Origin of the sequence: Caballeronia sp. EK (assembly GCF_014384845.1) — a bacterium.
Lineage (GTDB): Bacteria > Pseudomonadota > Gammaproteobacteria > Burkholderiales > Burkholderiaceae > Caballeronia > Caballeronia jiangsuensis.
Window position 1 is genome coordinate 56,578 of sequence record NZ_JACSUE010000002.1, and the last position, 112,783, is coordinate 169,360.

Genomic DNA, 112,783 nt, shown 5'->3' on the forward strand with positions numbered 1-112,783 from the left:
TCGTCGCGATGACGTACGGCTTGCCGCGCGTGAATTTCCAGCACGCGGATGCCGCGAAGCAGCGCGCGTATGTCTCGACATGGGAGATCGCGGATGCGCCGGGCGTCGTGCCGGTCACGGACCTGCATGCGGCGATGCGCGACGCACTGGCAATGGATCGCGCAACGCTTCGTGACAAGGCCTCGGCGCTGGCGAACGCGTATCGCGCGGGATTCGAACCGATCGCGCAGTGTGCGCTTCGGTCATGAAGCCGCGAAATCCAGATACGCCCTGACCGCCGCCGCCCGCTCGAAGCGCCGGTACACCATCGCCACTTCCGACGGCACCGCTTTCCCCGCGATCTCCCGATACTCCACGCCCGGCACCGTCACGCACTGCGCGAGCGAGCGCGGCACGACGGCGACGTCGCCGCCCAGCGACACATGCGCGAGCACGTCCGCGAGCGTGCCCGGCTGCGCGACGACCCGCGCCGTGAAGCGCCCGCGCCGCGCCACTTCGAGCGTGCCGGATTCCTGCTCGGGCACGACGAACGACTGATCGCACAGTTGCGCCGGCGTGATGACGCTCGACGCCGCCAGCGGCGAATCGGCCGGCAACGCGACGATGAACGCATCGCGATGCACAGTGCGCGCCTCGACGCCTTCCGGGTACGGCACCGGTGGCCGCACATAGGCGATATCGATGCGCCCTTCCATCAACAGCGCGCCGGCCTCGCGCATCACGATTTCCTCGATGCCGATCTCGACGAGCGGATAACGCGCCCGAAAACCGCGCACGGTAGCCTGCAGCACACCCGAATAAACCGCCGACCCGACATAGCCGATGACGATCCTCCCCAGTTCGCCGCGCTCCGCCAGCGCCGCACGTTCGGCGCCGCGCGCGAGATGATCGAGTGCGCTGACGGCCTCGCCGAGATAGGCCTCGCCGGCCGCCGTCAGCGCGACCGATCGCTTCGTCCGATGGAAAAGCCGCACGCCGAGCAGCCGTTCGGCTTCCTGAATCTGCTTGGTGAGCGCGGGCGGCGCGATGCCGAGCTCCTCCGCCGCGCGCGCGAAATGCAGATGCCGGGCGACGCTGAGAAAACAGCGCACATGACGCAACTCGACAGGCATGTCCGTATTCACGAATTCGATAATTATTCGACGATTCTATGCCAATGACAGGAAAGACGGACGCCACTAGCATCGGAAGACTCTTTCGCTTTCATCGCGCATGCCATGTCGAACACATCCGGGAACCGCTTTGTCCTGCTCACCGCGTCCGCGACGTGTGCGCTGATCACGCTCGACACGAACGTCGTCGCGGTGGCGCTGCCGTCCATCGCACGCGATTTTCACGCCGGTTTCGCCGATGTCGAATGGGTCGTGAGCGCGTACATGGTCGCGTTCGCCGCGTGCCTGCTGCCCGCGGGCGCGCTCGCCGACCGCATCGGCCGCAAGAAAATGCTGATCGCGGGCCTCGCCGTGTTCTCTCTGGCGTCGCTCGGTTGCGGGCTCGCGCCGTCCGCGCTGGCGCTGAACCTCGCGCGCGCGGCGAAAGGCCTCGGCGCGGCGATGCTGCTGACGTCCGCGCTCGCGATCATCGCTAACACGTTTCACGAAGGCGCGGCGCGTGCTCGCGCGTGGGCGGTGTGGGGCACGTGCATGGGCGTATCGACGACCATCGCGCCGCTCGTCGGCGGTGTCATCACGCAATGGGCGGGCTGGCGCTGGATCTTCCTGATGAATCTGCCGATCTGCGCGCTGCTCGCGGCATGCGCCTGGCGCGGCATGCGCGAATCGCGCAATCCACACGCGGGATCGCTCGATCTCGCCGGCAGCGCGCTCTTTGCCGCCGCGCTCGCGCTCGGCATCTGGGCGCTGATCGACGCGCAGGCCGACGGCTGGACGGACTGGCGCACCGTCGCGCGCCTCGCCGCGTGCGTGGTGCTTTTCATCGTTTTCGTGCGGGTGCAGCGCTCGCGTGCGCACGCGATGATCGACCTCGCGCTGTTCCGCCAGCCGCGCTTCGTCGCCGCCGTGCTCGCGATGTTCGGCTACGCGGCGTGCGCGCAAGTGATGATGACCTTCCTGCCGCTCTACTTGCAGAACGCGTTCGGCCTGCCGGCGGTGCGCGCGGGTCTCGGCATGCTGCCGTTCGCGATCGCGATGGTCGTCGGTCCGCATATCGGCGCGTCCCTGAGCAGGCGTGTCCCGCCGATGATGCTTTTGACGCTCGGCCTCGCGACCATCGGCGCGGGCAATCTGATGACGGCGCTCTTCGCGGGCATGTCGAGCTACGGGATGATCGCGGTCGGCATGATCGTCACGGGACTCGGCGCGGGCGTGCTCAACGGCGATACGCAGAAGGCGATCATGGCCTGCGTGCCGCCGAACCGAACGGGCATGGCCTCGGGCATCAGCACGACGACGCGCTTCACCGCGATCGTAACTTCGGTGGGCGTGCTGGGCGCCGTGCTCGCGACGCGCACGCACGCCGCGCTCGATACCCACGCGTCGAGCCTCGCCGATCCGCAACGCGTGCTCGATGCCACCTTCCTCTCGCGCCTGCTCGCCGGCGATCTCGCGCATGCGGGCGGAAGCCTCGCCGGGCCGCAGGGCGTGGCGATCATGCGGATCGCGCGGGAGAGTTTCGCGAGCGGCTTCGCGGCATCGCTCGGCGTGGCGGGCGTATGCGCGCTGATGATCGCGGCGGCGGTCTGGCTGCTCGCGGGCCGTGCGACTGTCGAAGGCGGCGCGACGGGATCGGCGCTGGCCGAATGACGGGAGCTGAACGGCTCGCCGCACGCCACGTTCCGTCCTATCCTTCTTCTGGCGCCATTGAACGGAGTGATCACGCAATGAACAGCCTGGAAGGAAGAATCGTCGCCATCACGGGCGGCTTCGGCAGTCTGGGACTCGCGACGGCGCGCGTGCTCGCCGGGCGCGGTGCGCGCGTCGCGTTGATCGGCCACGGAGGACCATCGGACGCGTTGCCCGCGCCGCTCGCCGATGCGTGCGTCGTCACCGGCATCGATCTGACGGATGCGAAGTCGGCGCAGAAGGCCATCGACACCATCGTTCAGCAGACGGGCGGCCTGCACGCGCTCGTGAACGTTGCGGGCGCGTTCAACTGGGAAACGATCGCGGACGGCAGCGTCGACACCTGGCAATCGATGTTCGACGTCAACGTGAAGACTGCGCTCAATGCATCGAAGGCGGCGCTCGCGCAATTGAGCGCGAAAGAGGGCGGGCGCATCGTCAATATCGGTGCGCTCGCGGCGATGAAAGCGGGCATGGGCATGGGCGCGTATGCGGCATCGAAGGCGGCGCTGCTGCGCCTGACCGAAGCGCTCGCGGAAGAACTGAAGGACAAGGGCGTCACGGTGAACGCGGTGTTGCCGTCGATCATCGATACCGCGCCGAATCGCCGCGACATGCCCGACGCCGATTTCTCCCGCTGGGTGAAGCCGGAGGAACTCGGCGCGGTGATCGCGTTCCTGCTTTCGCCCGATGCGCAATGCATCACGGGCGCGGCGATTCCGGTGACGGGGCGCGTCTGACGCTCAGCGGGTCTGCGCCTTGAACGTTTCACCCCGCATGCCCGCGCGATCCACGGCCGCGATGCGATTGCGGCCGTTGTCCTTCGCCTGATACAACTGCGCGTCGGTGAGATTGATGAATGCCGTGACGTCCATGCGTTCGCCGGGCACGACGGTGCCCACGCCGAAGCTCGCCGTCACTTGCTGATCATGCGGCGAGCGCACGTGCGGGATCGCTTTTTCGGCGATCAGCGCGCGGCAACGCTCCGCGATGCGCATCGCGGCTTCGGCGTCGGTATCGGCGAGGATCAGCGCGAATTCCTCGCCGCCGAAGCGACCGAGGAAGTGTTGCGGACCGGCCGCTTCGCCGAGCACGCCGGCGATGCGCTTCAGGCATTCGTCGCCCTGAACGTGGCCGTAATAGTCGTTGTACGACTTGAAGAAGTCGATATCGATCATGACGAGCGACAGCGGCCTGCCCGATTCCTTCGCGGCATCCCATTCGCGCGCCATCACGTCGTCGAAGCGGCGGCGATTGCCGACGCCCGTCAGGCTGTCGCTGAACGACAGGCGCTCCAGTTCCTGCTGCAATTGCGCGAGCTTTTCTTCGGTGCGCTTGCGTTCGCTAATGTCGAACATGAAGCCGATCAGCGCCTCGACCTCGCCTTTCTCGTTGCGCTCGACGTGCACGACGTCGCGCAGCCACACGTAGCCGCCGTCGCGGGTGAGCGCGCGGTAATCGGCCTCGTGATCGGTGCCGGCTTTGGATTGCGAGACGCAGAAGGTGACGACGGCTTCGCGATCGTCCGGATGCATGCGCTCGGCCCAGTCGTGGACCGTTTTCCACGATGACGGGGCCCAGCCGAGCAGCGACTCGATCTGCGGTCCGATGTAAGCAAATTCCATCGTCGCCCAGTCGATCTTCCATGGAATCGCTTTGGTCGATTCGAGCAGCGTGCGGTAGACGGCGTGATCGTCCTCGCCGAGTGCGCGGTCGGGTGGCGCGAGGGTGTCTTCGTGGCGCAGGAATGCGGCCTTGAGCGGGGGGGCGGAGGGGGCGCGAGTCATTGTGGGGGGCGGCGATGCCGGGGTGACGGTTGGGTGTGTTATCGGCAGGGGCGGAGGATTCTGAAGGGTGACGATACGGGCGCGGGGTTTTGGACTTTTCGAATGTCGAGAGGAGGAGGATGCGGCGTGGTTACCGAGCGGGAACGATGGATTCTTAGCACGCGCCTCGCGAGTTGCCTCGTTTCCGAACGGATACGAAACTCAATTTTCTTGCGTAGAATCATATTCCCGTTCCCGAGCGGATACCAAACGGGCTTCTATGGCTTGCGTCGTGGCATAATATTCCCGAGCGGGAACGGAGAGTGAGATGACCGACCATCGAGACCAGATAACCGACGTTGTTGCATTGGGTGCGCTCGTGCGCGCCGTGCGCATCGCACAAGGCTTCAAGCGGGATGAGCTGGCAACAGCGACTGGCCTGTCGCCCAAATTCATCACTCACGTGGAGTCAGGAAAATCAACGGCTCAGGTCGGGAAGGTGTTGCAGTTGCTCAACGAACTCGGCATGCGTTTCTATGTGGAGACGCCCGGCACGACTTTTACGAAAGAAAGCCTCAACGCCGCAATGAAGCGGCGCCGGTCGCGCCGAACCACTCCACCTGAGGCAACCTAGTCATGGCGTCCCGAACTTTGATTGCATACTCCAACGGGCGACGCGTCGGTACGCTGATTGATGAGAACGGTATTTGGAGCTTCGGCTACGATCCCGACTGGGTCGCAGCAAAGGATGCCTTTCCCTTGTCGCCGGCTTTTCCGCTGAACAGTGTCCGCGTCGTCGATGGCTCGTCAGAGCGTCCCGTGCAGTGGTTCTTCGACAACCTGCTTCCAGAAGAAGCTATGCGTGACGCGCTTGCGAAGGAAGCGTCCATGGACGCCAGCGACGCATGGGGATTGCTCGCCTATTACGGACGTGAAACCGCGGGCGCGCTTTCGCTGATGGCTGAGGGCGAAATCGAGCCCAAAGGTGACCGGGTTCCGCTGCCGCTCAACGAACTCGAAAAGCGCATTCAGGCAATGCCGACACTGGCGCTGAGTGCGACTTCGCCGAAGCGCATGTCGGCCGCGGGCGCTCAACAGAAGCTGCTCGTCATCCTGACGGGGAAGCACCCCAAACACGAGTTGTTCGAGCCCGTGGGCGCCCAGCCGTCCATGCATTTGCTCAAGCCGGATATGCGTACGACCGGCTATCCTCATTCGGCAATCAACGAGTTCTTCTGCGCGCGGCTGGCGCGCCAGTTGGGCTTGAACGTGCCCCATACGCATTTCCTGCGCGCGCCTTCGGCCTGTTACGTCATCGACCGATTTGACCGTGACACCGCGAGCACGCCAGCGTCACGAGTTCACATGCTCGATGCGACGCAGCTGCTCAACAAGGACAAGGCATTCAAGTACAACAACGCCAACGCCAAGGCCCTTGCCGAGTGCGTGGCCCTGCTCGGCACGAAGGCGCTTGCCCGACTCGCACTTTTCCGGTGGACTGTGTTCAACATCCTCATCGGTAATGCGGATGCCCATCTGAAGAACGTTTCTTTCTTCTCCCGTGCGAGCGGCTTCGCTCTTGCGCCTTTCTATGACCTTGTGAGCACGGTGGTCTACAACACGCCTTCTTACAATGAACACAGCGAGCCTTGGCCCCACGTGGAGCTTTCCATGCCCATTGGCAACGCGAGGCGGTTCGATGAGGTGTCGCGTGCGAACGTGCTTGCGTTCGCTGAAGAACTCGGAATCCGTGCGTCGGGCGCAAAAAAGGACCTCGAGAAGACGCTGGCCGAACTACCCGGCGCCATTGAGAGAGCGCGCGAAGAGGTCAATATCATTGCTGAACCCAGTGCTGGCGAGATTCGGCTCCTGGACGGCATCACACATATGCCGCTGAACGAAATGAGTCGAGCCCTCAGTTGATCTCCCGCCCCACCACGAAGTGCACAACCCCCGTCCGCCCTTCCTCGAACGCCGCTTCACAATAAGCCAGATACAGCCCCCAGGTCCGCAAAAACCTCTCATCGAGCCCTAGTGCACGAACCGCATCGACACGCGCTTCAAAAGCACCACGCCAACATCGCAACGTCCGCGCATAGTCCTCGCCAAACGACAGCGCCACACACGCCCCCATCCCCGCCCGCCGAGCCGCACGCACGAACCGCTCCGGACTCGGCAGCATTCCCCCCGGAAAAATCGTCTCCCGAATGAAATCACTCGACGCGCGATAAGCCGAAAACCGCGCATCCTCGATAGTGATCGACTGCACGAGCGCCTTCGCTCCCGGCGCCAGACACCGGCGCAGCGTGCGGAAATACGTCGGCCAGAACCGCTCCCCAACCGCCTCGAACATTTCGATCGACACCACCGCATCGTACTGACCGTGCAGATCGCGATAATCGCGCAACTCGATATCGACGAGCCCGTCCAGCCCTTCACGCGCGATGCGCTCGACAGCGAACGCATGCTGTTCCGACGAGATCGTCACGCCGTGCACGCGAATCCCGAGACGCGCCGCATGCCGCGCGAAGCCACCCCAGCCGCAGCCGATCTCCAGCACGCGCATGCCCGCGGTCAGCCCGAGCGTATCGACGATGCGCTGATACTTCCGATGCTGCGCGGCTTCGAGCGAAAGATCGGCGTCGCCGTCGAACCAGGCGCTCGAATACGTCCACGTCGGATCGAGCCAGAGCGCATAGAACGCATTGCCGATGTCGTAGTGCGCGTGAATGTTGCGTCGGCTGCCCGCGCGCGTGTTCATCCGCAACCGATGCCGCACGTTGTGCCAGCACTGCGCGAAAAACCCGCCCGCGACGGTGCGCCCGATCGCCGGCTCGTTGCGGATCGCGAGCCGCAGCAGGGCGCAAGGATCGGGCGTATCGATCCATCCATCGCGATACGCCTCCGCAAAACCGATGTCCCCCGCACGCAGAATCGCGCGGCAGGCGCGCCAGTCGTGTATGGAAAGGTGCGCGGCGGGCTGCATGAGCGGATCGCCGAACACGCCGCGGCCGCCGTCCGGCGTCACGAGCACCAGATGTCCGATGCGGATGCGACGCAGAAGGCCGAGAAAGATCCGTGCCGACAGCGGCATGGACGATGATGCGTAGAAGGACCGCAACAGGTTCATGGTCGGGATTTGGCGGTGTTCGGTGGATGCTTGCCGTGAAAGGGCACGCGCTTCATCCATAACCGCAGCGCCTGCCAGTGAATGCGAACGATGACGCTCGCGGCGAAAAGCGGCGCGCGCAGCATCGCGCGCCACACGAGCGCGCCGGTGAGCGGCCGCGCGGCGAGACCGATCGCGGTGCGAATCAGCAGGCCGTCACCATCGCGATAATCGATCGAGACGGACAGACGATCGCCGTGCCGCCGCACGCGAAATGCGTAATCGCCCGCGATCTCGCAAAAGGGCGAAACGTGCAGCGTCTTGCGACAGACGAGCACGGTGTCATCGGCGATCGGTGCGTGATCCTTAGCGCTCAGCAAGTAGCCGCGATGCTCGCCGAACGTGTTGCGCACATCGGCGTAAAGCGCGCGCAATGCGCCCGCGCGATCGTGACAGAACCAGAAGCTCACCGGATTGAACGCGTAGCCGAACACGCGCGGAATCGTCAGCAGATGGATTTCGCCATCGGCGGGAATGCGTGCTTGCGCCAGGCACGAGCGCATCCAGAGATCGAGATCGCAATCGTCGCGCGGACCGTAATCGCGCCTGAAAAGAGCGAGCGGCCGAATGCGGTCGATGCCGAACCACGCGCGTCGAAGCGCATCGAGTTGCGCGACGTCGCAATAGACGTAGCTCATCGGATATTCGAAGCGATGCCGCGTCGGGCGCAGCCGTTCGTGCATCACGCGGCCCGTCAGCCATTGCGCCGTTTTCATGGTTTCGCCCATGCCGGCTGCACGCCGAAATCGCGCGCGACGCGCAATGCCGACTTGAGTCCGTCCTCGTGAAAGCCGTAGCCGGTCCATGCGCCCGCGTACCACGTGCGGCGCGCGCCCTGAATGCGCGGCAGACGCGTCTGAGCGTCGATGGCGGCAAGATCGAAGAGCGGATGTTCGTATTCGTAGCGGCCGATCTCCGTGCCGGGCGCGGGTTCATCGACGGGATTGAGCGTCAGGACCACGGGCGTCCTGAAAGGCAAGGGCTGGAGCTGGTTGAGCAGATAGCTCACGCAGACCGGCTCGGCCGCTTCTCGCACAAGCCCCGCGCGTGCGCCGATATAGTTCCAAGCCGACCACACCCGGCGACTGCGCGGCAGCAACGCGCGATCCGTATGCAGCACCGCGCGATTGCCCTGATAGCGCACGGCGCCGAGCAATGCGCGTTCTTCGGCGGATGCGTCGTCGAGCAGGCGAAGGCTCGTCGGAGCGTGCGTGGCGAAGACGACGGCATCGAAGCGCTCGGGACCGGCATCGTCGGTCATCACGGTGACGCCTTCGTCGTCGCGGCGAACGCCTCGCGCGGGCGTATGCGTGCGCACGTCGTCGAGCGTCGCCGCGATGCGCCGCACATACTCGCGCGCCCCGCCCGCGACTGTCTTCCACGGCGGCCGATGGTTCACCTGCAAGAGCGCGTGATTCAGGCAGAAGCGCAGAAACGTCGCAGCGGGAAAGCGCAGGATATCGTGCGCCGCGCTCGACCAGATCGCCGCGGCCATCGGCAAAAGATAGTGACGTTGAAACGGCGCGCCGTAACCGCCTTCGACGAGCAGTTCGCCGACCGAGCAGCGATTCACGCTCACGCGCTCCAGATGCGCGTGCGCCGATGCATTGAAACGCAGGATATCGCGCAGCATGCCGAGAAACGAAGGCGAGAACAGATTGCGCCGCTGCGCGAACACCGTGTTGAGATTCGTGCCCGCCCATTCGAAGCGCCCGCCGTCGAGCGAAACGGAAAACGTCATCTCGCTCCGATGCGCGAGCACGCCGAGCTCGTCGAAGAGCGCGATGAGGTTCGGATACGTGCGGTCATTGAACACGAGAAAGCCCGTATCGACGGGATGCTGCATGCCATCGAGCGCGACATCGACGGTATGCGTGTGTCCGCCGAGATAATCGGCTGCTTCGAACAGCGTCACGCGATGCGCGCGCGAGAGCAGATACGCGCTCGCGAGACCGGCGATCCCCGCGCCGATCACCGCGATACGCTGCTGTCTTCCTTTTGTCGATGCATTCATGCCGGGCGGTCTCCTCGCGCCAAAAGGTCTCCTCGCGCCACATGGACGTGGCTGTTTTCAAGAGATACGAGAAGGACGCGCGCGCGGATGCATGCGCGTGTCGTGACATCGTGACGTCGCGTCACTCGCGCTGACCGGGGCTCTGAAATCCGGGCTGTCCGATCTGTTCGGGCGATTGCGGCACGCGACGGAAACGTGCGATGTCGTAGCCCATCGCGTCGAGGCGCGCCAGTAGCGAGCGATAGACGTCGTCGCTCATCGACGGCTCGCGCGAGAAGATCCAGCCGAGTTTCTTGTTCGGATAGCCGAGGATCGTGTAGCGATAATCCGGATCGACGTAGAGCGTGAGTTGCGTCACGTGAACCGGCCAGAACGGTTGCACGCTCCATTCGCCGCCATCGCTGCCGGGCTTCACAGTGTCGACGAAATGATGCGTCGTTTCCGCTTGGTCGAAACCGTTCTTGCGGCCGTGAAAGACGTCGTCGATTTTGCCGTCGGGGCGCAGCGACCATTCGACGTGCGTGCCGACGAAGTCGCGTTCTGCGAAGTACGGGATGTTCGCGATGACATACCAGCGCCCCATGTAACGCGGCACATCGACGGGCACGGTATGAAGCGGCTCGCCCGCGCGCGGATTCGGATTCGGCGGGCTCGAACAACTCGCCAGCGCCGCGACGACGCCCGCCGCCACGAGCGCAACGACCAGCACGCGATGTACATTTTTCATGTCGTCACCTTCATCGGACGCTTCTCGAACAGAAAATGCGCGACGCCCCATTCGCCGCCGCGCGCGTAGCCGAATAGTTCGGCGACCGCCATGTAGAACATGCGCCAGCGCTGGAACCAGATCGCGGCCGCATCGCCGTAGACGTCGTGGAGCATCGGCATGACGGTATCGCGTGCGGCATCGAGTGCTGCGAGCCATTGATTCGCGGTACGCGCATAGTGCGTGCCGTTCATCCACCACTGACGCGTCGCGCGCAGATCGTCCTGGAAATGCAGCAGCAAAGAGGCGGAAGGCATCGTGCCGCCGGTGAAGAAGTAGCGCGACATCCAGTCGCCGCCATCGCGCGACGTGAAGTGATACGCAAGCTTCTTGTGCGCGAAGTGGTGGACAAAAAGTCGTCCGTCATCGGCGAGCCAGCGCGCGATCTTCGCGAGCAGCAAGCCGTAGTGCTTCATGTGCTCGAACATCTCGATCGAGACGATTCGATCGAACGGCGCTTCCGCACGCGCGAATTCGAAATCGACGATATCGCCCGTCACGACGCGCACATTGCCGAGCCCGCGCTGTCGCGCCCGCGCTTCGATGAACGCGCGCTGCCCGTGCGAATTCGACAGCGCGACGATCTGCGCGCGCGGATAACGCTGCGCCGCCCACAGCGCAAACGAACCCCAGCCGCAGCCGAGATCCAGAATGCGCTGGCCATCGGCGAGTTGCGCGCGCTCCGCATAGCGTTCGAGCATCGCGAGTTCGGCCTGCGCCAATGACTCGTCGCCGAGCGGATAAAAGCCGCACGAATACTTCAGACGCGGTCCGAGATGCGCCTCGAAGAATGCGTCGGGCAATTCATAGTGTTGGGCGTTGGCGGCTTGCGTGTCGATCGCGATCGGGCTCGCGCGCAGTTCGGCGAGCAGGCGTTCGAACGCCTCCATGCGCAGCGCGTTGTCGTTCGCGTGTTCGTCGGTGAGACGCTGGCGGATCAGCATGCGCATGCCGGCACGCACGAGCGCATCGGGCACGAAGCCGCGCTCGCACGCGCGAATGATCCGGCTCTCGTCGTGCGCGGGCATGTCGGCCGGCGTTGCGGGCGTCTCGTGGGCGGTGATGTTTATCGGCATATCGTTCCTCTGTTCACACGCGTTTGCGTGGCCACGGAATCAGCGCGCTCGTCGTGCGCATGTAGTCCCGATAACCGTCGCGCGTTTCGGCCAGACGCGCTTCCAGAATCGGAATGCCCGATACCTTCAGCAGCAGCCAGGCCATCAGCACGGGCGGCGCGAGCGTGGCCCAGCCCCACGGCAGCTCGATCGACAGCACGGCGTAGGCGAGCCAGTGCACGCACTCGAAGAAGTAGTTCGGATGACGCGAATAGCGCCACCATCCTTCGCGGCAAACTTTCCCGCGATGCGCGGGATCGGCGACGAAGCGCTTCAGTTGACGGTCGGCGGCGGCTTCGCCCGCGACGGCGATGATCCAGACCGCGACGAATCCCGCGACGCCCAGCGGACTCGCCGCATCGTCCGCGTAGGCGGGCACGAAGAACGCGATGGCGAGCAGCATCGAAATGAATGCCTGCAACTGGAAGAACCCGAACATGTTGAGCGCGGCCTGCGCGCCCCAGCGCTCACGAAACGCGCGATAGCGAGGGTCTTCAGGCTTGCCGTGATTGCGCCGCCACAGATGCTGCGCGAGTCTCGCGCCCCAGACGGCGCCGCCTGCCGCGACGCACACGCGATTGACCATCGCCCCGGTTCCGCAAGCGGCGATGAAAAGCGCGGCCGCGCCAAGCGATGCGGCCCAGACCGGATCGACCATGCCGGCGTTTTCCGTGCGCAACTGCCAGAGCCACACGACGGAAAACACCAGCACGAAACCGATGACGACGACAAGAATGGTGACGATGACGGGCATGACGGCTCCGCAAACATGCGTTCACAGAGCAATACGGATGCCGCACGCGAGCGGATGCAGCGTGATGGAGTCGAACGAAAAGTGGACATGCGCCGACAGCAGTCGGCGCACGAAGACAGCAAGCGTCAGGTCGAATGCATCTGGCCGGTCGCGAGCACCGTGCCGGTCGGCGCGCCGGTCGGCGATCCGCCCGGCGGCTCATCCGATACCGCGAGTACGGCCTGCGCGTTCATCTGCGCGACGATCTCCGGCGGCAGTGTCATCGTCGCGGGCTGATCGGCAGGAAAGACGCCGAGCGCGATCGGCTTCGCGTTCGGCGGGATGAGCCAGAGTTCCGTCGTGCGATTCGCGGGCACCGCCGCACGCGACGCGGGCACGAGGACCATGCGCGCGCGCCGCAAGTCGACGGTCGCGGTCCAGTGCACGAGGCCGTCCTTGCGCGCGATCGTCGCGACGAGATATTCGTTAGGAACGGCCGCGGTCGTCGGCGGCGCTTGCGGCGGCTGGCGCAGCAAGTTGAAGGTCACGCCGAGCAGCACCAGCGCGGCGACGCTCGCGCCGATCGTGAGCCAGCGCCAGACGTTCAGGCTGTCCCACCAGCGCTTATGCTCCGGCGCGCTTTGCGGGGTCATGAACCCCAGATCGCGGCGGATGCGCGTCCATACGCGCTCCGGCGGCGCGATCGCGCGGATGTCTTCGGCGAGCGGCGCGAACCGTTGGTGCCAGTCGTCGAGCGCGCGCTGCAATGCAGGATCGCGGGACACATCCGCTTCGAGCGCGGCGCGTTCCTGCGCATCGAGCACGCCGAGCGCGTATTCGGCGCAGCGCTGATCGTCGTCATCGCGGGCGGGCGTGTTCATTGTTCGAGGCAGGTCTTGAGTTGCATCAGGCTGCGGCGAATCCAGCTTTTCATCGTGCCGAGCGGCACGGCGAGCCGTTGCGCCAGTTCGCTATACGTCGCGCCGGTGAAGAAGGCCTCGCGGATCGCGCTCTTCTGCTGCGGTTCGAGCCTGTCGAGACAATGTTCGAGCCGCAGCCGCTCCTGGCTGGATTCGGCGGCGACGGCGGGTGTTGGAGATTCGTCGGCGATCTCGGCCGTGTCGTTCTCGCCGAGCAGTTCCTCGCGATGCTGACGCATGCGGTCGATCGTACGATTGCGCCCGAGCGTGACGAGCCATGTGACCGCACTGCCGCGCGCCGGATCGAAGGTATCCGCGCGGCGCCATGCGGTGGCGAAAACTTCCTGGAGAATGTCTTCCGCTTCGCCGCGATCGTGGATCATGCGCACGATCACGCCGAAGACGCGCGGCGATGTCGCGCGATACAACTCGGCGAACGCGCGCTCGTCGCCCTTCGCCACGTTCGCGAGCATCTCGTTGGCGCGCTCGCGACGCAGCCGGCCGGCGTCGTCGGAGGAATCCGGGGCGAAGTTCTCGGTGCCGCCTGAGGTGTTGTCCGTCATGGGCAGAATGAGCCGGGCTGCGCTTCGGGCTGGGTATGTCGCGCAATATAGCACTGCGCCTTGCGATTCACTTGCCGTATTCATGACTATGCCGATGGTCTCGCGACCCATGTCGCCTCGATCGACGATACGGACCGCGAGCCCGCGGAGATGCAGCGCGAGCGCTACTTGCGCGACGACAGCATCGTTCCGCGGCAGCTCGACGCGAGACATCGGCAGGCATAGAGCCGCTTCAACGCGGCGGTGCGGCGGCCATCGACGGTCAGGCAATAGTCGATGAACAACTCCTGCCCCTTCACGATCGGCCGGATGGCGCGGATGAACACGCGCTCGCCGTCCTGCTCCGCTTCGCAGTTCGGCGCGCAACTGTGATTCAGCCAGCGCGCGGAATTGCCGCCGCGCGCGCCGTCGATGACACTGCCGTCATCGAGGCCGAAGAGGAAGGTGTGGCCGTCTTCCGCAGTCGATTTCGCGTGCATGCGCTGCGCTTCCTTCCACGACAGACGCTGGCCTTTGTATTCGAGCAGCAGCGCGCCGATGGGCAGATCGGCGAGAGCGAAAACGCCCCGGCCATGAACGGGCGAAGTCCGGACAGTGATTCGACGCATGGTGTGGCGGTTCACAATAATGAGGTTGAATATTTGAGTGCGGGCGTGAGCATCGTTATGATGTGGCCGTCATAAATCGCTGTCACGTCCAATGCCCGCAGTTTCTCCCCGCAACAGCAGGAAGCGCAAGCCGTTACGCGGCTCGCTTGCGCGATATCACAACAGGATCGTTGAAGTGCTCGGGGAGGCGCGCGGCCAGCGCGTGATGATACGGTCCATCCATGACGATGGCGTCGAGCGGCGCACGGCAGTCAAGTGGATCAACCTGCTGCCGCTGGACACCGAGTTGTTCTAGTTCCAGCCGACACCTAACTCCGAGCCAGTCCGCGCGCCTGTTCGAGCAACGCGGCCGCGGCGAGAAATTCCTTCCGGCCGGCCATCGTGAGCGCGGCGATCGCGGTGTCCCTGAAGAGTTCGTCGTCGGATGTGAGCGGCGCACGCGATTCGCCGGCGCGTGCCTGACGCAACCGGAAAAACGCCAGCATCTCGAACGCCTGAGCGCGTTGATCTCCGCTCACGCCCGCCGCGACCAGTTCTGCCGCGCCCGTCAGTTGAGCCAGCGCGCTTTCGTAGTCTGCACGTTCCATCGTCGCGTTTCTCCCGGATGATTGCCGGTAATTCTCGCGCGTTTTGGTTCAAACTGTCGCATCTGACATCGACGCGAAACAACGAACGGAGACGACGCATGGTGGCAAGCGAAGCAGTAATGGCATTGCGTGAAGCGCTCGGCGCGCAGGTCGTGGCGTTGCCCGACGAATTCGGAGACAGGCGCGTCGCGGACTGGAGCGGCTTGCCCGGCGCGACGCCGCTCGCGATCATCCGGCCGCGCTCCACCGATGAAGTCGCGCAGGCGCTCGCAATCTGCGCGAAGTACAAGCAGCCGGTCGTTACGCAAGGTGGTCTCACGGGGCTCGTCGGCGGCGCGAATCTGCTCGGCGGCGAAGTGGCGCTGAGTCTCGATCGCATGAACCGCATCATCGAGATCGACGACATCTCCGCGACGATGACCGTCGAGGCCGGCACGCCGCTGCAAGTGGTTCAGGAAGCGGCGAGCGCGGCGGGCTTCTACTTTCCGCTCGATCTCGGCGCGCGCGGCAGTTGCTCCATCGGCGGCAATCTCGCGACGAACGCGGGCGGCAACCGCGTCATCAAGTACGGCATGATGCGCGATCAGGTGCTCGGCGTCGAAGCCGTGCTGGCGAGCGGCGAGATCGTCGGCGGCTTGAACAAGATGATCAAGAACAACAGCGGCTACGACTTGCGGCACCTGTTGATCGGCAGCGAAGGCACGCTCGCGGTGATCACGCGCGTCGTATTGCGTCTGCGCCCGAAGCCCACGGCGACCGCCACCGCATGGTGCGGGCTGCCGGATTTCGCCGCCGTCACCACGCTGCTCACGCGCGCGCAGGCGAGTCTCGCGCCGGGCGTGTCCGCGTTCGAGGTGATGTGGGCCGGCTATCACGATACGGTTATCGCCAATCTCAGGAATCTGCGCGCGCCGCTCGCCGATGCGCATCCGTTCTACGTGCTGCTGGAAAGCGTCGGCACCGATCCCGTCCGGCACGGCGAAGCCTTCGAGGAATTTCTCGGCGCCATGCTCGAAGCGGGCACCGTCACCGATGCGGCGATCGCGTCGAACGAAGCGCACGCGCGCGATTTCTGGGCGATCCGCGACGCACCCGGCGAATACGATCGCTTCATCCCGAACTACGCGGCGTACGACGTGAGTTTCTCGATCGCGCAGGTCGGCGAGGCGGCCGCGCAATGCGAAGCGCGTCTGCGCGCGCGCTGGCCCGATGCGATCGTGATGACGTACGGCCATCTGGGCGACGGCAATATCCATATCGTCGTCGACCTTCCCGGCAGGGGAAAGCAGGACCACGACGACATCGATGCCGTCATCTACGACGTCACGCGCGAATTCGAAGGCTCGATATCGGCGGAGCACGGCATCGGCATAAAGAAGCGCGACTATCTGCACCTCGCGCGCCGCGCAACCGATATCGCGTCGATGCGCGCGATCAAGGCATCGCTCGATCCGCACGGGCTGCTCAATCCGGGCAAGGTGTTCTAGCCGTGCTTGTGCGCGTGCCGGTGATGAATGTCGGGGAAATGCGCGTGTGAATGCGTGATCGGCAGATGCACGTGCGGATGCGTGTGCGGCTCGTCGCCGGAATACGGAAAGTCGTGCACATGCCGATGATGCTCGTCATGCACATGCCGATGCGTATGTTCGAGCGGCTCGTGCGTATGCACGTGTTCGTGGCGCTCGCGTACGTGCAGCCATACGCCGAGCGTCATCAGCGCGGCGGCGATCCAGAAGGACGCGCCCGGCGTCTGCGGCCACATCGCGAGCGAGAGCGCGACGCCGAAGACCGGCGCGACCGAAAAGTACGCGCCCGTGCGCGCCGTTCCGAGACCGCGCAGCGCGATCACGAACAACACGAGACTTACGCCGTAGCCGCCGAAGCCAGTCGTCATCGCGCCGGCGACGATGTGCAGCGCGGGCAGATGCGCGCCCATCGCGAGCGCGATGCCGAGATTCACCGCGCCCGCGACGAGGCCCTTCGCGCAAGCGATCAGCATCGCGTCGGCGGTCGAGATTCTGCGCGTCAGGTTGTTGTCGATGGCCCAGCACAGGCACGCCAGCGCGATCAGCAGCGCGCCTGTCGTAGCGTGCGCCGCGCCCGGCTGCCAGGCGAGCACGACGCCGCCCGCGACGATCGCGGCCATGCCGAGAAACACGGAAAAATCCACGTTCTCCCGAAACACGATCCACGCGATCGCCGCCGTCAGCACGCCTTCCAGATTGAGCAGAAGCGAACTCGTTGCGGCCGGCGTACTCGTGAGTCCGAGCATCAATAACGCCGGCCCGGCGACGCCGCCGAACGCAATCGCGCCGAAGAGCCACGCGATTTCCCGCGCGCGCAGGCCTTCGTTTGTCGCGCCCAAGAACGCGCGGCCGAGCAGGATCGCGCCGAGGCCGACGCCGCTGCCGAGATAGAACAGGCCGGCGACCATGAACGGCGGCATCGGGCCGAGCAGCGCCTTGGCGATCGGCGTGGTCGCGCCGAAGAGCGCGGCGGCTGATAGGGCGGTGAGGATCGCGGTGAATCGGCTATGCATGGGGAGGGATCGTCAGTGAGCGCCGATTCTTCAGTGTAGACGACACCGAACCCTCGGATGATTCGTGTCATTCGCGCGCTCATTTTTCGCTCATTTTCGTTGGGCAGAATGCTTCCATCGACAAACAACTGCAATCCAGGAGACGGGAAATGAGAGCGATCAAATACGCGATGGTGGCCGCCCAACTGACTTTCGGCCTTGTGACGGTGGCGCAGGCGCATCCGTTCTTCGGCGTGGGGATCGTGGGCGGGCCGGTGTTCCCGGTCGCATCGAGCGCGCAGAGCGCGCCGCCGCTGCCGGTCTATCAGCGCGCGACGGATTCGGGCCCCGCGCCGCTGCCGCTCGACGCGCGGCCGGTGCGTTACGCGGAGCCGGCCATCGGCAATATTGCGGCGATCATGGGGCGGGGAGATGCTGCGGGGCTTCAGGGCGGTGTTTGAATGGACAATCCCGCTCACATCGAGGCTAAAAAGATTCGTTTGTAACGCCTGACCCACCGCGTTAGCCTGAACGAATGACTGAAACCATCGACTACGCAGCCATCGCCGATGCCGCCCGCGACGGCTACATGAACCGCGTCATCTCGAGCGTCAACGATCACGATGTCCACATCAGCGTGATGGACGCGCCTTATCGATGGCACTTTCATCCGAATTCGGACGAGACTTTCGTCGCCGTCGAAGGGACACTCGTCATCGAATTCGAGGAGGGCGCCGTCGAACTGCGCGCGGGGCAATTGCTCACCGTGCCCGCGGGCAAGCCGCATTGCACGCGCCCGGGCGGCGCGCGATCCGTCAATCTGACATTCGAGAAGAAGGACGCGCAAACCGTGTTCTGCGACGCGCCGCGTTAGCGCGCGGCCCGCGTTTCCAGATGTTCGACGAGGCGTCGCGCCGCCGGCTGCAACGCTTCGAAATCCCTGAAGCACACGACGAAGCGCCGTTTCGCGAACGCATCGGAAAGCGGAACGGCTTCGACGCCGAGCGCCTGCCGATACGTTCCCGCGACTTCCATCGGCACGACGCTGATGCCCAGTCCCGCCGCGACGACGCGAAACGCCGCGTCGAAGCTCGACACGATCACGCGATACGACATCGTCTTGCCCGCCTGCGCGGCCGCGCGTTGCAGCATCGTATGAACGGCCGTCGCGGGCGGCAGACCGACATGCTCGAAGTCCAGCGATTCCTCGAAGCTCACCGAAGGCCGACGCGCGAACGGATGATCGGCGGGCACCGCGAGCGCGAGCCGGTCATGCCGATACGCCCGATGCTGCAAGCCGCGCAGATCGACGCTGTCCCAGCACACGCCGACCGACGCCACGCCTTCGCGCAGTTGCCGCACGAGATCGTGCGACAGGCGCTCTTCCACATCGACCTTGATGTTCTGATTTGCGGGCTCGCGCATGAACGACGCGATATCGTCGAGCAGCGCTTCCGCAATCGCCGATGCCGACGCGCAAATGCTCACGCGCCCCATCAGACCGCCGCCGAACGCGGCGACATCGTTCGCGATGCGCTCCATCGTGAAGAGCACGCTGCGCGCATGCTCCAGCAGCGCGATGCCCGCGGGCGTCGGCTCGACGCCGCGCCGCGAGCGCGATAGCAGCGGCACGCCGAGCGACGTCTCCAGTTGCGCGATGCGCTTGCTGATCGCCGAAGGCTCGATATGCGATTCCTGCGCCGCGCGCGCGATGTTCTGGTGCTCGCAGACCGTCACGAACAGGCGCAGCGTTTTCAGGTCGATGTCGCGCATGGGCGGGCCACTCCTCTGACGTTCCGAACGGGAAGCATGAGCCTTCCAAATTACCGCTTTAATGGCGTTTGCGGAATCTCTAAAGTCGAGACCATACACACAAAAGACTCGGAGACAAAGCCATGCCCGCGTTCCCACAGCGCGCCGTGATCCGTGAGGTCGGCCTGCGCGACGGCCTGCAAAGCATTCGAACGATCGTGCCGACCGAACGCAAGTTCGAATGGATCGGCGATGCGTACGCCGCCGGTCAGCGCGAAATCGAAGTCGGTTCGTTCGTGCCCGCGCGCCTCCTGCCGCAACTCGCCGATACCGCCGAACTCGTCGCGTACGCCAGGACGTTGCCGGGGCTTTTCGTCTCCGTGCTCGTGCCGAATCTCAAGGGCGCCGAGCGCGCCATCGAAACACAAGCCGATCTGATGCTCGTGCCGCTCTCCGCGAGCCGCGCGCACAGCCTCGCGAACCTTCGCAAGACGCCCGAGGAAGTCGTCGCGGAAGTGGCGCGCATGCGGGCGGCGCGCGATGCGTCGGGTTCGAAGACGATGATCGAAGGCGGCATCGGCACGGCGTTCGGCTGCACGATTCAGGGCCACGTCGATCCCGCCGATGTGCTGCGCTACGTGCAGGCGCTGCTCGATGCCGGCGCGGACCGCGTCTCCATCGCCGATACGGTCGGTTATGCCGGGCCGTCCGCGGTCCGCGATCTCTTCGAGAAGGCGCGTGTCATCGCGGGCGAGCGCTTCTGGTGCGGTCATTTCCACGACACGCGCGGCCTCGCGCTCGCCAACGTCTACGCCGCGCTCGAAACCGGCGTCGCGCGTTTCGATGCGACGCTCGCGGGCATCGGCGGATGTCCGCATGCGCCGGGCGCGAGCGGCAATGCATCGAGCGAAGACCTCGCGTTCATGCTCGCCGATATGGGCATCGATACCGGCATCGACATTCCCGCCTTGCTGAAGCTGCGCGCGAAGGTCGCGCGCTGGCTCGACGGCGAAACCCTGCGCGGCGCGCTCGCGCTCGCGGGCTTGCCGGTCACGTACGAATCAACCGCTGCAATCGAAGCCTGAGGACGATATGAGTCATTCAACCCTGCCGCTCGAAGGCGTGCGCGTGATCGAATTCACGCATATGGTGATGGGCCCGACCTGCGGCATGATCCTCGCGGATCTCGGCGCGGAAGTCATCAAGATCGAACCGCCCGGCGGCGACAAGACGCGCAATCTGCCCGGCCTCGGCATCGGCTTTTTTCGCTCGTTCAATCGCAACAAGAAAAGCGTCGTCATCGACATCAACACGGAAGAGGGGCGCGACGCCGCAATCGATCTGATCGGCCAATGCGACGTGCTGCTCGAAAACTTCCGCCCCGGAATGATGGCGAAGTTCGGGCTCGACTACGACACGCTCTCGAAGGCGCATCCGAAGCTCATCTACGTGTCGCACAAGGGCTTCCTGCCGGGCCCGTATGAAAAGCGCCTCGCGCTCGATGAAGTCGTGCAGATGATGGGCGGCCTCGCGTACATGACCGGTCCGGCGGGCCGCCCGCTGCGCGCGGGGACATCGGTGAACGACATCATGGGCGGCATGTTTGGCGCGATCGGCGTGCTTGCCGCGATGCGCGAACGCGATCTCACGGGACGCGGCCAGGAAGTGCAGAGCGCGCTCTTCGAGAACTGCGTGTTTCTTTCCGCGCAACACATGCAGCAGTACGCGATGACGCGCGAAGCGCCGCCGCCGATGCCATCGCGTGTATCGGCGTGGAGCGTGTACGACGTGTTCACGCTGGCCGAAGGCGAGCAGCTCTTCATCGGCGCGGTGAGCGACAAGCAGTTCGTGACGCTCTGCGACGTGCTCGAACGCCCCGACCTCGCGCAGGAACCCGGCTTCGCGACCAATGCGATGCGCGTCGCGGTGCGGCCGCATCTGCTCGCGCGGCTCGGCGAGATTCTCGCGAATCATCGCGCGGACGAACTCGCGCCGAAGCTCGAAGCGGCCGGCATTCCGTACGCGCCGATCATGCGCCCCGAACAGTTGCTCGACGATCCGCACCTGAAGGCGAGCGGCGGCCTCGTGCCGATGCAGACCGACGACGGCGGCACCACCGACGTCGTATTGCTGCCGCTCACGATGGGCGGACGCCGCCCCGGCGTGCGTCAACCGCTCGCGCGCGTCGGCGAGCATACGGACGAAGTGCTGGGGCAGCTCAGGAAGAACGTCACGGCGTGAAGCATCGCGACGAGCGCACATAAAAACCGGCGCCGTCGCCCACTCAGGAGACAAAGCAATGCAACCAACCTTCAGCGCGATCGCCGAGCCGCTCGCATCGCCCGATGTTCGCGTCGCCTCGACGCCCGGTGCGCAGATCTCCGCGCGCATGGATCGGCTGCCGATCACGCGGCATCTGTGGATGCTCGTGTTTCTCATCTCGCTCGGCGGCTTCTTCGAAATCTACGATCTGATCTTTACAGGCTATATCGCGCCGGGCATGGCGAAGAGCGGCCTCTTGCAGACCACCACGCACGCTTTCTTCGGCTTCACGGGCATCGCGGGTTTCATCGCGGCGACGTTCGCGGGGCTTTTCATCGGCACGTTCTTCTTCGGCTGGCTGCCGGACCGCTACGGGCGACGCAGCGTGTTCACGTTCTCGCTGCTGTGGTACTCGGTCGGCTCCGCGATCATGGCGTTCCAGACGACGCCCGAAGGCGTGATCTTCTGGCGCTTCGTGATGGGCATCGGTGTGGGCATCGAGATCATCACCATCGACAGTTACGTGACCGAACTCGTGCCGCAGCACATGCGCGGCCGCGCGATGGCCTTCAATCAGATGGTGATGTTCGCAGCCGCGCCCGTCGCCGCGCTCCTGTCCTACTGGCTGGTGCCGGAAACCGTGTTCGGCCTCGATGGCTGGCGCATCGTCGTGCTCGCGGGATCGGTCGGCGCGGTGGTCGTGTGGTTCATCCGGCGCGCGGTGCCGGAAAGCCCGCGCTGGCTCGCGATGCATGGCCGCGACGAGGAAGGCGAACGCGTCGTGAGCGAGATCGAGCGCGTGGTCGAGCGCGAATCGGGCGCCGCGTTGCCGCCGCCCGCGCCGGTCGTCGAGCAGCCGGCGCATCGGCGCGCGTCGCTTCGAGAATTGTTCGATGCGCCGTATCGCTCGCGTCTCATCATGCTCGTCGTCTTCAATTTCTGTCAGGCGATCGGGTATTACGGCTTCGCCAACTGGGTGCCGACGCTGCTCATCGGCCAGGGCGTCACCGTGACGAAGAGTCTGCTGTATTCGTTCGTCATCGCGTTCGCGCTGCCTGTCGGACCGCTACTCGCGATGCTGTACGCCGACCGCATTCAGCGGAAGTATCTGATCGTCGGCGGCGCGCTCGTCGTGATCGCGAGCGGTCTCGCGTTCGGGCAGATGAAATCGCCCGCCGCGCTCATCGCGCTCGGTGTGCTGATTTCGCTCGCGGGGCAAACCATCTCGGTCTGCTATCACGCGTATCAGACGGAACTGTTTCCGACGGCCGTGCGCTGCCGTGCGAGCGGCATCGTGTACTCGGCGAGCCGCGCGGGCGCGATGATGTCGGGCTTCATCATCGCGTCGCTGCTGAAGGACTTCGGCGTGCCGGGCGTGTTCGTCGGCATCACGGTGTGCATGTTGCTGGTCGCGCTGGCGATCGGGCTGTTCGGACCGAAAACCAACGGATTGCGTCTGGAGGAATTGAATCACTGAGTGGGCAGCGCCAAGGCCATCGGGCCTTCACGAACCCATGCGCGAGCGTATGTCGAAGGGCAGTGCAATCGGACATACGCTTGCGCGTGCGGCATCCTATGCTTGTGCGGGAACAACTCCTGCAATGCATCGCTCCAAGCGAGCGACGCAGGCGAACCAGGCCGCGATCAATCTTCACATCCACTTCGACGACACCGCTCTCAATCGCATGAGACGCCGTATTTTCAGCCTCCGGCGATGAGCGCAGGCTTGAGCAATATGGACACGCAACTGAGTGAACAATGTAAGTCTCGCCTGTACCGCTTGAAATTCGAGGCGCCGCTCGAAAGCGTCGCGTTCGTTCTGGCGGACAGCCGCGAGGCGGCATGGCGTATCGGCAAGACGGTGATGGCGGTGCTGCACGGCGTCGGCATTCAGACGGTCGCGCTGCACGATATCCTTTCGCTCCGCGAACTCGTGCGCATGGGCGTGAGCGACGACGAGGACATGCGCATCTTCGAACTCGTCGTTGCGGGCGGCAAGGTCGAGCAGTGGGCGCACACGCCGTACTTCCTGACCGACGACGCCACCCTGCTGGGCAAATGGGCCGAACTGCGCGCCGATCTCGCCGCCGATGTTGCCCGCACGGCGATGCGCCGCGCCAGATAAACGCCACACGTCAGGTCCGTGCACAGGAACGTCTCGTGCTGAGTGCACGATCAGACGCCGTGCATCGTTGCGGTGCGCGGCTTTGCGTCGTCTCAGCGTGACGGGGTGCTCCGATGATCCGGTCGTACAACCACAAAGGCTTCGTGCTCGAAGTCGCGATCGAAACCAGTCACAGGCTCGTGCCTTCTCCCGGCGCGGCGCACTATCTGGCGATCGTAACCATCAGTCGTTCGGGAAGACCGGTCACCGCGTTTTCGCCGCTGTGCATCGAGAGCACGCGTTATTCGAGTTTCACGTCGGCTGAAGACGCGCTGATGAGCGCGCATACGGCGGCACGCACATTCGTCGATGAATGGGTGCGAGCGGCCTCGTGATGCCGTCGTGCGATGTGGAGCGAAGTCAGGCGGCGACGCGCCGGCTTTGCTGACCGTCCTGAGCGTCGGCGGCCGTATCGAGTGCCTTGTCGAGTAACGCGAGCTTGCGTTGAAGCGAAGCCACACGATGACTCTGCGACGGGACGAGATCGTAATCCTCATCCAGTTGCGAAATTCTCATGTTCCAGTATCTGGCGGGCAGACGGTCCGAGGACGTGCTGCCTTCGACGAAACTCGCCAGGATCCTTTCCAGATGTTTTAGTTCGCCCTCCGCGAGTTGCGCTGGGCGTCGCTGTCGAAAGGCTGGGACGGTTGTTGCATCGGCGCTTCTTTTCATGTTGCTGATTCCGGCTGGATTTGCAGAGACCTCTATTTAAGCAATCAATGTTCCGGAGAGGCGATTCAAGGCTATTCAATTTGTTTCGAAATGAAACTTCAGATGTCCGATGACCGCCGCATGTCACGGCAAACGTTTGGCGACCAGTTACATTTCTTAAGAAGTTTCCCTCTAATTGCCGAACGAGGAGGCGACGGCTGTAATTTCGTCGCCTCGAATCGGCGGAAAGCTGCGCAAAATTTTCAAGACATCGAGATATTCGCAAAAACATATCGGCGATATCGATGCGAATGAAAGTCGTTTCGGCACACAAATGAAAGAAAATCCGCTCAATCCACCGAATGGTTCGGGTACCTGATTATTTGCGACGAAACGGGATTATGAGCGAGGCTAAAACGCTCGCATTGAAGTGTGATATACGCGCGATTGAGTAACGGAAGTCGAATCCGAAAAAGGCGAATTAAAACGGAGCGATTTCCTCTCGCGAAACCGCCCCGTGTCCTCAGAATATCTGCTTCGGCGACCTGTAGACACGAACGAGTCTAGCAAATATCGCTGCTCGTTATAAACGACATTCGGCGAAATGGAGTTATCCAGAATCCGCACCAATAACGTCGTCGATGTGCAACAGAAGAATCATCGTGGGAGGCCGGCTGGCGGGGCTAAGCGCTTGACCTTAAACGAATATGAACGATTTTGCGCACCCGGTTGCAGAATCGGCAAATGATTATTGCGCGCGATACGCGGCCACTTCAGTTGTCAGTCGAATAAAGTGTGTCCCAGTTTCACGAGGGCAAACGGCCATCGATATGGTTCGTCAACCCCGGAAGCTTTCGCTTTAAACAGGACACTAGAGAACCATGAAAAAAACCCTTCTCATCGCGGGCATTCTCGGCACGTTCGCAGTAGCAGCCCACGCGCAGAGTAGCGTTACTTTGTACGGCACGCTTGACGCAGGCCTCGTCTATACGAACAACTCCGGCGGCCATAGCAACTGGCAACAAGGCAGCGGCGCAGTTTCCGATACTTACTTCGGCCTGAAAGGCAGCGAAGATCTGGGCGGCGGGTTGCACGCGCTCTTCAAGTTGGAGAGCGGCTTCAACCTCAATAACGGCCGCTTCAACGAAAGCAACACGATGTTCAATCGCCAGGCATACGTTGGCCTGCAACACGATCAATTCGGCACGGTCACGCTCGGCCGTCAATATGATTCGATGGTCGATTATCTGTCGCCGTTCGCGGAATCCGGCGCGGGCTACGGCAACAACCTGGCCGCGCACCCGTTCGATAACGACAACCTCGATCACTCGTTCTCGATCAAGAACTCGGTCAAGTATCAGAGCGCGAGTTACGCGGGCTTCAAGTTCGGCGGTCTGTACGGCTTCTCGAACGACGCCGGCCAGTTCGCGAACAACCGTGCGTGGAGCGCGGGCGCTTCGTATGGCAACGGCCCGCTGAACTTCGCGGCCGCCTATTTGCAGACGAACAACTCGCGCGGCAACGCGAATGCGGGCGGCGCGGTTTCGGCGGGTCAGGGTAACAACGCCAATCTGACGGCCGAATTGCAGCGCACGTTCGGCGCGGGCGTGAACTACACGTACGGCCCGGCGACGGTCGCCTTCGTGTGGACCAACACCCACTACGACAACCTGCTCGCCGCGTCGCAAGGCGGCACGACGGTCGCGCTGCCGGGCAACACGAATCTGCATCTGAACAACTTCGAGCTGGACGGCCGCTACGCGCTGACGCCGGCGCTGAGCCTGAACGCCTCGTACACGTTCACGGACGGCAAGGTAACGGGCGCGAACGGTTCGGGCGATCCGAAGTGGCATACCGCATCGCTGCAAGCCGATTACGCGCTCTCGAAGCGCACCGATGTGTACGTCGAAGGCGTGTATCAGCACGCGTCGGGCGATCTGGGCAATGCAGGCGCGAACGTCGCGATGATCAACACGCTGTCGCCGTCGTCGACGCAGAATCAGGTTGCGGCGACCGTGGGTCTGCGTCACCGCTTCTAAGCGCGATAGAGCGTCATCAAAGCGCAACGGCCGCGATCGATCAGATCGCGGCCGTTTTTGCATTGCGCGTTACTTCTTCTCCTGCTCCGAACGCCTGACGAGCTGGCCGATGTCATGCCCCGCGCCGCCCGTGCCCGCCGCGAGCCGCGCCAGCGCGGACGCGGCCGTGTCGCGCCGCACGCCGCTCTCGGGGCGAAACTGCTTCGGCAGCGCCAGATGAAAAGTCGCGCCCTGACCGGGCGTGCCGTCGGCCCAGGCCTTGCCGCCATGCCGCTCGATGATGCGCCGCACGTTCGCCAGGCCGATGCCGGTGCCGTCGAACTTTTCGTTCACGTGCAGGCGCTGGAACACGCCGAAGAGTTTGTCGACATAGCGCATGTCGAAGCCCACGCCGTTGTCGCGCACGAAATACACGACGTGGCCGGCCAGTTCGCCCGCGCCATCGTGTGCGCCGATCTCGATCGTCGGCTGGTCGCGCTGCGCGCTGAACTTCACCGCGTTGGACATGATGTTCGCGAACGCTACGTGCAGAAACACGAGATCCGCTTCGATGGACGGCAGCGCATCCACCTTCCAGTGCACGCGCGCCGACGCGTGTTCTTCGATATCGTTCTGGATCACCGTATGGATGAGCGCGTGGACATCGACCTTGTGCGGACGCAGCGCCGCGCGGCCGAGTTGCGCGAACGAAAGCAGATCGTCGACGAGACGGCCGCCGAAACGCGCCGACGTCACGATGCGCTCCAGGTAGCCGCGCCCGCGCTCCGAAAGCTTCTCGCCGTCGATCTGCCCGAGCAGGTCCGCGAAGCTCACGATATGCCTGAGCGGCGCGCGCAGATCGTGCGACACCGTGTAGGAAAATCCTTCGAGCTCGTGATTCGCGCGACCCAGTTCGGTCGCGAGTTGCGCGATTTCCTCCGCGCGCCGCAGCACGATGCCGAGCACCGCCGCGCGGAATTCCAGCGCGATCTCGCGCTCGGCCGGACGCCACGGCAAGGAGCGATGACGCACGACATCGGTCCACGTATCGAAGCTCACGCGCGGCGACAGCGAATCGGCGAGGCCCGTGAGCTTCGCGCGCGGGTCGCCGGCCCATTCGATCGTCTGCACGACTTCGCGGCGGAACCAGATTACGTAGTTGCGGTAAATCTTCGAGATCGATACCGCGAGAAAGCCGGCCACGTCGGACGAATCCGCGAGCGCGGGGCATTCCTGCGAGGCGCGATCCGACATCACGACATCCTCGCTCTGATCGTCGAGCCAGTCGACGAGCGCTGTCACGCCGTGCTCGCCCGGCGTCACGCCGATGAGCGACGTGCGTCCTTCGAAGATCACCGCCGCGCCCGACGAGCGCGTGAAGCCGAGCAGATCGGAGGCGTCGTTCACGAGCGCGTCGACGAAGCTGTCGGTATTGGCCATCGACGAAAGCAGCTTCGACAGCATGCGGCGCAGTTCGAGCCGGTAATGCGCCTCGCCCTGCGACTCGCGCGCCTCGATCTGCAACGAGACGATCTGCGCGACATGCTCGCACGCGGTGCGCACTTCGAACGGCGGCAGGCGCGGCGTCGCGTGATGGCAGGAAATCAGGCCCCATAGCTTGTCGTCGACGAGAATCGACATCGACATGGAGGCGAGCGTGCCCATGTTGCGCATGTATTGCAGATGCACGGGCGACACGCTGCGCAAGGACGCGTAGGTGAGATCGGTCGGGCGGCCCGTCGCCGGATGCAGCGCGGGCACGAGCGGCGCGGCTTCGTAGTCGGCGTTCGAGATGAGGCGAATGCGATTCCTGCGATACAGCTCGCGCGCCTGCGCCGGAATGTCCGACGCCGGAAAGTGCTGGTTCAGATACGACGGATAGCCCGGCTCGACGGCTTCGGCGAGCACGTTGCCGTTGCCTTCTTCATCGAACCGATACACGAGCGTGCGCCCGAATCCGGTAATGCGCGCGATTTCATCGGCGGCGAACTGGCAGAGCTGCTCGATGGTGCGCATCGATTGCACTTCGGTGACGAAGGAGCGCACGAGCGGGTAGATGGTCGAGAACACATCGGCGGTGTCCTGCGCCGGCTCGACTTCGACGAACAGCAGCCCGTCATGCCGATGCACGACGATCGCGACCGGCCCGCGCAGCGTCCAGCCGTCGAGCACCACGTTGCCGGCGTGGATCGTCGCGCCATCGCGCGTGAGTTGCCTGAGGCCCGCGCTCGCGCGTTCGGCTGCGGGCTCGCCTAGCACAGCCGATAGCGCGAGCCCGAGGCACGCGTCGGGCGCGATGTGCGCTAACTGCGCGACGTTGGCGCTCACTTGAAGGATGTGGCAGTGCGCATCGACGCTGAAGAGCACGCCGTGAGGCTGGATGCCGCCGGGAATGTGGATCGGCTCGCGCGCGCATTGCGCGTCGATATCTGCGGTGGAGGTTTTGTCCATCCCTGTCCTGGTCATGCGGCTTCGGCTGTCTATTAGGCCGATCGTCTTCGAATCATAGATGGGTTGTGCGTTCGACACATGCGCCGCGCGTGACGCGGTGATTTCTACATGTCGAATGATTCGCCCGGCGTCATTTCTACGTGAACCGCGATGGATACGCTTATTGCACGAAACGTTCCGCGACATCGCTGATACCATGCGAAGCCGACCCACGCGACGAACGCCGGAGGATACATGCTTCATGATCGCCGCGCGCGACTAATCGATTGACACGCGCACGCGTCGCCGTGACGGTCGTGTCGGCAGCGATCGTCTGCATCGTTCCTGCACGCGATGCCGCCGCGCAGTCGTATCGCGATGTCGCGCCGATCGCGCCGCCCGCCGAGGAACGGCCGCGCGCGTCGCCATCGCGGCCCGAGCCTCGCGATGACTCGCAGGACGTCGCTATCCGCGATCTGCGCGGCATCGCGTTCGTGCGTGCGGATGCCGCGGAGCCGACGACGCAATCGGCCGCGGACAACGCGATCACGGCGACGGGCGCGCCATTGCTCACGCGCGAATTTCTCGACGGCTTCTCGGCCGATCTCCACAAGCCTCTGACTTTTGCGCGCCTCGCCGGGATACGGCGCGCGGTCGTGCAGCGATATCGCGCCGCGGGCCAGCCGCTCGTCGATGTGTACGTGCCCGAGCAGGACGTGAGCGATGGCGTCGTGAAGATCGTCATCGCCGAGTTTCGCGCGGGGCGCGTGATACCCCAAGGCAATCGCTACTTCTCCGATGCGCTGCTCATGCGCGAGATGCCGCTCGCGAGCGGCGAGCCGATCCGCGAAAGCGATATCGCTTCGGGGCTCGCGCTGCTCAACGCGAATCCGTACCGGCGCGTGGACGTGATCTATGCGCCGGGCGCCGCGCACGATACGACCGATGTCGTGCTGCAAACCGAGGATCGCTTTCCGTTTCGCATCTATGGCGGCTATAACAACGACGGCGTGCGCGATCTCGGCCGCGATCGCATTCTCGCCGGATTCGATTACGGCAATCTCTTCGGCATCGATGCGCGCATCGGCTATCAGATGACCGCGAGTAACGATCTTCTGAGCGGCAATCCGGATATCGAAGGGCGGCCCGATCGTCCGCGCTACATCGCGCACGCGTTCAATGTGGTGGCGCCCTTGCCGTGGCTCGATCGCGTCGAGTTGTTCGGCGTGTTCGCGGAAAGTACGCCGCGTTTGCCGGACAGTTACGGGCAAACCGGTCTCAGCTCCCAAATCAGCTTTCGATACGACTGGCGCTTGCCGCCGCTCGATCACGCGGGCGCGTGGCAGCAGCAAGTGCAGCTCGGCTACGACTTCAAGCGCTCGAACAACGACCTCGAATTCGGCGGCTTTCAGGTGTTCAATGCGAACACGCATATTCATCAGTTCGTCGTCGCCTACGATCTTTCTAAGAGCGACGCTTCCGGCGATACGCATCTGAATGCATCGCTCTTCGCGAGTCCGGGTTATTTCGACAGCAACAGCAACGACGAAGCCTACGATGCCGCGCGCCTCGGCGCGAAGCCGCGCTATCAGTACATGCAGTTGTCGGCGCAGCGCGACATGCCGCTCGGCACGTCGGGCTTTTCGGTGTCGGCGCGCGGGCTTTTCCAGTGGACGGGCAGCACGCTGTTGCCGAGCGAGGAGCTCGGTCTGGGCGGCGATGCCACGGTGCGCGGCTATGAGCCGTATGCTGCGCAGGGCGATCGCGGATGGAACCTGCAGACGGAACTGCGCGCGCCGGCGATATCGGCGGGCATCGCGGCGATGCAGCCGTTCGTGTTCTTCGATGCGGGCCACGTGTGGAATCGCATCGCCGAATTCGGCGAAGTCAACGATGCGTCGCTGGCGAGCGTCGGGGCGGGGATTCGCGTGCAGGTCGGGCGCTTCGTGAGCTTTCGCGGCACGTATGGATTTCCGCTGAAGGCCGTGGTGCCGAATGGATCGAAGGCGCCGGTCGGAGAGATCTTTCTCGTGATCGGGAGTTAGCCCGACGGGTCTTCATCGACGAGGCCGATCCCGGCAATCGGGTTCCTTTAATGACGTCAGGCCGACGACAGACGCCGCATCAACGCCGACGTGCTGCATGGCCAGCCCACGCGCCCGAACCACGCACCGCCGGAAATCGTGCCGGCGATGACGAGACCGTACACCACGAGCGCCGCGCCCTGAGCCAGGAATACATGTACCAGGTCGCCGCCATAGCGCAGGGAAAGCCATCCCCCGAATCCGGCCACGGCCAGGCGCAAGAGATTGCCGATCACGGGCCACTTCAGGCGTCCCGTGCCTTGCGAAGCAAAATGCAGCACCTGTCCGAGACCGAAGAACCCGTACAGCGGACCGACCGCGCGCAGATATTGCACGCCGGCCTCCAGCATCGCCGGCTCGTTTCCGAACAACAGTAGCCAGGGGCGCGGAAAGATCGCCGCCGCGAGGCCGATGGTCTCCGTGATGGCGAAGGTCATCACAGCGCCGACCCACGCGGCCCTGAGCGCGCGCTCCCTGTCGTTGGCGCCGATGCATGTGCCGACCATCGCCAGCAGCGGTGCGCCAAAGCCGAACGCCAGCGGCACCAGCAGGTACTCGAGGCGCGCGGCGGTGCCGTAACCCGCGATCGCGTCCGGACCGAAATGCCCCGTCAGCGCAGTCGCGATGCCAATCGACAAGTTGGTGGACACGGTTGCAATCGCGCCGACGAGGCCAACGCGCAAGATGTCGCGAAACAGTGGCCAGCGAAGCCGAACGCCCGCCAGCTTCGGCTTGAGAAGGCTCTTGGACGAGCGCAGATACATCCAGAGCGCGAGCGTTCCGCCGAGGTAGTAAAGGAGCAGCGCCATCGCGCCGCCCGCGATGCCCATGCCGGGAATGGGCCCCCAGCCGAAGATAAGCAAAGGCGATAGCGGGATGAGCACCACCGCGCCCGCGACGGTCACGTTAGCCGGCACAGTCATGTTGCCGGTGCCGCGAATCACCGCGCTCAACGCGTTGAAAAGCCAGACCAGCACGGCACCAGCGAATATCCAGTCCGAGTAGATGAGCGCAGCGTCGAGCGACGCCCCGGTGCCGCCCATTTGCGCGTATAGCCATCGGCCGCCCGACAGCAGCGCCGTCGTGAACGCGAGGCCGAAGCCGAGCGCTATCAGCATCGCGTGAATCACCAGTGCATCTGCATCGTCCCGGCGTCGCGCGCCGAGCGCTCGCGCAATCGACGATGCAATGGCGCCGCCGATCGCGCCTGCGGAACTCATCTGCATCAGCATGAGAATCGGAAAGACGAGCGCCATCGCGGCAAGCGCGTCGTTGCCGAGCTTGCCGACGAAATAGGTTTCGATAAGGCCGACTGAGGCCTGCACGACCATCACTAAAACGTTGGGGGCCGCCAGTCGCAGGACGGTCGGCACGATGGGCGCTTCCAGAAGAAGACGCGTGCGGGGATCGATCTGCGTCATGGGTTTGTCTCCGTTATTTAATGTCGTGCGTCTGAGCACGTCATTTAACGGGGGCCGTTGCCATGAAGCAAGTGAAATCGCCTAATGCATGTCATGCATGAGATTCATGCTGCCGACGAAGGGCAATCGATGACGGGAGCGAATCCCGCCATCCGCGCGTCGTCTCGTCGAGCTCGTCAGGGCTGCGCCTGCTGCCACTGCAAGACGGGATGCGTCGCCCCCGCCGGCATCGCCCAGACGCCGCCCGCCGGAATGTTCCAGTCGAGATAATTCGACGCGTTGCTCATCTGCGCGGTGGTGAGACCGTTCGAATCGGGCGGAACGGTTCCCGAATTCGATCCGGCCGCGCTGGTGCGAATCGTCGTGTCCTTGTTCCAGTAGACGTTGTTGTGAATCGCGCCCTGGTTGTATGCCGCGATGCCGCCTTCCGGATCGCCCGGAGGCCCGCCGCCGCCGACTTGCCCCACCGCGAACGATTCGTTGATCACGCCGTTGGTGCCGTTGACAAACACAAGTCCGCCGCCGCCGAAGCCGCCCACGCTGCCCGTCGCGTACGACTGCGTGACCAGTCCGTTGTTGAAGGCGACGAGCCCGCCCGTTTCGCCGTGCGTCCCGGCCTGAGTCGCGCCGGTCGCGAACGATTGCGCGATGGTCCCGTTGTTCACGCCCACGAGCCCGCCCGCGGGAATCTGATAACCGACATCCGCCGTGCTCGACGAACGTTCGATGATCCCGTTGTTCACGCCGACGAGCCCGCCCGCGCCCGCTCCGCCGAAGCCGTTCTGCCCGACGCCGCCCGTCGTGTTGACGTAGGTGACGAGGCCGTTGTTCTGGCCCGCGAGCAAGCCGAACGCGCCCGACGAATAGTCGCCCGTGCTGGCGTTGGTGAGATTCAGATTGCGCACGACGCCGCTCGCGCCGATCACACCGAACATGCCGTAGCGGTCGTCGTTGACGTTCGCCACCGTCGCGAGCTTGTCGATCGTGTGGCCGAAGCCGTCGAACTGGCCGGTGAACGGCGTCTGCGTTGCGCCGATCGCCGTGAAGAAATTCGGATAGGCGGTCGCGCTCGCATCGATGTCCTTGCCGAGCGCATAGACGCCCGCGAGGTCTTTCGACACGCCGGACAGATTGGCGAGCGTGTTCACGAGCTTGTACGCCGTGATTTGCGTGACGACGCCGCTATACGGCGCGGCGGTCCATCCGCTGTTGGTCAGCAGCGTGCCCGGCGCGTAGCTGCCGTTCATGTCGTAGAGCGCGCTGACGATCCCGCCGCTCTTCGACCAGTCGATTGTGCCGCGGTTCGTCACGCTGCCGCCGTTGTCGATGCCGCCCGCATCCGCGCGCAGCGTGAGATTGCCGTTGCCCGTGTTGCCGATGGCCGCGCCCGGTCCGACCGACACGCCGTGCGCCGCGCCGAGCGTGAGCGATGCATTGCCGTTCCACTGGACGTTCCCGCCCACGGTCAGATCGCCGCCGCTGGCTTCGACATCGACCGATGTGCCGTTGCTCAAGCTGCGCGCGAGCGAGTCCGCGTTCGCCTGATCGACCGTGAATGTCGGCGCGCCGAGCTTCCATGTGCGCGCCTGCACGTTCGCGCCCGCGACGTCGAGCGTGTTCGCGCGCGTTTCGACCGTGCCGCCGCCGCCGTCGGCGTTCGTCGCGGCGATCGCGCCGTTCGCGTGCACGGCGCCCTGGTCCGCGACCAGCCAGACGTGGCCGTCGCGCGTCGCGGTGCCGGTCGCGCGGATCGCGGTGTTGTTGCCCGCGAGCGCGTACACGTTGCCGTCGGCGGCCTGGAGGCTGGCCTGCGCCGCCTGGATCATGCCGCCGTTCATCGCCGTGCCGCCGCTGCCCGCCTGCACGAAAACCTGCTGTCCGCCCGACGCGTCCTGCAACAGCACCTGATTGCCCGCCGCGATTTCGGCCGTGCCCTGCGGCGCGCTGATGCTGCCGCCGTTCACCGCCGCCGTGCGCGACACGAGGAACACGTCGCCGCCGCTCGATCCGATCTTGCCGAGATTGATGACCATGCCGTCGCCGCCGCCCGAGAGCGTGAGCGGGCCGCCCTGCATGAACGCGTCGTTGCCGATATCCAGTGCGGACGCGACGAAGCGCCCGCCCGTCGCGACGACTCCGCCCGGACCGACGAGCACGCCCTGCGGATTGACGAGATACACGCTGCCCGTCGCGTTGAGCTGCCCGAGAATCACCGATGCATCGCCGCCCGTCACGCGATTGAGCGTCGCGCCGGTGCCGTTGTTGAACGTGACCTGCCGTCCGCCGCCGATCGAGAAGCTGTTCCAGGTGATGACGCCGCGCGTCGATGTCTGGTTGATCGTGAGCGACTGGTCGTTGCCACCGATCGCGCCGCTGCCCGCGACGAACTGGCCGCCCGCCGGCAAGGGCGGCGCGGCATCGGCGGCAATTGCGCACGTCAGGCCCGCGACGAGCGGCACGAGCATCGCGAGCGGCCGCAACCGCACGCGACGAATCGGGAATTGAGGAAGGAGCGGACGAATGCTGCGCTGCATGGCGACCTCCGGTCAGTGTCGATTGTTCACATCGTTCTTGGCCGCTGACGGTGTAGCCGCTTTTCAGCCCGGCGATTCAGTCACGGCCGGGGGCGCGAACATCGACGTGCGAGCAGGCGCGCCGATGTTAGCGCCGCGCCATGAGCGTCAATGTGGGGTTCCGCACATTCGTGCCGGTCGAAAAAATGTGCGTGCCCGAATGCGAGAAGCTTCGGGGCACATGCCTGATGCGGCATGAAAATTGATTGCTAGTGCGAAGGTCTGCGCCGGCTCGTCAACTCGATCCAGCACTCGTGATAGATGCGCTGCACGAGCGCGCTTTCGTAGTCGAGATCCTCGCCTTCGAGAATGCGTTCGATGTCGCCGCGCGAGGCGTCGGCGTCGAGCGTCGTCGAGAAGCGCGCGGCGAGCGCCTGCGCCGCCGCCGAGAGCCGCGCGGTCTCGATCCATTCCGCCGCGCGATGATGCCGGTCGAGCCAGCGGTGCGCGGTGCGCACCTGAAACGACGTATCGGGCCAGTCGCCTTCGATGTAATACGCGCCGAGCAGTCCGCACGTGAGCCAGCACATCAGATGCACCCGGTCATCGGGTCCGAGGGGAAAGCGCACTTGGCTCATGATGGCGGCATCGAAATGACCCATCGGAATCACGCATCGACGATAGCATGCCGCACGCGCGCCCGGCATGCGGCTCGCGTATGTCCTTACGCAGCCTGCATGCGGCTCGCGATCGAACCGCCGAACGCAAGCGTTCAGACCGTGACGGTCACGACGAGCCCGCGCGGCGCGGCATCGGCGAGCTCGACCTTCGCACCCATGCGCGCCGCGATCGTGCCGACGATCGAAAGCCCGAGGCCCGAGCCGTCCACGTCGCTGCCGAGCACGCGATAGAACGGATCGAAGACGCGCGCGCGTTCCTCGGGCGCGATGCCGGGGCCGCTATCCTCGATGCGAATCCACGGACGCTTGTTCGCGACGCCCGTCGCGAGATCCACGCGGCCGCCCGGCGGCGTGTAGCGAATCGCGTTGTCGACGAGATTCTTTACGAGGATCGTGAGATCGGCCTGCGGCGCGTGGATGAACACGTCGTCGGCGCTCGACACGCCGATATCGATGTCCTTCGCCTCCGCGAGCGGCATCAGATCTTCCAGCACGTTGCGGAAGACTTCCTGCACGCGCAGCTGCGCCGTGTCGGCGTCGGTGCGTTGCTGCAGGCGCGCGAGCGTCAGCAGTTGATGCAGCAGCGAACGCGTGCGCGCGAGCCCGCGCCTGAGCGCATCGAGCTTCGCGCGCGCGGAGTCCGGCAAGTCGGATGCGCTCAGCCGCTCGGCCTGCAACGACAGCGCGGTCAGCGGCGAGCGCAGTTCGTGCGCGGCATCGGCGACGAAGCGGCGTTGCAGCGCCACCGACGCCTCCACGCGCGCGAGCAGCCGGTTGATCGCGACGACGAAGGGCGCGATTTCGCTCGGCAGCGCGTCGCCGGAGAGCGCCGAGAGATCGTGCTCGGGGCGCGTGTCGAGTCCAGCGGACAGCGCCGCGAGCGGCCGGAACATGCGGCGCACGATCAGGTGCAGCGCCGCGAGCAGCACGAGCGCGAGCGCGGCGAAGGGCATCACGGTGGCGAGCGCGCCGTTGCGGGCGATTTCATCCCGGCCCGCCGTCTTCTGGCCGATCACGACGCGGGTGCCGTCATCGAGCGTGTTGATGGCGAGACGCCACGGCGTGCCATCGACGATCGTGTTTTGCAAACCGTCGGGCAAGCCGGGCGCGAGCGACAGCGGCTTACGCTCGGCGATCGTCTGAATGATGAGCTTCGATTCCGGGTCCGCGCCACCGACGTCGGCGAGCGCCTCGCGTTCCATCACGGCGAGCGTGCGCGGCGTCACGAGCGCGGCGATCTGCTTCAACTGGCCGTCCTGCAACTCGTTGGCCTCGTGGAACGCCGTCTTGAAGGCGATGACGCCGCCCGCCGCCGCGATCACGACGATCAGCGCCGACAGCCAGGCCGACAGCCTGAACTGAAGCGAACGCGTCATGGCTGCTTCGAAACCATCCAGCCCACGCCGCGCACATTCTTGATCGCGGTGGCGCCGAGCTTCTTGCGCAGCGAATGGATCAGAAACTCGACCGCGTTGCTTTCCACTTCCTCGTTCCAGCCGTAGATGCGGTCTTCCAGCTCCGCGCGCGAGAGGATCGCGCCGGGGCGGATCATCAGCGATTGCAGCAGCGCGAATTCGCGGCTGGACAGGCGCGTCGCGATCTCGCCGGACGTGGCTTCGCGCGTCGCGGGATCGAGCGTGAGCACGCCGTTCGTCATGAGCGGCGCGGCCTGTCCGCCACGGCGGCGGATCACCGCGCGCATGCGCGCTTTCAGCTCGGAGATGTCGAAGGGCTTGATGAGGTAGTCGTCGGCGCCTTCGTCGAGACCGCGAATGCGCTCTTCGACGGAATCCCGCGCAGTGATGATGATGAGCGGCACGTGATGCGCCCCGCGGCGCACGGAGCGCAGCACGTCGATGCCGTCGGCGCCGGGCAGGCCGAGGTCGAGCAGGATCGCATCGTAGACGTGCGTGGTGAGGCTCGTCAGCGCGAGCTTGCCGTCGCGCACCCAGTCGACGGCATAGCTGCTTTCGCGCAGTTCGTCCCGCACGGATTCACCGATCATGCGGTCGTCTTCGACGAGCAATACCCTCATGGCGTGTCTCCGGGCGGTCATGGCTTTCGACGACGCGTGACGGTGGCGGATGGCGCTGGCTTCATCTGGCGGGTCTTCGCGTTCAGGGAAGCCGCAAGCGTAGTGGAGGGAAGCTTAGGAAATGCTTAGGGAGTTTCGATGTGGTGCTCGGTGTCGCCGGTTAAGCATCCCATAAGGTACGAGCGCCGAAAATATTGGTTTCTCCCTGAATGCGGATCGTTCCGGCGCGTCGCACGCGCCGCCCGTTTCCGCCGGCGCCCATGCCTTCCACCGTTCGCATCCCCGAGCTTCATGCCGCGGAGGTTCCGTGGCGCTACTACGATCTCGCCAAGTCGCGCGTGCAGATCCACGAACCACCCGCGCCCGGCGAGGTCTGTCTTTGGCTCGTGCCGAGTGAATTTCGCTTTGCGTCGGCATCGAATATCGGGAGCTGGCTCAGCCTGGCCGAGCGCAAGCGCACGCGGCTGCATCCGAATTCGGCGCTCGGGCGGCGTTTCGGCGTCGCACGCGCGACCTTGCGCCTCGTGCTCTCGCACATGCTCGATTGCGAGCCGCACGAAGTGGGCGTGGACGACGGGCCCGGCGAACGCGTCGTCGTCACGCATCCGTCCGCCGGTGGCGCGATGTATGTCGATGTTGCGTACTCGGGCATCTGGATCGTGATCGCAGTGGCATCGACGAGAATAGGGCTTGGCCTGACCGTCGAGACGGCCGGCGTCCACGATGCGGGCGCCAGAAAGCTCATGTGGGACGAAGCCGCGCGGATCGGCAGAACGCGCGCGGCACACGGCGAAGCAGGCGATGACACCGCGCCGGACGGCTGGCACGCCCTCACGCTGCCGATGCCGGGCGAAATCTGCGGCGTGCTCGTCGTGGAGAAGTCGGTCGCGCGTGTGCAGGCGTTCGGGTGGGACAGGCCGTTCGAAGCGGAGGCCAGCGCGGCAGCGTCCTGAGCCCGCGCGAGCGACGGGCAATTCGGGAGAAACAGGACATCATGGAATACACGGCGCTCGCGCAAAGGCATGCGGTCGAGATCATCGCGATCGTGCTCTTCGTCGTTCCTGCCGTTGCGGCTTGCGGGTGGGCGTGGGCCGCGCGCGAAACACGGGCGTCGGCGCGGGCCGTCGCGGTGTCGGCGCTGGTGACGGTCGCGCTCGGCGCGACGGTGTTCATCGCCATTGCGACGCGAATTGCACACGGCACGGCGTTTTCATCGGCGGATCAGCGTTTGCTCGACGCCGTGCGCGACGGCACGCCCGCACTCGCCGCGCGATGGTTCGCGCATCTCACGCATCTCGGCGATCCCTGGTTTCTCACGCTCGTGTGCGCGCTCATGTGCGCCGCGCTGATCCTCATGCGCCGCTTCGGCCTCGCCGTGTATTTTGCCGCGGTCACGAGCGCGGGCGGCCTGCTCAATCAGGCGCTCAAGGCGATGATGCGCCGCGACCGTCCCACCGGCTCGACGATGCCGCTGCCCGAAAGCTTCGCGTTTCCGAGCGGGCACACGTTCGGATCAATCGTCTGCTACGGCATGTGCGCGTACGTGTTGCTGCGCCTTGCGCCGACGCGCCGCGATCCGCTCATCGTCGCGCTGGCGTGTTTCATCGTGCTGGCGATCGGAACGAGCCGCGTCGTGATCGGCGTGCATTTTCCCGGCGATGTGATCGGCGGTTTCGCGTCGGGCGGCGCGTGGCTCGCGGCGTGCATCGGCGTGGCGGAACTGGCGCGGCGGCGATCGCGTGCACTTTCGGATTAGTTCGATTGTCCCGTCTCCGCGATGCCGATAGCTTCAGACCTTTTTGCGAGGACTGAAGCGATGCTCGAATCGAAAGCGTGTGGTGTAGTGGGACTGGTTCTGATCCTGACCGGCCTGAGCGGATGTTCGGTTTTCAGCAAGGACCCTGATCCGCGGGAATATATGAGCCGCGTGAAAGTCGGCATGACGCGGGAGGACGTCGAAGACAATCTCGGGCCGCCCGATGGCAACTGGGGGCCGTGGCATTCGCAGTGCACCGAATATGCCTTCAAGGATCATGGCGCCGATCGATGGTCGGTCTATTACAACAATCAGCACCGCGTCGTTTATACGGAACACGCGGCATGCAATGTGAAGCGGGCCAAGGAAGTCGGGCTTCGCTGAAAGCCAGAGTCGAGAAACCCCACGCGAGAACGTGGGGTTTTTTGTTTCAGCAGCGCTCGAATGCTATCGCGCGGAAAATCGACGATTTTCGCGAATACTATGAAATGAGCATTCGAATTTGACCGCGTATTAGAAAATATACTTCTCCTGCGATCACGGAGAAGAAGATGAGACGATTCAGCGCGTGGCTATTTGCATTATTGTTAGGAATACTGGTGAGTGGGTGCGGCGCGGGCGATAGTTCCGACGCCGCCACCTCCGCAGCCAGAAGCTCGACCGAACAATCGAACGCGCAGGACAAAGCCACGGCCAAGGGATTCGCGTTGTCCACCGTCATCTGGAAGCAGCTTCCGATCGGCGTGTGCTGGGATCTGAGCAACGCCGACTTCGCGTTGTACGCCACGCAGCGCGACTGGAGCCGGCTCGCGGTCGAGGCGAGTTGGGAGGCGCATTCCGGCATCACATTCACGGGCTGGCAGCAATGCACAAATGCCCCGAACTACTACGGCATACGGATTTCGGTCGAAGACAGCGCCGCGACCGGACCGCACACTCAAGGTCTCGGCACGATGCTGAACAACGTCGTCGGCGGAATGGTGCTCAACTTCACTTTCAGGAACTGGAGTCCGAGTTGCATTGGTCGCGAAGAGTATTGCATCCGCAATATCGCCGCGCACGAGTTCGGCCACGCGATGGGTTTCGCGCACGAGCAGAATCGGCCGGACACGCCGTCGAGCTGCAATGAGCCCGCGCAGGGTACTTATGGCGACACGCTGATCGGCGCGTGGGATCTGGCATCGATCATGAACTACTGCAATCCCGACTGGAACGGCAATGGCCAGTTGAGCACGACGGATATCGTGATGGCGCAGATGTTTTACGGGCCACGGTGAGTCGATGAAGCGATCTCATCCGCGGGCCGCGGTCGGACGATATCCATAACCGGCTGATAATCGCAATGACGCGTGCCAATCAAATGATTGCCGAAATGCAGTCATACGCGCAATTGACGAGAGAATACGAACAATGTGGAAACATTCTGTAATGAACATTCCAATCTGATTACGTATTGAAAATATACTTCTCCGGCCATGCGTGATGACGCATGGGTCATAACGGAGAATAAGATGAAAAGGTTGAGGGGCTTGGCCCTTGCGTTACTATCAGGAATACTGATCAGTGGTTGCGGCGGAGCCGATTCGGGCAACGACGCTCTGAGTTCTACGAGCAAGACTTCGGCTGAACAATCGGCGGCGCAGGATAAGGCCACGGCGAAGGGATATGCATTGTCGACTGTTATTTGGGATCGCGTGCCCATCGGCGTATGTTGGGATTTGAACAACGCCGATTTCGCGCGGTATTCCTCGGAGCGCAACTGGACTCGAGGCGCGGTCGAGGAGACCTGGGAGCAACATTCCGGAGTCGAATTCTCTGGTTGGCAGCAATGCACGAACGATCCGACCTTCTACGGCATACGGATTTCAGTTGAGGACATTGCCGGGAGCGCGCCGCACACCTGGGGCTTGGGCGCAACGCTGAACAATGCTCCGAGCGGGATGGCGCTCAATTTCACGTTCAATAACTGGAGCCCGAGTTGCCAGGGGCGCGAGGAATATTGCATTCGCCGGGTCGCCGCGCATGAATTCGGTCACGCGCTGGGTTTTGCGCATGAGCAGAATCGGCCGGATACGCCGTCGTCGTGTATCGAGCCCGCACAGGGCACCAGCGGCGACACGATGGTCGGACCGTGGGATCTCGCATCGGTCATGAATTACTGCAATCCGCAATGGAATGGCGACGGCAAGTTGAGCGCCACCGACATTGAGATGGTGCAGAAATTTTACGGACCGCATAAGGACAAGGAAACCGTCTACGTCCTGAAGCGCGTCGTGAGCCCTGCAAAGATCACAGAGTACGACCTGAACACGCGCGCCGAGCTGTCCACGTTCACTCTCGATTTCGGGACCGGGGACGACCGGATTAGCAAGATGGTCGCCAGTCCGAACCGAAATCGACTCTATTTCGAACTGGAGATCGCATCGCAACCCGGTTTGCAGGTAAAAGGCGCGCAATCGAGCGTGTTGATCGCATACGACATTGCGTCTCGCGCGATTGTCTGGAATGTTCGCGTGAGTCGCACGGCAGACAGTGAACTGCGAGTTTCCCCGGACAGTTCGCAGATCTATTACGCGGCGGACAACACGATACGTGTGATCGATGCAGAAAACGGGGAAGTTGGTAATGTCATGACTTTCCCTGACTATTACTTTGTCAAGGCACTCGACACTACGCCCGATGACAACGACACACTATACGTTCTGGCGGATACGTCTGGCACGCAGCAGACCATCCTCCGCGTGAACATGAAGACGAAGAGTGTGATGACCTCGTTCCCGACTGGAGCACTACCGTCTGTGACATACCATCAACTTGCCGTGACGCCCGACGGAAAGCGCGCCATTTACATGAAGCCTGTCGCGAATCTCAGCGGATCGTACATGTCGGAAATCGACTTGTCCACCGGCAAGATCAGGCAACTGTCAGGTGCCGGAGGGTACAAGTCCCCAAAGAATCTGCAGGCGATCAACAATCGTCAGATCATCTTTGTCGACAATAACCAGAACAACGTCGCTCCGATCGTCATTTACGACATCGATACCGACCAGAAGACAACTCCAGAATGGGACTATAAGTACATTCCGGAGATTCAATACGACGCGAAGACGCTATCCTTCTTCCTGATGAGAGATTCGAAAGACTCTGTCGAGCAGTTGGTACCAAAGGGCGATGGCACCTACAAGAATATCGACTACGGGTTCAGGGCTTTCACCGAAGGAACAAAGTGGCAACTCTTGGCAGCACCATTTGTGTTCGTGAGGCGTTGATCGGCGTTTGAACTAGACGGATAAGCGAGGCGGCAGGCGATCGGGAGATTGACTGCCGCCTCGCGCCACTTTAAAGGGGAAACCATCGGTTTCCAATTTTGGATCCAAAATCCTTGATTCAATTTTGATATCGGCGCACAATCCCCCGGAGCCGCACTCCATGCGACCGAGGGAGCCCCCATGACCGACCGCGCCAACGCTATTGCGAACCCCTACGTTTCCAGCGAGTCACCGAAGACATCATCGAAATCCAGCCGCGCGGTCACCGCCGCCGTCGTCGGCAACATTCTCGAGTGGTTCGATTTCGGCACCTACGCGTTCCTCGCCACCGTCATCGCCAAAGTGATGTTCCCGACAGGCGACGACTTCGCCGCGATGCTCGGCACCTTCGGCGCGTTCGGTCTCGGCTTCGCCGCGCGTCCGCTCGGCGCGATCATCTTCGGCTGGCTCGGCGACAAGAAAGGCCGCAAGTGGACGCTTACCTTCGTCATGCCGCTGATGGCCGCCGCCACGCTCTTCATGGCGCTGCTGCCGACGTATGCGTCCATCGGCATCATGGCGCCGATCCTGCTCGTCGCGGCGCGCATGTTGCAGGGGATTTCCGTCGGCGGCGAACTGGGCAACGCGGTCGCGTTTCTGGTCGAATGGGCGCCGCCCAACAAGCGCGGTTTCTACGGCAGCTTCCAGCAATGCAGCACGCTCGGCGGCATGCTGCTCGGCTCCGGCGCGGCCGCGCTCATGACGACACTGCTCAGCCAGGAAGCGCTGCTCGACTGGGGCTGGCGCGTGCCGTTCATCGTCGGTGCGATCGTGATCGGGCCGATCGGCTGGATCATCCGCAAGCGCAGCGAAGAGACGCCGGTCTATCAGAGCGCAAGCGACGAAGCGCCCAAGGCGAAGGGCCGCGCGCCCGCGCTGCTCGGCCTGCAGGCGTGCGGGCTCGTGATCGTGTGGACGGTCTCGCTCTACGTGCTGCTCAACTACCTGCCGTCGTTCACGACGAAGTACGTCGGCATCCATTCGTCGACGGCGCTCTGGCTCAACACGGCGGGCCTCATCGTGATGACGGCATCGATTCCGTTCTGGGGCGCGGCTTCGGACCGCTTCGGCCGCAAGCCCATCTATACGATCGGTTGCATCGCGTTTCTCGTGCTGCCGTACCCGATCTTCCATCTGATGCTCGAATACAAATCGGCGGCGATCGTCGGCGCGGTGCAGGTGCTGGGCGGCGTGATCATCGGCATCTTCTCGGGCGTCGGACCCGCCGTGCTGTCCGAACTCTTTCCGACGAAAATCCGCACGACGTGGATGTCGATCGGCTACGGCATCGCCAACGCGGTGTTCGGCGGTTTCGCGCCGATGATCTCCATCGCGCTCATCAAGGCGACGGGCTCGCCGCTCTCGCCCGCGTACTTCGTGATGCTCGCCGCGCTGCTTTCCACGATCACGGTCTTCACCATCAAGGAGACGGCGCACGCGCCGCTGCAATAGACATGCGCTGGAATCGAACGCTCACAGTAGTGAACTGCCACGCCGAGGGCGAAGTCGGCAACGTGGTGACGGGCGGCGTTTTCGACGTGCCCGGCGCGACCATGTTCGACAAGATGATGCATCTGGAAGAAGTGCGCGACGACCTGCGCCGCATCTGCATTTTCGAGCCGCGCGGCTCGGCCAATCAGACCGTGAACTTCCTGCTGCCCGCGACCGATCCGCGCGCGCAAATGGGTTACGTGATCGCGGAATCGACCGAGTATCCGGCGATGTCCGGCTCGAACACGATGTGCGTCGCCACCGTGCTGCTCGAAACCGGCATCCTGCCGATGGTCGAACCCGTCACCGAACTCGTGCTCGAAGCGCCGGCGGGGCTGATCCATCTGCGCTGCGCATGCGCGAACGGCAAGGTCACGAAAGTCGAGTTCACGAATCAGCCCGCGTTCGCCAATCATCTCGATAGAACGATCGAGGTCGAAGGCGTCGGCAGCCTGAGCGTGGATGTCGGCTATGGCGGCATGACGTATGTGATCGTCGATGCAGAAAAGCTCGGCTTTCGCATCACGCCCGACGAAGCGCGCGAGCTGTGCGAACTCGGGCAGGTCATCAAGGCCGCGGCGGCGGCGCAGTTGCCTTCGCCGCATCCGTTGAATCCGCTCATCAAGGGCATCACGATGACGGAGTTCGTCGGGCCGCTGTCGCGCGAAAACGGCGTGCTGAAGTCGCGCAACACGGTGATCGTGTCGCCGGGCCGCTGCGATCGTTCGCCGTGCGGCACGGGCACGTCCGCGCGGCTCGCGGTGATGCATGCGAAAGGGCTGATCGACGTGGGCGAGACCTTCCTGCACGAGTCGATCATCGGGTCGGTGTTCGAAAGCCGTATCGATTCGGTCACGCGCCTGGGCGACGTTCCCGCGGTCGTGCCGGTCGTGGCGGGTCAGGCATGGATCACCGCGATTTCGCAGGTCGGCGTCGATCCGACCGATCGCTTCCAGACCGGCTTCACGCTCGCGGATACGTGGTGCGAAGCCGTCGACGACAAGCTCATCAAGTCGCGTGCCGGCTCATGAGCGTGGCGGATGAAGAAATGGCGGACGTCGTCGTGATCGGAGCGGGCATCGTCGGACTGGCTGTTGCATGGGCCGCGCTGCGCGACGGCGCGCGCGTGATCGTGATCGATCGCGATTTCGAAGGCGATCGCGCATCGCATGGCAACGCGGGCGGCATCGCGGTGACGGAGAGCACGCCTATTGCCGTGCACGGCATGTTCACGAAGGTCGCCAAATGGCTGATGGACCCGCTCGGGCCGCTCGCGCTCGACTGGAAGCATCTGCCGAAGGCGCTGCCGTGGCTGATGGCGTTTCGCCGCGCGAGCGAACCGGATCGCTATCAGGCGATATCGCATGCGCTCGCGTTGCTGAATAACCGCGTCTACGACGACCTCCTGCCGATGTTCGACGATATCGGCGCAAGCGCGATGCATTATCGCCGTGGCGCGCTGACGGTCTATGAAACCGATGAAGCCTTCGCCGCCGATCAGCCCGAATGGGCGTTCAAGCGCGAGCTCGGCGCGCGCTGGCATGCGCTGAACGCGCAGCAGGTGCGCGAATGCGAGCCGTCGCTCGCGCCGGTGTTCAGACATGGCGTGTTTCTCGACGACTGGTCGCATATCGGCGATCCGCGCCGCATCGTCATGCTTTTGCGCGAGCGCGTGCGTACGCTCGGCGCGCGCTTCGTGACGGGCAGCGCGCGTGCGATCGAGTCATCGGATGCGGTCTTGCTGGCGGACGGCAATCGCGTGAAAGGACGACGCATCGTGATCGCGGCGGGCGCGTGGTCGGCGGCGCTGGCGAAATCCATCGGCGATAGCGTATTGCTCGAAAGCGAGCGCGGCTATAACGCGACGCTGCCGAAGCACGGCGTCGCGCTGACGCGCGAAGTGATCTTCGCGGAGCGCAAGTTCGTCGCGACGCCGCTCGATGTCGGGCTGCGCATCGGCGGCGCGGCAGAGTTCGCGGGACTCGATGCGCCGCCGAACTATCGCCGCAGCGATGCGTTGCTCACGCTCGGCAAGCGCTTCATTCCCGGCATCGACGATACGGGCGCCGCGAAATGGATGGGCCATCGTCCCGCGACGCCCGATTCGCTGCCGGTGATCGGCGCATCGCCGCGCATGCCGTCGGTTGTCTATGCATTCGGTCACGGGCATCTCGGCCTGACGCAATCGGCGACGACCGCCGCACTCGTCGCCGATGTGCTCGCGGGCCGCACGCCGCGCGTACCGCTCGGTCCGTATTCGATCGCGCGTTTCTAAATTGGAGGAGCAACCATGCAAGTGAACTGGAAGGGCGTATTCCCCGCTGTCACGACGAAGCTCAAGCAGGACGGCTCGCTCGACCGCGATGCCATCGTGAGCGGCCTGAACCGTCTGATCGATAACGGCGTCGGCGGTGTCGTCATGATGGGCATGGTCGGCGAGAACGCGCAGCTCACGCCCGAGGAAAAGCGCACCGTGCTGAAGATCGCGGTCGAAACGGTGAACGGGCGCGTGCCTGTCATCTCCGGTCTCGCGGAGCTGAACACGGCCAACGCGACACAATTCGCGAAAGATGCGGAAGCGATCGGCGTGCAGGGCCTGATGGTGTTTCCGGGTCTCACGTATCGCTCGGACGATCGCGAGACCGTCGAATACTATCGGTCGATCGCGCGCTCGACGAAGCTCGGCCTGATGATCTACAACAATCCGCGCGGCTACGGCGTCGACATGCGTCCCGACCTGCTCGCGCAACTCGCCGATGAACCGAACGTCGTCGCGATCAAGGAAGAGACCTACGACACGACGCGCGTCACCGATCTTTACGCGCGCTTCGGCGAGCGCTTCGTCGTGTTCTGCGGCGTCGACGATCTGATTGTGGAATCCGTCGCGCTCGGCGCGAAGGGCTGGGTCTCGGGCATGGCGAACGCGATGCCGAAGGAATCCGTCGACCTGCTGAACTACGCGGTCGATGGCGAATACGACAAGGCGCGCGCGCTCTATCGCGCGTTGATCGACCTGTTCCATCTCGACACGCATGTGAAGCTCGTGCAATACATCAAGCTCGCGGAAAACATCACGGCGGGCTATCCGGAATACGTGAAGGCGCCGCGCCTGATGCTCGAAGGCGAAGAGCGGCGGCGAACCATCGAGATCGTCGAGAAGGCGATCGCGAACGTGCAGGCGCTCGCGCGATGAAATCCACGTTCTTCTGCATCGACGGCCACACGTGCGGCAATCCGGTGCGCGTCGTCGCGGGCGGCGCGCCGGTGCTCGAAGGCGCGAACATGATCGAGCGCCGCGCGCACTTCCTGCGCGAGTTCGACTGGATTCGCACCGCGCTCATGTTCGAGCCGCGCGGTCACGAAGTGATGTCCGGCAGCATCCTCTATCCGCCGACGCGCCCCGATTGCGATCTCGCGATTCTCTTCATCGAAGTGAGCGGCTGCCTGCCGATGTGCGGGCACGGCACCATCGGCACGGTGACGACGGCCATCGAACACGGACTCGTGCGGCCGCGCGAGCCGGGCGTGTTGCGGCTCGATACGCCCGCGGGTGTCGTCGTCGCGCGTTACCGGATGAATGGCGAGCATGTGGATTCCGTGCAGCTCGTCAACGTGCCGTCGTTTCTGCATTCGCGCGACTTGTCCGTCGAAGTCGAAGGGCTCGGCGAGATTCATTTCGATGTCGCGTACGGCGGCAACTTCTATGCGATCGTCGAGCCGCAGCGCAACTATGAAGGACTGCACGCGCTGAAGCCTTCCGATATTCAGCGCCTGAGTCCCGCGCTGCGCCAGAAGGCGAACGAGAAGTACACGTTCGTGCATCCGGAAAGCGACGCGATACGCGGCCTCAGTCACGTCATGTGGACGGGCGAGCCGACGGTCGAAGGCGCGAGCGCGCGCAACGCCGTGTTTTACGGCGACAAGGCCATCGATCGTTCGCCGTGCGGCACGGGCACGTCGGCGCGCATGGCGCAGCGCGTCGCGAAAGGCCAGTTGAAGATCGGCGAGCGCTTCGTGCATGAAAGCATCATCGGCACCTTGTTCGAGGGCGTGCCGATGGAAGCGGCGCGCGTCGGCGATTTCGATGCGATCGTGCCGGGCATAGAAGGCTGGGCGCGCGTGACCGGCCACAACACGATTTTCGTCGACGACCGCGATCCGCTCGCGCACGGATTCCTGCTGAAATAACCGGGAGAGATCAAGCCATGCTGATTCTGAAAAACGCCCGCGTGCTCGACACCGATCACGAGCGCGACGACGGCCGCTATTCCATCGTCATCGATGGCGACACGATTCGCGAAGTCACGCGCGAGCCGGTGGAGGCGAGCGGCGCGCAGGTGATCGATGTCGGCGGCAAGACGGTGATGCCCGGCATGATCGATTGCCACGTGCATGTGATCGCGTCGGTCGCGCATCTCGGCAACAACAGCCGATTGCCCAATACGTTCGCCGTGCTGCGCGCCGTGCCGATTCTCGCGGGCATGTTGAATCGCGGCTTCACGACCGTGCGCGATGCGGGCGGCGCGGATTACGCGCTCTCGCGGGCGATCGAAGACGGCGTGATCGCGGGGCCGCGTTTGTTCGTCGCGGGCAAGGCGCTTTCGCAGACCGGCGGCCACGGCGATTTCCGCGAGCGCTTCGACAATTCCGACCCGGACCCGTGCGGCTGCAATCGCAACATGGGCGCGATCGGGCGCGTGGTCGATGGCGTCGATGAAATGCGCAAGGCCGTGCGTGAGGAAATGCGCGCGGGCGCGAATCACATCAAGATCATGGCGTCGGGCGGCGTGGCTTCGCCGACCGATCCGATCGGCAACCTGCAATTTTCCGTCGATGAAGTGAAGGCCGCCGTCGAGGAAGCGGAATCGCATCAGACCTATGTGATGGCGCACGCGTACACGGCGAAGGCGATTGCGCGTGTCGTGAAGCTCGGCGTGCGCACGATCGAGCACGGCAACTTGATCGACGACGACACCGCGCGCGTGATGGCCGAGCACGGCGCATACGCGGTGCCGACGCTCGTCACGTATGACGCGATGTCGAAAGTCGGCGCGCAGATGGGCCTCGCGAAAGACACGCTCGACAAGAACGAGTCGGTGCGCAAGCGCGGACTCGAAGCGCTCGCGATGCTGCACGCGCGCGGCGTGAAGATTGGCCTCGGCACGGATCTGCTCGGCGACATGCATCAATATCAAAGCGATGAGCTTGCTATACGCGCGGATATTGTCGGCGCATTCGAGGCGATTCGTCAGGCGACGGCGCTCGGCGCGGAGATCGTGAACATGAAGGGCAAACTCGGCGTCGTCGCGGCGGGTGCGTACGCGGATTTGCTCGTCGTCGATGGCGATCCGCTGAAGGATATTCGCGTGCTGACGGGGCAGGGCGAGCGCATCGCGGGCGTGATGAAGAATGGCGCATGGGTGCGGGAGACGTTGCGCTGAACCTGCATCCCCCAAGGGGATTTCCTACGGTTCGCCCCTTGCAGGGGCTCCCTTCGGGGCATGCTACGATGCCGCAACAATACACATAAGCATCAAATGAAGCACATGCCTCCCGTCGCCATAAAACAAGGCCCAACCGATTCGACGCACAGGATCGTGCGCACGACGACGGTCGAACTCGTCACCACGGCGATCCGGCAACGCATTCTCTCCGGCGATCTCGCGCCCGGCGAAGTGCTGCGTCAGGAAGCGCTCGCCGACGAACTCGGCGTGAGCCGCGTGCCGATCCGCGAAGCGATCACGCGGCTCACCGGCGAAGGCTTGCTGACGAAGGTGCCGCACAAGGGCGCGTATGTCGCGGAGTTGTCGATAGAAGAAGTGCAGGAGACGTTCGAGATTCGCTTGCGGCTGGAGCCCTGGCTCTTTTCAGAGGCGATTCCGCATATCACCGATGCCGAAATCGCGAAAGCCGAGAAGCTCGTCGGTGAAATGGATCACGCGGATTCGGGCGTGTGGGGACAACTGAACTGGCGTCTTCACGAAACCCTTTATCTGCCCGCGCGGCGCGACATCACGTTGCAGATGCTGCGCGGACTGCACGATCGCAGCGACCGCTATTTTCGCTTTCAGGTCGTGCAGGTGCCGATCCGCGAGCAGTCGCACGAAGAGCACATGAGCCTGATCGACGCATGCAGAAAGCGCGACGCGAAGCTCGGCGCGAAGCTGCTCGAACAGCACGTGAAGACGGCGGGGCAGCAGATCATCTCGGTGGTCGGGACGATAATGGCGCGATGAGGCGCACGTTCGCGGGACGCGCGGTATCGCGGGCATCGATCTCGATGTGAGCATCAGCGGTTGCGATTTGCGCGAACGCGGCTTCATCGACCATCACGACCGGCACGTCGGACGCATACAGTTCGTTCGCGACGATCGCGCCTATCGACAGGATCAGATCGCGCTCCGTGAGCACGATGCCCGCCGGGCCCGTACCGTTGCGTAAGGCCTCGGCGAGCACGCTGCTGCTCGAACTCGATCCGCGCGCACGCGGCATCACGAGAATGCGCGACGCGAGGCTCTGGCCATGACCGGCGTGCGTGGCATCGACGATCACGCCGCGTTCCGCATCGTAACCGCCCCAGAAGCTGAGCGGCGGCAACGCGATGCCCGCGGCGCGCGCGCGGCCTGGAACGAGCGTGACGGCTTCAAACGTTTTCATCGATGCACACCTTTCCTTCGAAGGCCGATCGCACGCATTCGCTCATGCTGCCGAACGCGACCGTCACGCCGATGTTCGCCGGCGCGTAATGCGCCCATTTGCCCGAGTTGGTCATCACGAGGCCGCTGACCTGCTTCATCACCGGCGTGATGTACGTGCAGGTATCCACGACGATCTGCACGCCGCGTTCGGCCAGCGTCTTCGCAATGCCTTCCTCTTCGAGTTGCCAGAGCACGAAGCGGCTCGTGTTCACATAGACATCGCAACGCGGCGCGCCTTCGTGACGATCGAAGAGCGACGCGAGCGTGCGGAATTCATCGACGGAAAAGTGCGGCGTGCCGAGCGCGACGGCGGCGAGCGCATCGCCGGGCTTCGCATGGCTCCAGCGCTGGCGCACGGCATGCAGGTCCGATGCGCTGACCGCGATCGTGCGCTCGGGCGCTTGCCCTTGAAGCGCGGCATCGAGCGTCGCGGCTTCCGGCGTGATGCCGACCGCATGAAAGAGCGCCACCGATCCGCTCGATGCCGCCGCCGCGCCGAGCGCTTTCAACTCGTCTTCGGTGGTGTCGCCGGGCAGGCCGGTGATGGCGGCGACCGTCGCGCCGACCTCGCTGCCGAGCAGGAAGCCGAGCGCGGCGAAATCGGCATCGCGATGCGGCGACGTGCGCAATTCGGGCGCGACGATCACGATGCGCGCCGCGCGATTCGCCGTGACGTGCAGGCCCGCGTTGGGCGCGCGTCCGGTGATCGCGGCGGCGAGATCGAGGAAATCGCCGTAGCGGCTCGTGCGCGCGCCGAGCACGGAGTTGGCGAAGACGATCGCGTTCGATTCGGCCCACGCGATCTGATCGCCCAGCTTCGGACGATGCTTCAACTGATAAGGCGCGCACGTAAAGCTCGCTTCGCAGCCGAGTTCGATGTGCGCCTCCATGAGCCGCTTGCCCGCGCTCGCGATATGCGCATCGCCATGAAACAGCTCGGGATGGATGAGATCGAGCGAGCCGACGTTGAGCGTGGTCGGCACGGCGACCTTCGCGCCGCTCGCGACGAAGCGCTCGACGAAGTCGAGGCTCGCCGCGCCGTGATAGAGGCAGCCGTCGATATGCGCGGACGAGATGTCGATGAGCGTATCGGCGTCCATGACGCGCGCCGTCGCCGCGACGATGCGCATCGCGAGCGCGAGGCCATCGCCGAGATCGCCTTCGAGCATCGCGGTGTCGCGTGGGGAAAGAGTGAGCATCGGACCGGTTATGCAGCGCTTAGAAATGACAGCGCAGGATAACGGATCGGCTCGATGCTGTGCGGACTACCTTCCTCCGAACCGGCGCACGAAGCAATAGAAAATCCACGGATGGATTTTCAGCATCGCCATCACGATCGACAGCTTCGGCCGGTGATCCGAGCACATGCCGAGCAGATGCGCGAAACGAAGCCGCTCCGAAACGCTGAGCAGGATCGGCTTCGCCAGCCGATATGTCGGCGCCTTGATGGCCGCCTGAAACGCGATCGTCCGATAGGCGTAGATATATTTCAGCCTGAAGAGCAGACGCCGGTAATTGGGTATCGGCATCGACGCCGTGCTTTTCTCCACCCGATCGATAATGGCAAAAAGATCCACGATCTTCGGATTGAAGCGTGTCGAAATTCCCGATTCCCGATACATGTACGCATACAAGGTGTCAGGAATGAGGCGCACCGTGTTCGATTTACCGAGTGTCTGGACCGATACGCAGATATCTTCGTAAATCAGTCCGGTCGGATGTTCGACCGCGAGGAAGATCGAGCGGCGCACGAGCTTGTTGAAGCAATAGGCCTGCAGGGAAAGATCGAGGATTCTCTCGACGGCCTGCACGCCGGTGATGGTGGCGTCTCCCGCTTCCACGCGGTAATTGATCTTGCCGTCGGGCGCGATGTTTTCGGCGGCGAACACCACGGCGTCCGCTTTGCTCGTTTCGACTTCGTCGATCACTCTGCGGATGAGATCGTGATGAACGTGATCATCGCTGTCCACGCACAGGACGTATTCGCCGCGGGCCGCCAGTGCGGCGATCTTGCGGGTTTCGGCGAGACCTTTGTTCTCAAGATTCTTAATAAACTTCCACTGAATTCTGCTTTGCTTCTCCAGGATGCGGGAAGTCATTTCACCAGATCGATCAGGACTGCTGTCGTCAACGGCGATTATCTCGAAGTCGGTGGATGTTTGTGACAAGAGCGAGTCGAGGCATTCTTCGATGTACGGCTCAACTTTGTACACAGGAAGCAGAACACTAATTTTGGGCGATGCGTGCATGTATAGGTATCCCCTCTCCGGGATTTTTGAGGAGAACGATAAGTGGCACAAGGATACTACGTCCTAAATCTCACGTCGGTATTAGGGTCATTAACTATTGCCAGTGCGATATTGGAGTTATTCAGGAGTATTTTCTGATCAAAATGGTCTTCGCCCTGTACATAATACTTAAGGCATCCTTTTTTTCGCCGATATTGACCGGCTTCCCGCACGAGGCGGTCAATTGAACACAGTGTGTCAGCCGACCTGAGCAGGCTGTCGCCGCGCGTGCCGCCGCGGTTGTCTCCACGGTGATGGCATCCTCCTTGCATGTGCGTGTCCCCTCGGTCTTGCGAACCATCGTTCAGCTTTTAAAGGAGAGTGCTCATGAGTCTCGATCTGACGTTTCGCGCAGGCGAAGCAACCGTGCTGGCCGCAGCGGGACAGGCGACCGATGCGATGCCGGAAATCCTGATCGGCCGTGTCGATGGACCTGTCGGCCACGCGTTCGCCAACATGATGGCGCAGTCGAAAGGACATACGGCCATGTTCGCGATTCGCGCCTGCAACCAGATGGTCCGCCCCGCGACGATGATCGTCCCGAAGGTCACGCTGAAGGACATGGCGAACATCGACCTCTTCGGCGGCGTGGTGCAGTCCGCGACCGCGGACGCCGTCGTCGATTGTTTGATCGAAGGCATCCTGCCGAAAGATCAGGCCAATGAGTTGTGCATCATCAGCCTCGTGTGGATCGATCCGCGTTGCGCAACCGATGCGAATCTCGACAAGAAAGACATGTATCGAACGAACTACGAGGCGACGAAACTCGCCATTCAACGCGCGATGAGCAACGAGCCGAGCGTGGAGGAACTCATCGCGAATCGTCATAGCATCAAGCACGACATGGACGACTGGAGCTGAGGCCGGCTTCCCGATCGAGATGCTAAGGTGTACGCGAGAATCGGCACGTCAGATCGACGACCTCGCGCGCTCGTCGTCTGCCGAGCTCGCGAGACGCTGCTAGACTGAACATCCGTGCCGAATAGCGCGAACTGCGCGCATCCTACGATCATGCACTGCAACATGCGCTGGCGCATCGCAGAAGCACCGTCTCTCTATAGCCGCCCCCTATCGGCGGCATTGCAAAAATCGCATTCTATTGAGCGTCGCTCTCACGTATTTTCTAAGTTGAGGAGGGCGGCCGGACGCGTCGCGCACGCCCGATGCAGGCCACGAAATCCCTTATCGGATCAGGTTTGTGCAGCACGGCAAAACATGAACCTGAAGCCTTGGTGGTGAGTAGTAAAAGAACTAGTGGGTACGTCCTCGCAAGGAGATAACGCATGTCGAACGAATCGAAGTGCCCGTTTACGCATGCTGCCGGCACCGGAACGACGAACCGTGACTGGTGGCCGCAGCAACTACGGGTGGATCTGTTGAATCAGCATTCCGGCAAGTCGAATCCGCTCGAATCGGGCTTCGACTACGCCGAAGCTTTCAAAAGCCTCGATCTCGCCGCGGTCAAGAAGGACCTCGCGGAAGTCATGACCGATTCGAAGGACTGGTGGCCCGCCGACTTCGGGCATTACGGTCCGCTGTTCATCCGCATGGCGTGGCATAGCGCGGGCACCTACCGCATCGGCGACGGCAGGGGAGGCGGCGGCCGCGGCCAGCAACGTTTTGCGCCGCTCAATAGCTGGCCGGACAACGTCAGCCTCGACAAGGCGCGCCGGCTGCTTTGGCCGGTGAAGCAGAAGTACGGCCAGAAGCTCTCCTGGGCCGATCTCATCATTCTGTCCGGCAATGTCGCGCTGGAGACGATGGGCTTCAAGACCTTCGGCTTCGCGGGCGGACGCGAGGACACATGGGAGCCGGATCAGGACGTCTACTGGGGCAATGAGAAGACCTGGCTCGGCGGCGATGTCCGCTACGGCAAGGGCGCGGCCGGCAACGACCAGGATCAGGGCGTGATTACCGCCGATGTAGAGAAGCACGGCGAGGAAGTCAGCCGCACCGACGGCGGCCGCAATCTGGAGAATCCGCTCGGCGCGGTGCAGATGGGTCTGATCTATGTCAATCCGGAAGGTCCGGACGGCAACCCCGATCCGCTCGCGGCGGCGCACGACATCCGCGAGACGTTCGCGCGCATGGCGATGAACGATGAGGAAACCGTCGCGCTGATCGCGGGCGGCCACACCTTCGGCAAGACGCACGGCGCGGGTCCGGCGGATAACGTCGGTCCCGAACCGGAATCGGCGGATGTGGAAAACATGGGCCTCGGCTGGAAAAACAGCTTCGGCTCCGGCAAGGGCGCGGACACGATCACGAGCGGCCTCGAAGTCACCTGGACCACGACCCCGACGAAGTGGGGCCAGGGGTTCTGGGAGAACCTGTTCGGCTACGAATGGGAACTGACCAAGAGCCCGGCGGGCGCGAATCAGTGGGTCGCGAAGGATTCGACCGAAACCGTTCCGCACGCATACGATCCGTCGAAGAAGATCAAGCCGACCATGCTGACGACGGACCTGTCGCTACGGTTCGATCCGGAATACGCGAAGATTTCGAAGCGTTTCTGGGAGAACCCCGACCAGTTCGCCGACGCCTTCGCCCGCGCGTGGTTCAAGCTGACGCACCGCGACATGGGGCCGAAGGCGCGCTATCTCGGACCGGAAGTGCCGCAGGAAGAACTGCTGTGGCAGGACCCGATTCCCGCAGTCGATCATCCGCTCGTCGGGGATGACGACGTCGCGGCGCTCAAGCAGAAAGTGCTGGCGTCGGGGTTGTCGATTTCCGATCTGGCATCGGCGGCGTGGGCGTCGGCATCGACGTTCCGCGGCTCCGACAAGCGCGGCGGCGCGAATGGCGCGCGCGTTCGCCTTGCACCGCAGAAGGACTGGGCAGCGAACGATCCCGAACAACTCGGCAAGGTGCTGACGGCGCTCGAAGGCATCCAGAAGGAGTTCAACGGCGCGCAATCCGGCGGAAAGAAGATTTCGCTCGCCGATCTGATCGTGCTGGCGGGTGGCGCGGCGATCGAAAAGGCAGCGGAGAAGGCCGGCAAGAAGGTCACGGTGCCGTTCACGCCGGGCCGCATGGACGCCACGCAGGACAAGACGGACGTGCAGTCGGTCTCGGCGCTCGAACCGGTCGCCGATGGCTTCCGCAACTACGTCAAGTCCAACGTGCGCGTGCCCGTCGAATCGCTGCTGATCGACAAGGCGCAATTGCTGACGCTGACCGCGCCGGAAATGACGGCGCTCATCGGCGGTTTGCGCGCGCTGAACGTGTCGAGTGGAAAGAGCGCGCACGGCGTCTTCACCGACAAGCCCGAAACGCTCACCAACGACTTCTTCGTCAACCTGCTCGACATGGACACGGAGTGGCAACCGATGTCGTCGGCGCGCGATGTGTTCGAAGGTCGCGATCGCAAGACGGGCCAGCGCAAGTGGACCGGCAGCCGCGTCGATCTGATCTTCGGTTCGCATTCGGTGTTGCGCGCGCTCGCCGAGGTCTATGCGAGCAGCGACGGTCAGGAGAAGTTCGTCGATGACTTCGTCGCGGCCTGGACGAAGGTGATGAATCTCGATCGCTTCGATCTGAAGAAGTAAGCAGCAGCATCAGCGCAAGCGGCGGTCCTTCGGGACCGCCGTTTTTTTGTCTGCGATTTCAATGCGCCACGCGCGCGGGCCGCTGCTTGAACAGAAAACCGCACACGACGATGAACATCACGAGCGCGATCGACGCGCCGTAGCGGCTCATCGCGAGTCCGCCATGCGCGACCGGCTTGTCGAGAAAATCGCCGACCACCGCGCCGAGCGGCCGCGTCAGAATGAACGCGCCCCAGAACAGCATCGTGCGCGACACCGTCGTGAAGTAATACAAAAGCACGATCACCAACAGCAAGCCGCCGAAGATCATCGCCGCGCCCGTATAGCCGAAGCCCGCGCTGTCGGCGGTCCAGTCGCCGAGCGCGGTGCCGAGCGTCTGCGAGAACATGATCGTCAACCAGTAGAACGCCTCGGCTTTCGGCGATGCGATCGTCGATACCGAGACCGAGCCCATCGCGCGATACCACACCGCGAGCGATGTCAGCAGCAGCGCAAGGAGGATCGCGCTTCCGCCCGCGTAGCCGATGCCGAGCGAGCGGTCGGCGAAGTCGGCGAGCGTGGTGCCGACCGTCGTCGTCGCGATGATCGTGATCCAGTAGAGCGCGGGCTGGAACCGGTCCGCTTTGATCTGAGCAATCACCGCGACGGCGAACACGGCCGCGAAGATGAACGTGCTCATCAGATAGCCGAGATTCATCGACATCGAGAGGGCGTCGCCGCCGGTTTCGCCGAGCGTCGTCGCCGCGATCTTGATGATCCAGAATGCCAGGGTCAGTTCCGGAACCTTGGCGAGCGCATGTTTTGCGTGGTCCATGTCGTCTCTCATGGTTTGGAAAGGCTCAAGCGTAGTGGGTGCTTGCTTAAGAGAGACTTAGTGACGAGCACGCTTTCGGTCGATCGCGTATCGTCTACGTTCCGACGCGATTTTCCACAGGAGACACGCCATGCCCCGCACCGTCGCCGAGAAACGCGCAGCCTTTCGCGCACTGCACGAATCCGGATGCTTCATGTTGCCGAATCCCTGGGACATCGGTTCCGCGCGCTATCTGGAGACGCTCGGCTTCAAGGCGCTCGCGACGACGAGTTCGGGCTTCGCATGGTCGAAGGGCCGCCCGGACAACCACGTGACGCGCGACGCGGTGCTCGCTCATTTGCGCGAGATCGTCGAAGCGACGGATCTGCCCGTGAACGCGGACTTCGAAAGCGGGTTCGGCGCGACGCCGGACGATGTCGCGCACAGCGTGAAGCTCGCGGTGGAAACGGGCGTCGCGGGCTTGTCCATCGAAGATTCGACGGGCGATGCATCGTCGCCGCTGTTTCCGGTCGATGTCGCCGTGGCGCGCATGAAAGCAGCGCGGCGCGCGATCGACGAAACCGGCGGCGACACCTTGCTCGTCGGCCGCGCGGAGAATTTCTTCGCGGGCAGGCCAGATATCGACGATGCGATCGCGCGTCTCAAGGCGTATTCCGATGCCGGCGCGGATTGCCTCTACGCGCCCGGCATCAAGACGCGCGAGCAGATCGAGGCGGTCGTGAAGGCGGTCGGATCGAAACCTGTGAATCTGCTGATCGGCGGCGTGTCGGAATTCACCTTGAGCGATGTGGCGGCGCTCGGCGTGCGGCGCGTGAGCGTCGGCGGTGGGCTTGCGCGCGCCGCGTGGGGCGGATTCATGCGCGCGGCGCAAGGGCTCGCCGATGGCCGTTTCGATGGCTTCAAGGATGCGGCGGCGGGCAACGATCTGAATGGAATTTTCGAGGGTCGCGCGTAGTTCTTCACCGCAAAGGAGACGATGAAATGGCTCGCGAAATCATCCGCGTCGAACCGCTTTCGACCTGGCTCGAACGATTCAAGGCGCCGACGTCCGCCGTCACGCGCCACGGCGACACGGTCTACGTGTCGGGCTTTCCGCCGTTCGATCCGCAGACCGGCGAGGTCGTGGCCGATGCAACCATCGAACGGCAGACCGAACTCGTGTTGCAGCAGTTGAAGCTGTGTGTCGAAGCAGCGGGTTCGTCGCTCGATCAGGTGCTGAAGTGCAATGTCTACTGCACATCCGTCGATGCGTTTCCCGTCGTCAACGCGGTCTATGCGCGCTTCTTCGGACCGAACCCGCCGGCACGCATCTTCGTCAACGTGCCGGCGTGGCCGGGCGGATTCGACATCGAGATCGATTGCGTGGCGGCGATGGCCTGAGCGCCGGTATCGTCGCTATCGTCAGTCCGCGTGCGCCCGATCGAACGCCCAGACTTCCGGAAAGCCCATCAGCTCGCACATCTCGGAGAACGGATACATCGCGCCGACAGCGCCTTGCGTGCCTTTGCGCGCGAGGATTTCGCCGTAGACATCCTTGAGCGCCTTCGCCACGGTCAGAAACCCGGACGCCGGATAAATCGCGAGCGAGAATCCGAGCTTCTGCAATTCCTCGGGCGCGAGTTGCGGCGTGCGCCCGCCTTCGACGACATTCACGAGCAGCGGCATATCGAACGTGCGTCCGATCTTTTCCAGTTCTTCCACCGTCTCCGGCGATTCGATGAACAACACGTCCGCGCCCGCCTTCGCATACGCGTCGCCGCGACGCAGCGCTTCATCGAGCCCGAGCGACGTGCGCGCATCGGTTCGTGCGACGATCTGAAAGTTGCCATCGCTACGGCTTTCCGCCGCGACCCTGATCTTGCGGACCATGTCTTCCATCGCGATGACACGCCGTCCCGGCGTATGCCCGCACTTCTTCGGGAATTCCTGATCTTCGAGCTGGATGCCCGCAGCGCCCGCCTGCTCGTAGCCCCGCACCGTGTGCGCGACATTGAGCAGGCCGCCATAACCCGTGTCGCCGTCGCAGATCATCGGCGTTTTCGTGCCGCCGCAAAAAGCCGCGACGCGATTCACCATGTCGGTGTAAGTCGCGAGCCCCGCGTCGGGCAGGCCGAGGTAGGACGCGACCGTGCCGAAGCCCGTCATGTAGAGGCATTCGAAGCCCATCGAATCGGCCATTTTCGCGGAGATCATGTCGAAGATGCCGGGCGCGGTGACGATTTCCTTGCGCGCAAAACGCGCTTTCAATGCCTGACGCTTGCTTTCATGCGTGACGCTCATGACGGTTTCCTCAGAAAGTTTCAACGATGCGATTCGCGCGACAGCGCCGACGCCGCGAGCGTGCCGTCGGTGTCGGGCGAAGGCGCGATTTCTTCCAGCGAGCGGCGATTCGTCTCGATGCCGAACACCGCCAGCACGACGGCCATCACGACCAGCGCGCCGATGATCATCGACAGCACGTCCTTCACGCCGCCCGCCGTGTACATCACGACGACGAGTTGCGGCGCGAGGATGCCCGTGACGCGTCCCGCGCAACCCGCGACGCCGTTCGCGCGCATGCGGTTTTCAGTCGCGAAGAGTTCGGGAATGTACGTCGCGATGCCGAGCGCGACCATCAGATAGGTCAGCGTGAAAAGCAGGAAGCCGAGCAGCGTGGCCATCGCGACGCCGGTGGAGTGTCCGTAAAGCCAGCCGATGACCGCCGCGAGCACCGATACCGCGATCAGGCCGTTCTTGCGCCCGACGCGGTCGGCGATCAGCACGCCGACGAGCGCGCCCGCGGGCCCGCCGAGCGACATCAACGTGGTATAGCCGAGCGACGACGCCATGCCGATGCCCTGCTTCATCAGGAACGTCGGCACCCACACGATGAAGCCGTAGATCACCATGTTCACCGCGATCTGCACGACGATCGACACGAACGTGCGGCGAATCAGCGAAGGCGAGAACAGCTCGATCAGCGTGGTCTTCTTCGTCACGGTGCGCGGCGCGTCGTCGATGGGCGGCAGCGGCGCGCGGCGCGACGATTCTTCCTCGGCGGCGCGCAGGATCGCTTCGGCTTCTTCGTAGCGGCCTTTCGATTCGAGCCAGCGCGGCGATTCGGGCATCTTCTTGCGGATGACCCACACGATCATCGCGCCGATGCCGACGATCGCGAACATCGCGCGCCAGCCGATCGTCGGAATGATCAGATAGCCGAGAAACGTCGAGAAAAAGAGCGCCGAATTCGTGATGAGCGACAGATACGCCGACCACTTTCCGCGCACGGCGGGCGGCATGAACTCGCCAACCGAGCCGTAACCGACGACGATCTCCGCGCCCAATCCGAGCCCCATGAAGAAGCGGCACACGATGAGCCACATCATGTTCGGCGCGAACGCCCCGGCGATCGACGCGAGGCCGAACACCGCGAGATTGAACTGATACGTGAACTTGCGGCCTTTCGCGTCGCCGAGCACGCCCGCCGTGAACGCGCCGATCAGCATGCCGACGAATGTCGACGAGAGGAACGCGGCGTTGAGCTGCATCGTCGACCAGCCGGTCTTGGCCAATGCGCCGAGCACGCCGCCCGCGAGATAGATGTCGAACGAATCGAGGAACATGCCCGCGCCGATCAGCCACAGCACGCGTTTGTGAAAGCCGGAGATCGGTAATCGGTCCAGACGCGGACCGGCGCTCACGGTGCTTATGGTCGTGCCATCGGTGCTCAGCATGTCGTGTCTCCCATGTCGCTCGCGCGACTATTCAACGACGGTTCGTAATGCTGTTTCGAGCCGGAGCGCTTTGGGCTCAGGACGCGGAGTGTTCCCGGTCGTGACGGTCGAGCACCGCCTTTTCGGCGGCGAGAATATGGCAGCGCGTGATGGCTTCCGCCCACGCGGCGTTGCGCTGTTCGAGCGCCAGAACGATTTCGACGTGCTGGCGCGCGCTGCGCTCGCGGTCTTCGTCGCTATAGGTGTCGAAGGTCCACTTGATGAGCGGCGTTTCCTTCATCGACTTGAGCGAGCGATCGAGGCGCGCGTTGTTCGCGGCGGCCGTGATGATCGCGTGAAATTCGCCGTTCGCGGTGAACCACGCTTCGCAGGATTCGGATGTCGATGGACGTCGCGTGATGTCGAGCATCGCATCGGCGAGCGCTTTCAGGCGCGCGATGTCCGATGCGCCGATCGCGAGCGCCGCGCGCCCGGCGAGATACGGCTCGATCAGAAGACGCGCCTCGAAAATCTCGCGCGCGTCCTGCACCGTCCACGCTTTCACGCGCACGCCGAAGTTCGCGCGCGTTTCGACCCAGCCTTCGGCATCGAGCCGGCGCAATGCTTCGCGCACCGGCGTGCGGCTCACGCCGAGGCTTTTGGCGAGCTGTTCCTCGCGCAGATACTGACCCGCGCCGTACTGGCCGTCCGCGAGCGCCTCTTTGATGGCGACGTACACGTCATCGGCCGAACGCGACGGTTCAGGCGGGATTGTATGCAAAGCGGGTTGAGTCTGCGCCACTTCGGCCTCGTTTCCAGCAATCGACGAGACTATTGTATGCAATGTTGGCGCGTTGAAACGTGGGGATTTCCCGCAGTGTCCGCTTACTTCCTGCGCTTCGCCATGTATCCGAGGTAGGCGATGACCGCATCGAGATCGCTGTCGCTGATCGCGTTCTTGTCGAAGGCGGGCATTTTCATGTCGGACCAGGCGCGGATCGACTTCGGGTCGCGGATGAACGATTTGAGCGCCCACGGCTGGAAGTATTCGGTCGGATTGCGCGGGAGATTCAGGTCCGGGCCCATCGATGCATCGCCCGCGCCGTTCAGCTTGTGGCACACCATGCATTGCGTCGCGAAGACGGTCTGACCGCGGCGAATCGGCGAATTCGGCGGCACGCTCTTGTCGACGGCGATTTGCGGGAAGCGCGCGGCGAGCGTCGGCGCGATGCGGATCGCGTCGACCTTGAAGGGCCATTGCTCGCTCGACACGCCCGACGCGGCCGGATCGATCCACACGACATAGAAAGGACCGATATCGCCGCCGTCCGGCATTCGCGGCCAGGGTTCGTCCGGCGACTCGATCGCGAGCCACGGCTCGGCGCGCTTCTTCGCATCGCCGAAGAGCAGCTTCGCGGAAAAGTGCGTGACGAAGCCGTCGCTCGCGGTGACCTGAAGCTCCTTGCCGGCGGGCAATTCCGTGATGCCGAGCAGCGCGCGCAACGGGACCGCGCGATACGTCATCGTGCGGTGAAACGTGACATCGTTGGGCACGCGGATGGTCGCGACGTCGGGACGCGCGAGCAACTGCTCGGTCGTGAGCGAGCGCTCGCCGCCCACGTTGATCGCGAGCGTCGCGGCCATCGACGAAGTGCAGGCGAGTAGCAGACTCACGAGCGCGAATGCGTGTCTGAAGCTCATTCGATCTCTCTTCGAGTGCTCGCGTTGATCGAGCAATTCGCCCTCATACTACCCGCGACGAACCCGGACTGCTTCAGCCGAAGACCGCGCGATTCGCGGTCACGAATGCTTCGACGGTCTGCGGCGCGGTTCCCGTCACGCGCTCGATGATGCCGTCAGTGCCCTCGAAGACGCCGTTCTGATAATCGACGGCCACCTCGACGAAATGCTGGATGGTGAAATCCGGCAGGTCGTAGTGACGCAGATGTTCGCGATAGCCGTCGAGCGTCGCCGGACGGTAGACGATTTTCCTGCCCAGCACGTCGCTCATCACGGCGGCGATCTCCGCCTGATTCATTTGAACCGGGCCGCACAGTTCGTATGCCTTGCCGACGTGGTCATCGGGATTGGCAAGCACGGCAGCGATAAAGCGCGCCTGATCGTCCGCCGCGATAGGCGCATGCCGGCCATCGCCGAAGGGCAGCGCGATCTCGCCGTCGCTAACGATCGTGTCCCGAACCCACGGAAAGACCAGCCACTCGGAGAAGAACGTCGGCCTGATGTGCACGGTCGGCACGCCCGCCCAGTCGAGCACGCGCTCGGCAATCCAGTGGTCCCGCGCCGCGTGGCTTTTCGCGTTCTCGCGCGCCGAAATCTGCGACATGTTCACCACCGCTTTCAGTCCCGCGCGGCGCGCCGCATCCGCGAAATAGGCGGTCGCCTGGATGAAACCGGGACGAACGGGATAACACAGATACGCCGCGTCCATTCCGTCGGTCGCGCGGATCGCGTCATCGTGCGAGAGAAGGTCGCCGGTCATGATTTCAGCGCCGGCTTGCCGAAGCGCCTCGCTGCGATCGTCCTCCTTGCGAACCAGCGCGCGCACCGCGTGACCGCTGTCGAGAAGGTTCCGCACCGTGTGAACGCCTGTCTTGCCGGCAGCGGCCGTGACCAGAATCCTGTGTTGTTTCATGATGAATCTCCGTTTGAATGTTCGATGGGAATTCGCTAAAAGTGCATATGCACTATTTTGAGCGCAGCGATTTGCTGCCACCACGCTTTCGATCGATACTGCACTGATCTGGATGTTAGTCATAATCCAGAAGCGAAGCAACTTTTCGTGACTCAACTCAGAATTGCCAGACGAGCACCAATGGAACACAGGTAGCGGGATTACACTTGCCCGCCAATGCAGTGTGGAGATGCAAATGGGTCATTCGCAGGCACAGAAGGTCGAGACACGTCAGCGCATCGTTGAAGTGGCGGCAAGGCGATTGCGTGAGCGCGGCGTCGATGGCGCGAGCATCGCCGACCTCATGAAGGAGGCCGGACTCACCGTAGGCGGTTTCTACAAGCACTTCGCTTCCCGCGATGAACTCGTGCGAGAAGCGTTCGAGTACGCGCTGCGAGATATCGAGTCGTGGCAGGCATCCATCCCGACCGATCCGCAACGGGCAATGCGCGCGTATCTGTCCGGGTCGCACAGGGACAACATCGAACGCGCCTGTCCGGTTTCGGCGCTGGTCAATGACATGAGCCGCTGCGCGGGGGCGACGCGCGAGGTGTACTCGCTTCGGGTCGAGAAAATCGTGGGGTTGATCGCTCAGGCATCGCCCGCGCTGCTCGACGCAACGAAGCGCGCGGAGGCGTTCCACATACTGAGCGCGTGCGTGGGTGCGGTGACGCTGTCGCGGGCCGTATCGGACCCGGAGTTGTCCAATCAGATTCTCGATGGCGCGCTGAGCGGCGTGCTCGCGATGCTGTCTTCCGAGCGCGACGCCAGCGCGGCCCAACAGCGTGCGTGACCGCATGACCCGCGTTCACCGATTTGGTGCCGCGCACCCAGCCTCAAACACTTGCAACCCCACTTACTTGCGGGCAATCGTCCAATGATGCCGGTAAGCGTGTACTGTTCTACTCGGACGACGATGCGAACTCGAAAGTTCGAGCCGTCGCATCGATAGACTGTCCGTCACCGTTGTCTCGCCTGCAAGAACGTCGAAGCCGGCGCCGGGTTACCAACCCGGCCCGGCATCCTGCTCCACACCTTCTCACGAGTGAGGATTAATCATGCCGTTCGTCACGACCAAAGATAACGTCGAAATTTTCTATAAAGACTGGGGACCGAAAGACGCGCAACCCATCGTCTTTCATCATGGCTGGCCGCTTTCCTCCGACGACTGGGACGCGCAGTTGCTCTTCTTCGTGCAGAAGGGCTATCGCGTGGTCGCGCACGACCGGCGCGGGCACGGCCGCTCGTCGCAGGTCTCCGAGGGTCACGACATGGACCACTACGCCGCCGACGCCTTCGCGGTCGTCGAAGCGCTGGACCTGAAGAATGCCGTGCATATCGGACACTCGACGGGCGGCGGCGAAGTCGCCCGATATGTCGCGAAGCACGGCGAACCGGCGGGACGCGTCGCGAAGGCCGTGCTCGTCAGCGCGGTGCCGCCGCTGATGCTGAAGACCGAAGCCAATCCGGAAGGCCTGCCCGTCGAAGTCTTCGATGGCTTTCGCAAGGCGCTCGCCGACAACCGCGCGCAGTTCTTCGTCGATGTTCCCGCTGGTCCTTTCTACGGATTCAATCGACCGGGCGCGACGGTTCATCAGGGCGTCATCCAGAACTGGTGGCGTCAGGGCATGATGGGCAGCGCGAAGGCACATTACGAGGGCATCAAGGCGTTCTCGGAGACGGACCAGACGGAAGACCTGAAGTCGATTTCCGTGCCGACGCTCGTCCTGCACGGTGACGACGACCAGATCGTGCCCATCGGCGACGCTGCGCTGAAGTCCATCAAGCTGCTGAAGAACGGTACGCTGAAGACGTATCCGGGCTACCCGCACGGCATGCTCACGGTCAACGCGGACGTTCTCAACGCCGACCTGCTCGCATTCGTGCAGGGCTGATCGGGAGATAGCGAGCCGGTATCGACGCCGGCTCGCACCTCAAAGCGTCAGCCTGAAGCTGCGCGCGAGCAGTCCCGGCAGCCGCAAGCCGCCGGTCGAGCGCTCGCTCCATGTCGAGTCGTTCAGGAGCAGTTCCGGCGTCGCGCCGAGCCGTTCCAGCTCGCTGCCGAGCAAGCGATAAAGACTGTCGTCGAAGCGCATCGCGTCGATGGGCGCGACGATCTCGCCGTCTTCCACCCAGAACGTGGCGAAGCGCGTCATGCCGGTCAGCCGGCAATCCATCCGGTCGGAAAAATTCACGTACCACAGGTTGCCGATATACAAGCCCGTGCCGATCGCGGCGAGCACGTCGGTGTCGGCGAGATCGCCTGCCTGCATCGAGAGCGAAACCGGCATCTCGTTCGCGAGCGCTCCGTTGGGACGCAACCCATATTCGCGGGCCGTCCGCGCGCTCGTGAGTTGCTGCGCGCCGCGTCCCGCTTCGATGAGCGGCACCGTCTCGCGCCGATAGCCGTCCTCGTTGAAGCGCGGCGCGATGCCGAGATCGAGATCCTCGATCAGCGTGACGCGCTCGTCCAGCGAGACGTCGCCGCGATTGAGCCGATAGAGTTCGCTGCGCGCCGTCGCCTGCTGCCGGGCCGAGAACGCCGTGAAAGACGCTGTGCCGATCAGTTCGGCGAGCGCACTCGGCGCCAGCCACGCGCGATACGAACCCGGCTCCAGCGTGCGCGGAGCGCGGGCGAGCACCGGCATGCGTGCCGCGGCCTCCTCGATCTTGCTCGCGAACGTCTCGTCGCTCCATTGTTCGCTCGCGTACGTCGTCTTGATCGCGCGCCCGCTCGCATCGTAGAGAGACCAACTGAAATTGAAGTTCTCGACTTCGTGCCAGCCGCGACTTCCGCCCGACGACGCGAAGCCGCGCACCAACGCGCCGCCCGCATAGAAGCCGACGAAATCAAGCCCGGCTGCGCATCGTTCGACCACGCTCAGGAGCGTTGCGATCTCCGGCAGCGTGCCGCGCCGTTGCGTGGTCTGCGTCCACGTCGAAGTGTCTACGAGCAGATGAGGATCGGGGCTCGCATCCCGAAGCGCCTCGCGCAATCCGTCGAGCGCGCTGGCGACCGCATCGCGATCCACGTTCGAATCGCCGCATATCGTGAGCGTCGAATAGGCCTGACGCTCGTCCTCGATCAGCCGCACAGTCAGCGTGCCCTGCGCGACGTGGCCGATCTGGCGCACCTTGCCCGCATTGAAGCGCGCGAAGGCCGATTCCTCGGCGGCGAGCGTCGCCAATGACATTTCGCCCGGCGCGAGCCGCTCTTCGATGACGTCGGCGAGCATCAGGAAATGGCGTTGCCAGTCAATCGTCGTGGTGTTCATCGCGTGCCTCCGAACACATCGACGTCGCGGAACACGCATGCAGGCGACGCGTGGCCCACGCGCGCGATCTGCATCGGCTCGCCCTTGCCGCACAGCGCCGTGCCGTAAACGCCGCGCGTCGCCTCGTTGCCGACGGCGGCAAGACTCCGCCAGAAACTCGCCGATATACCCCGATACCCCGGCTGCCGCACGACTTGCGTGAGCTCGCCGTCCTCGATCAGTTGCCCGAACTCGCAGCCGAACTGGAACTTGTTTCGATGATCGTCGATGGACCACGACGTATTGGTGCGCATGAGAATGCCGCGCCCGATGCCGGCGATCATCTCGTCGAGCGAACTCGTTCCTGGCTCGATGTTGAGATTCGCCATGCGGTCGATAGGCGGACGGTTCCAGCTCGATGCCCGCGAATTGGCGACGCCCGCGATGCCCGCGCGCTGTTGCGAGAGCGCGCCGCCGAGCGCGCGTTCGAGCACGCCGTTGCGGATCAGATAGTGCTTGTCGGCGGCGGCGCCGTCGTCGTCGAACGCGTAGGCCGCGGCCTCGCCGGGCAGAGCCGGATCGAACGTGACATTCAGCAGCGGCGAGCCGTATCGATAGCTGCCGAAGAACGCCGGTTTCACGAAGCTCGATCCGGCGAAGTTGCGCTCGTCGCCGAGAATGCGGTCGAGTTCGAGCGGATGCCCGATCGACTCGTGAATCTGCAGCGCCATCTGGTCGGGCATCAGAAGCAGGTCGCGCACGCCGCTCGGACAGTTCGGCGCGGCGAGCAGCGCAAGCGCCTCGCGCGCGAGCCGCACGCCCGCGCCATCGAACCCGAAGTGATCCAGTATCTCGACGCCGCCTTGCGCGATGGTTCCGTAATCGCCGCCGAGCGTGCGGACCTGCGTATCGCCGTCGGCATGCGCGGCGACCGAGAACTGTGGCATCACGAATCTGAAGCGCTGCTCGATGCGCACGCCGTCGCTCGTGATGAAAATCTGCTCGCTCTCGACGACCTGCACCGACGCGATCCGCTCGACGATGCGTGCGTCGATGCGCGCCGCCGCGCACTCGTGCGCGAGCCTTGCGAGCCATTCGCGCGGCGTCGGAAGCGCGGTCGCCATGTGCGGCGATTCATACGCGCCGCTTCGCGACGGACGCGCGACGCGCCGATGATCGACGAGCGAAAGCCGCGCGCTCGCCTCGGCGCGGCGTGTCGCGATGTCGAGGGCCGCCTGCAAGCCCGTCGCGGACAAGTCCGGCGTCGCGGCATACCCCGCGCCCGCGCCGCGCCATGCGGTGAGCATCGCGCCACGGTCGCGCACGCGGCGCAAAGGCTGGGCCACGTCGTTGCGCACCTGATGATCGTCCGTGCGTTCATCGACGAAGCGCACGGCGTAGAAGTCCGCTTCGCTTGCGAGCGCGCGGACGCGCTCGTCGAGCCGTTCATCGGTCATGTCGGTTTCCGTGTGTGGCCGCAGTCGAGCGCGGCTCTCATATGCGATTCGCAAAGCGCGCGGCGAGCGCGGCTCTGAAACGGGCGGCGATCTTGCCGAAACCCGCGCCGGTGGGATGCAGTTCGTTGGCCCAGTCATCGGGCGCGAGCGTGCCTTGCGTCTCGACCAGCACCATGTCGTTGGCGGGATCGCTGGCGAGCCGCTGCAGCATCGCGCGAAACTGGACGAGGATCGTCCTCACGATCAGCGTGCCGGGCGCGAGGTCCGGCCAGCCGCGATCCACGAGCGATGGACGAAGCCACGGTCCGGCGAGATGGCAGGCCGAGATGCCGTTGGGAATCGCGAAGTCGTAGGCGTGCACGAAGATGGGCGCGTGCGGCGCGAACTGATTGCGGATGCGGATCAGATCGAGATAGGCGCTCTCGACGACGCCGAAGATATCCGCGAGCCGCCGGTTATCGACGCCCCGCGCGGGATCGTTGCCGACCGCGCTCGCATCGTGGAGCCAGAAGCGGAACTGGTCGCCGACGACATCGTTGCCGCCACCCGAGAAAAGCAGGGCATCGATATGTCCGTTGGCCTTGTCCTGCAATTGGGCGATGAGGCGGTTGCGCTTGTTCACGCCCAGAAGTGTGGTGGTCGCGTCGCTGTAGTGCGCGAGCTTGAGGATCATTGGCGCGGGATTGCCGGTGTCCTTGAGCGCTTGCAGCACGTCCGTGGCGTGAAGCGGGTCCGGCAGCGGATAGTCGAACCAGGAATCGCCGTCGCCGATGAGATTGAGCGGCGCGGGCGCGCCCGCCTGACGCGCTTGCAGCGCTTTCGCCTGCCGCACTTCGTGCTGATGTGCCTTGACGCGCGAATCCAGATCCTGCTGGATCTGCTTCTGCCAGTTCTCGTAGAGGTTGCTCGCCGGACCAGTCATGGCGTGTCTCCGATGCGCGCGTTCACGCAGACATTCTATCGTCGCGGCGTGCTTTCGATGAAGACGTTGAGGATTGTTGAGCAGACAAGCGGTCCGATGCGCCGTCGAAAGACGAGTTGTACACTCGAAAAGAACGAACGAGGACCGCGATGGCGAAGCGCACACCGGAGCCGTGGTATCACCCGCCGCAGGAGGAAACCTGCGCGCTGTGCGGGCGCGCGGTGCCGCCATCGGAACGCGATCTGCATCATCTCGTGCCCAAGTCGCAAGGCGGCAAGCAGACGGCGGTGCTGCATCGCATCTGTCATCGGCAATTGCATGCGCTCTTCACCGAAAAGGAACTGGCGCAGCGCTATTCGACCGTCGATGCACTGCTCGCGCACGAAGCGGTGCATAGCTTCGTCGAATGGGTGAAGACCAAGCCGGACAGTTTCTATCAGCGCACGCGGCGCGCGCGTGCGCGCTGACAGCGCACATCACTGCACGCAGGAAAGCTCGCTCCGGTAGGCCGTCATGCCGAAGCGCTGAAGGATGAAACTCTCGACGACCAGCCGGATATCTGCTTCGCGCGGCCGCGTACCCCAGCGGCTGTTTCCCGCCACCGAAGCCACCGTGAACCATGACTGCGGCGGAAACAATTCGACGCGCAACATGCCGCGTTCGAAGATCCTGAGACGTCCCGTATCGATATGAAACTCGGCGCTGACCGCGCCGCCCGGCATGCCGATGCTTGCCGTAATTGCCTTCACCTTCATGGTCTCGCTCTCTCAAAGTTCCGGCGCCGCGCGCACGTTTTTATCGTCTCGATGCGCGGGATAACCTTATGACGCTCATCTCCGATCGGCTAGCCCCATTAAGCAGGGAGTCGAAAGAAGGGCGCACGATTGTCAAATTCTCCAGCAACGCAATTGCGCAGTCCTTTCGAAAGGCATAATCGCGCGGCCATTTCGGCAGAGATCTTCTTATAGGCATACAGTATCGGCGTTGCGTTTCGCCGCCGAAATATCGGCGCAATCGGCAAGTCGCCCGCAACGCGTGCGGTGCATGACGGCGACTGTTCGCTGCCGCACAAAACGATCTCCTGACACGTCTCATCAGCCGGCCTTTTTGCATCGCGCCGGGGCCGGCTCGTTCACGAAAGATTCAAACCAAAGAGGGAAGCACAATCATGCTGAAAGCGTATTCCTATGCAGCCGGCGCAGCCGACAAGCCACTCGGCCCGCTCGAAATTCAACGTCGCGATGTCGGTCCGAACGACGTGCGCATCGACATTCTGTTCTGCGGCGTGTGTCACTCCGATCTGCATATGGCGAGAAACGAATGGGGCGGCTCGAACTATCCGGTCGTGCCCGGACATGAAATCGTCGGACGCGTCGCGCAAGTCGGCTCGGACGTATCGAAGTTCAAGGTCGGCGATCTCGCGGGCGTCGGCTGCATGGTGGATTCATGCCGCGTGTGCGCGTCCTGCCAGGAAGGACTGGAGCAGTTCTGCGACGGCCCCGATAGCTTCACGCAAACCTATAACTCGCCGGACAAGAAGTCGGGCGGCTTCACGGCGGGCGGCTATTCGACGAGCATCGTCGTCGACGAGGCGTTCACGCTGAGCATCCCCGAAAACCTCGAACTCGCGGCGGTCGCACCGTTGCTGTGCGCGGGCATCACGACCTATTCGCCGCTGCGCCACTGGAACGTTCAGAAGGGGCAGAAAGTCGGTATCGTCGGTCTCGGCGGCCTCGGTCACATGGGCGTGAAGATCGCCGCCGCGATGGGCGCGCATGTCGTGCTCTTCACGACATCGCCGGGCAAGATCGAGGACGCGAAGCGTCTGGGCGCGCATGAAGTCGTGATCTCGAAAGACGCGGACCAGATGGCGGCGCACGCGAACAGCTTCGACTTCATCCTGAACACGGTGGCCGCGTCGCACGATCTCGATCAGTTCATGGCGCTGCTCAAGCGCGATGGCACGATGACGCTCGTCGGCGCGCCGGAACATCCGCATCCGTCGCCTTCGGTGATGAACATGATCTTCAAGCGCCGCTCGCTCGCGGGCTCGCTCATCGGCGGCATCGCGGAGACGCAGGAGATGCTCGATTTCTGCGGCAAGCACGGCATCACGTCGGACATCGAGATGATTCGCATGGACGAGATCAACAAGGCGTACGAGCGCATGTTGAAGAGCGATGTGAAGTACCGCTTCGTGATCGATATGGCGACGATGGAAAAGTAAGCGCGCGGTTCAGCGGGGCGCGTTCATCGTCGCGCGCATGCGTTCGACGAAGCGCTCCGTAACGGCGGGCAAGGTCCTGCCGCGCTTCTTCACGATGGCGATCGGCCGCACGAACGCAGGATGGTCGATCGCCTTCACCACGAGCCCCGGCTCGGCGCGCACCTCGCGCGCGGTTTCCGGCAGGATCGTCACGCCCAGACCGCCGCGCACCATCGCGACGGCGGTCATCATGTAGGTCGGCTCGCACGCGATATCGAGCGCTTCGCGCGTTTCGCTGAGCGCCGCATCGACCACCGCGCGCACGCTCGTGCCCGGCGCGGTGAGCACGAGCGCAGAGCGGGTGAGATCGGCGAGGCCGATGCGCCGCTTCTTCGCGAGCGCATGCGCCTTCGGACACACCACGACGAGCCGGTCCACGCCCGCGTGCAGCACTTCGAGCATCGGGTCGAGCACATCGCCGCCGGTCAGCCCGATATCCGCCTCTTCGTTGCGCACGAGCGCATTCACGGTGCTCGCCACCACATCGCGAATCTGAAACACGACGCGCGGCACTTCGCGCTTCATGCCGATGATCAGTTCGGGCAACACGCTCGCCGCGAAGGTAGGCAGGCACGCGATGCGGATGGTGCCGCTTTCCCCCTCGCCCATCGCGCGCGCATCGCGCAGCACGTTCTCCATGTCGCGCAACGACTTGCGCAGGAGCGGCAGCAACTCGCGCCCGGTCGGCGTCAGCGCGACATTGCGGCTATTGCGATCGAAGAGCCGCGCGCCGACCGCATCTTCCAGCCGGCGTATCTGCACGGTGAGCGCGGGCTGCGACAGATGCAGCCGTTCCGCCGCGCGCGTGAAGCTGCCCGCCTCGGCCACCGCGACGAGCGCGCGGATATCGCGAAGATTCAGATCCATTATGGTTTGTGATAGCTGCGATCAAATCATTTCAATTGTGTTATCGCCGCTTCGAACTTACTCTCGACTCCATCAAAAGACAATATTCGGAGACAAGTTCATGCTGCCGTTGCTCGGCCTCGCCACCATCGTCGTCCTGCTCGGGGCGATTCTCTCGAAGCGCATGTCGCCGCTCGTCGCGCTCATCATCGTGCCGATCGCGGCGTCGCTGATCGGCGGCTTCGGCCTCTCGACGAGCAAGTTCGTCATCGACGGACTGAAGAGCCTCGCGCCGGTCGTCGGCATGTTCGTGTTCGCGATTCTCTACTTCGGCACGATCACGGATGCGGGCACGCTCGATCCGATCATCGACCGCATCCTGCGCGCGGTCGGCACGAAACCGACGCGCATCGTGATGGGCACGACGCTGCTCGCGCTCCTGATCCATCTCGACGGCTCCGGCGCCGTGTGCTTTCTCGTCACCATTCCCGCGATGCTGCCGCTCTACGAGCGCCTGAACATGGACAAGCGCGTGCTGGCGGCGGCTGTGTCGATGGCGGCGGGCATCAACTTCCTGCCGTGGACCGGGCCGATGATCCGTGCGTCCGCCTCGCTGCATCTGCCGATTTCCGCGCTGTTCAATCCGCTGATTCCGGTGCAGATCATCGGCCTCGTGTTCGTGTTCGGCATGGCGTGGTGGCTCGGACGCCGCGAGGAAAAGCGCCTCGGTTATTCGAGCGCCAGCGGTTCGATCCCGCTGCCCAAGCGCGAACTCACGCCCGAGGAACAGGCGCTGCGCCGCCCGAAGAATTTCTGGTTCAACATCGTGCTGACGATCGTCGTGCTCGGCACGATGGTCGTGATGGGCGAGAAGATTCCGCCCGCGATCATGTTCATGGTCGGCCTGTGCATCGCGCTGATGGTGAATTACCCGAACGTCGACATGCAAAGAAAGCGCGTCGATGCCCACGCGCGCGCCGCGCTGATGATGGCGGGCATTCTGCTCGCGGCGGGCGTGTTCACCGGCATCATGCAGGGCAGCGGCATGCTGAAGGCGATGGCGCAGGCGGCTGTCGGCTTCGTGCCGCCCGCGATGGCCGGACACATTCCGGTCGTGCTCGGCCTCTTGTCGATGCCGCTCTCGATGCTCTTCGATCCCGATTCGTTCTATTTCGGCGTGCTGCCGGTGATCGCAGAAGTGGCGTCGCAACTCGGCGTGCCCGCCGTGCATGTCGGCCAGGCCGCGCTGCTCGGGCAGATGACGACCGGCTTCCCCGTGAGTCCGCTCACGCCCGCGACGTTTCTGGTCGTCGGCTTGTGCGGCATCGATCTCGCGGATCATCAGAAGTTCACGTTCCCGCTGCTGTTCGGCGCGTCGATCGTCATGACGATCGCGTGCGTCGTGCTGGGCGTGTTTCCGCTTTAATCCATACCGGACGACGTCATGAAAGACACCATCAGAATAGGCGCGGGCGCGGGCTATTCGGGCGACCGCATCGAGCCCGCCGTCGAACTCGCGGAGCACGGCGCGCTCGACTATCTCGTGTTCGAGTGCCTCGCCGAACGCACGATCGCAATCGCGCAGCAGTCGCGCCGCAACGATCCCGAACTCGGCTACGACCCGCTGCTCGAAGCGCGCATGCGCGCGGTGCTGCCGGTCGCGGTGAAGAACGGCGTGCGCATCGTCTCGAACATGGGCGCGGCCAATCCGCGCGCGGCGGCCCGCAAGACCGCGCAGATCGCACGCGAGCTCGGCTTGCATGGACTGAAGATCGCCGCGGTCACCGGCGACGACGTGCTCGATGCCGTCCTCGAATCGCGGCTGCGTTTCGAGGAATCTGGCGACGATGTGAGCGCGTATGCCGACCGCATTGTCTCGGCGAACGCGTATCTCGGCGCGGCGCCGATCGTCGATGCGCTCGCGGCGGGCGCGGATATCGTGCTGACGGGACGTGTCGCCGATCCATCGCTGTTCACGGCGCCGCTCATCCACGCGTTCGGCTGGTCGATGGACGACTGGAACACGCTCGGGCAGGCGACCGTAGTCGGTCATTTGCTCGAATGCGCGGGGCAGGTGACGGGCGGCTACTTTGCCGATCCCGGCTACAAGGACGTCGGCAATCTGGCGCGTCTCGGCTTTCCGATCGGCGAAGTGAGCGCGGACGGCGCGGTCGTCGTGACGAAGGTGCTGCATGCGGGCGGCTGTGTGACCGAAGCGACCTGCAAGGAGCAACTGCTCTATGAGATTCACGATCCGGGCCGTTACTTTCAGCCGGACGTGGTCGCGGATTTCACGCAGGTGCGCGTGATGCAGGAATCGCACGACCGTGTGCGTGTGACGGGCGGATGCGGCAAACCCCGCACCGATACGCTCAAGGTCTCCGTCGCCTATGCCGACGGCTACATCGGCGAAGGCCAGATTTCCTACGGCGGTCCGGGCGCGGTGACACGCGCGCGGCTCGCGCTCGATATCGTGCGCGAGCGGCTCGCGATCACGGGCGTCGATACGAGCGAGCTTCGCTTCGACCTGATCGGCGTGAACGCGCTATACGGCGACACGCTCGCTTCTCAGCACGACGAACCGTACGAAGTGCGTGCGCGCGTCGCGGGCCGCGTATCGAACGCGAAGGAAGCGGCGCGCATCGGCAACGAGGTCGAAACGCTCTACACCAACGGCCCGGCGGGCGGCGGCGGCGTGACGAAGGCGACGCGCGAAGTCATCGCCGTGCAGTCCGTGCTGCTCGCGCGCGAGCATGTGAAACCCGTTTTCGAATTCGTGGAGGCAAGCGATGAAACTGCGTGAACTGGCGCACGGCCGCACCGGCGATAAAGGCAACACGCTGAACGTATCGGTGATCTGCTTCGACGCGAAGCACTACGCGCATCTGCGCGCAGCACTCACGTCCGAGCGCGTGAAAGCCCATCTCGCCGATGTCGTGAAAGGCGATGTCGTGCGCCACGAATTGCCGCATCTCGGCGCGTTCAACTTCGTGCTCGGTCATGCGCTCGGCGGCGGCGTCACGCGTTCGCTCGCGCTCGACGCGCACGGCAAGTCGATGAGTTCGGCGCTGCTCGATATCGAAATCGATACGAATGCAGGCGATCTTTCGTAGGAAGAAATACACCACCTGCCGCTACTTCAGATGTTGGGAAAGCTAACTGTTTAGGTAAAAAACGCCGCTCAACTATGGACAAAAGCTCGCCAACTGCTAGCATGACGTTCTCGTTAGACTTTTTTACATTTTAGTTGTCTTTAGGTTCTAAGCGCCTGAATACAATCGAAATTGTTAAAGATTGTGCAATCGCCGGGACCTAATGAACACGAAGCGAAAAACGATACTTTCCATTTTTGGAACGCGGCCCGAAGCCATCAAGATGGCGCCCCTCGTCAAGGCGCTGGAAGCGGAACCCGGTATTCGTTCCGTCGTGTGTGTGACCGGCCAGCATCGCTCGATGCTGAAGCAAGTGCTGGATCTGTTCGACATCACGCCGCATCACGATCTCGCGGTCATGTCGGAGAACCAGACCCTGAACGGGTTGGCTTCGCGCCTCATTGCGTCGATCGATGACGTCATTACGAAGGAGCAGCCGGATCGCGTGCTCGTGCATGGCGACACGACCACCGCGACGGCGGGCGCGCTCGCCGCGTTTCACCGGCAGGTGCCTGTCGCGCACGTCGAAGCGGGCTTGCGCACCGGCGACATGAGCAGCCCGTGGCCGGAAGAAATGAACCGGCGCTTCGTCGATGTCGTGAGCGACATGATGTTCGTCCCGACCTCGCGTTCGCATGCGAATCTCGTGAAGGAAACGCTGCACGGACGCGCGTTCGTCACCGGCAACACGGTGATCGACGCGCTGCACTCCGTCACGAAGCGCATCGATTCGCAGGACGCATTGCGCCGCTCGCTCGATGCGCGCTTTCCGTTTCTCGATCCATCGAAGCATCTGATTCTCGTCACCGGCCATCGGCGCGAGAGTTTCGGCCGCGGCCTGCGCGATATCTGCGCGGCGCTGGTGCGCCTCGCGAAGCGTCGCGACGTGCAGATCGTCTATCCGGTCCATCTGAATCCGAACGTACGTGCAACGGTGATCAGCGCGCTCGGCGGCGCGCCCAATGTGCATCTCATCGAGCCTCAGGACTATCTCGGCTTCGTGCGGCTCCTGCAGCGCGCGACGCTCGTGCTGACCGATTCCGGCGGCGTGCAGGAAGAAGCGCCTGCGCTCGGCAAGCCCGTGCTCGTGATGCGCGAGGTCACCGAGCGTCCCGAGGCCATCGACGCGGGCACCGCCGTGCTCGTCGGCACGGACAGCGACGCCATCGCCGCGACGGTGCATCTGCTTCTCGACGACACGGACGCACGTGCTGCGTTCTCCCGCAACGTCAATCCGTACGGCGATGGACGAGCCTCGGCGCGCATCGTCGCGGCGCTCGCGGGCCGCCCCTTCGAGGAATTCCGACCCGTCACGCCGCGCGCAACGAAAGACGCGGCGCGTGTCACGCGCGAGGCATTCGCGTAGTCCTTCGGCTGCACACGCATAGCCTGTCGCGCGACGTGCATGTGCCTTCGCGGCCATCCCGGCACGTTGCGTCAACTTCGAGTCATCAACTTGGTCAACGACATCTTCAAGCGGCGCGGCCTGCGTGCCGTTCTGGCTTCAATCGCGCTGTTCGCGGGTCTCCAGCATGCAGCCTTCGGCGCGGCCACGACGGACACCGGCATCGCTGGCGCGCTCGGACGGCTCGGCGCCGACGTGCCGGAAACGCGCACCGTGACCTTGCGACAGCTCGGCCTCATCGAAAGCGTGACGCTCAACGCGCCCGACACGCGCCGCGAGTTCTTCCTGCCGGTGCCCGCCGGCGTGCCGATCACCGACGCCGCACTGCAATTCGACGGCGGCTATGTGCGCGGCGACGGCGGCCGCGTGACGATGCTCGTTTCGCTCGATGGCTCGCCGGTGCTCGCGCGCGCGTTCACGCAGGATGCGGGCGGCGTGTCGGTCAATCTCGGCGTCGCTGGCGCGGCGCGTTCCACCGGTTTCGTGCGCATGGGCCTCGGCTTCGCGTCGGTGGTCAGCCAGGGCGAGTGCGCGGATCAGACGGCCATCGGCAACGTGCTGCGCGTCGATCCTACGACGCGGCTCACGTTCCGCTTCAATCCCGCCGACGTGCAGGACCTGCGCACCGCATGGAGCGCGCTGCCTTACGCGCCGGTGCTCGCGGTGTCGGGCCGCAAGCTGTCGACGAACGCATTCGACACCGCCTGGCGCACCGATGCGCTGCTGCAACGCGATGGAAAACGCCCCGTGATGCAGGCGCTTCCATCCGTGGGCGATACGGTCGATCTCGCGGGCCTCGACGTGCCCGCGCCGCTGCGTAGCGTTCCCGCGTTCGCCGCGCTGGCGGCGGGCGGCAAACATGCGATCGCCGACGACGCGGAACTCGGCGCGCTCGTCGCGCTCGGCGCGCGCGCGGCGTTCGGCCCGGACGTGGTCGTCGCCGACGAAACGATGCGCAAAGCCATCGACCGCGCGCTCGACGCATTGCGCGCGCAGGTCGCGAGCACATCGGGCGATGCGCTCGCCGCCTTCGACGCATGGCGCAGGCAGACCGCGTCGCAATTGACCGCGCCGCTCGCGCCGGGCGAAGTGCGCGTCGCGCATGTGGGCGGCCGCGCGATGATCGTCGTCGGCGACACGCGCGGCATCGGCGCGCTCGCGCACGGCTGGCGTCCCATCGACGTATCGAACCGCGTGGTCGTGCATCGCATCGACGTGGCGCAGCAAACGCGCGGCGACACCATCGCGCTGTCCGATCTCGGCGGCGATCCGCGCAGCGTCGACGTGCAAACGGCCGCGTCCTGGGATGCGCGTTTCGACCTCGCCGCGGCGTCCGGCAACGGCCGCTTGCCGGAGCAGGTGGTGCTCGATCTCGCGGCATCGCCGACGCTTTCCAACGGCGGCGCGACCGCCACCGTGTACTTCAACGACGTGATGATCGGCGCGAAGCTCATCAACGTCGATGGCGCGCGTCAGCGTCTCGTCGCGCCGATTCCGCGTTACGCGCTCGCGCGCACCAACGATCTGCGCGTGACCTTCCGCCGCCAGCCCGACGGCGGCTGCCAGGCGCGCCAGACGTATCCCGTCGCCGTGCTGCCGTCGAGCCATCTGCGTCTCGCGAAAGGGACGCCCGACAACACCTTCGCGGGCATGGCGGCGCGCTATGCGTCGTCGGCGACGGTATACGTGCCGCGCGCCTATCTCGACGATGCCCTGAACAGCGTGCCGCGCCTCGCCGTGCTGACCGGCGCGGCGGGCATCGCGCCGGTCTCGGCGAAATTCGCGGTGAGCGCGGCAGACGCGGCGGCGCAGCCCGACGGCCCGTTCCTCGCCGCCGACGTCAAACTCGCCGACGAGAAGAATCCCGCCGTGTATTCGGCCGAGCGTCTTTCGCTGACATCGCCCGCGGGCGACACGCTGCTCGACATGTCCGGGCTCTCGCGCGTCGCGGTGGTGAGCGTCGCGAGCGCGGGCGGCGAGAGCGGCCTCGTGTATCGATCGGCGGGCGCGGCGCCGGTGCTGACCGACAAGCTGCAGCTTTCGCGCGGCAATATCGCCGTGGTCGACGGCAGCGGGGTGCTCAAACAGTTCGACACGGTCAATCCGGAAGAGATGACCGACGAGCCCGCGTCGAGCGCCGACTGGGTCACGCGGCATTGGGCGCGCTGGGGCATTCCGGCCGTGCTCGTGGTCCTGCTGCTCGCGCTGATCGCGCTCGCGGGCCACGCGCGCCGCAGACATCGCAACGCGCGCGCCGGCGACGACGAGGATCGCGCGTGATGCTGGAGGCGCTCAGGTGGTACGGCGAGCTCCTGCTCGCCGAGTACTACCAGGGACTCGAATACGTGGCCGCGACGGTCGCGGCGATCATCCTGCTTTCGAGCCTGGACGATCTCTTCATCGACATCTGGTACTGGACGCGCAAGCTCTGGCGGCGCGTGACGGTCGAGCGCCGCTATGCGCCGCTCACCGTCGAGCAGCTCTACGCGCGTGAGGAACAGCCCATCGCGATCATGGTGCCGGCGTGGCAAGAGGACGACGTGATCGCCGCGATGATCGAGGATCTCGTGCGCGTGCTCGACTATCGCGCGTACACGGTGTTCGTCGGCACGTATCAGAACGATGCCGCGACGATCGCCGAAGTGGAGCGCATGCGGCATCGCTATAAACATCTGCATCGCGTGGAAGTGCCGCACGACGGCCCGACGTGCAAGGCCGACTGCCTCAACTGGCTCGTGCAGGCGATCCTGCATCACGAGTTCGAAGCGGGGATGGAGTTCGCGGGCATCGTGATGCACGACAGCGAAGACGTGCTGCATCCCGTCGAACTGAAGTTCTTCAACTATCTCCTGCCGCGCAAGGACATGATCCAGTTGCCGGTGGCGTCGCTCGAACGGCACTGGTTCGAGCTGGTCGCGGGCACGTACATGGACGAGTTCGCCGAATGGCACGCGAAGGATCTCGTCGTGCGCGAGAGCCTTGCGGGCGCGGTGCCGTCGGCGGGCGTGGGCACGTGTTTCTCGCGCCGCGCGATTCTCACGCTCGTCGAAGAGACGGAGCAGCAGCCGTTCAACACCGAAAGCCTCACCGAGGACTACGACATCGGCACGCGCATCACGCGGCTCGGCATGCAGTCGATCTTTCCGCTCTTTCCCGTCGAATTCACTACGCGGCGCAAGGGCTGGTTCGGCCTCGGCCCCGAGCGCGAAATCAGACTGACGATGCCGCTGTGCGTGCGCGAATTCTTCCCCGACACGTTTCGCACCGCCTACCGGCAGCGCGCGCGCTGGACGCTCGGCATCGGCTTGCAGGGCTGGGCGCTGACGGGCTGGAGCGGATCGCTCGCGAACCGCTATCTGCTGATGCGCGACCGCAAGGGCGTCGTGACGGCGTTCGTCGGCATGTTCGCGTATCTGCTCGCCGTGCAGTTCATGCTGTTCGCCACGGCTTCGTATTTCGGTCTCGCGCGCGATTTTTTCCCGTCGCCGTTCATCGATTCGGTCTGGCTGCAGGCGCTGCTCGCCGCGAACTCCGTCGCGCTCGTGTTGCGCGTCACGCAGCGCATCATCTTCACGACGCGGCTCTACGGCTGGGAGCACGGCGTGCTGTCGGTGCCGCGCATGGTCATCAGCAACATCATCAATTTCATGGCGGTGGCGCGCGCGTGGCGGCTTTTCATCGTGCATATGGTGACGGGGCGGCGGCTCGCGTGGGACAAGACGATGCACGATTTTCCCAGCAACGAAGGCCTGCGCGACACGCGTCAGGATCTGGGCGAACTGCTCGTTTCGTGGCAGGCGATCGCGCCCGAACGGCTGGAAGAAGCGCGGCAGACCGATCACGCGCGCGAAGCGCCGATCGGCCGTGTGCTCATCACGCGCGGCTGGCTCGACGAAGAAACGCTTGCCGAAGCGATCGCGTTTCAGGCGGACCTGCCGCGCGGCCGGTTCGATGCGGCGCGCATGGACCTGACGCGCATCGCGACGCCCGAGACGCTCGTGCGGCTGCGCGCGCTGCCGCAGGGCATCGATGCGAACGGGCACGCCGTGTTCGTCTGCGCGAGCCTGCTCGACGATGAGTCGCTCGCCGAATTGCGCGCGACGGCGGGCGGCCCGGTCGCGCTGCATATCGTGCGCGAGAGCGAGATCGCGGCGGGCCTGCGGATGCTGCGCGCGGTCGGCATGCCGGTCCATATGGGCGATGCCGAAGACGATGCGTCGCCCGCGCTTTCTGATGCCACGGCCGCGAGCGGCGTGCCTTTGCTCGGCGACATCATGATCGAGATGGGGCTCGTCACGCGCAGCGCGTTCGAGGCCGCGTTGCGGGACTATCGGCCGGAGCGGCACGGACGCATCGGCGATTACATGGTGGCGGAGCGGATCATCACCTCCGATGCGCTCACCGCCGCGGTCGCGGAGCAGCGCCGCCGCTACCTCGCGCGGGCCGGCATTCGATGAGCTCGCGTGTTCGCGTTGCGTTGTGCGCCGCGCTCGCGTTGTGCGCCGCGGCTGCGTCGCGTGCGGACGAGACCTTGCCGCTGCCTTTGAGCGGCGCGGCGTATCGCGTGGCGCGCGAGGCGTTCGCGGCGTACGGCGAGCATCGTTACGCCGATGCCATCGCCGGCGCGCGCGAGGCGATTCGCCAGCGGCCCGACGTCGCGGAACTGCGTCTGCTGCTTGCGAATTCGCTCGCGGCGCGCGGGCGTCTGAAAGAGGCGAGCCGTGTGCTCAGCGAAGCCATCGCGCAGCTCGGTCCGTCGCCTTCGCTGAGCGCGCGGCGCAGACAGATCGATATTCTGATTGCGTCGGGCGGTGCGGGCGGCGTGCCTAGCGATTTGCCGGAGCCGGCGCTGAAGGCGGCGCGCGCGGCGTATCGCGATTATGCGAAGAAGGATTACGCGTCGGCGGCGGCCGAAAGCCGCGAAGCCGTGCGCCTCGCGCCGCAGGCCGAGCGTCTGCGCTATCTGCTGATCGATTCGCTCGCCGCATCCGGCGACGATGCCGCCGCTTACGACGCCGCCGTCGATGCATCGACGCGCTTCGGCGACAACGACGCGTTGCGCGAGCGGCGGCGCTTCATCGGCGACCGGCTCGCGCCGGATGCGTCGAAGTCCGCGTATGCGGCGCGCGGGCGCGGCGATCTCGACGCGGCGCAAGGATTCGCGCGCAAGGCGGTCATGTATGCGCCCGCGCGGATGGATTTCCGCATGCAGCTCATCGAGATATTGTTCGCGCGCGGCGATCTCGCGGGCGTGGAAGCCGCGACGAGCGATGCAATCGCAATCGATCGTGACGATGCGCTTGCCTGGGCGTTGCGTGGTTATGCCCGCGCGGCGCGTGGCGGCGACGCGGACGCCGACTTCGCGCACGCGCTTTCGATCGAGGCGAACGACGGACGAAAGAACCGCGATGCCCGCGTCGCGCGCACGATCGTCGCGGACGTGCGGCTCGCGCAAGGCAACGCGCAGGCGGCGCTCGATGCGCTGCCGCCCGTCGCGACAAAAACGCCCGACGACGCCGACGCCGCGATCACGTTACGCCGCCATCGCGCGCAAACGATGTTGCGGCTGGCCGCGACGCAGACAGCGCAAATCGATCCGCGCGCGCGTCCGACATTCGAGTGCCGCGAAGACCAGTTCGGCGCATCGTGCGATGTCTACGCGCACGATCCCGCGCTCGCCGCGACACGCGGAGCGCGTCTTGCCGAACGTCGCGGCGATCGCGGCGCGGCCATCGGTTTCTGGCGCACGGCGATTGCCGAAGTGCCCGACGATCCGCAGCCGCGCATTGCGCTGATCGATGCGCTCGCGGCGGCGGGCCGCACGCGCGAGGCTTCGAACGAAGCGCGCGCCCTGATCGATGCGAACCTGCTCGATTCCATGACCGACACGCAGGCCGCGTTCATCGCGCAGCGCGCGGGCGACAGCGCGCTCGCGCTCGATTACTTCGCGCGTGCCGATCGCGAGGGCAAGCTGCCCGCATCGGCGGAAGCGGACGCCGGCTACGCGGCGCTCAACCTGCGTCGCAACGAGGAAGGCGTGAAGTACCTCGAACGCGCGATCGACCACAGCGCGGATGCGCCCGCCGGCGAGGCGCTCACGCCCGAAGCGCTGAACGACGCGCGCGCGGCGCACGCCGAAGCGACGCGCAACTGGGGCTTCAGCGCGTCGGTGAACTATCGCGGCAGCGGTGCGCAGCAAGGTTTCGCGTTCGCACCGACGCCGGGCGTGTCGAACAACTGGCAGGCGGGCGCGGAGGCGTACTGGCGTCCGTTCGGCAGTCTCGGCGACCGCATGTTCGAGGTGTACGCGCGCGGCTACGAGAACTTCGGCGTGAAGGGCGGCGGTCCGTCGGGGGCATCGACGTTGCAGGCGGCGATCGGCGCGCGCGTGAAGCCGTTCGCATCGGCGAATGCGATTTTCGCGATCGAGAAGATTCTGCCGATCGGCTCGGACGTGCGCTCCGACTGGCTCGCGCGCGCCGCGTATTCGAACGGCTTCGGCGACACGCGCAGGCTCGACGTGCCGAGCTGGTGGACGGGCACGGTGTACGGCGAGGCGGGCCATTACATCCAGAACGATTCGACCTACGCGACCGCGAACGCGCGTCTGGGCCGCACGTATCGCGTCGACTCGGTGAGCCCGCGCCTGACGGTGTTTCCGCATGCGGTCGTCGGCATGGACTACGATTCGGCGGTCGATCACAGCGTGCCGGTGGGCATCGGCGCGGGCGTGGCGGCGCGCTACTGGTTCCGTGGCGGTCCGTATGACGCGCCGCGCTCGTTCGTGGATGTGGCGGTGCAGTATCGCTTCCGCGTCGCGGGCGACGACCGCGCGAAAGGCGTGTTTTTCGGCGCGGTATTCTCGTACTGATGTCTTCCCTATTCTCCGTCCTCGTCATTGCGTGCTGCCTCGCGCTCGCTCCGGCTTCGGCTCATGCCGATGCCGCGCGCATGCGTCTCGTCGATGGCATCGTCTGGCAGCCCGACAACGCGCACGCCGATCCGCGCGGCGACTGGGACCGGCTCGGCGCGCATGAACTCATCGTGCAATGGACGGCGGTGGATGGCATCGCGTTCGTGCCCGGCGCCGGGTTGAGCGCGGCGCCGAAGATGCCGGACTGGGATCGCATCGGGCAGGAGCCGTGGGCGCGCAACGTGATCGTCGGACTCGCGGGCCGTTTCGACGAAGCGGCGGCGCGCGCGAATGTGGCGCAACTGGTCGTCGAATCGATGCGGCTCGCGGAGGCGCATCCGCCCGTGCATGTGACCGGTTACTACTTTCCCGTCGAGATCGATCCGACCTGGCAGAACGCGGGCGCGCTGCGCACGATGCTCGATGCGTTGCCGCGGCCGTTGTGGATCAGCGTTTATGATCGCGCGAACGTGGGTGGCGCGGCGCTCGCGGAATGGCTCGATCAGTGGCTGCCGCGCGATGTGGGCGTGTTGCTGCAGGACGGCTGCGGTGTGTATGCGCGCGAGCCGCACGTCGCGCGCGAGTATGCGGACCAGATTGCGGCGAAGCTCGGGCGGCGTCGCGTGCGGATCATCGCGGAGGCGTTCCGGCCGCAAGTGGGCGGCGGATTTCGATCGGCGACCGTGGACGAACTAAAGCCGCAGATCGATGCATACCGGGGTTACAAAACCTATCTCTTCGATGGGCCGCATTACGTTTCGGCGGACATCGTGCAAGGGCTGCTCGATGCCTATCGACGGCATTAGCGGCGCATCGAAGCGTGACGCTTACTTGACCGATGCGGTATCGATTGCACGCGCCGAGTCACCAGGCAACACCGACGTCAGCACGCTGGCCGGCACATGCTGCGCATCTTCCTTCGACACCGCGCCGACGAACTTCCATCCCGACGGCATCTTCACGAACGTGAAGCCGGTAGGCTGATCGACGAACACCGAATACGGCGCGGGCGATGCCGCCGTCGCCGTGGTTTGCGCGAACGACATCAGCGGGCTCATCAACAGCAAAGCAGCGGCAAGCGCGGACAAAGTCGATTTCATGACGACACTCCCAAGAAGGTTCCGATATTTATGTAACGATCGATACAGATATTTGAACATCGCCGGATGACGGCGTCCAGTTATTTTGTTACGATCGACACATAATTCAGAATTTCAATGCGCATGACAATCGCTGGCATGCGCAAGGAGCGAGACATGTCGCCGGGAGTGCGGGAGACGCAGCACAAGACGCGCGGGCGGCCGCGCGCATTCGATCGCGAGGCGGCCTTGCGATGCGCGATGGAAGTGTTCTGGGCCAAGGGCTTCGACAACTGCTCGATGGCCGATCTCGTCGAGGCAATGGGCATCAATTCGCCGAGCCTCTACGCCGCGTTCGGCAGCAAGGAAGACTTGTACCGCGAGGCGGTCGGGCTTTACACGGACGCGGAAGGCGGCGCGGCGCTCAGGCAGTTACAGGCGCACGAATCCGTGCGCGACGGCCTGCGCGCGATGTTCCGTGCGAGCATCGAGCTTTTTACCGGCACGCAGAATCCACGCGGCTGCATGATCTTTCTGGGCGCGATGTCCGTCGGCGCGGAGCACGCGCAGTTGCGCAGCGAGATGCAGAAGCGCAGGCGCAAGGTGGCGTCGATCGTCGCGCAACGGCTCGCGCAAGGCGTCGAAAATGGCGAGCTCGACGCTCGCACCAATGTTCAGGCGCTCGCCGCGTTGTGCATGACGCTGTTCGCGGGTTTGTCGATTCAGGCGCAGGACGGCGTGCGCCGCGCGGCGCTCTTCGCAGCGATCGATCAGTTCATCGCCACGCTGCCGCTGTGCGCGAAACGCTGAACGCGCGATCGAGGCGCGCTGCGTGAAACGATATCGGCCCGCATATTTGGCGCGTCGTTGCGCGCGCTCGCGGTGCAACACGGCGACCTGACGAGCCAGATGCGCGGCGCGCGCCGTCCTTGACTTTCTAATCCATTACGCGCGAGCATGAGCAATCGCGCGGGGCTGCCGCGCGGGCATCGCCTTTGTACGTAGTCCATACTTACATCTCACGCCGATGATGCCGCGCCCGTCCATGCCACGGCAACAGATCCGCCTTTGTCCGGCGAGCGACGGCGTGCGCATCGCGTACGCGACTTGCGGCTCCGGGCCGCCGCTCATCAAGGCGGCGAACTGGCTCAGTCATCTGGAACTGGACTTCACGAGCCCGGTCTGGAGCCATCTGATGCTCGAGTTGTGCGGCCGCCACACGCTGATTCGCTACGATCAGCGCGGCTGCGGCCTCTCCGACCACGATGTCGCCGACATCTCCTTCGACGCCTGGCTGCGCGATCTCGAAACCGTCGTCGATGCGAGCGGCCTCGAACGCTTTCCGCTGCTCGGGATATCGCAGGGCGCGTCGATCGCCATCGCGTATGCGGTCGCGCATCCGGAGCGCGTCACGCATCTCGTGCTGCACGGCGGCTACGCGCGCGGCCGGCTCAAGCGCACCTGCGATCCAGCGATGCGCGAGGAAGCCGAAATGCTCGTGAAGCTCGCCGAAATGGGCTGGGGCAAGCAGAATCCGGCGTTCCGGCAGTTCTTCACGACGCAATTCATCCCCGGCGGCACGCCCGAGCAGCATCACTGGTTCAACGAGCTCGAACGCCTCACGACCACGCCGGGCAATGCCGCGCGCATCATGCGCGTTTTCAACGAGATCGACGTGGTCGATCTGCTGCCGCGCGTGCAATGCCCGACGCTCGTGCTGCACGCGAGCGGCGACGCGCGCGTGCCCTTCGACGAAAGCCGCCTGCTCGCCGGGCAGATTCCGGGCGCGCGCTTCGTGCCGCTCGAAAGCGAGAACCATCTCACGCTCGAATTCGACGCCGCCTGGCAACGCTGGCGCGAGGAAGTGCGGGCGTTCCTGCCGTCGGCGCACGTGGCCGATCCCGCGTTCTCCGCGCTGACGCCGCGCGAGCGCGATATCGTCGAATTGATCGCGGGCGGGCGCGACAACGCGCAGATCGCCGCGCGCCTCGCGCTGAGCGAGAAGACCGTGCGCAATCACATCACCAGCATTTTCGCGAAGCTCGAAGTCGAAAATCGCGCGCAGGCGATCGTGCTTGCGCGTCGCGCGGGCTTCGACGCGCCCGCCTGATCCCTTCGGGACACACGTCCCCCATCTTTGCCGCCAAAACACGATGTCCCGGTTCGCGACCGGGACATGCGCCTCATGTGCGAAAGCGCGGCTCTCCCGAGAATGGCTCGCAGAACGGTGACGCGACGAATGAATCTACGCCGACCTGTTCGACGCAGCGCCGCCCGTGCAGCGCACATTTCATCGCAGTCACCGACGCAGAGTCATCCCGGAGTTTCTACATGAGAGCCGTTCAGCAACAGTCCAGCAAGATCAGCACGCAACAACGCTATGCGAAGTGCATCGAAGTGTCCCGCCGCATCCGCTGGGATATCGACCGCGACGTATTGCGCGGACGCCATTTCGATCCCGCGCACAAGTTCATGCCCGACGGGCTCACCCAGGTGAACCGCCTGCCGTTTCTGGACACGCGCGAACGCCGGCTCATGTCGCAGATTCAGGGCCGCACGTACGCCAACATGTTCGGCATGATCGAGCGTTTCGTCGGCGCGAAGATGCTGGAAGTCGGCCGCGATCACGCGCTCGGCGATCAGACCGCGCTCGAAGCGATCGTTCGTTTCACGGATGAAGAGCTGAAGCATCAGGAACTGTTCCGTCGCGTCGAGGCGCTGGCGGCCGAAGCGCTTCCTTCCGGATATCGCTTCGTTCCGCAAGCCGACGAAGTCGCCGCGTTCGTGCTCGGCAAGTCCACATGGTCGATTCTCGCGCTGACGTGTTGCGTCGAAATCGTCACGCAGGTGCATTACCGGCAGAGCATGGAGAGCGACGCGAGCCTCTCGCCGCTCTTCAAGGACATCTTTCTGTTTCACTGGAAGGAGGAGTCGCAGCACGCGATCATCGACGAACTGGAATGGATGCGTGAGGACGCGCGTATCGACGACGACGCACGCGATGCCGCGATCATCGATCTGATCGATCTGGTCGCTGCGATCGACGGCATGATGCAGGCCCAAGCCGCCGCCGATACCCACTACTTCGTCACGCTGCTGGACCGCGCGCTGTCAGAAGAGGAAGAGGCGGGCGTGCATGCGGGGCTGATCGATGCGTATCGCTGGCAGTACATCATCTCGGGCGTCGATGAAGCGCGCTTCGGCGAGATCCTGACGAGTCTGATCAGCGAGGCGCAGGGCGAGCGCCTCGGAGCCGCGCTCGCGCCGATGCGACGCCGCGCGCTCACAAGCGAGTTCGACGCGCTCGCTTGACGCGTTCAGTCTGAAGCACGCGAGGCCGGGCGGCAGCGCCCGGCCTCTGTCGTTTTTGAAGGCAATTCGTAAGCAAAAAGCGTTTGCTGCTTTGCAAAACGCTGAATTGGCGTGAAAACCTAGTCGTTACTGACGTACTGAAGTGCTTGCTTTTCGGGCAACATATGAGAAATCAGGTAGTCGTCGTTCGCTGTCCCAAACTGATAACTAGATTGGACCATCATGCTCGCCGAACCCTTGCCGCACACATCCGACATCGAAAAATTCGCGGAAGACCACGAGCGCTTCGCGCGACACACGCCATCCGAAATATCCATCGTTCTGCGCAATCTGGTGCAGCGCCGCGACATGCTGACGGTCACGAGCGGGAAAGGGCAGATCGTCACGCAATTGCTGGAAGTCGACGTGCGCGGCGCGCGCATCGTGTTCGACTGGGGCGGCGTGGAATCGGATAATCGCGCGCTGCTCGAGGCGCGTCAGCTGTATTTCAAGGGCGCGCCGGACGGCGTGCGCGTCGAATTCACGACGCTGGCCGCACGTGCCGTAACCCACGAGGGACGCCAGGCATTCGAGGTCACCTTTCCCGAGAAGCTCTATCAATTCCAGCGCCGCGAATATTTCCGCGTGCCGACGCCGATTCTCGATCCGTTCTACGCGAAGGGCGCTTTCGCCGACGGCGATGCGTTCCGCTACGAAGTGCATGACCTGTCGCTCGGCGGCATCGCGCTGCGCATGGACACGCCGCGTCTCGCGGAAACGGAGCTCGGCACCGTGTTCAACGATGTCGTGCTGCATCTCGGCCCGGGCGCGGCATTGCCCGTCGATCTCGAACTCGTGTCGCCGCGCACCGTGACCACGCCGCGCGGCGATGTGCGCTATGTCGTCGGGTTCCGCTTCGTGCAGCTCTCGGGCGCGGCGGAGAACGTGCTGCAGCGGCTCATCACGCGCATGGAGGCGAAGCGCCGCAGCCTGTCGGCGTGAGCCGCGCGCCGATGCGGGACACGCGTGGAGTAGAATGCGTGCCTCCTTCCACTGCACGACGACGCATGTTTCGCAAGGCCTGGCGCGGAGAAGAACGCTTCTGGAAAGTCTGGTGGCTGTTGGGCGTGCCGATTCACCTTGCATGGTGGTTCGTCTATCTCGACCTCTGGACAAGCGGCGTCGCTCCCGAATCATTTCTGCTGCTCACCGTCTGGTTCTGGCCCGGCATGCTGGGCGTATTCGCAATCTGCTCGGTGCTGTACCTGCTGTGGTGCACGCTTGCGTGGCGCTGCGCGGGCAATGTCGATCGCCGCGTGTGGACGGTCATCGCGCGCGTGTTGATCGGCGTCGGGCTCGGGTCGTTTATCACCGAATGCGCGCTGATTCTCGCCGCGCCATTCGCCTGAACCGTCGATTGCCGCGCACGCGCTTCGACTTCGCGTGCACAATGTCCGGGCTTGCAGCACGCCCAAGACGAACGGACAACGACGCGCATGCTCAACGAATTCGCCAAGACGGTACTCGTGATCGTCGCCGGGTTGTTTCCCATCATCAATCCGCCGGCCACCGCGCTCGTCGTGCTAAGCATGCTGCCGCATATCGGCGACGACGATCGCGCCGAACTCGCGCGGCGCATCTGCATCAACAGTTTCGCGATCCTGCTGGCGTCGCTTTCGATCGGCGCTTACGTGCTGACGTTCTTCGGCATTTCGATTCCGGTGTTGCGCGTGGCGGGCGGCCTGGTCGTCGCGATGGCGGGCTGGAATCTGCTCCAGGCGCCCGATGACGACGACGCCACCGAAACTGCGCCCAAACCGCGAAGCGGCGCGACGCTGCGCGCGAAGGCCTTCTATCCGCTGACGCTGCCGATCACCGTCGGGCCGGGCGCGATCGCGGTCGCCATCGCGCTCGGCACCGGCTCGCCGCGTCATGGCCTGCAGCCGGTGCATCTCGCGGGCGTGGCCGTCGCGCTGGCGATCCTGTGCGCGAGCATCTATGTGTGCGTGCGCTTCGCCGGGCATCTCGAACGCCTGCTCGGCACCGCCGGCACGCAGGTCGCGATGCGTCTTTTCGCGTTCGTCATCTTCTGCATCGGCGTGGAGATACTCTGGCTCGGACTGTCGGAGCTGATCGCGTCGATTCATCTCACCATCAAGTAGCGCAATTCCCCGGACAAACCCCAAGCGACGCTCGCGGATGACAGCGCTACCATCTGTCGGCATCGAATGGTAGCGCTACCATCAAGGAGACGCTGCTTGACTCTGATTCGCAAGAAGCCGGAAGAACTGCGCAGTCACCGCTGGTACGGCGTGAACGACCTGCGCTCGTTCGGCCATCGCTCGCGCACGGCGCAGATGGGCTACCACGCGTCCGATTACATGGGCAAGCCGGTCATCGCCGTGCTCAACACGTGGAGCGAAATCAATTCGTGCCACACGCATTTCAAGCAGCGCGTCGAGGAAGTGAAGCGCGGCATCTGGCAGGCGGGCGGTTTTCCCGTCGAAATGCCGGTGATGACGCTCGCCGAGCCGTTTCAGAAGCCGACGACCATGCTCTATCGCAATTTCCTCGCGATGGAAGTCGAGGAAGTGCTGCGCTCCTATCCGTTCGATGGCTGCGTGCTGATGGGCGGCTGCGACAAGACCACGCCCGGCCTTCTGATGGGCGCGATCAGCATGAACCTGCCCGCGATCTATCTGCCCGCCGGCCCGATGCTGCGCGGCGACTGGAACGGCCGCACGCTCGGCAGCGGCTCCGATACGTGGAAGTACTGGGCGGAACTGCGCGCGGGCAAGATCACCGAGGCCGAGTGGAAGGGCGTGGAAAGCGGCATCGCGCGCTCGCCGGGCCATTGCATGACGATGGGCACCGCATCGACGATGACGAGCGCCGCCGAAGCGCTCGGCATGACGCTGCCGGGCTTCGCGTCGATTCCCGCAGTGGATTCGCGGCACGCGCAGCACGCATCGCTGACGGGACAGCGCATCGTCGAAATGGTGTGGACGGATCTGAAGCCATCCGACATTCTCACGCCGAAATCCTTCGACAACGCGGTGACGACCGTGCTCGCGCTGTCCGGCTCGACCAACGCGATCGTGCATCTCGTCGCTGTCGCGCGACGCGCGGGCGTGCCGCTGACAACCGCGCGCTTCGATGCGCTCGCGCGCGTGACGCCGGTGCTCGGCAACATCCGCCCGGCGGGCAAGTATCTGATGGAGGATTTTTTCTACGCGGGCGGCCTGCGCGCGCTGCTTGCCGAGCTGGGCGATCTGATCGACGGCTCGCAACTGACCGTCAATGGCGCGACGCTCGGCGAGAACATCGCGGGTGCGGAAATTTTCAACGACGACGTGATTCGCCGCCGCGCCAATCCGCTGGTGCCGAACGACGGACTCGCCGTGCTGACGGGAAACCTCGCGCCGGACGGCGCCGTGATCAAGCCGGCGGCGATGGAAGCGCATCTGCTCAGGCATCGCGGGCCGGCGGTCGTGTTCAGCGATTACGCCGACATGGCCGCGCGCATCGACGACGATGCGCTCGACGTCACCGCCGATTCGGTGATCGTGCTTCAGCACGCGGGCCCGGTCGGCGCGCCGGGCATGCCGGAGTGGGGCCAGTTGCCGATTCCACAGAAGCTTTTGAAAGAGGGCGTGCGCGATATGGTCCGCATCTCCGATGCGCGCATGAGCGGCACGAGCTACGGCGCGTGCGTGTTGCATGTGGCGCCGGAATCGTTCGTCGGCGGCCCGCTCGCGTTGGTGAAAGACGGCGATATCGTCGAGCTGGACGTGTTCGCGCGCCGCCTTCATCTCGACATCGCCGATGACGAACTCGCCGCGCGCAAGGCCGCATGGAAACCGCCGAAGCGTCCGTTCGAGCGCGGCTTCGGCGTGATGCATCAACTGCACGTGACGCAGGCCGACAAGGGCTGCGATTTCGATTTCCTCGAAGAAAAGACCGCGACCGGCGGCGAGCCCGACATTCACTGAGACGCGCAAGATCATGACGACACAAGACATCGCCATTTCCGACGAAACGATCGAGCTGCTGCGCCACGTCAGCACCGCGACGCTCACGACGCAACTCTTCAAGCGCGGCCTGCGCAACGTGTTCCTGCAAGGCGTCGCGCCGCTCGTGAAGCCCGCGAAAGGCGCGCCGAACATGGTCGGACCGGCGTTCACGCTGCGCAACATTCCGGCGCGCGAGGATATCGATCACGTCGGCGTGTTTCAGGACCCGGATCATCCGCAGCGCAAGGCCGTCGAAAGCGCGCCGCCGGGCAGCGTGCTCGTGCAGGATTGCCGCGGTGACCGCAGCGTCGCGTCGACGGGCTCGATCCTCACGACGCGTCTCAAGATTCGCGGCGTCGCGGGCATGGTGTCGGACGGCTGCGTGCGCGACTCCGGCACGATCGGCGATATCGGCCTGCCGCTTTTCTGCGCGGGCGCGAGCGCGCCGCTCAATCTCGCGAAACATCACGCGGTCGATATGAACGTGCCGATCGCATGCGGCGGCGTGGCGGTGTATCCGGGCGATATCGTCGTCGGCGATGTGGATGGCGTCGTGATCGTGCCGCGTTACATGGCCGGGGAAGTCGCGCAGGACGCGACCGAGCAGGAAGTCATGGAGGAGTTTCTGTCGTCGCGCGTGGAAGGCGGCGCGATGCTGCGCGGCACGTATCCGCCGAACGAGGAAACGCTCGCGGCGTACAAGGAATGGCGCAAGCAGCGCTGAGCGAGGAGACGCCGTGAATACGCTTTCCCCAACGCACGCGAATGTCGATGAGCAGCGCCTTATCAACCGCCTCGCATGGCGGCTGATGCCGCTCGTCGGCTTGCTGTATCTCGTCGCGTATATCGACCGCTCGAACATCGGCTTCGCCAAGCTGCAGATGCTCGGCAGTCTCGGCATGTCGGAAGTCGCGTATGGGCTCGGCGCGTCGCTGTTTTTCATCGGCTATCTGATCTTCGAGATTCCGAGCAACGTGATGCTGCACAAGTACGGTGCGCCGCGCTGGATCGCGCGCATCATGCTGACGTGGGGCATCGTCACCATTCTTCTCGCATTCACGAAGAACGCAACGATGTTCTACGTGCTGCGCTTTCTGCTCGGCGCGTCCGAGGCGGGGCTTTATCCCGGCGTGATCTATTACCTGACGCTGTGGTTTCCGCAGCGGCATCGCGTGCGGATGCTCGGGTACTTCACGCTCGGCAGCAGCATCGGCAACATGGTCGGCGCGCCGATCTGCGGTTATCTGCTCGACAAGAACTGGTTCGATCTTCAGGGCTGGCAACTCGTGTTCATCGTGACGGGCCTGCCTTCGGTCCTGCTGACCGTGGTCGTGCTGCTGTGGCTGCCGGCGTCGCCGCTGAAGGCCGCGTTCCTTTCCGACGACGAAAAAAAGTGGCTCGGCGATACGCTCGAAACCGAGCGCCTTCAGGCCGCGAAAGTCGAGAAGAGCGGCTCGCATGTGCTGCGCGTGCTCGCGGAACCGCGCGTGATCGGCATGGCGCTTTACTACATGATGCTGTCGATGTCGGTGTACGGCGTGAGCTACTGGCTGCCGACGCTCGTGAAGGGCTTCGGCGTGACGAACACGGTCAACGGTCTGCTGAACATCGTGCCGTGGCTCGCCGCGACGATCGTGCTCGCCTGGCTTCCGTCGAAGCTGCGCAAGGGCAATCGCACGACGGCCGCGATGCTGGCCGCCGCGCTGATCGGCGTCGTGTTCTTTCTCGGCAGCGTGTTTTTGCCGACCAATACATTGCGCTTCGTTGCGCTGTGTCTGGGCGCGCCGTGCATGTATCTGCTGCTGCCGTGCTTCTGGACGATACCGCCGAAGTTTCTCACCGGCGCGCGCGCGGCGGCGGGCATTGCGGCGATCAATTCGCTCGGCAATGTCGGCGGATTCATCGCGCAGAATCTCGTGCCCTGGGTTCGACAGACGAGCGGCTCCGTCAAGGCGCCGATGCTCATTCCCGCCGCCTGCCTGCTGGTGTTCGCCGTCGTGACGATGATTCTGATGCGGCGCGAGGCGGCTGCGCGAGCCGATGTCGCGGCGCTCGAGTCGCGAGCCTAGCATCATGGCGGCGTCGAAATCCGTCGATCCGGCACCCACGCGCCGCGCGCGCTCGGGCGCCAAAGGCGTGCGAATCACCGACGTGGCGGCCATCGCAGGCGTTTCGCCCATCACCGTGTCGCGCGTGTTCAACGCGCCCGACACCGTCGCGCCCGAAACGCTCGCCCGCGTGCGCCACGCCGTCGCCGAACTGGGTTACGTGCCGAACCGGCTGGCGGGCGGGTTGTCGTCGGCGAAGTCGCGGCTGATCGCGGCGATCGTGCCGACCGTCGCGCACTCGCTCTTCTCCGAAACCGTGCAGGTTTTCAGCGATACGATGTCGCGCGCCGGCTATCAGGTGCTGCTCGGCCTGTCCGGCTATAGCGACGAAGACGAAGACCCGTTGCTCGACGCCGTGCTGAGCCGCCGCCCCGAAGGCGTGTTTCTCACCGGCGTCGCGCACACGCCGACGCTGCGCGAACGTCTGCGCAAGATCGGCATTCCGATCGTCGAGACGTGGGACATGAGCGACGATCCCATCGACATGCTCGTCGGCTTCTCGCATTACCGCATCGGCGTGATGGTGGCCGAGCGCTTTCTCGCGCGCGGCACGCGCCGCCCTGCGCTCGTGTCCGCGAACGATCAGCGTGCGCTGGCACGGCGGCGCGGCTTCGTGGAGACGCTCGCGAAGCACGGCGTGAACGATGTCACCGAAATGCTGATGCCGCCGCCCAGCTCGATCGCGCTCGGCAAGGAAGGCTTGCGGCGCGTGCTCGACATGCGCGCAGGCGTCGATGCGATCTTCTGCAGTTCCGATCTGCTCGCGCTCGGCGTCGTGTCCGAGGCGCGCCGGCTCGCGATCGACATTCCCGGGCGCATCGCCGTGTGCGGCTTCGGCGATCTCGAGTTCACCGCCGACGCCATCCCCGCGCTCACGACCGTGCGCGTGGACGGCAAGCGCATCGGCGCGACGGCGGCGCGCTGTCTCATCGACAGGCTCGGCGGCGCGACGGACAAAACGCTCGTCGACGTGGGCTTCGAACTGGTCGAGCGCGAGACGCTTTGACTACGGCAGAAGATTCCACTTGATGATCGCGCGCACGTCGCGTTCGAAGCCGAGCACGCTCATCGCGGCGGTGTCCATCGCGAGATGCGCGCCGAGCGCGGGCGAGCCCGTCGCCCATTGCGCGCCGAACACGCGCGAGAAATGCGCATGCGAAAAGAGCGCGATGTGCGTCGCGTTCGTGGCGAGCAGCTTGTCGATGAGCGCCTGCGCGCGCCTGCCGACATCGGCGAGATTCTCGCCTTCGGGAATCGCCGACGTCCATACCGACCAGTCCGGCACTTCCTCGCGAATATCCTGCGTTTTGCGCCCTTCGTAGATGCCGTAATTCCACTCGTGCAGTTCCGGCTCGACTTGCGCGTGTTCGGAGAGACCCGCGAGGCGGCAGGTTTCGATCGCGCGGTTCATCGGGCTCGTCAGCACGAGATCGAAGGACTGGGACGCGAGCACCGGCGCGAGCGCGGTCGCCTGCTTGCGGCCTTCGTCGGTGAGCGGGATGTCGGTCGTGCCGGTGTGCTGGCCCGACTTGCTCCATTCGGTTTCGCCATGCCGGATCAGCCAGATATGGACGCCGCCTTTCATGTTCATGTCGTTCACCCGGTGTCTGAGGAATGCGGTTGCGCGCCCGCGTGTCAGAGCCTCGAATTTTGCGCCGATCGCCGACGTCGCGCCAGGAAGCTGCCGTTCAGTCCAGTTCGCCGGTCGCGAACGCCTTCAGCAGATGATGCGCGATCGCGAACGGCTTCGGCGCCGACAGTTCCTGTTCGTGCGTGCCGTCGAGCATCGCGGCGACTTCGCGGCGCGTGAACCAGCGCGCGTCTTCGAGTTCGTTCTTGTCGACGGTGAGTTCGGTCGTGGCCGCGCGCGCGAAACAGCCGATCATCAGCGACGATGGAAACGGCCACGGCTGCGACGCGTAATAGCGCACGTCCGTGCAGCGGATGCCCGCTTCCTCCAGCACCTCGCGATACACCGCGTGCTCGAAGGTTTCGCCCGGCTCGATGAAGCCCGCCAGCGCCGAATACATGCCCGGCACGAATTGCGGCTGACGGCCGAGCAGACACCGCTCGCCATCGGTGACGAGCATGATCACGACCGGATCGACGCGCGGAAAATGCTGCGCCTTGCAATTCGGGCAGATGCGCCGCCAGCCCGCGCCGGCGGAATCGGTCGGCTGGCCGCAGTTCGCGCAGAAGCGGTGACGGCGATGCCAGTCGAGCATCGAGCGCGCTTCGCCGAGCGCGCTGACGAGCGGTGGCGGCACGAGCCCTTGCATCGCGATGGGGCGAAGCTCGATCGCTTCGACTTCGCGAAGGCTTTCCGGGTTGTCGTCGAAAGAGGATGCGAAGAGCGCGCGCTCGTCGGCGTCGCGGCCGAGGAACACCGTTTGCAAGGGCGCGCCGTGCGCCGCCGCTTCGTGTGTGCTGAAGAGCGGATCGTGCCCGTCGGCGCGCTTGAAGAGCGGCACGTTGTTCACGAACAGCAGAAAGCGCGTGGACGGATCGTCGCGCAGACTGGCGACGAACGCATCGTCGTCGCGCTTTTCCGACACGCGATCGAGCGGATCGAGCGTAAAACCGATGGCATGAGGCGGCGTGGGCATAGTATTTTTCGTGTGTGGCGGCGCGTGCCGGGCGAATGCCGGAATGCGCGCCGCGTGACGGGAAGGTGCAAGGCCAATCGGGAATCGTAGCGAAGTTGGCGCGTCCTTGCAGGGCGACGCCCGGAGACGTCGATGATCACGCTCTATTCGTATCCTCAGTTGTTCGGCCTCGAAGACAACAATCCGTTCGGATTGAAAGTGTTCGCGTTTCTGAAGCTCGCGGGTCTGCCGTTCGAGCATCGCCATGTGCTCGACACGAGCGCCGCGCCGCGCGGCCAGCTTCCGTATCTCGTCGATGACGATGAAACCATCGGCGACAGCGATGCGATCATCGCGCATCTGAAACACAAATACGCGCTGACGCTCGACGACGCGCTCACCGGCGCGCAACGCGATCTCGATCTGCTGATCCGCCGAACGCTCGACGATCTCTACTGGGTGATGTCGTATTCGCGCTGGCGCGACGACCGCTACTGGCCGCAGTTCCGCGACGCGCTGATGCGGCAGCATCCGGATATCGGCGGGGAAGCGCTGGAGGGCGCGCGACAATACAATTTCGATCGCTATCGGTATCAGGGCATCGGACGGTACGAGCCGGACGCCGCGTATGCGCGCGGCATCGCGAGCCTTCAGGCGCTGGCGAATCTGCTCGGCGACAAGCCGTTCATGTTCGGCGATGCGCCCGCGAGCATCGATTGCGCGTTGTACGGGTTCGTCGCGAGTATCTGGTTTTACGACATCGACACGCCGCTCAAGCGATTCGTGGCTACGCAGGGCAATCTGGTCGCGCATTGCGGCGCGCTGCGCGAGCGCATGGGGCAAAGCGCGGTGCCGTGAGCCTCACTCCGGCGCCGTCTCCACATCCTTGCCCGCCCAGCTGATGCTCGACACGCCGCGCTCCATGCTCATGCGGCTCGCCATGCGTTCGAGCTTCGCCTGATCTTTCGGATGCATGCGCACGGTCGCCGTGACCTTGATGCGCGGCGGCTCGCTGTCGACGTCTTCGCTCGTGAGGCTCTGAAACGAAAGCGGCTGCGCGTCCATCGCGTTCGAAAGCAGCGTGCGGATGTGAATCTCGTCCTCCTGCCGACCGATCACGGTCAGCACGTATTCACGCACGATGTCCGCGCTCGATACGGGCGTCGCGTTGATCGCGCGGCTCACTTCGCGCAGGAGCGTGTTGGTCGCGAGCACGACGCCCGTGCCCGCGATCGCCGGGCCGTAATGCCCGGTGCCGCACAGCACGCCGACGGCCGCCGAGCACCACAGCGTCGCCGCCGTATTGATGCCCTGAATCGAGCCTTTGTCGCGCATGATCACGCCGCCGCCCAGGAAGCCGACGCCGGACACGACATACGCGGCGATCTGCGTGACGCCCGCGACGCCGTTGCCCGTCAACATGCCGAGCGTGACGAAGAGGCACGCGCCGCTCGCGACGAGCGTGATCGTGCGCAATCCCGCCGTGCGCTGGCGCAACTGCCGTTCGAGACCAATGGCGACGCCGCACGCGAACGCGGCGAAGAGACGTAATGCGAAATCGACGCTCATCGGCTGAAGGCGATGCCTTTTCTGGACATAAACCGAAAAGCATCTCACCGGCGGATGTCGCTGGTGTGAAAGCGGGATCGGATTTTCGCCCGTTCAGGGGACCGCAACAAACTGCCGGACGCTCACGCGCACGCGGTCATAATCGGGCGATGCATCGAAGGAAACCGTGGAAGCGGCGGCATTGCAGCAGTTCGCGATACGCGGCGAGACGATCTTCTCCGCGCCGGAAAGCACGCGCTCGCACACGCGTTCGAACGCACGGGCTTCCTCGCGCGGACTCACGAGGCCCGACGCGCCCGCATGCTGCATGTCGAAGAGCGTGTGCGAGTCGGTTTCGTCGGTGAAGACGACCACGGGCGTCTCCCGGAACGACCGGCGCAATTCGCGCAGAAGCGCGAAATCGTCCGCACGGGAACCTTCCAGACCGCAGCCCAGAACGATCACGTCGTAGCTGGCGGCCGTGAGCCTCGCGAGCAGTTGATCGGCGTTTCTGACGCATGCCGTCACCCGAAACCGCTCGTGTGCCTCGAACCAGCTTTGCAGCCCGTATAGAACGACGGGGCGATCGTCTGCAACGACGATACTAATTTTGTCTTTGCGCTTCATTCTCTTCGGCCGGCTCGACGGACAATGGATCCGTTGGCCGTGCTTCGGTTGCTGGGAGGCGCGCACGTTAGCAAATCGTCAACTGTCACGCTGCGCCGCACAACAAAATATATCGATTCGTTGTCGATTGGCCGCGTCTTCGCTCGTCGTCCAGGTATCCGGCGCTGCAATCGTCGTCTGCGCATCGCGCCGCATTCTGAACTGCTCGACGACCTGGAGGCTATCAGATGAGCTTGCAACTCTACGCACACCCGTTTTCCTCTTATTGCCAGAAGGTTTTGGTCGCGCTGTACGAGAACGGCACGCCTTTCGAATGGCGCGCGCTCACGCCCGAAACGCCGCAATCGATGGCCGAACTCACCGAAATCTGGCCGATGAAGCGCTTTCCCGTGCTCGTCGATGACGTCCGGCCGGTGATCGAATCGACGGTGATCATCGAATATCTGGGGCTGTTTCACCCTGGCCCGGTGCGCCTCGTTCCCGACGATCCGCGCGCCGCGCTCGAAACGCGCTGGATGGATCGCTTCTTCGACAACTATCTGTCGACGCCGCAGCAGAAGATCGTGTTCGACGCGATGCGCGATCCGAACGAACGCGATGCGCGCGGCGTCGCCGATGCCCGTGCGATGCTCGACACGTCCTACGCCTTTCTCGATCGCAAGATGGCCACGCGGGAATGGGCGGCGGGCGACGCCTTCAGCCTTGCCGATTGTGGCGCCGCGCCGTTCCTGTTCTATGCGGACTGGTGTCATCGAATCGGTGACGCGTATCCGAACGTGATCGCGTATCGCAAGCGCCTGCTCGCGCGGCCGTCGTTCGCGCGCGCGGTCGATGAGGCGCGGCCATATCGGGCGCTGTTTCCGCTCGGCGCGCCGGACCGCGATTGAGCTACCTGAGCCAAAGGAGATCGGATATGAGCACGACCACGAACTACGTTCCCGCCGATGAACTCGCGAAGCGCGCGACGATGAGGTTTCCCAACGAAAGCGCCGAATATCGGCAGGCGCGCACCGCGTTGCTGGCGGAGGAAATCGAATTGCGCCGGCATATCGAGCGCGTCGCGCAGATGCGTCGCGCGCTGCCGCCCGGCGGCGAAGTGAAGGGCGATTATCGATTCGAAGGCGAGCGCGGCGCAGTCGATTTCGCGGGTCTTTTCGGCGACAAGGACACGCTCGTCACCTATAGCTACATGTTCGGGCCGCAGCGCGAACGGCCGTGCCCGATGTGCACGTCGCTTTTGTCGGCGTGGGAAGGCGAGGCGCGCGACATCGAGCAGCGCGTGGCGCTCGCGGTGATCGCGCGCTCGCCGCTCGCGAAGCTCTTGGCGTTCAAGACGGAGCGCGGCTGGCGCGATCTCAGGCTCTTTTCCGATACGAACGGAGAGTTCAGCCGCGACTATCACGCGATATCGAAGGAAGGCGGCGACGATCCCGCGCTCAACGTTTTCACGCGGCGCGACGGCGTGATCCGGCATTTCTGGAGCGGCGAGATGGATTTCGGTACCGCCGATCCCGGCGAGGACCCGCGCGGCGCGCCCGATCTGATGCCGCTCTGGACCGTGCTCGACATGACGCCCGAAGGGCGGGGAACGGACTGGTATCCGAAGCTGGATTACGGGCCGAGAGGCTAGGCGGATTCGGCGCGACGAGAGCAGCGACGAAAGCGGAAGTGTCGTCTGTAAAGATGAGTCATATCTTCGCCGCACAGGTCAACTTCGAACCGAGGCAGACGTTGTGTGCGAGTCGATGGAATGCGTCGGCATTTCATGGAGAGACTCGCTTATGCAGGACAACGGACCCATCATCCAGTGGCAGGCGGCCGGCGTGGCCGCCATCGCGGCTTCCGGTGCGTGCGCGACGCTCGGCGGATGCGCCGTTCATCCGCACGACGCGCCGAAGGAAGCGGGTACGCCGTCGGTGCTGACCGAAGGCGCGCACATCGCCGATTCGATGCGCACTCACGAACGCCGCTCCCTCGATGCGCAGCCGCTCGACTACCGCGACGCCACGACGAAGACCGTTCCGAAGATCGGCTGGGCATCGTATTACGGCAAGAAGTTTCATGGGCGCAAAACGGCCAGCGGTGAACGCTACGACATGCACGCGTTCACGGCGGCGCATCGCACGTTGCCGCTCGGCTCGTATGTGCGCGTCAGCAATCTCGCGAAGACGAGGTCGGTCGTCGTGCGCATCAACGATCGCGGTCCTTTCACGAAGGGTCGCATGATCGATGTGTCGTTCGCGGCGGCCGTCGAACTCGGTCTGCAACGATCGGGAAGCGCCCAGGTGATCCTCGAACCGGTCGATCGACCCATCGCGCTCGCGTCGACGTCACGCGCGCCCGAACGCATCATGCTGCGCATCGCGCCTCATCCGCGACACCACAAGAAGCACACGCATCGTCATTGACGCTGGACGGATACAATGCTGCGGCGCGCGATCATCGCGCCTCAAGCCGAAGCCATCCGCCAAGTCATGAACAATTCGCCCCGGGCCTTTTTGCTGGGCCCGCTTCTCAAGCGCGTGTCGCGGTCGTTCTACCTCACGCTGCGCATTCTGCCGACGGGCATGCGCGATCCCATCGGGCTCGCGTATCTGCTGGCGCGCGCCGCCGATACGATCGCGGATACATCGCTGATCTCACCGCAACGTCGTCTGGAACTATTGCTTTCGCTGCGTGCGCAAATCAACGGCGCACCCGATGACGGCGCGCTCGCGCGCATCGCGGGTGAAGTCGCGGGGCAGCAGGCGCAGCCCGACGAGCGCGCGTTGCTCGAAAGCCTGCGCGACGCTCTCGCGATCCTGCCGCAACTGGGTGCGCAGGATCAGGCCGCGGTTCGCGATATCGTCACGACGCTCAGCACCGGCATGGAGTTCGATCTGCGCACGTTCCCCGACGAGACATCGGGCGAGATCGTCGCACTGAAGGAATTCGAAGAGCTGGACCGCTACACGTATCTCGTCGCGGGCTGCGTCGGCGAGTTCTGGACGAAGATGACGTACGCGCATATGCCCGGCACGCTCAAGGCTGCGCCCGATACGATGCTCGCGCTCGGCGTGCGCTTCGGCAAGGCGCTGCAGATGACCAACGTGCTGCGCGATTGCGCGCGCGATCTGCGCATCGGCCGCTGCTATCTGCCCGAATCGATACTCGGGCGTCACGGTCTCACGCCGCAGGATCTGTTGCGGCCGGAATCGTCGGCGCGCGCGCGGCCTGTGCTCTTCGAATTGCTGCGCACGTCGCTCGCGCTGTTTCGGGATGCGGTCGATTACACGCTCGCGATTCCATCGGGCGCAATCCGTCTGCGACTCGCCTGTCTCTGGCCGATCATGATCGGCCTCGACACGCTCGTGCTGCTCGCGCGTAACGATGCATGGCTCGATCCCGACAAGATCTCGAAGGTCCGGCGCAACGACGTGTATCGGATCATGGCTGCATCGTTGCCGATGGTCGCATCGAACGGCATGCTGCGCGCGTGGACCTCGCGCCGCATCCGCGCGATCGAGGCGGAGATCAGCGCCGCAATTCGGCCATGATGCGTTCGGCGAGGAAGTCGCAAGGCGGGCGTTTCGACGCCGCGCTGCGCGCGAGCACCACTTCGAGCGTGCCGATATCCGGCAGACCTTGCGCCGGCCCGAGCAGCGTGAAGTGCGAGGGCACCGCGCATTTTGCGAGCGGCGTCACGGCGAGGCCCGCTTCGGCCATCGTCAAGAGACCGAGCAGACTCGGGCTTTCATACGACGTGCGATAGCCGATGCGCGCGCGTTCGAGACTGCGGATCGCGTTCTCGCGGGCGACGCTGCCCGGCAGAAACACCGCGATCGGCAAGGGCCGCTCCTTCCAGATTTCGGTTTCGCCGGGCGCGGCGGCCCAGACCATCGGCTCGTGACGCAGAAATTCGCCCGATAAGCCCTTCACGCGCGTCGCGCAGACGAGATCGACCGAGCCGTCCTTCACCATCGGCGCGAGCGCGAGGCTCGGCAGGCCGACCACCTGAATCTCGACCTTCGGATATGTCGCCGAGAATTTCTTGAGGATCGGCGGAAACAGCGACGACGCGTAATCGTCCGGCACGCCGATCACCACGCGCCCCGTCACATCCGGCCGCACGACCGCCGCCCACGCCTCGTCGCGCAGCGCGATCATGCGGCGCGCGTAGGTGAGCAGCACCTCGCCGTCCTGCGTCGGCACCACGCTGCGCGGCTTGCGCACGAAAAGCGGCTTGCCGAGCGCGGTTTCCAGCGTCTTGATCTGCATGCTCACCGCCGATTGCGAGCGATGCACCAGCTCCGCCGCGCGGCTGATGTTGCCCGTATCCGCGACGGCGACGATCATCGAGAGGACATCCAGATCCAGCGCTTTCATGGGTGAACGACCGTTTGGTATCAGAAAATCTGAACGATTCTATCAAAATTATGCGTTTTTCTTTTGCTTCGGCGCGGCGCATAGTCGCATCCAAGGAGCTTATTCATGAACGCGCGAACCGATCTTTCCGTCCTCACCGCCGTGCAAGGCCTGCCCGAACCGTCGTTCGCCACGACGGCGTCGGGGGTTTCGGTGCCGTATATCGAGTGCGGCGAGGGCGAGCCGCTCGTGTTCGTGCATGGGTCGCTCTGCGACTACCGCTACTGGAACGCGCAGATTCTGCCGCTCGCGAAGCAGTTTCGTTGCATCGCGCCGAGCCTGTCGCATTACTGGCCCGCCGTCGATGCCTTCGTGCAAGGCGAATTCGGCTGGGAAACGCACGTCGCGGAAATGGCCGAGTTCATCGTATCGCTCGATCTCGCGCCGGTGCATCTCGTCGGGCATTCGCGCGGCGGCTGTATCGCGTTTCATCTGGCGCGCGAGTATCCGCGGCTCGTGAAGACGCTCACGCTCGCCGATCCGGGCGGTCCGCTGCAAACGACGCCGCAGCCCGTGCCCGCCTCGCTGCCGCCCGCGACCAACGCATTGCGCGCACGCGTGGCCGAACTGATCGAAGAGGGCGAGTTCGATCGCGGGCTGGAACTGTTCGTGGATTCGGTCAGCATGCCGGGCTTCTGGAAGAAGAGCACGGAGAGCTTCCGTCGCATGGCGCTCGACAACGCGCTCACGCTGCCCAGGCAATTCCGCGATCCCTTGCCCGCCTACACGCGCGAGGCGGCGCGCGACATCAAGTGCCGCACGCTGCTCATCGACGGGCAAAAGAGTCCGCGCATGTTCCGCAACAACGTCGAGAAGCTGGAGGAGTGGATCGAGTTCGCCGAGCGTCAGACGATCGCGGGCGCATCGCACGGGATGAACGCCGCCAGCCCCGGCGCGTTCAATCGCGCGGTGCTGGCGTTCGCCGGCGCGTGGTGAAGCGAAAGCGGCTTATTGCAGCTTCCAGATATTCGCCGCGATCGTGCCCTGGTCGTTGAACACGTTGAGGATGTCGGGCACGTTCGCGATCGGCACGTTGTTCACCATCAGCGCAAACGCGAGGCGCCGTCCGCTCTTCGCGTCGATATAGCCCGCGAGCGCCTGTCCCTTGAGCGTCGTCTGCACCTGACCGTTCGGCAGCTCGGTGCCGGTCGCGTAAGTGCCCGTTTTCGCGTAGACCTTGCCTTTCGCGCCCGCGAGCGTCGGATCGTTTTCGAAGTCGGTCGTGCTCGCGAGCGAGCCGTCGACGCCGAGAAACGGCATCGAATCCACATACGCCGGGAAGGCCGGACGGCCGTTCATCGCGCGCAGCATCGCGATGACCGCGAGTGGCGTCGCTGTCGTCTCGCCGCCGCCGCTGCCATCGATGAAATGCGTCTGGGTCATCGGCACACTGAACGGCGCGGCCGACAGCTTCGCGCTCTCCGCGGCCAGCGCCGCGCTCAGCGTGGTCGAGCCGTTGTTCGCGACGCCGAAGAGCATCAGGCTCGTGTCCGCGCCGATGTTGTAGCTGACCTTCAAAATCCACTTCGAATATTCGCCGTACGGTTGCGACGTGAGTTGCGCGACGCGCGTATCGGCGGAATACGAGTTCTTCGCGGGCAGCAGTTGCACCGGGTTGCTCTCGACTGCTGTTGCCGTCACCGTGACGCCCGCGCGCGCGAGCGCCTCGATGAGCACCGTGCGCGCATAGTTCGACGGCTGCGTGATGCGAAACGTGCGGATCACCGGGAAGCTGGGGACGATCGGCGGCACGTAATCCGCCGGAATCGAGCCGCTCAGCACGCCGCCGCAGGGCAGCGTGCCGAAGCAGGTCGGGTCCGTGGGCGTGACGGTGATCGTCGCGGGCGTGCCCGCCGCGCCCGTCGTCAGCGTGGACTGAACGGTGAACGCCGATGACTTCGGCCGGTAATCCACCGGCGACGCCGAACCCGCGCTGCCCTGACCGATGATCGTGTCGACCACATCGTCGTTCACGAAGATCGGCCGCAGGTCGAATTCGTCGCGGAAATCGAAGGGATCGAAAAGGCGATCGTCGATCACGACCTCGCCGTTGATCTTCTTGATGCCCGACGCCGCCACCTGCGCCGCGAGCGAGTTGTAGCCCGCGAGCGGATCGGGCGCGGTGATCTGCGCGTTGCCCAGACTGTTCGCCTCGTTGTGGTCGAAGTTCGTCCAGGCAAGCGTGCCGTCGGGATTCGTGCGGCCGCCCATCGCGAGATCGCCGCTCGCGACGAGAACGAGATTGCCGTTGAGCGTGCCGGTCGCATCCACGGTGCCGAGTCGATAAACCGGCGTCTGGAACTGATGATCCGCGCCGTACTGATCGAGCGCCGCGCCGAGCGAAAACACCTTGCGCACCGATGCGACATACACCTGTGCGTTCGAATTCATGTCGTAGATGAGATCGCCCGAGTTCAGATCGACGACGCGCAGCGCCCATGTCGAGCCCTGATACATGGGCTTCTTCATGATCTGGGTGATGGCGTCGGGGACGGACGTATTGTTCGAATCCGACCCGCCGCACGCGGCGACGGATGCGGCGAGCGCGCACGAGAACGCGAGAGCGGCAACGCGTGCCGGACTTCCTGAAAGCGGGTACATGACGCGGCTCCGATAAAGGCACATCGCGCTCCACCTGGAGCGAACATCCAATACGTCGGGACTGCTTCACAGCGCAGACAGGAGATGTCGGCGGCCGTCCACCATTCTTCAAGGCGGCGGCTGAGTGAATTAAATACCTTGCGTGGGCCTTGTCAAGCGAGGACTATCGCGAATCCAGTGCTTTAGGCAAGCGCTTTTTGTACGATTTCATGCGCGCTTTTGATCTGCTTGTTGTGACGCGACAACGGAAAAACGTTTGGCGCGGGCTAACATCTTCGGCACCTCATCGCGAAGAAGAGGACATCCGTGAGCATGGGCCAAGACGATCTCGATGCATGGAAACGCCGGCGCACGCTCGAGCTGGCGTTCGAACTGGCCGATAGCGGCCGCCATGAGGACTTCACCGACATCGCTTACGCGCTGCAGTTCGAGCGCGGCATGGCGACCGCGCAAGCGCTCATCGACGACCCCGAGATGCGCCGCGTGCTCAATCAGCGTTGCGCCGATGCGCGTGAAAAGCTCGAAAAGCACGCTCCGCTTCCCGAGCCTGAAGTGATCGAAGCCGAACCTTTGCCGGTCGGCGAAGCGATAGCGGAATCATCGAACGATCATGCGCAAATGCCGCAGTCCGAAGACTTCGCACGCGCGCCATCGGTTCTTCGCCGCGCCCTGAACTTCATCTGGCGAACCGGCAACGCGGGCGATCTCAATTCCGCCGCTTCCTGAGCTTTTCTATTGCAGGCCGTGCGTCAACGCACGGCCGAACCCATTCGCGCCCCCTTTGCGCACGAATGGCGGATTTGCACGACTTGAGCGCCCGCCAAAACCATTACACTTGAGGAAGCTGAACCATAAGCCCGGACTATGCATGCGCGCAGGTCCGGAGTTTGAACTTCGAGGAGGAAATGTTCGTGGCTAACGAAAAGATGCTCGCGCAAATGGCTGAGAAGGATGGTTTCATTGCTGCTCTGGATCAGAGCGGTGGTTCGACGCCCGGCGCGCTAAGGCAATACGGAATTCCGGATGACGCCTACAACGGCGACGCCGAAATGTTCAAGCTGATGCATGAAATGCGCGTGCGCATCATGACCGCGCCTTCGTTCACGGGAGACAAGGTGATCGGTGCAATTCTATTCGAGCGCACTATGGACGGCGAAGCGGAAGGCAAACCGGTCCCCACGTTCCTGTGGGAAGACCGTGGCATCGTGCCGTTCCTGAAGGTCGACAAGGGCCTCGAAACGGAAGCCGACGGCGTGCAGGTGATGAAGCCGATCTCCGGCCTCGACGATCTGCTCGCGCGCGCCGTGAAGCTCGGCGTGTTCGGCACGAAGATGCGCTCGGTGATTCATCAGGCCGATGAAAAGGGCATCGCGGCGGTGGCGAAGCAGCAGTTCGAAGTGGGCGCGCAGATCATCAAGCATGGCCTCGTGCCGATTCTCGAACCCGAAGTCTCGATCAAGAGCCCGGACAAGAAGGGCGCGGAAAAAATTCTGCGCGACGAATTGCTCAAGGGCCTCGACGCGCTGCCGGAATCGAGCAAGGTGATGATCAAGCTGACCATCCCCGACGAGGCGGATTTCTATCGTCCGCTGATCGAGCATCCGCGTGTGGTGCGTGTCGTCGCGCTGTCGGGCGGCTATACGCGCAGCGACGCATGCAAGAAGCTGGAGCAGAACCACGGCATGATCGCGAGCTTCTCGCGCGCGCTCATCAACGAGCTGAAGAAGTCGATGAGCGACAGCGAGTTCGACAAGACGCTCGAACAGTCGATCGACGAAATCTACAACGCGTCCGTCAAGAAGGCCTGATTCTTCGGCGCTTATCCGCGTTCGGTTGGCGGCGGCGTTTGCACGACAGGCGCCGCCGCCCGAAAGAGATCCTCGCGCGTGCCGCTCTTCGGCGGATAGATGCGTTCGCCGTTGATCGTGCGCTTGGTCGCCTTCGCCGTCTCGCCTTCGGCGACGAGCTTCCTGTCCCATCCTTCCGTATACACCGCGCCCCACGGCCCGAGATCGCAGATGGTCGTGTACCAGTCGATCGATAGCGGCAGCATCTCCATTCCGAAGAGATCGCAGACGGCGTTGTTGCCCGCGTAACGTCCCATCGGCCGGCCATGCTGGCACGACATCACCGATGGCCGCGTGCCGTCGATCAGCACGCGCGCGCAATCGCCCGCCGCGAACACGCCCGGCACGCCTTCCACGCGCAGGAACGCATCGACCGGCACGCGTCCGAGCGGATCGAGCGTGACCGGCAGTTGCGCCGCGAGCGCGTTCGCATGCATGCCGCCGCACCAGACGACCGTCGCCGCTTCGATGCGCTCGCTCGTGGCGCCGTCGTGGAGCGTCACGCCCTGGCCGTCGAGCGATTCCAGCGATACGCCGGCCCGCGTCTCGACTTCGAGCGTCTGCAACGCGCCTTCGATGACATGCTGCGCGCCGCCCATCGATTGCCCGATCTTCGCCGAACGATCCGCGAGCACGACGCGCACCTTGCCGCGATCGCCTTCCGCGACGATCTCGCGCAACCGCGCGGGCAGTTCCGCCGCGAGTTCGATGCCCGTCAACCCCGCGCCGACGACGACCGCCGTATAGCGGCCCGGCGTATCGGGCAGTGCGGGCAGCGTCAGCAGATGCGCCTGCAGCTTGCACGCGCCCGCGTAGGTATCGACATCGAACGAGAAGTGGTCGAGGCCTGGTATCGGCGGGCGCACGAGCACGCTGCCCGCCGCGAGAATCAGCCGGTCGTAATCGAGCGATTCGGACGCGCCGTCGCGCTCGATCGTCACGCGACGATTCGCGCTGTCGATATCGGTCGCCTTCGCCTGGACCAGCCGCACGCCCGCCGGCCCGAGCACGGTGTCGAGCTGCACGAGCGTCGGGTCGAGCGGCTGCTCGTAATTGCGCACACGGACGCTGTGAAAGGGCACCGGATTGACGATGGCGACTTCGGCTTCATCGGTGCGACCGAGCTCGTCGAGCTTGCGCGCCGCCGACAGCGCGCTCCACAGACCGGCGAATCCTGCGCCGATCACTAGGATCTGGTTCAAGGTCATTCCCCTGAATAAACGATCGTTCGTGCTATGAGTTAGTTAAAGCGGCCGCTCTGTTCTTGGTTATAGGCGATTCGCAAGGCATTGGTTCCCACTGCATTCGCCCGGATTAGTCAGCTTTTCGCCAAAAGTGATTTCGCCGTTTAGGTATTTACCCTAGATCGTGCGATACCTAAACTCTCTTCAACGGTCGCGAACGAGCAAAACACAACAACGTAAGCGGCAATTCAAAAACTTCTGTACGGAGGAAAGCATCATGAACAAGCTCATCGGTATCGCAGCGGTCGCTCTCGCTTTTGCCGCGCCGGTCGCATCGTTCGCGCAATCGAATCAACCTTTGACGCGCGCGGAAGTTCGCGAGCAAATCGTGCAACTGGAAAAGGCCGGCTATAACCCCGGCGTGATCAGCGACTCGAAGTATCCGTCCGACATCCAGGCCGCCGAAGCACGCGTCGCAGCGCAAAACGGCGCGGCACAAACCGCGTTCGGCGGCGCGACGGAAGGTTCGGCGCAATCGGGCGCGCGCGTGAATCCGATTCAAGCCGACGTGTTCCCGACGTTCGCGCATCACTAAGCAGCAAGGGGTCTAACGGAACGCGCCCGCATGCAAGCGGGCGCGTTTTGCCGTTTACGGAAGTTCGCTCTAAAGCGGAAATCCGCCCGCAAAGGTCTCGCGCAAATATCCGATGAAAAGCGCGACCGCGCGCGGCACATGCGGCGCATAAGGCCGCACCACGAATAGCTGATCGGCGAATGCGCCGACCGGACGCCAGTCCGGCAACAGCACGACGAGCTTGCCCGCCTGCACGGCGGCCTGCGCGGTGAAATCAGGCAGCAGCGCGATGCCGAGATCGTCGAGCGCGGCATCGCGCAAAACCTCGCTGTTGTTCGCCGCGAACGGTCCGTTCACCGCGAGCGTATAAGGCCCGGTCGAACTCTTGCGCCCGCCCTTTCGCTGAAACGACCAGATGCTCGACGCCTGCGGACGCGGATAGACCAGGCAATCGTGCGTGGCGAGATCGTTGGGCGTCGCGGGCGTGCCGCGTCGCTTCAGATACGCGCGCGTCGCGACGATCACCGAATAGGTATCGCACAGCTTCCACGCGACATGCGTGTCCGGCACCTGCGCGCTGTGCCGCACCGCGAGATCGAAGCCTTCCGTCGCGATCGAACTCAGCTTGTCCGACGCCTCCAGTTGCACCCGCACATCAGGATGCGCATGCAGAAATCCCGACATGCGCGGCACGAGTTGCTGCCGTGAAAAAGCCATCGGCGCGGTCACGCGGATCAGGCCGCGCGCCACGCCCGCCATCTCCTTCACGCTCAGGAAACTCGACGCGATGCGCTCGTACTGCCCGCGCGTATCGTCGACGAGTCTGCGGCCCGCCTCCGTGAAACGCACGCTGCGCGTGGTGCGCGTGACGAGCGGCACGCCCGCCGCGCGCTCCAGCTCCGCGATGCGCTGGCTCATCGCCGCTTTCGATACGTTCAGGCGCGCCGCCGCCGCCGTGTAGCTGCCTTGCTCGGCGAGCACGGTCAGCCAGTGCAAATGGGTCCAGAGACCTTCGATCTTTTGCTCGTCCATCAGCCGATTGTTTGCCGATATAAACAATGAGTTCAATCATAGCGCCTTTGCACGGAGCGCGACCGTTCCTACACTGTGTCCATCGCCAAACAATCAGTGAGAGGAGTCGAGATGCAAGCGTTCAACGATACGGCCGACGTGGTTCATTACATTCACGGTGAGCGCACGCACGGCTCCGCCACGCGCACGCAGCCGGTGTTCAATCCGGCGACGGGCGAGCGTCCGCGCAAGCTCGTGCTGGGCGAAGCCGCCGATGTCGATGCAGCCGTCGCGAGCGCGAAAGCCGCGTTCCCGGCCTGGCGCGACATGCCGCCGATCCGCCGCGCGCGCGTCATGCTCAAGTTCCTCGAACTCATGAACAAGCATCGCGACGAACTCGCAGCGATCATCACCGCCGAGCACGGCAAGGTGTTTTCGGATGCGCAGGGCGAAGTGTCGCGCGGCATCGACGTGATCGAATTCGCGTGCGGCATTCCGCAACTGCTGAAGGGCGACTACACCGAACAGGTTTCGACCGGCATGGACAACTGGACGACGCGCCAGCCGCTCGGCATCGTCGCGGGCATCACGCCGTTCAACTTCCCGTGCATGGTGCCGTGCTGGATGTTCCCGGTCGCGATCGCGGCGGGCAACGCGTTCATCCTGAAGCCGAGCGAGCGCGATCCGTCGGCGTCGTTGTTCATGGCCGATCTGCTGAAGCAAGCCGGCTTGCCCGATGGCATCTTCAACGTCGTGCAGGGCGACAAGGTCGTCGTCGATGCGCTGCTCACGCATCCGCAAGTGAAGGCGATCAGCTTCGTCGGCTCGACGCCGATCGCGAACTACATCTACGAGACGGGCGCGAAGCACGGCAAGCGCGTGCAGGCGCTCGGCGGCGCGAAGAATCACATGGTCGTGATGCCCGACGCGGATATCGAGCAGGCCGTCGATGCCTTGATCGGCGCGGGCTACGGCTCGGCGGGCGAGCGCTGCATGGCGATCTCGGTTGCGGTGCTCGTGGGCGATGTCGCCGACAAGATCGTGCCGATGCTCGCCGAGCGCGCGCAGCAGCTCAAGATCAGGAACGGCATGGAGTCCGACGCGGAGATGGGCCCGATCGTCACGCGCCAGGCTCTGGAGCGCATCGAAGGCTACATCGCGCTGGGTGTCGACGAAGGCGCGAAGCTCGTCGTCGATGGACGCGGCTACAAGGTGCCGGGCCATGAAGACGGCTTCTTCACGGGCGGCACGCTGTTCGATCACGTCACGCCGGAAATGCGTATCTACAAGGAAGAGATCTTCGGCCCGGTGCTCGCGTGCGTGCGCGTGAAGGACTTCGGCGAAGCGGTCGAGCTCGTCAACGAACACGAGTTCGGCAACGGCGTCGCCTGCTATACGAGCGATGGTCATATCGCCCGCGAATTCGGCCGACGCATCGAAGTGGGCATGGTCGGCATCAACGTGCCGATCCCGGTGCCGATGGCATGGCATGGCTTCGGCGGCTGGAAGCGCAGTCTCTTCGGCGACATGCATGCGTACGGCGAGGAAGGCGTGCGCTTCTACACGAAGCAGAAGTCGATCATGCAGCGCTGGCCCGAGAGCACGGAGAAGGGCGCGGAATTCGCGATGCCGACCGCGAAGTAAGGCATACACAAGCGCATGAATATCGCCCGCTTTTTCCCGTGTGGAAGAAGCGGGCGATTGTTTTTGGGGCCATCGCGATCGATCTGTTCCCGTGCGTCACAACTCAAATGAACTGGCGTCGGTTGACCGTGCGTCCGCAAGCGCGGAAGATGCACCGAAAACGACGCGAAGCCATTCGACATGCAGCGGCAATTC

The 112,783-nt window shown here is 64.3% G+C and carries 109 protein-coding genes (2 of these 109 running past the window's edge); 65 read left to right on the plus strand and 44 right to left on the minus strand.

The genetic code is table 11. The features are described from left to right. Nucleotides 1-248: the 3' portion of a polysaccharide pyruvyl transferase family protein gene (locus tag IAG25_RS04645; protein WP_187604472.1), read on the plus strand. It extends 874 nt beyond the left edge of the window; the window shows 248 of its 1,122 coding nt (coding positions 875-1,122); its start codon lies off the left edge, out of view; it ends in the stop codon at nt 246-248. Here IAG25_RS04645 and IAG25_RS04650 read toward each other — a convergent pair. After that, nucleotides 243-1,112, minus strand: a complete 870-nt coding sequence (locus IAG25_RS04650; RefSeq protein WP_187604473.1) for a LysR family transcriptional regulator — start codon at nt 1,110-1,112, stop codon at nt 243-245. The two genes, IAG25_RS04645 and IAG25_RS04650, sit on opposite strands and share 6 nt — an antisense overlap. Before the next feature lie 105 nt (nt 1,113-1,217). Between IAG25_RS04650 and IAG25_RS04655 the strand changes: the two genes are divergently transcribed. Continuing rightward, a complete protein-coding gene (locus IAG25_RS04655) occupies nt 1,218-2,762 on the plus strand; it encodes an MFS transporter (RefSeq protein ID WP_187603793.1) in 1,545 nt (514 codons plus the stop codon). A 77-nt stretch (nt 2,763-2,839) separates the two neighbouring features. Further along, complete coding sequence (locus IAG25_RS04660; protein ID WP_187603794.1) at nt 2,840-3,541, plus strand: SDR family NAD(P)-dependent oxidoreductase; 702 nt, start codon at nt 2,840-2,842, stop codon at nt 3,539-3,541. A gap of 3 nt (nt 3,542-3,544) precedes the next feature. On the opposite strand, the gene IAG25_RS04665 is transcribed toward IAG25_RS04660, so the two are convergent. Next, nucleotides 3,545-4,588: a sensor domain-containing diguanylate cyclase gene (locus tag IAG25_RS04665; protein WP_187603795.1), complete on the minus strand. Its 1,044-nt coding sequence runs from the start codon at nt 4,586-4,588 to the stop codon at nt 3,545-3,547. Between the two features lie 307 nt (nt 4,589-4,895). Here IAG25_RS04665 and IAG25_RS04670 point away from each other — a divergent pair, with 307 nt between their 5' ends. Together IAG25_RS04670 and IAG25_RS04675 are read left to right on the plus strand one after the other, a co-directional pair. Further along, nucleotides 4,896-5,201 carry a helix-turn-helix domain-containing protein gene (locus IAG25_RS04670; protein WP_187603796.1) on the plus strand — a complete coding sequence of 102 codons (306 nt, stop codon included), beginning with the start codon at nt 4,896-4,898 and terminating at the stop codon, nt 5,199-5,201. Nucleotides 5,202-5,203: 2 nt separating this feature from the next. Next, complete coding sequence (locus IAG25_RS04675) at nt 5,204-6,490, plus strand: HipA domain-containing protein (protein ID WP_187603797.1); 1,287 nt, start codon at nt 5,204-5,206, stop codon at nt 6,488-6,490. On the opposite strand, the gene IAG25_RS04680 is transcribed toward IAG25_RS04675, so the two are convergent. The 10 genes from IAG25_RS04680 to IAG25_RS04730 form a co-directional block, all read right to left on the minus strand. Further along, complete coding sequence (locus IAG25_RS04680) at nt 6,483-7,697, minus strand: SAM-dependent methyltransferase (protein ID WP_187603798.1); 1,215 nt, start codon at nt 7,695-7,697, stop codon at nt 6,483-6,485. The two genes, IAG25_RS04675 and IAG25_RS04680, sit on opposite strands and share 8 nt — an antisense overlap. Next, complete coding sequence (locus IAG25_RS04685; RefSeq protein ID WP_255503536.1) at nt 7,694-8,452, minus strand: DUF1365 domain-containing protein; 759 nt, start codon at nt 8,450-8,452, stop codon at nt 7,694-7,696. Before IAG25_RS04685 ends, IAG25_RS04680 begins: the two co-directional genes overlap by 4 nt. Next, a complete protein-coding gene (locus tag IAG25_RS04690) occupies nt 8,449-9,750 on the minus strand; it encodes an NAD(P)/FAD-dependent oxidoreductase (RefSeq protein ID WP_187603800.1) in 1,302 nt (433 codons plus the stop codon). The genes IAG25_RS04685 and IAG25_RS04690 overlap by 4 nt, the downstream gene beginning before the upstream one ends. A gap of 121 nt (nt 9,751-9,871) precedes the next feature. Further along, a complete protein-coding gene (locus IAG25_RS04695) occupies nt 9,872-10,477 on the minus strand; it encodes a lipocalin family protein (protein WP_187603801.1) in 606 nt (201 codons plus the stop codon). Continuing rightward, nucleotides 10,474-11,544 (minus strand): SAM-dependent methyltransferase, encoded by a 1,071-nt coding sequence (locus tag IAG25_RS04700; RefSeq protein WP_375336504.1) that lies wholly within the window; start codon nt 11,542-11,544, stop codon nt 10,474-10,476. The genes IAG25_RS04695 and IAG25_RS04700 overlap by 4 nt, the downstream gene beginning before the upstream one ends. 61 nt (nt 11,545-11,605) lie before the next feature. Then, nucleotides 11,606-12,385, minus strand: coding sequence for a DUF1295 domain-containing protein (locus tag IAG25_RS04705; protein ID WP_187603803.1), 780 nt, complete (start codon nt 12,383-12,385; stop codon nt 11,606-11,608). Nucleotides 12,386-12,510: 125 nt separating this feature from the next. Beyond that, nucleotides 12,511-13,245, minus strand: a complete 735-nt coding sequence (locus tag IAG25_RS04710; protein ID WP_187603804.1) for an anti-sigma factor — start codon at nt 13,243-13,245, stop codon at nt 12,511-12,513. Then, a complete protein-coding gene (locus tag IAG25_RS04715) occupies nt 13,242-13,847 on the minus strand; it encodes a sigma-70 family RNA polymerase sigma factor (RefSeq protein WP_187603805.1) in 606 nt (201 codons plus the stop codon). The genes IAG25_RS04710 and IAG25_RS04715 overlap by 4 nt, the downstream gene beginning before the upstream one ends. A 164-nt stretch (nt 13,848-14,011) precedes the next feature. Beyond that, the gene (locus tag IAG25_RS04720; protein WP_187603806.1) at nt 14,012-14,455 is read right to left on the minus strand and encodes an SET domain-containing protein; all 444 of its coding nucleotides are present in this window, start codon (nt 14,453-14,455) and stop codon (nt 14,012-14,014) included. A 308-nt stretch (nt 14,456-14,763) separates the two neighbouring features. Further along, the gene (locus IAG25_RS04730; protein WP_187603807.1) at nt 14,764-15,042 is read right to left on the minus strand and encodes a hypothetical protein; all 279 of its coding nucleotides are present in this window, start codon (nt 15,040-15,042) and stop codon (nt 14,764-14,766) included. Between the two features lie 98 nt (nt 15,043-15,140). Here IAG25_RS04730 and IAG25_RS04735 point away from each other — a divergent pair, with 98 nt between their 5' ends. Beyond that, nucleotides 15,141-16,529 (plus strand): FAD-binding oxidoreductase, encoded by a 1,389-nt coding sequence (locus IAG25_RS04735; protein ID WP_187603808.1) that lies wholly within the window; start codon nt 15,141-15,143, stop codon nt 16,527-16,529. Here the strand turns inward: IAG25_RS04735 and IAG25_RS04740 are convergent. Next, complete coding sequence (locus IAG25_RS04740) at nt 16,526-17,581, minus strand: DMT family transporter (protein WP_187603809.1); 1,056 nt, start codon at nt 17,579-17,581, stop codon at nt 16,526-16,528. The genes IAG25_RS04735 and IAG25_RS04740 overlap by 4 nt on opposite strands. Before the next feature lie 149 nt (nt 17,582-17,730). Between IAG25_RS04740 and IAG25_RS04745 the strand changes: the two genes are divergently transcribed. Next, entirely contained in the window at nt 17,731-18,021 is a 291-nt protein-coding gene (locus IAG25_RS04745) for a hypothetical protein (protein ID WP_187603810.1), read from the plus strand. A gap of 74 nt (nt 18,022-18,095) precedes the next feature. Then, complete coding sequence (locus IAG25_RS04750) at nt 18,096-18,434, plus strand: cupin domain-containing protein (RefSeq protein WP_187603811.1); 339 nt, start codon at nt 18,096-18,098, stop codon at nt 18,432-18,434. On the opposite strand, the gene IAG25_RS04755 is transcribed toward IAG25_RS04750, so the two are convergent. Beyond that, complete coding sequence (locus IAG25_RS04755) at nt 18,431-19,333, minus strand: LysR family transcriptional regulator (protein ID WP_187603812.1); 903 nt, start codon at nt 19,331-19,333, stop codon at nt 18,431-18,433. The two genes, IAG25_RS04750 and IAG25_RS04755, sit on opposite strands and share 4 nt — an antisense overlap. Nucleotides 19,334-19,455: 122 nt before the next feature. Here IAG25_RS04755 and IAG25_RS04760 point away from each other — a divergent pair, with 122 nt between their 5' ends. The 5 genes from IAG25_RS04760 to IAG25_RS04780 all read left to right on the plus strand — a co-directional run bounded on the left by IAG25_RS04760 (nt 19,456) and on the right by IAG25_RS04780 (nt 24,073). Beyond that, nucleotides 19,456-20,397 carry a hydroxymethylglutaryl-CoA lyase gene (locus tag IAG25_RS04760; RefSeq protein WP_187603813.1) on the plus strand — a complete coding sequence of 314 codons (942 nt, stop codon included), beginning with the start codon at nt 19,456-19,458 and terminating at the stop codon, nt 20,395-20,397. A 7-nt stretch (nt 20,398-20,404) separates the two neighbouring features. Further along, a complete protein-coding gene (locus IAG25_RS04765; protein ID WP_187603814.1) occupies nt 20,405-21,553 on the plus strand; it encodes a CaiB/BaiF CoA transferase family protein in 1,149 nt (382 codons plus the stop codon). Between the two features lie 58 nt (nt 21,554-21,611). After that, nucleotides 21,612-23,051: an MFS transporter gene (locus IAG25_RS04770; protein ID WP_187603815.1), complete on the plus strand. Its 1,440-nt coding sequence runs from the start codon at nt 21,612-21,614 to the stop codon at nt 23,049-23,051. 303 nt (nt 23,052-23,354) lie between these two features. Next, nucleotides 23,355-23,699 carry a hypothetical protein gene (locus IAG25_RS04775; protein ID WP_250485686.1) on the plus strand — a complete coding sequence of 115 codons (345 nt, stop codon included), beginning with the start codon at nt 23,355-23,357 and terminating at the stop codon, nt 23,697-23,699. Between the two features lie 113 nt (nt 23,700-23,812). Then, nucleotides 23,813-24,073, plus strand: coding sequence for a hypothetical protein (locus IAG25_RS04780; RefSeq protein ID WP_187603816.1), 261 nt, complete (start codon nt 23,813-23,815; stop codon nt 24,071-24,073). A gap of 25 nt (nt 24,074-24,098) precedes the next feature. On the opposite strand, the gene IAG25_RS41390 is transcribed toward IAG25_RS04780, so the two are convergent. Next, a complete protein-coding gene (locus tag IAG25_RS41390) occupies nt 24,099-24,254 on the minus strand; it encodes a hypothetical protein (RefSeq protein ID WP_255503538.1) in 156 nt (51 codons plus the stop codon). A 1,016-nt stretch (nt 24,255-25,270) separates the two neighbouring features. Here IAG25_RS41390 and IAG25_RS04790 point away from each other — a divergent pair. After that, the gene (locus tag IAG25_RS04790) at nt 25,271-26,428 is read left to right on the plus strand and encodes a porin (protein WP_187603818.1); all 1,158 of its coding nucleotides are present in this window, start codon (nt 25,271-25,273) and stop codon (nt 26,426-26,428) included. A 69-nt stretch (nt 26,429-26,497) separates the two neighbouring features. Here the strand turns inward: IAG25_RS04790 and IAG25_RS04795 are convergent, their stop codons facing one another. After that, entirely contained in the window at nt 26,498-28,858 is a 2,361-nt protein-coding gene (locus IAG25_RS04795) for an ATP-binding protein (protein ID WP_187603819.1), read from the minus strand. 266 nt (nt 28,859-29,124) lie between these two features. On the opposite strand from IAG25_RS04795, the gene IAG25_RS04800 reads away from it, so the two are divergent. Then, nucleotides 29,125-30,882, plus strand: coding sequence for a ShlB/FhaC/HecB family hemolysin secretion/activation protein (locus IAG25_RS04800; protein WP_187603820.1), 1,758 nt, complete (start codon nt 29,125-29,127; stop codon nt 30,880-30,882). Nucleotides 30,883-30,938: 56 nt separating this feature from the next. Here IAG25_RS04800 and IAG25_RS04805 read toward each other — a convergent pair whose 3' ends face one another. The 5 genes from IAG25_RS04805 to IAG25_RS04825 all read right to left on the minus strand — a co-directional run bounded on the left by IAG25_RS04805 (nt 30,939) and on the right by IAG25_RS04825 (nt 37,570). Beyond that, a complete protein-coding gene (locus IAG25_RS04805; protein ID WP_187603821.1) occupies nt 30,939-32,342 on the minus strand; it encodes an MATE family efflux transporter in 1,404 nt (467 codons plus the stop codon). A gap of 176 nt (nt 32,343-32,518) precedes the next feature. Continuing rightward, nucleotides 32,519-34,876, minus strand: a complete 2,358-nt coding sequence (locus IAG25_RS04810) for a beta strand repeat-containing protein (RefSeq protein WP_187603822.1) — start codon at nt 34,874-34,876, stop codon at nt 32,519-32,521. 248 nt (nt 34,877-35,124) lie between these two features. Further along, on the minus strand, nt 35,125-35,493 hold the full coding sequence (locus IAG25_RS04815; RefSeq protein WP_309243921.1) for a hypothetical protein: 369 nt from the start codon (nt 35,491-35,493) through the stop codon (nt 35,125-35,127). A gap of 134 nt (nt 35,494-35,627) precedes the next feature. After that, nucleotides 35,628-36,911 carry an ATP-binding protein gene (locus IAG25_RS04820; RefSeq protein WP_187603823.1) on the minus strand — a complete coding sequence of 428 codons (1,284 nt, stop codon included), beginning with the start codon at nt 36,909-36,911 and terminating at the stop codon, nt 35,628-35,630. Beyond that, entirely contained in the window at nt 36,908-37,570 is a 663-nt protein-coding gene (locus IAG25_RS04825; protein WP_187603824.1) for a response regulator, read from the minus strand. The genes IAG25_RS04820 and IAG25_RS04825 overlap by 4 nt, the downstream gene beginning before the upstream one ends. A gap of 260 nt (nt 37,571-37,830) precedes the next feature. Here IAG25_RS04825 and IAG25_RS04830 point away from each other — a divergent pair, with 260 nt between their 5' ends. The 12 genes from IAG25_RS04830 (at nt 37,831) to IAG25_RS04885 (ending at nt 50,361) form a co-directional block, all read left to right on the plus strand. Continuing rightward, nucleotides 37,831-38,523 carry a hypothetical protein gene (locus tag IAG25_RS04830; RefSeq protein WP_255503539.1) on the plus strand — a complete coding sequence of 231 codons (693 nt, stop codon included), beginning with the start codon at nt 37,831-37,833 and terminating at the stop codon, nt 38,521-38,523. 41 nt (nt 38,524-38,564) lie between these two features. Continuing rightward, a complete protein-coding gene (locus tag IAG25_RS04835; RefSeq protein WP_187603825.1) occupies nt 38,565-39,326 on the plus strand; it encodes a phosphatase PAP2 family protein in 762 nt (253 codons plus the stop codon). 60 nt (nt 39,327-39,386) lie between these two features. Next, a complete protein-coding gene (bamE, locus tag IAG25_RS04840) occupies nt 39,387-39,710 on the plus strand; it encodes an outer membrane protein assembly factor BamE domain-containing protein (RefSeq protein WP_187603826.1) in 324 nt (107 codons plus the stop codon). A 167-nt stretch (nt 39,711-39,877) separates the two neighbouring features. Then, a complete protein-coding gene (locus IAG25_RS04845) occupies nt 39,878-40,603 on the plus strand; it encodes a M12 family metallopeptidase (protein ID WP_187603827.1) in 726 nt (241 codons plus the stop codon). A 234-nt stretch (nt 40,604-40,837) separates the two neighbouring features. Then, a complete protein-coding gene (locus IAG25_RS04850) occupies nt 40,838-42,595 on the plus strand; it encodes a carbohydrate-binding protein (protein WP_187603828.1) in 1,758 nt (585 codons plus the stop codon). 180 nt (nt 42,596-42,775) lie between these two features. Beyond that, complete coding sequence (locus IAG25_RS04855) at nt 42,776-44,086, plus strand: MFS transporter (RefSeq protein ID WP_187603829.1); 1,311 nt, start codon at nt 42,776-42,778, stop codon at nt 44,084-44,086. 2 nt (nt 44,087-44,088) lie between these two features. Next, nucleotides 44,089-45,156, plus strand: a complete 1,068-nt coding sequence (locus tag IAG25_RS04860) for a proline racemase family protein (protein WP_187603830.1) — start codon at nt 44,089-44,091, stop codon at nt 45,154-45,156. Next, entirely contained in the window at nt 45,153-46,400 is a 1,248-nt protein-coding gene (locus IAG25_RS04865) for an NAD(P)/FAD-dependent oxidoreductase (RefSeq protein WP_255503540.1), read from the plus strand. Before IAG25_RS04860 ends, IAG25_RS04865 begins: the two co-directional genes overlap by 4 nt. Nucleotides 46,401-46,415: 15 nt before the next feature. After that, nucleotides 46,416-47,318: a dihydrodipicolinate synthase family protein gene (locus IAG25_RS04870; protein ID WP_187603831.1), complete on the plus strand. Its 903-nt coding sequence runs from the start codon at nt 46,416-46,418 to the stop codon at nt 47,316-47,318. Then, nucleotides 47,315-48,313, plus strand: coding sequence for a 4-hydroxyproline epimerase (locus IAG25_RS04875; RefSeq protein WP_187603832.1), 999 nt, complete (start codon nt 47,315-47,317; stop codon nt 48,311-48,313). Before IAG25_RS04870 ends, IAG25_RS04875 begins: the two co-directional genes overlap by 4 nt. A 17-nt stretch (nt 48,314-48,330) precedes the next feature. After that, entirely contained in the window at nt 48,331-49,566 is a 1,236-nt protein-coding gene (locus IAG25_RS04880) for a metal-dependent hydrolase family protein (RefSeq protein ID WP_187603833.1), read from the plus strand. Between the two features lie 105 nt (nt 49,567-49,671). Further along, nucleotides 49,672-50,361 carry a GntR family transcriptional regulator gene (locus IAG25_RS04885; protein ID WP_187604477.1) on the plus strand — a complete coding sequence of 230 codons (690 nt, stop codon included), beginning with the start codon at nt 49,672-49,674 and terminating at the stop codon, nt 50,359-50,361. Here IAG25_RS04885 and IAG25_RS04890 read toward each other — a convergent pair. From IAG25_RS04890 to IAG25_RS04900, 3 genes are all read right to left on the minus strand, one after another. Continuing rightward, nucleotides 50,327-50,782 carry an aconitase X swivel domain-containing protein gene (locus IAG25_RS04890; protein WP_187603834.1) on the minus strand — a complete coding sequence of 152 codons (456 nt, stop codon included), beginning with the start codon at nt 50,780-50,782 and terminating at the stop codon, nt 50,327-50,329. The two genes, IAG25_RS04885 and IAG25_RS04890, sit on opposite strands and share 35 nt — an antisense overlap. Further along, on the minus strand, nt 50,769-52,022 hold the full coding sequence (locus tag IAG25_RS04895; RefSeq protein WP_187603835.1) for an aconitase X: 1,254 nt from the start codon (nt 52,020-52,022) through the stop codon (nt 50,769-50,771). Before IAG25_RS04895 ends, IAG25_RS04890 begins: the two co-directional genes overlap by 14 nt. 66 nt (nt 52,023-52,088) lie before the next feature. Further along, nucleotides 52,089-53,072, minus strand: a complete 984-nt coding sequence (locus IAG25_RS04900; protein ID WP_187603836.1) for a glycosyltransferase family 2 protein — start codon at nt 53,070-53,072, stop codon at nt 52,089-52,091. A gap of 366 nt (nt 53,073-53,438) precedes the next feature. On the opposite strand from IAG25_RS04900, the gene fae reads away from it, so the two are divergent. Both fae and katG read left to right on the plus strand, forming a co-directional pair. After that, nucleotides 53,439-53,972 carry a formaldehyde-activating enzyme gene (fae, locus tag IAG25_RS04905; RefSeq protein ID WP_187603837.1) on the plus strand — a complete coding sequence of 178 codons (534 nt, stop codon included), beginning with the start codon at nt 53,439-53,441 and terminating at the stop codon, nt 53,970-53,972. Nucleotides 53,973-54,394: 422 nt separating this feature from the next. Beyond that, a complete protein-coding gene (gene katG / locus IAG25_RS04910; RefSeq protein WP_187603838.1) occupies nt 54,395-56,659 on the plus strand; it encodes a catalase/peroxidase HPI in 2,265 nt (754 codons plus the stop codon). 58 nt (nt 56,660-56,717) lie between these two features. On the opposite strand, the gene IAG25_RS04915 is transcribed toward katG, so the two are convergent. After that, nucleotides 56,718-57,473, minus strand: a complete 756-nt coding sequence (locus IAG25_RS04915) for a COG4705 family protein (protein ID WP_187603839.1) — start codon at nt 57,471-57,473, stop codon at nt 56,718-56,720. A gap of 130 nt (nt 57,474-57,603) precedes the next feature. On the opposite strand from IAG25_RS04915, the gene IAG25_RS04920 reads away from it, so the two are divergent. Together IAG25_RS04920 and IAG25_RS04925 are read left to right on the plus strand one after the other, a co-directional pair. Further along, entirely contained in the window at nt 57,604-58,428 is an 825-nt protein-coding gene (locus IAG25_RS04920; protein ID WP_187603840.1) for an isocitrate lyase/PEP mutase family protein, read from the plus strand. A gap of 26 nt (nt 58,429-58,454) precedes the next feature. Next, complete coding sequence (locus tag IAG25_RS04925) at nt 58,455-58,853, plus strand: RidA family protein (protein WP_187603841.1); 399 nt, start codon at nt 58,455-58,457, stop codon at nt 58,851-58,853. 21 nt (nt 58,854-58,874) lie between these two features. On the opposite strand, the gene IAG25_RS04930 is transcribed toward IAG25_RS04925, so the two are convergent. From IAG25_RS04930 to IAG25_RS04950, 5 genes are all read right to left on the minus strand, one after another. Continuing rightward, nucleotides 58,875-59,753: an isocitrate lyase/PEP mutase family protein gene (locus tag IAG25_RS04930; protein WP_187603842.1), complete on the minus strand. Its 879-nt coding sequence runs from the start codon at nt 59,751-59,753 to the stop codon at nt 58,875-58,877. Between the two features lie 20 nt (nt 59,754-59,773). Next, nucleotides 59,774-61,186 carry an MFS transporter gene (locus IAG25_RS04935; protein WP_187603843.1) on the minus strand — a complete coding sequence of 471 codons (1,413 nt, stop codon included), beginning with the start codon at nt 61,184-61,186 and terminating at the stop codon, nt 59,774-59,776. Between the two features lie 76 nt (nt 61,187-61,262). Next, the gene (locus IAG25_RS04940) at nt 61,263-61,967 is read right to left on the minus strand and encodes a GntR family transcriptional regulator (protein WP_187603844.1); all 705 of its coding nucleotides are present in this window, start codon (nt 61,965-61,967) and stop codon (nt 61,263-61,265) included. Between the two features lie 83 nt (nt 61,968-62,050). Beyond that, nucleotides 62,051-62,866, minus strand: coding sequence for a cytochrome c (locus tag IAG25_RS04945; RefSeq protein ID WP_187603845.1), 816 nt, complete (start codon nt 62,864-62,866; stop codon nt 62,051-62,053). Nucleotides 62,867-62,939: 73 nt separating this feature from the next. Next, nucleotides 62,940-63,818, minus strand: a complete 879-nt coding sequence (locus tag IAG25_RS04950; RefSeq protein ID WP_187603846.1) for an NmrA family NAD(P)-binding protein — start codon at nt 63,816-63,818, stop codon at nt 62,940-62,942. 235 nt (nt 63,819-64,053) lie between these two features. Here IAG25_RS04950 and IAG25_RS04955 point away from each other — a divergent pair, with 235 nt between their 5' ends. Together IAG25_RS04955 and IAG25_RS04960 are read left to right on the plus strand one after the other, a co-directional pair. Next, entirely contained in the window at nt 64,054-64,650 is a 597-nt protein-coding gene (locus tag IAG25_RS04955) for a TetR/AcrR family transcriptional regulator (protein WP_187603847.1), read from the plus strand. A 265-nt stretch (nt 64,651-64,915) separates the two neighbouring features. Then, the gene (locus tag IAG25_RS04960) at nt 64,916-65,752 is read left to right on the plus strand and encodes an alpha/beta fold hydrolase (RefSeq protein ID WP_187603848.1); all 837 of its coding nucleotides are present in this window, start codon (nt 64,916-64,918) and stop codon (nt 65,750-65,752) included. A gap of 39 nt (nt 65,753-65,791) precedes the next feature. Here the strand turns inward: IAG25_RS04960 and IAG25_RS04965 are convergent, their stop codons facing one another. The 3 genes from IAG25_RS04965 to IAG25_RS04975 are packed head-to-tail and all read right to left on the minus strand — an operon-like array spanning nt 65,792 to nt 69,490. Then, nucleotides 65,792-67,132 carry a TldD/PmbA family protein gene (locus IAG25_RS04965; RefSeq protein ID WP_187603849.1) on the minus strand — a complete coding sequence of 447 codons (1,341 nt, stop codon included), beginning with the start codon at nt 67,130-67,132 and terminating at the stop codon, nt 65,792-65,794. Beyond that, the gene (locus tag IAG25_RS04970; RefSeq protein ID WP_187603850.1) at nt 67,129-68,568 is read right to left on the minus strand and encodes a TldD/PmbA family protein; all 1,440 of its coding nucleotides are present in this window, start codon (nt 68,566-68,568) and stop codon (nt 67,129-67,131) included. The genes IAG25_RS04965 and IAG25_RS04970 overlap by 4 nt, the downstream gene beginning before the upstream one ends. Nucleotides 68,569-68,605: 37 nt before the next feature. Then, nucleotides 68,606-69,490, minus strand: coding sequence for an SGNH/GDSL hydrolase family protein (locus IAG25_RS04975; RefSeq protein WP_187603851.1), 885 nt, complete (start codon nt 69,488-69,490; stop codon nt 68,606-68,608). A 149-nt stretch (nt 69,491-69,639) separates the two neighbouring features. Between IAG25_RS04975 and IAG25_RS04980 the strand changes: the two genes are divergently transcribed. Further along, on the plus strand, nt 69,640-69,957 hold the full coding sequence (locus IAG25_RS04980) for an HNH endonuclease (protein ID WP_187603852.1): 318 nt from the start codon (nt 69,640-69,642) through the stop codon (nt 69,955-69,957). Nucleotides 69,958-69,966: 9 nt separating this feature from the next. On the opposite strand, the gene IAG25_RS04985 is transcribed toward IAG25_RS04980, so the two are convergent. Continuing rightward, the gene (locus tag IAG25_RS04985; RefSeq protein ID WP_187603853.1) at nt 69,967-70,245 is read right to left on the minus strand and encodes a hypothetical protein; all 279 of its coding nucleotides are present in this window, start codon (nt 70,243-70,245) and stop codon (nt 69,967-69,969) included. Between the two features lie 413 nt (nt 70,246-70,658). On the opposite strand from IAG25_RS04985, the gene IAG25_RS04990 reads away from it, so the two are divergent. Next, entirely contained in the window at nt 70,659-71,717 is a 1,059-nt protein-coding gene (locus IAG25_RS04990) for an NAD(P)-dependent alcohol dehydrogenase (RefSeq protein WP_187603854.1), read from the plus strand. A 9-nt stretch (nt 71,718-71,726) separates the two neighbouring features. On the opposite strand, the gene IAG25_RS04995 is transcribed toward IAG25_RS04990, so the two are convergent. Further along, complete coding sequence (locus IAG25_RS04995) at nt 71,727-72,623, minus strand: LysR family transcriptional regulator (protein ID WP_187603855.1); 897 nt, start codon at nt 72,621-72,623, stop codon at nt 71,727-71,729. A gap of 100 nt (nt 72,624-72,723) precedes the next feature. On the opposite strand from IAG25_RS04995, the gene IAG25_RS05000 reads away from it, so the two are divergent. From IAG25_RS05000 to IAG25_RS05035, 8 genes are all read left to right on the plus strand, one after another. Continuing rightward, nucleotides 72,724-74,028: a CitMHS family transporter gene (locus IAG25_RS05000; protein WP_187603856.1), complete on the plus strand. Its 1,305-nt coding sequence runs from the start codon at nt 72,724-72,726 to the stop codon at nt 74,026-74,028. 18 nt (nt 74,029-74,046) lie between these two features. Continuing rightward, nucleotides 74,047-75,405: an acyclic terpene utilization AtuA family protein gene (locus tag IAG25_RS05005; protein WP_187603857.1), complete on the plus strand. Its 1,359-nt coding sequence runs from the start codon at nt 74,047-74,049 to the stop codon at nt 75,403-75,405. Continuing rightward, a complete protein-coding gene (locus tag IAG25_RS05010) occupies nt 75,392-75,715 on the plus strand; it encodes an AtuA-related protein (RefSeq protein ID WP_187603858.1) in 324 nt (107 codons plus the stop codon). The genes IAG25_RS05005 and IAG25_RS05010 overlap by 14 nt, the downstream gene beginning before the upstream one ends. A 202-nt stretch (nt 75,716-75,917) precedes the next feature. Continuing rightward, the gene (gene wecB / locus IAG25_RS05015) at nt 75,918-77,120 is read left to right on the plus strand and encodes a non-hydrolyzing UDP-N-acetylglucosamine 2-epimerase (protein ID WP_187603859.1); all 1,203 of its coding nucleotides are present in this window, start codon (nt 75,918-75,920) and stop codon (nt 77,118-77,120) included. Nucleotides 77,121-77,210: 90 nt separating this feature from the next. Then, nucleotides 77,211-79,439: a cellulose biosynthesis cyclic di-GMP-binding regulatory protein BcsB gene (locus IAG25_RS05020; protein WP_187603860.1), complete on the plus strand. Its 2,229-nt coding sequence runs from the start codon at nt 77,211-77,213 to the stop codon at nt 79,437-79,439. Then, nucleotides 79,439-81,616, plus strand: a complete 2,178-nt coding sequence (locus tag IAG25_RS05025) for a glycosyl transferase family protein (RefSeq protein WP_222946416.1) — start codon at nt 79,439-79,441, stop codon at nt 81,614-81,616. Before IAG25_RS05020 ends, IAG25_RS05025 begins: the two co-directional genes overlap by 1 nt. Continuing rightward, the gene (locus IAG25_RS05030; protein ID WP_187603862.1) at nt 81,613-84,030 is read left to right on the plus strand and encodes an NfrA family protein; all 2,418 of its coding nucleotides are present in this window, start codon (nt 81,613-81,615) and stop codon (nt 84,028-84,030) included. Before IAG25_RS05025 ends, IAG25_RS05030 begins: the two co-directional genes overlap by 4 nt. Next, nucleotides 84,030-84,878 (plus strand): hypothetical protein, encoded by an 849-nt coding sequence (locus IAG25_RS05035; protein WP_375336499.1) that lies wholly within the window; start codon nt 84,030-84,032, stop codon nt 84,876-84,878. The genes IAG25_RS05030 and IAG25_RS05035 overlap by 1 nt, the downstream gene beginning before the upstream one ends. Before the next feature lie 21 nt (nt 84,879-84,899). Here the strand turns inward: IAG25_RS05035 and IAG25_RS05040 are convergent, their stop codons facing one another. After that, nucleotides 84,900-85,172, minus strand: a complete 273-nt coding sequence (locus IAG25_RS05040) for a hypothetical protein (protein WP_187603863.1) — start codon at nt 85,170-85,172, stop codon at nt 84,900-84,902. A 156-nt stretch (nt 85,173-85,328) separates the two neighbouring features. Between IAG25_RS05040 and IAG25_RS05045 the strand changes: the two genes are divergently transcribed. The 10 genes from IAG25_RS05045 to IAG25_RS05090 all read left to right on the plus strand — a co-directional run bounded on the left by IAG25_RS05045 (nt 85,329) and on the right by IAG25_RS05090 (nt 95,569). Then, nucleotides 85,329-85,961: a TetR/AcrR family transcriptional regulator gene (locus tag IAG25_RS05045; RefSeq protein WP_187603864.1), complete on the plus strand. Its 633-nt coding sequence runs from the start codon at nt 85,329-85,331 to the stop codon at nt 85,959-85,961. 217 nt (nt 85,962-86,178) lie between these two features. After that, nucleotides 86,179-87,261, plus strand: coding sequence for an alpha/beta fold hydrolase (locus IAG25_RS05050; protein ID WP_187603865.1), 1,083 nt, complete (start codon nt 86,179-86,181; stop codon nt 87,259-87,261). 221 nt (nt 87,262-87,482) lie between these two features. After that, entirely contained in the window at nt 87,483-88,463 is a 981-nt protein-coding gene (locus IAG25_RS05055; protein ID WP_187603866.1) for a hypothetical protein, read from the plus strand. A 222-nt stretch (nt 88,464-88,685) separates the two neighbouring features. Beyond that, the gene (locus IAG25_RS05060; protein ID WP_187603867.1) at nt 88,686-89,444 is read left to right on the plus strand and encodes a flagellar brake protein; all 759 of its coding nucleotides are present in this window, start codon (nt 88,686-88,688) and stop codon (nt 89,442-89,444) included. Between the two features lie 65 nt (nt 89,445-89,509). Beyond that, the gene (locus tag IAG25_RS05065) at nt 89,510-89,851 is read left to right on the plus strand and encodes a hypothetical protein (RefSeq protein ID WP_187603868.1); all 342 of its coding nucleotides are present in this window, start codon (nt 89,510-89,512) and stop codon (nt 89,849-89,851) included. 87 nt (nt 89,852-89,938) lie between these two features. Next, nucleotides 89,939-90,604: a MarC family protein gene (locus IAG25_RS05070; RefSeq protein ID WP_187603869.1), complete on the plus strand. Its 666-nt coding sequence runs from the start codon at nt 89,939-89,941 to the stop codon at nt 90,602-90,604. Between the two features lie 66 nt (nt 90,605-90,670). Continuing rightward, a complete protein-coding gene (gene araD, locus IAG25_RS05075) occupies nt 90,671-92,434 on the plus strand; it encodes an L-arabinonate dehydratase (protein WP_187603870.1) in 1,764 nt (587 codons plus the stop codon). Nucleotides 92,435-92,447: 13 nt separating this feature from the next. Continuing rightward, nucleotides 92,448-93,179 carry a ribonuclease activity regulator RraA gene (locus IAG25_RS05080; protein WP_035504464.1) on the plus strand — a complete coding sequence of 244 codons (732 nt, stop codon included), beginning with the start codon at nt 92,448-92,450 and terminating at the stop codon, nt 93,177-93,179. 85 nt (nt 93,180-93,264) lie between these two features. Continuing rightward, a complete protein-coding gene (locus IAG25_RS05085) occupies nt 93,265-94,524 on the plus strand; it encodes an MFS transporter (protein ID WP_187604479.1) in 1,260 nt (419 codons plus the stop codon). A gap of 4 nt (nt 94,525-94,528) precedes the next feature. Continuing rightward, nucleotides 94,529-95,569 carry a LacI family DNA-binding transcriptional regulator gene (locus tag IAG25_RS05090; protein WP_187603871.1) on the plus strand — a complete coding sequence of 347 codons (1,041 nt, stop codon included), beginning with the start codon at nt 94,529-94,531 and terminating at the stop codon, nt 95,567-95,569. Here the strand turns inward: IAG25_RS05090 and IAG25_RS05095 are convergent, their stop codons facing one another. Both IAG25_RS05095 and nudC read right to left on the minus strand, forming a co-directional pair. After that, on the minus strand, nt 95,570-96,154 hold the full coding sequence (locus IAG25_RS05095) for a histidine phosphatase family protein (RefSeq protein ID WP_187603872.1): 585 nt from the start codon (nt 96,152-96,154) through the stop codon (nt 95,570-95,572). 97 nt (nt 96,155-96,251) lie between these two features. Further along, complete coding sequence (gene nudC / locus IAG25_RS05100; RefSeq protein WP_187603873.1) at nt 96,252-97,169, minus strand: NAD(+) diphosphatase; 918 nt, start codon at nt 97,167-97,169, stop codon at nt 96,252-96,254. A 132-nt stretch (nt 97,170-97,301) separates the two neighbouring features. Here nudC and IAG25_RS05105 point away from each other — a divergent pair, with 132 nt between their 5' ends. Continuing rightward, nucleotides 97,302-98,006 (plus strand): glutathione S-transferase family protein, encoded by a 705-nt coding sequence (locus IAG25_RS05105; protein WP_187603874.1) that lies wholly within the window; start codon nt 97,302-97,304, stop codon nt 98,004-98,006. Between the two features lie 3 nt (nt 98,007-98,009). Here IAG25_RS05105 and IAG25_RS05110 read toward each other — a convergent pair whose 3' ends face one another. After that, nucleotides 98,010-98,717, minus strand: coding sequence for an MgtC/SapB family protein (locus IAG25_RS05110; protein ID WP_187603875.1), 708 nt, complete (start codon nt 98,715-98,717; stop codon nt 98,010-98,012). 93 nt (nt 98,718-98,810) lie between these two features. Next, nucleotides 98,811-99,323 (minus strand): response regulator, encoded by a 513-nt coding sequence (locus tag IAG25_RS05115; protein ID WP_187603876.1) that lies wholly within the window; start codon nt 99,321-99,323, stop codon nt 98,811-98,813. Nucleotides 99,324-99,347: 24 nt separating this feature from the next. On the opposite strand from IAG25_RS05115, the gene IAG25_RS05120 reads away from it, so the two are divergent. The 5 genes from IAG25_RS05120 to IAG25_RS05140 all read left to right on the plus strand — a co-directional run bounded on the left by IAG25_RS05120 (nt 99,348) and on the right by IAG25_RS05140 (nt 102,859). Then, complete coding sequence (locus tag IAG25_RS05120; protein ID WP_187603877.1) at nt 99,348-99,554, plus strand: hypothetical protein; 207 nt, start codon at nt 99,348-99,350, stop codon at nt 99,552-99,554. Further along, nucleotides 99,551-100,210 carry a glutathione S-transferase family protein gene (locus IAG25_RS05125; protein WP_187603878.1) on the plus strand — a complete coding sequence of 220 codons (660 nt, stop codon included), beginning with the start codon at nt 99,551-99,553 and terminating at the stop codon, nt 100,208-100,210. Before IAG25_RS05120 ends, IAG25_RS05125 begins: the two co-directional genes overlap by 4 nt. Before the next feature lie 26 nt (nt 100,211-100,236). Further along, the gene (locus tag IAG25_RS05130) at nt 100,237-100,953 is read left to right on the plus strand and encodes a DUF899 family protein (protein WP_187603879.1); all 717 of its coding nucleotides are present in this window, start codon (nt 100,237-100,239) and stop codon (nt 100,951-100,953) included. 151 nt (nt 100,954-101,104) lie between these two features. After that, complete coding sequence (locus IAG25_RS05135) at nt 101,105-101,731, plus strand: septal ring lytic transglycosylase RlpA family protein (protein ID WP_187603880.1); 627 nt, start codon at nt 101,105-101,107, stop codon at nt 101,729-101,731. A 66-nt stretch (nt 101,732-101,797) separates the two neighbouring features. Beyond that, the gene (locus IAG25_RS05140; protein ID WP_187603881.1) at nt 101,798-102,859 is read left to right on the plus strand and encodes a phytoene/squalene synthase family protein; all 1,062 of its coding nucleotides are present in this window, start codon (nt 101,798-101,800) and stop codon (nt 102,857-102,859) included. On the opposite strand, the gene IAG25_RS05145 is transcribed toward IAG25_RS05140, so the two are convergent. Next, nucleotides 102,837-103,688 (minus strand): LysR substrate-binding domain-containing protein, encoded by an 852-nt coding sequence (locus tag IAG25_RS05145; protein WP_035504475.1) that lies wholly within the window; start codon nt 103,686-103,688, stop codon nt 102,837-102,839. The genes IAG25_RS05140 and IAG25_RS05145 overlap by 23 nt on opposite strands. A gap of 105 nt (nt 103,689-103,793) precedes the next feature. Between IAG25_RS05145 and IAG25_RS05150 the strand changes: the two genes are divergently transcribed. Further along, complete coding sequence (locus IAG25_RS05150) at nt 103,794-104,663, plus strand: alpha/beta fold hydrolase (RefSeq protein ID WP_187603882.1); 870 nt, start codon at nt 103,794-103,796, stop codon at nt 104,661-104,663. Nucleotides 104,664-104,675: 12 nt separating this feature from the next. Here the strand turns inward: IAG25_RS05150 and IAG25_RS05155 are convergent, their stop codons facing one another. Beyond that, entirely contained in the window at nt 104,676-106,328 is a 1,653-nt protein-coding gene (locus tag IAG25_RS05155) for a D-alanyl-D-alanine carboxypeptidase/D-alanyl-D-alanine-endopeptidase (protein ID WP_187603883.1), read from the minus strand. A gap of 312 nt (nt 106,329-106,640) precedes the next feature. Here IAG25_RS05155 and IAG25_RS05160 point away from each other — a divergent pair, with 312 nt between their 5' ends. Beyond that, nucleotides 106,641-107,054: a hypothetical protein gene (locus IAG25_RS05160; RefSeq protein WP_222946394.1), complete on the plus strand. Its 414-nt coding sequence runs from the start codon at nt 106,641-106,643 to the stop codon at nt 107,052-107,054. A gap of 185 nt (nt 107,055-107,239) precedes the next feature. After that, entirely contained in the window at nt 107,240-108,136 is an 897-nt protein-coding gene (locus tag IAG25_RS05165) for a fructose bisphosphate aldolase (RefSeq protein ID WP_035504521.1), read from the plus strand. An 11-nt stretch (nt 108,137-108,147) separates the two neighbouring features. On the opposite strand, the gene IAG25_RS05170 is transcribed toward IAG25_RS05165, so the two are convergent. Next, nucleotides 108,148-109,377: an NAD(P)/FAD-dependent oxidoreductase gene (locus IAG25_RS05170; protein ID WP_187603885.1), complete on the minus strand. Its 1,230-nt coding sequence runs from the start codon at nt 109,375-109,377 to the stop codon at nt 108,148-108,150. A gap of 259 nt (nt 109,378-109,636) precedes the next feature. Here IAG25_RS05170 and IAG25_RS05175 point away from each other — a divergent pair, with 259 nt between their 5' ends. Then, complete coding sequence (locus tag IAG25_RS05175; protein WP_187603886.1) at nt 109,637-109,954, plus strand: DUF4148 domain-containing protein; 318 nt, start codon at nt 109,637-109,639, stop codon at nt 109,952-109,954. A 69-nt stretch (nt 109,955-110,023) separates the two neighbouring features. On the opposite strand, the gene IAG25_RS05180 is transcribed toward IAG25_RS05175, so the two are convergent. Next, the gene (locus IAG25_RS05180; RefSeq protein WP_187603887.1) at nt 110,024-110,965 is read right to left on the minus strand and encodes a LysR family transcriptional regulator; all 942 of its coding nucleotides are present in this window, start codon (nt 110,963-110,965) and stop codon (nt 110,024-110,026) included. A 111-nt stretch (nt 110,966-111,076) separates the two neighbouring features. Between IAG25_RS05180 and IAG25_RS05185 the strand changes: the two genes are divergently transcribed. Further along, the gene (locus IAG25_RS05185; protein WP_187603888.1) at nt 111,077-112,588 is read left to right on the plus strand and encodes a CoA-acylating methylmalonate-semialdehyde dehydrogenase; all 1,512 of its coding nucleotides are present in this window, start codon (nt 111,077-111,079) and stop codon (nt 112,586-112,588) included. A gap of 180 nt (nt 112,589-112,768) precedes the next feature. After that, nucleotides 112,769-112,783 carry the start of a LysR family transcriptional regulator gene (locus IAG25_RS05190; RefSeq protein ID WP_187603889.1) on the plus strand. The gene runs 900 nt beyond the window's last position, so the window shows 15 of its 915 coding nt (coding positions 1-15); its start codon is at nt 112,769-112,771; its stop codon lies beyond the right edge, outside the window.

Bases quoted from the DNA above. Each gene is read 5' to 3' on its own strand.
- IAG25_RS04650 (WP_187604473.1), bottom strand. From the start codon at position 1,112: ATGCCTGTCGAGTTGCGTCATGTGCGCTGTTTTCTCAGCGTCGCCCGG.
- IAG25_RS04655 (WP_187603793.1), top strand. From the start codon at position 1,218: ATGTCGAACACATCCGGGAACCGCTTTGTCCTGCTCACCGCGTCCGCG.
- IAG25_RS04660 (WP_187603794.1), top strand. From the start codon at position 2,840: ATGAACAGCCTGGAAGGAAGAATCGTCGCCATCACGGGCGGCTTCGGC.
- IAG25_RS04665 (WP_187603795.1), bottom strand. From the start codon at position 4,588: ATGACTCGCGCCCCCTCCGCCCCCCCGCTCAAGGCCGCATTCCTGCGC.
- IAG25_RS04670 (WP_187603796.1), top strand. From the start codon at position 4,896: ATGACCGACCATCGAGACCAGATAACCGACGTTGTTGCATTGGGTGCG.
- IAG25_RS04675 (WP_187603797.1), top strand. From the start codon at position 5,204: ATGGCGTCCCGAACTTTGATTGCATACTCCAACGGGCGACGCGTCGGT.
- IAG25_RS04680 (WP_187603798.1), bottom strand. From the start codon at position 7,697: ATGAACCTGTTGCGGTCCTTCTACGCATCATCGTCCATGCCGCTGTCG.
- IAG25_RS04685 (WP_255503536.1), bottom strand. From the start codon at position 8,452: ATGAAAACGGCGCAATGGCTGACGGGCCGCGTGATGCACGAACGGCTG.
- IAG25_RS04690 (WP_187603800.1), bottom strand. From the start codon at position 9,750: ATGAATGCATCGACAAAAGGAAGACAGCAGCGTATCGCGGTGATCGGC.
- IAG25_RS04695 (WP_187603801.1), bottom strand. From the start codon at position 10,477: ATGAAAAATGTACATCGCGTGCTGGTCGTTGCGCTCGTGGCGGCGGGC.
- IAG25_RS04700 (WP_375336504.1), bottom strand. From the start codon at position 11,544: ATGCCCGCGCACGACGAGAGCCGGATCATTCGCGCGTGCGAGCGCGGC.
- IAG25_RS04705 (WP_187603803.1), bottom strand. From the start codon at position 12,385: ATGCCCGTCATCGTCACCATTCTTGTCGTCGTCATCGGTTTCGTGCTG.
- IAG25_RS04710 (WP_187603804.1), bottom strand. From the start codon at position 13,245: ATGAACACGCCCGCCCGCGATGACGACGATCAGCGCTGCGCCGAATAC.
- IAG25_RS04715 (WP_187603805.1), bottom strand. From the start codon at position 13,847: ATGACGGACAACACCTCAGGCGGCACCGAGAACTTCGCCCCGGATTCC.
- IAG25_RS04720 (WP_187603806.1), bottom strand. From the start codon at position 14,455: ATGCGTCGAATCACTGTCCGGACTTCGCCCGTTCATGGCCGGGGCGTT.
- IAG25_RS04730 (WP_187603807.1), bottom strand. From the start codon at position 15,042: ATGGAACGTGCAGACTACGAAAGCGCGCTGGCTCAACTGACGGGCGCG.
- IAG25_RS04735 (WP_187603808.1), top strand. From the start codon at position 15,141: ATGGTGGCAAGCGAAGCAGTAATGGCATTGCGTGAAGCGCTCGGCGCG.
- IAG25_RS04740 (WP_187603809.1), bottom strand. From the start codon at position 17,581: ATGCATAGCCGATTCACCGCGATCCTCACCGCCCTATCAGCCGCCGCG.
- IAG25_RS04745 (WP_187603810.1), top strand. From the start codon at position 17,731: ATGAGAGCGATCAAATACGCGATGGTGGCCGCCCAACTGACTTTCGGC.
- IAG25_RS04750 (WP_187603811.1), top strand. From the start codon at position 18,096: ATGACTGAAACCATCGACTACGCAGCCATCGCCGATGCCGCCCGCGAC.
- IAG25_RS04755 (WP_187603812.1), bottom strand. From the start codon at position 19,333: ATGCGCGACATCGACCTGAAAACGCTGCGCCTGTTCGTGACGGTCTGC.
- IAG25_RS04760 (WP_187603813.1), top strand. From the start codon at position 19,456: ATGCCCGCGTTCCCACAGCGCGCCGTGATCCGTGAGGTCGGCCTGCGC.
- IAG25_RS04765 (WP_187603814.1), top strand. From the start codon at position 20,405: ATGAGTCATTCAACCCTGCCGCTCGAAGGCGTGCGCGTGATCGAATTC.
- IAG25_RS04770 (WP_187603815.1), top strand. From the start codon at position 21,612: ATGCAACCAACCTTCAGCGCGATCGCCGAGCCGCTCGCATCGCCCGAT.
- IAG25_RS04780 (WP_187603816.1), top strand. From the start codon at position 23,813: ATGATCCGGTCGTACAACCACAAAGGCTTCGTGCTCGAAGTCGCGATC.
- IAG25_RS41390 (WP_255503538.1), bottom strand. From the start codon at position 24,254: ATGAGAATTTCGCAACTGGATGAGGATTACGATCTCGTCCCGTCGCAG.
- IAG25_RS04790 (WP_187603818.1), top strand. From the start codon at position 25,271: ATGAAAAAAACCCTTCTCATCGCGGGCATTCTCGGCACGTTCGCAGTA.
- IAG25_RS04795 (WP_187603819.1), bottom strand. From the start codon at position 28,858: ATGGACAAAACCTCCACCGCAGATATCGACGCGCAATGCGCGCGCGAG.
- IAG25_RS04805 (WP_187603821.1), bottom strand. From the start codon at position 32,342: ATGACGCAGATCGATCCCCGCACGCGTCTTCTTCTGGAAGCGCCCATC.
- IAG25_RS04810 (WP_187603822.1), bottom strand. From the start codon at position 34,876: ATGCAGCGCAGCATTCGTCCGCTCCTTCCTCAATTCCCGATTCGTCGC.
- IAG25_RS04815 (WP_309243921.1), bottom strand. From the start codon at position 35,493: ATGAGCCAAGTGCGCTTTCCCCTCGGACCCGATGACCGGGTGCATCTG.
- IAG25_RS04820 (WP_187603823.1), bottom strand. From the start codon at position 36,911: ATGACGCGTTCGCTTCAGTTCAGGCTGTCGGCCTGGCTGTCGGCGCTG.
- IAG25_RS04825 (WP_187603824.1), bottom strand. From the start codon at position 37,570: ATGAGGGTATTGCTCGTCGAAGACGACCGCATGATCGGTGAATCCGTG.
- IAG25_RS04830 (WP_255503539.1), top strand. From the start codon at position 37,831: ATGCCTTCCACCGTTCGCATCCCCGAGCTTCATGCCGCGGAGGTTCCG.
- IAG25_RS04835 (WP_187603825.1), top strand. From the start codon at position 38,565: ATGGAATACACGGCGCTCGCGCAAAGGCATGCGGTCGAGATCATCGCG.
- bamE (WP_187603826.1), top strand. From the start codon at position 39,387: ATGCTCGAATCGAAAGCGTGTGGTGTAGTGGGACTGGTTCTGATCCTG.
- IAG25_RS04845 (WP_187603827.1), top strand. From the start codon at position 39,878: ATGAGACGATTCAGCGCGTGGCTATTTGCATTATTGTTAGGAATACTG.
- IAG25_RS04850 (WP_187603828.1), top strand. From the start codon at position 40,838: ATGAAAAGGTTGAGGGGCTTGGCCCTTGCGTTACTATCAGGAATACTG.
- IAG25_RS04855 (WP_187603829.1), top strand. From the start codon at position 42,776: ATGACCGACCGCGCCAACGCTATTGCGAACCCCTACGTTTCCAGCGAG.
- IAG25_RS04860 (WP_187603830.1), top strand. From the start codon at position 44,089: ATGCGCTGGAATCGAACGCTCACAGTAGTGAACTGCCACGCCGAGGGC.
- IAG25_RS04865 (WP_255503540.1), top strand. From the start codon at position 45,153: ATGAGCGTGGCGGATGAAGAAATGGCGGACGTCGTCGTGATCGGAGCG.
- IAG25_RS04870 (WP_187603831.1), top strand. From the start codon at position 46,416: ATGCAAGTGAACTGGAAGGGCGTATTCCCCGCTGTCACGACGAAGCTC.
- IAG25_RS04875 (WP_187603832.1), top strand. From the start codon at position 47,315: ATGAAATCCACGTTCTTCTGCATCGACGGCCACACGTGCGGCAATCCG.
- IAG25_RS04880 (WP_187603833.1), top strand. From the start codon at position 48,331: ATGCTGATTCTGAAAAACGCCCGCGTGCTCGACACCGATCACGAGCGC.
- IAG25_RS04885 (WP_187604477.1), top strand. From the start codon at position 49,672: ATGCCTCCCGTCGCCATAAAACAAGGCCCAACCGATTCGACGCACAGG.
- IAG25_RS04890 (WP_187603834.1), bottom strand. From the start codon at position 50,782: ATGAAAACGTTTGAAGCCGTCACGCTCGTTCCAGGCCGCGCGCGCGCC.
- IAG25_RS04895 (WP_187603835.1), bottom strand. From the start codon at position 52,022: ATGCTCACTCTTTCCCCACGCGACACCGCGATGCTCGAAGGCGATCTC.
- IAG25_RS04900 (WP_187603836.1), bottom strand. From the start codon at position 53,072: ATGCACGCATCGCCCAAAATTAGTGTTCTGCTTCCTGTGTACAAAGTT.
- fae (WP_187603837.1), top strand. From the start codon at position 53,439: ATGAGTCTCGATCTGACGTTTCGCGCAGGCGAAGCAACCGTGCTGGCC.
- katG (WP_187603838.1), top strand. From the start codon at position 54,395: ATGTCGAACGAATCGAAGTGCCCGTTTACGCATGCTGCCGGCACCGGA.
- IAG25_RS04915 (WP_187603839.1), bottom strand. From the start codon at position 57,473: ATGGACCACGCAAAACATGCGCTCGCCAAGGTTCCGGAACTGACCCTG.
- IAG25_RS04920 (WP_187603840.1), top strand. From the start codon at position 57,604: ATGCCCCGCACCGTCGCCGAGAAACGCGCAGCCTTTCGCGCACTGCAC.
- IAG25_RS04925 (WP_187603841.1), top strand. From the start codon at position 58,455: ATGGCTCGCGAAATCATCCGCGTCGAACCGCTTTCGACCTGGCTCGAA.
- IAG25_RS04930 (WP_187603842.1), bottom strand. From the start codon at position 59,753: ATGAGCGTCACGCATGAAAGCAAGCGTCAGGCATTGAAAGCGCGTTTT.
- IAG25_RS04935 (WP_187603843.1), bottom strand. From the start codon at position 61,186: ATGCTGAGCACCGATGGCACGACCATAAGCACCGTGAGCGCCGGTCCG.
- IAG25_RS04945 (WP_187603845.1), bottom strand. From the start codon at position 62,866: ATGAGCTTCAGACACGCATTCGCGCTCGTGAGTCTGCTACTCGCCTGC.
- IAG25_RS04950 (WP_187603846.1), bottom strand. From the start codon at position 63,818: ATGAAACAACACAGGATTCTGGTCACGGCCGCTGCCGGCAAGACAGGC.
- IAG25_RS04955 (WP_187603847.1), top strand. From the start codon at position 64,054: ATGGGTCATTCGCAGGCACAGAAGGTCGAGACACGTCAGCGCATCGTT.
- IAG25_RS04960 (WP_187603848.1), top strand. From the start codon at position 64,916: ATGCCGTTCGTCACGACCAAAGATAACGTCGAAATTTTCTATAAAGAC.
- IAG25_RS04965 (WP_187603849.1), bottom strand. From the start codon at position 67,132: ATGAACACCACGACGATTGACTGGCAACGCCATTTCCTGATGCTCGCC.
- IAG25_RS04970 (WP_187603850.1), bottom strand. From the start codon at position 68,568: ATGACCGATGAACGGCTCGACGAGCGCGTCCGCGCGCTCGCAAGCGAA.
- IAG25_RS04975 (WP_187603851.1), bottom strand. From the start codon at position 69,490: ATGACTGGTCCGGCGAGCAACCTCTACGAGAACTGGCAGAAGCAGATC.
- IAG25_RS04980 (WP_187603852.1), top strand. From the start codon at position 69,640: ATGGCGAAGCGCACACCGGAGCCGTGGTATCACCCGCCGCAGGAGGAA.
- IAG25_RS04985 (WP_187603853.1), bottom strand. From the start codon at position 70,245: ATGAAGGTGAAGGCAATTACGGCAAGCATCGGCATGCCGGGCGGCGCG.
- IAG25_RS04990 (WP_187603854.1), top strand. From the start codon at position 70,659: ATGCTGAAAGCGTATTCCTATGCAGCCGGCGCAGCCGACAAGCCACTC.
- IAG25_RS04995 (WP_187603855.1), bottom strand. From the start codon at position 72,623: ATGGATCTGAATCTTCGCGATATCCGCGCGCTCGTCGCGGTGGCCGAG.
- IAG25_RS05000 (WP_187603856.1), top strand. From the start codon at position 72,724: ATGCTGCCGTTGCTCGGCCTCGCCACCATCGTCGTCCTGCTCGGGGCG.
- IAG25_RS05005 (WP_187603857.1), top strand. From the start codon at position 74,047: ATGAAAGACACCATCAGAATAGGCGCGGGCGCGGGCTATTCGGGCGAC.
- IAG25_RS05010 (WP_187603858.1), top strand. From the start codon at position 75,392: ATGAAACTGCGTGAACTGGCGCACGGCCGCACCGGCGATAAAGGCAAC.
- wecB (WP_187603859.1), top strand. From the start codon at position 75,918: ATGAACACGAAGCGAAAAACGATACTTTCCATTTTTGGAACGCGGCCC.
- IAG25_RS05025 (WP_222946416.1), top strand. From the start codon at position 79,439: ATGCTGGAGGCGCTCAGGTGGTACGGCGAGCTCCTGCTCGCCGAGTAC.
- IAG25_RS05030 (WP_187603862.1), top strand. From the start codon at position 81,613: ATGAGCTCGCGTGTTCGCGTTGCGTTGTGCGCCGCGCTCGCGTTGTGC.
- IAG25_RS05035 (WP_375336499.1), top strand. From the start codon at position 84,030: ATGTCTTCCCTATTCTCCGTCCTCGTCATTGCGTGCTGCCTCGCGCTC.
- IAG25_RS05040 (WP_187603863.1), bottom strand. From the start codon at position 85,172: ATGAAATCGACTTTGTCCGCGCTTGCCGCTGCTTTGCTGTTGATGAGC.
- IAG25_RS05045 (WP_187603864.1), top strand. From the start codon at position 85,329: ATGTCGCCGGGAGTGCGGGAGACGCAGCACAAGACGCGCGGGCGGCCG.
- IAG25_RS05050 (WP_187603865.1), top strand. From the start codon at position 86,179: ATGATGCCGCGCCCGTCCATGCCACGGCAACAGATCCGCCTTTGTCCG.
- IAG25_RS05055 (WP_187603866.1), top strand. From the start codon at position 87,483: ATGAGAGCCGTTCAGCAACAGTCCAGCAAGATCAGCACGCAACAACGC.
- IAG25_RS05060 (WP_187603867.1), top strand. From the start codon at position 88,686: ATGCTCGCCGAACCCTTGCCGCACACATCCGACATCGAAAAATTCGCG.
- IAG25_RS05065 (WP_187603868.1), top strand. From the start codon at position 89,510: ATGTTTCGCAAGGCCTGGCGCGGAGAAGAACGCTTCTGGAAAGTCTGG.
- IAG25_RS05070 (WP_187603869.1), top strand. From the start codon at position 89,939: ATGCTCAACGAATTCGCCAAGACGGTACTCGTGATCGTCGCCGGGTTG.
- araD (WP_187603870.1), top strand. From the start codon at position 90,671: ATGGTAGCGCTACCATCAAGGAGACGCTGCTTGACTCTGATTCGCAAG.
- IAG25_RS05080 (WP_035504464.1), top strand. From the start codon at position 92,448: ATGACGACACAAGACATCGCCATTTCCGACGAAACGATCGAGCTGCTG.
- IAG25_RS05085 (WP_187604479.1), top strand. From the start codon at position 93,265: ATGCCGCTCGTCGGCTTGCTGTATCTCGTCGCGTATATCGACCGCTCG.
- IAG25_RS05090 (WP_187603871.1), top strand. From the start codon at position 94,529: ATGGCGGCGTCGAAATCCGTCGATCCGGCACCCACGCGCCGCGCGCGC.
- IAG25_RS05095 (WP_187603872.1), bottom strand. From the start codon at position 96,154: ATGAACATGAAAGGCGGCGTCCATATCTGGCTGATCCGGCATGGCGAA.
- nudC (WP_187603873.1), bottom strand. From the start codon at position 97,169: ATGCCCACGCCGCCTCATGCCATCGGTTTTACGCTCGATCCGCTCGAT.
- IAG25_RS05105 (WP_187603874.1), top strand. From the start codon at position 97,302: ATGATCACGCTCTATTCGTATCCTCAGTTGTTCGGCCTCGAAGACAAC.
- IAG25_RS05110 (WP_187603875.1), bottom strand. From the start codon at position 98,717: ATGAGCGTCGATTTCGCATTACGTCTCTTCGCCGCGTTCGCGTGCGGC.
- IAG25_RS05115 (WP_187603876.1), bottom strand. From the start codon at position 99,323: ATGAAGCGCAAAGACAAAATTAGTATCGTCGTTGCAGACGATCGCCCC.
- IAG25_RS05120 (WP_187603877.1), top strand. From the start codon at position 99,348: ATGGATCCGTTGGCCGTGCTTCGGTTGCTGGGAGGCGCGCACGTTAGC.
- IAG25_RS05125 (WP_187603878.1), top strand. From the start codon at position 99,551: ATGAGCTTGCAACTCTACGCACACCCGTTTTCCTCTTATTGCCAGAAG.
- IAG25_RS05130 (WP_187603879.1), top strand. From the start codon at position 100,237: ATGAGCACGACCACGAACTACGTTCCCGCCGATGAACTCGCGAAGCGC.
- IAG25_RS05135 (WP_187603880.1), top strand. From the start codon at position 101,105: ATGCAGGACAACGGACCCATCATCCAGTGGCAGGCGGCCGGCGTGGCC.
- IAG25_RS05140 (WP_187603881.1), top strand. From the start codon at position 101,798: ATGAACAATTCGCCCCGGGCCTTTTTGCTGGGCCCGCTTCTCAAGCGC.
- IAG25_RS05145 (WP_035504475.1), bottom strand. From the start codon at position 103,688: ATGAAAGCGCTGGATCTGGATGTCCTCTCGATGATCGTCGCCGTCGCG.
- IAG25_RS05150 (WP_187603882.1), top strand. From the start codon at position 103,794: ATGAACGCGCGAACCGATCTTTCCGTCCTCACCGCCGTGCAAGGCCTG.
- IAG25_RS05155 (WP_187603883.1), bottom strand. From the start codon at position 106,328: ATGTACCCGCTTTCAGGAAGTCCGGCACGCGTTGCCGCTCTCGCGTTC.
- IAG25_RS05160 (WP_222946394.1), top strand. From the start codon at position 106,641: ATGGGCCAAGACGATCTCGATGCATGGAAACGCCGGCGCACGCTCGAG.
- IAG25_RS05175 (WP_187603886.1), top strand. From the start codon at position 109,637: ATGAACAAGCTCATCGGTATCGCAGCGGTCGCTCTCGCTTTTGCCGCG.
- IAG25_RS05180 (WP_187603887.1), bottom strand. From the start codon at position 110,965: ATGGACGAGCAAAAGATCGAAGGTCTCTGGACCCATTTGCACTGGCTG.
- IAG25_RS05185 (WP_187603888.1), top strand. From the start codon at position 111,077: ATGCAAGCGTTCAACGATACGGCCGACGTGGTTCATTACATTCACGGT.